101 protein-coding genes and 3 tRNA genes (1 of these 104 running past the window's edge) are annotated in these 115343 nt (G+C 32.0%); 58 read left to right on the plus strand and 46 right to left on the minus strand.

Translation table 11 applies throughout. The features are described 5' to 3' along the window. Positions 1-96: 96 nt before the first annotated feature. From N5D46_RS02380 to N5D46_RS02420, 9 genes are all read right to left on the minus strand, one after another. On the minus strand, positions 97-594 hold the full coding sequence (locus tag N5D46_RS02380; protein WP_125348619.1) for a DinB family protein: 498 nt from the start codon (positions 592-594) through the stop codon (positions 97-99). An 88-nt stretch (positions 595-682) separates the two neighbouring features. Next, a complete protein-coding gene (locus N5D46_RS02385) occupies positions 683-1123 on the minus strand; it encodes a hypothetical protein (protein ID WP_257467985.1) in 441 nt (146 codons plus the stop codon). Continuing rightward, on the minus strand, positions 1104-2912 hold the full coding sequence (gene uvrC / locus N5D46_RS02390) for an excinuclease ABC subunit UvrC (protein WP_280036900.1): 1809 nt from the start codon (positions 2910-2912) through the stop codon (positions 1104-1106). Before uvrC ends, N5D46_RS02385 begins: the two co-directional genes overlap by 20 nt. Beyond that, positions 2912-6022 carry a UvrD-helicase domain-containing protein gene (locus tag N5D46_RS02395; protein WP_280049086.1) on the minus strand — a complete coding sequence of 1037 codons (3111 nt, stop codon included), beginning with the start codon at positions 6020-6022 and terminating at the stop codon, positions 2912-2914. Before N5D46_RS02395 ends, uvrC begins: the two co-directional genes overlap by 1 nt. 129 nt (positions 6023-6151) lie before the next feature. After that, positions 6152-6766: a porin family protein gene (locus N5D46_RS02400; protein ID WP_280049087.1), complete on the minus strand. Its 615-nt coding sequence runs from the start codon at positions 6764-6766 to the stop codon at positions 6152-6154. 54 nt (positions 6767-6820) lie between these two features. After that, positions 6821-8449 carry a M56 family metallopeptidase gene (locus tag N5D46_RS02405; RefSeq protein WP_280049088.1) on the minus strand — a complete coding sequence of 543 codons (1629 nt, stop codon included), beginning with the start codon at positions 8447-8449 and terminating at the stop codon, positions 6821-6823. Positions 8450-8533: 84 nt separating this feature from the next. Further along, on the minus strand, positions 8534-8911 hold the full coding sequence (locus N5D46_RS02410; RefSeq protein ID WP_038331851.1) for a BlaI/MecI/CopY family transcriptional regulator: 378 nt from the start codon (positions 8909-8911) through the stop codon (positions 8534-8536). 134 nt (positions 8912-9045) lie between these two features. Further along, positions 9046-9681 (minus strand): porin family protein, encoded by a 636-nt coding sequence (locus tag N5D46_RS02415; protein ID WP_180905053.1) that lies wholly within the window; start codon positions 9679-9681, stop codon positions 9046-9048. Positions 9682-9828: 147 nt separating this feature from the next. Beyond that, positions 9829-11085: a glycosyltransferase N-terminal domain-containing protein gene (locus N5D46_RS02420; RefSeq protein WP_125348629.1), complete on the minus strand. Its 1257-nt coding sequence runs from the start codon at positions 11083-11085 to the stop codon at positions 9829-9831. A gap of 100 nt (positions 11086-11185) precedes the next feature. Here N5D46_RS02420 and N5D46_RS02425 point away from each other — a divergent pair, with 100 nt between their 5' ends. The 3 genes from N5D46_RS02425 (at position 11186) to N5D46_RS02435 (ending at position 13819) form a co-directional block, all read left to right on the plus strand. Further along, positions 11186-12301 carry a DegT/DnrJ/EryC1/StrS family aminotransferase gene (locus tag N5D46_RS02425; RefSeq protein ID WP_038331857.1) on the plus strand — a complete coding sequence of 372 codons (1116 nt, stop codon included), beginning with the start codon at positions 11186-11188 and terminating at the stop codon, positions 12299-12301. 96 nt (positions 12302-12397) lie between these two features. After that, complete coding sequence (galE, locus tag N5D46_RS02430; protein ID WP_125348631.1) at positions 12398-13411, plus strand: UDP-glucose 4-epimerase GalE; 1014 nt, start codon at positions 12398-12400, stop codon at positions 13409-13411. Positions 13412-13414: 3 nt separating this feature from the next. Continuing rightward, entirely contained in the window at positions 13415-13819 is a 405-nt protein-coding gene (locus N5D46_RS02435) for an NUDIX domain-containing protein (RefSeq protein ID WP_280049090.1), read from the plus strand. 54 nt (positions 13820-13873) lie between these two features. Here the strand turns inward: N5D46_RS02435 and N5D46_RS02440 are convergent, their stop codons facing one another. Then, entirely contained in the window at positions 13874-14329 is a 456-nt protein-coding gene (locus N5D46_RS02440; protein ID WP_280049091.1) for a copper resistance protein NlpE, read from the minus strand. Between the two features lie 85 nt (positions 14330-14414). Between N5D46_RS02440 and N5D46_RS02445 the strand changes: the two genes are divergently transcribed. The 7 genes from N5D46_RS02445 to N5D46_RS02475 all read left to right on the plus strand — a co-directional run bounded on the left by N5D46_RS02445 (position 14415) and on the right by N5D46_RS02475 (position 20453). Beyond that, positions 14415-14921 carry a methylated-DNA--[protein]-cysteine S-methyltransferase gene (locus N5D46_RS02445; RefSeq protein ID WP_280049092.1) on the plus strand — a complete coding sequence of 169 codons (507 nt, stop codon included), beginning with the start codon at positions 14415-14417 and terminating at the stop codon, positions 14919-14921. Between the two features lie 39 nt (positions 14922-14960). Next, on the plus strand, positions 14961-15830 hold the full coding sequence (gene lipA, locus N5D46_RS02450) for a lipoyl synthase (protein WP_280049093.1): 870 nt from the start codon (positions 14961-14963) through the stop codon (positions 15828-15830). A gap of 81 nt (positions 15831-15911) precedes the next feature. Then, positions 15912-16685 (plus strand): GLPGLI family protein, encoded by a 774-nt coding sequence (locus N5D46_RS02455; protein WP_280049094.1) that lies wholly within the window; start codon positions 15912-15914, stop codon positions 16683-16685. Between the two features lie 5 nt (positions 16686-16690). Further along, the gene (locus tag N5D46_RS02460; protein ID WP_280049095.1) at positions 16691-17449 is read left to right on the plus strand and encodes a GLPGLI family protein; all 759 of its coding nucleotides are present in this window, start codon (positions 16691-16693) and stop codon (positions 17447-17449) included. 55 nt (positions 17450-17504) lie between these two features. Next, positions 17505-18764, plus strand: a complete 1260-nt coding sequence (locus N5D46_RS02465) for a CinA family nicotinamide mononucleotide deamidase-related protein (RefSeq protein WP_280049096.1) — start codon at positions 17505-17507, stop codon at positions 18762-18764. Between the two features lie 93 nt (positions 18765-18857). After that, positions 18858-19169 (plus strand): GIY-YIG nuclease family protein, encoded by a 312-nt coding sequence (locus tag N5D46_RS02470; protein WP_038331876.1) that lies wholly within the window; start codon positions 18858-18860, stop codon positions 19167-19169. Between the two features lie 123 nt (positions 19170-19292). Beyond that, a complete protein-coding gene (locus tag N5D46_RS02475) occupies positions 19293-20453 on the plus strand; it encodes a dicarboxylate/amino acid:cation symporter (protein WP_280049097.1) in 1161 nt (386 codons plus the stop codon). Positions 20454-20513: 60 nt separating this feature from the next. On the opposite strand, the gene N5D46_RS02480 is transcribed toward N5D46_RS02475, so the two are convergent. The 3 genes from N5D46_RS02480 to N5D46_RS02490 form a co-directional block, all read right to left on the minus strand. After that, positions 20514-21749 (minus strand): DEAD/DEAH box helicase, encoded by a 1236-nt coding sequence (locus N5D46_RS02480; RefSeq protein WP_280049098.1) that lies wholly within the window; start codon positions 21747-21749, stop codon positions 20514-20516. A 76-nt stretch (positions 21750-21825) separates the two neighbouring features. Then, positions 21826-22917, minus strand: a complete 1092-nt coding sequence (locus N5D46_RS02485; protein WP_280049099.1) for an RluA family pseudouridine synthase — start codon at positions 22915-22917, stop codon at positions 21826-21828. 11 nt (positions 22918-22928) lie between these two features. Next, positions 22929-23897, minus strand: a complete 969-nt coding sequence (locus N5D46_RS02490) for a PASTA domain-containing protein (protein ID WP_280049100.1) — start codon at positions 23895-23897, stop codon at positions 22929-22931. Positions 23898-23988: 91 nt separating this feature from the next. Here N5D46_RS02490 and N5D46_RS02495 point away from each other — a divergent pair, with 91 nt between their 5' ends. Beyond that, positions 23989-24978 carry a D-alanine--D-alanine ligase gene (locus tag N5D46_RS02495; protein ID WP_280049101.1) on the plus strand — a complete coding sequence of 330 codons (990 nt, stop codon included), beginning with the start codon at positions 23989-23991 and terminating at the stop codon, positions 24976-24978. After that, the gene (coaD, locus tag N5D46_RS02500) at positions 24966-25427 is read left to right on the plus strand and encodes a pantetheine-phosphate adenylyltransferase (RefSeq protein WP_280049102.1); all 462 of its coding nucleotides are present in this window, start codon (positions 24966-24968) and stop codon (positions 25425-25427) included. Before N5D46_RS02495 ends, coaD begins: the two co-directional genes overlap by 13 nt. Before the next feature lie 61 nt (positions 25428-25488). Here the strand turns inward: coaD and N5D46_RS02505 are convergent, their stop codons facing one another. Continuing rightward, complete coding sequence (locus N5D46_RS02505; protein WP_038331892.1) at positions 25489-26085, minus strand: ribonuclease HII; 597 nt, start codon at positions 26083-26085, stop codon at positions 25489-25491. Between the two features lie 101 nt (positions 26086-26186). On the opposite strand from N5D46_RS02505, the gene N5D46_RS02510 reads away from it, so the two are divergent. From N5D46_RS02510 to N5D46_RS02520, 3 genes are all read left to right on the plus strand, one after another. Beyond that, positions 26187-29330, plus strand: a complete 3144-nt coding sequence (locus N5D46_RS02510; protein WP_280049103.1) for a SusC/RagA family TonB-linked outer membrane protein — start codon at positions 26187-26189, stop codon at positions 29328-29330. A gap of 13 nt (positions 29331-29343) precedes the next feature. Then, the gene (locus N5D46_RS02515; protein WP_280049104.1) at positions 29344-30942 is read left to right on the plus strand and encodes a SusD/RagB family nutrient-binding outer membrane lipoprotein; all 1599 of its coding nucleotides are present in this window, start codon (positions 29344-29346) and stop codon (positions 30940-30942) included. Between the two features lie 99 nt (positions 30943-31041). Then, a complete protein-coding gene (locus tag N5D46_RS02520) occupies positions 31042-31758 on the plus strand; it encodes a hypothetical protein (RefSeq protein WP_038331897.1) in 717 nt (238 codons plus the stop codon). A 64-nt stretch (positions 31759-31822) separates the two neighbouring features. On the opposite strand, the gene guaB is transcribed toward N5D46_RS02520, so the two are convergent. Continuing rightward, positions 31823-33283 (minus strand): IMP dehydrogenase, encoded by a 1461-nt coding sequence (gene guaB / locus N5D46_RS02525; protein WP_115002117.1) that lies wholly within the window; start codon positions 33281-33283, stop codon positions 31823-31825. 252 nt (positions 33284-33535) lie between these two features. On the opposite strand from guaB, the gene N5D46_RS02530 reads away from it, so the two are divergent. The 3 genes from N5D46_RS02530 (at position 33536) to N5D46_RS02540 (ending at position 38696) form a co-directional block, all read left to right on the plus strand. After that, positions 33536-37120, plus strand: a complete 3585-nt coding sequence (locus N5D46_RS02530) for a DUF2723 domain-containing protein (protein WP_280049106.1) — start codon at positions 33536-33538, stop codon at positions 37118-37120. A gap of 190 nt (positions 37121-37310) precedes the next feature. After that, a complete protein-coding gene (locus N5D46_RS02535; RefSeq protein ID WP_280049107.1) occupies positions 37311-37832 on the plus strand; it encodes a hypothetical protein in 522 nt (173 codons plus the stop codon). A gap of 201 nt (positions 37833-38033) precedes the next feature. After that, positions 38034-38696, plus strand: coding sequence for a porin family protein (locus N5D46_RS02540; RefSeq protein ID WP_280049108.1), 663 nt, complete (start codon positions 38034-38036; stop codon positions 38694-38696). Between the two features lie 77 nt (positions 38697-38773). Here the strand turns inward: N5D46_RS02540 and N5D46_RS02545 are convergent, their stop codons facing one another. From N5D46_RS02545 to N5D46_RS02555, 3 genes are read right to left on the minus strand one after another with little or no spacing between them, the layout of a single operon-like run. Beyond that, positions 38774-39985: an ABC transporter permease gene (locus N5D46_RS02545; protein WP_280049109.1), complete on the minus strand. Its 1212-nt coding sequence runs from the start codon at positions 39983-39985 to the stop codon at positions 38774-38776. Continuing rightward, positions 39969-40610 carry an ATP-binding cassette domain-containing protein gene (locus N5D46_RS02550; RefSeq protein WP_125348666.1) on the minus strand — a complete coding sequence of 214 codons (642 nt, stop codon included), beginning with the start codon at positions 40608-40610 and terminating at the stop codon, positions 39969-39971. Before N5D46_RS02550 ends, N5D46_RS02545 begins: the two co-directional genes overlap by 17 nt. Beyond that, complete coding sequence (locus tag N5D46_RS02555; protein ID WP_280035987.1) at positions 40600-42219, minus strand: DUF4836 family protein; 1620 nt, start codon at positions 42217-42219, stop codon at positions 40600-40602. Before N5D46_RS02555 ends, N5D46_RS02550 begins: the two co-directional genes overlap by 11 nt. Positions 42220-42432: 213 nt before the next feature. Here N5D46_RS02555 and ileS point away from each other — a divergent pair, with 213 nt between their 5' ends. The 4 genes from ileS to N5D46_RS02575 all read left to right on the plus strand — a co-directional run bounded on the left by ileS (position 42433) and on the right by N5D46_RS02575 (position 47356). Then, the gene (gene ileS / locus N5D46_RS02560) at positions 42433-45840 is read left to right on the plus strand and encodes an isoleucine--tRNA ligase (protein WP_280049110.1); all 3408 of its coding nucleotides are present in this window, start codon (positions 42433-42435) and stop codon (positions 45838-45840) included. A 4-nt stretch (positions 45841-45844) separates the two neighbouring features. Further along, complete coding sequence (locus N5D46_RS02565) at positions 45845-46231, plus strand: TraR/DksA C4-type zinc finger protein (RefSeq protein WP_038331914.1); 387 nt, start codon at positions 45845-45847, stop codon at positions 46229-46231. A 9-nt stretch (positions 46232-46240) separates the two neighbouring features. After that, entirely contained in the window at positions 46241-46885 is a 645-nt protein-coding gene (locus N5D46_RS02570; RefSeq protein WP_038331916.1) for a lipoprotein signal peptidase, read from the plus strand. A gap of 75 nt (positions 46886-46960) precedes the next feature. After that, positions 46961-47356, plus strand: a complete 396-nt coding sequence (locus N5D46_RS02575) for a hypothetical protein (protein ID WP_115001528.1) — start codon at positions 46961-46963, stop codon at positions 47354-47356. 435 nt (positions 47357-47791) lie between these two features. Here the strand turns inward: N5D46_RS02575 and N5D46_RS02580 are convergent. The 4 genes from N5D46_RS02580 to N5D46_RS02595 all read right to left on the minus strand — a co-directional run bounded on the left by N5D46_RS02580 (position 47792) and on the right by N5D46_RS02595 (position 49120). Further along, a tRNA-Val gene (locus N5D46_RS02580) sits at positions 47792-47866 on the minus strand. Positions 47867-47908: 42 nt separating this feature from the next. Further along, positions 47909-47983: transfer RNA gene (locus tag N5D46_RS02585), tRNA-Val, on the minus strand. 42 nt (positions 47984-48025) lie between these two features. Further along, a tRNA-Val gene (locus N5D46_RS02590) sits at positions 48026-48100 on the minus strand. 126 nt (positions 48101-48226) lie between these two features. After that, complete coding sequence (locus N5D46_RS02595) at positions 48227-49120, minus strand: lysylphosphatidylglycerol synthase transmembrane domain-containing protein (protein WP_115001527.1); 894 nt, start codon at positions 49118-49120, stop codon at positions 48227-48229. Between the two features lie 121 nt (positions 49121-49241). Between N5D46_RS02595 and N5D46_RS02600 the strand changes: the two genes are divergently transcribed. Genes N5D46_RS02600 through N5D46_RS02615 form a run of 4 tightly spaced genes read left to right on the plus strand, consistent with a single transcriptional unit; the run spans position 49242 to position 52023 of the window. After that, positions 49242-50042, plus strand: coding sequence for an SDR family NAD(P)-dependent oxidoreductase (locus N5D46_RS02600; RefSeq protein ID WP_280049112.1), 801 nt, complete (start codon positions 49242-49244; stop codon positions 50040-50042). A gap of 3 nt (positions 50043-50045) precedes the next feature. Then, the gene (locus N5D46_RS02605) at positions 50046-50498 is read left to right on the plus strand and encodes a GNAT family N-acetyltransferase (RefSeq protein ID WP_280049113.1); all 453 of its coding nucleotides are present in this window, start codon (positions 50046-50048) and stop codon (positions 50496-50498) included. Then, complete coding sequence (locus N5D46_RS02610) at positions 50495-51433, plus strand: hypothetical protein (RefSeq protein WP_280035997.1); 939 nt, start codon at positions 50495-50497, stop codon at positions 51431-51433. Before N5D46_RS02605 ends, N5D46_RS02610 begins: the two co-directional genes overlap by 4 nt. A gap of 14 nt (positions 51434-51447) precedes the next feature. After that, entirely contained in the window at positions 51448-52023 is a 576-nt protein-coding gene (locus tag N5D46_RS02615) for a hypothetical protein (protein WP_125348682.1), read from the plus strand. A gap of 56 nt (positions 52024-52079) precedes the next feature. On the opposite strand, the gene N5D46_RS02620 is transcribed toward N5D46_RS02615, so the two are convergent. Genes N5D46_RS02620 through N5D46_RS02630 form a run of 3 tightly spaced genes read right to left on the minus strand, consistent with a single transcriptional unit; the run spans position 52080 to position 55593 of the window. Continuing rightward, positions 52080-52967, minus strand: a complete 888-nt coding sequence (locus N5D46_RS02620; RefSeq protein ID WP_280035998.1) for a DMT family transporter — start codon at positions 52965-52967, stop codon at positions 52080-52082. A gap of 49 nt (positions 52968-53016) precedes the next feature. After that, the gene (locus N5D46_RS02625) at positions 53017-53571 is read right to left on the minus strand and encodes a DNA-3-methyladenine glycosylase I (protein ID WP_280049114.1); all 555 of its coding nucleotides are present in this window, start codon (positions 53569-53571) and stop codon (positions 53017-53019) included. 18 nt (positions 53572-53589) lie between these two features. After that, positions 53590-55593 (minus strand): thioredoxin domain-containing protein, encoded by a 2004-nt coding sequence (locus N5D46_RS02630; protein ID WP_280049115.1) that lies wholly within the window; start codon positions 55591-55593, stop codon positions 53590-53592. A 76-nt stretch (positions 55594-55669) separates the two neighbouring features. Here N5D46_RS02630 and putP point away from each other — a divergent pair, with 76 nt between their 5' ends. The 7 genes from putP to N5D46_RS02665 all read left to right on the plus strand — a co-directional run bounded on the left by putP (position 55670) and on the right by N5D46_RS02665 (position 64779). Next, entirely contained in the window at positions 55670-57169 is a 1500-nt protein-coding gene (gene putP / locus N5D46_RS02635; RefSeq protein WP_280049116.1) for a sodium/proline symporter PutP, read from the plus strand. Positions 57170-57381: 212 nt separating this feature from the next. Next, a complete protein-coding gene (mutL, locus tag N5D46_RS02640; protein WP_219033639.1) occupies positions 57382-59166 on the plus strand; it encodes a DNA mismatch repair endonuclease MutL in 1785 nt (594 codons plus the stop codon). A 4-nt stretch (positions 59167-59170) separates the two neighbouring features. Continuing rightward, positions 59171-59911, plus strand: a complete 741-nt coding sequence (locus tag N5D46_RS02645) for a rhomboid family intramembrane serine protease (protein WP_125348696.1) — start codon at positions 59171-59173, stop codon at positions 59909-59911. A gap of 3 nt (positions 59912-59914) precedes the next feature. Further along, positions 59915-60802, plus strand: a complete 888-nt coding sequence (locus N5D46_RS02650; protein ID WP_280049118.1) for a rhomboid family intramembrane serine protease — start codon at positions 59915-59917, stop codon at positions 60800-60802. A 1-nt stretch (position 60803) separates the two neighbouring features. Continuing rightward, on the plus strand, positions 60804-61844 hold the full coding sequence (locus N5D46_RS02655; protein WP_052217546.1) for an endonuclease/exonuclease/phosphatase family protein: 1041 nt from the start codon (positions 60804-60806) through the stop codon (positions 61842-61844). 33 nt (positions 61845-61877) lie between these two features. Further along, positions 61878-63407 carry a helicase HerA-like domain-containing protein gene (locus N5D46_RS02660; RefSeq protein WP_125348700.1) on the plus strand — a complete coding sequence of 510 codons (1530 nt, stop codon included), beginning with the start codon at positions 61878-61880 and terminating at the stop codon, positions 63405-63407. Positions 63408-63411: 4 nt separating this feature from the next. Beyond that, positions 63412-64779: an exonuclease domain-containing protein gene (locus N5D46_RS02665; RefSeq protein WP_280049119.1), complete on the plus strand. Its 1368-nt coding sequence runs from the start codon at positions 63412-63414 to the stop codon at positions 64777-64779. 103 nt (positions 64780-64882) lie between these two features. Here the strand turns inward: N5D46_RS02665 and N5D46_RS02670 are convergent, their stop codons facing one another. Next, positions 64883-66283: an OmpA family protein gene (locus tag N5D46_RS02670; RefSeq protein ID WP_280049120.1), complete on the minus strand. Its 1401-nt coding sequence runs from the start codon at positions 66281-66283 to the stop codon at positions 64883-64885. Positions 66284-66363: 80 nt separating this feature from the next. Further along, positions 66364-66753, minus strand: a complete 390-nt coding sequence (folK, locus tag N5D46_RS02675) for a 2-amino-4-hydroxy-6-hydroxymethyldihydropteridine diphosphokinase (RefSeq protein ID WP_280049121.1) — start codon at positions 66751-66753, stop codon at positions 66364-66366. Between the two features lie 49 nt (positions 66754-66802). On the opposite strand from folK, the gene sppA reads away from it, so the two are divergent. From sppA to rodA, 6 genes are all read left to right on the plus strand, one after another. Then, positions 66803-68572: a signal peptide peptidase SppA gene (gene sppA, locus N5D46_RS02680; protein ID WP_280049122.1), complete on the plus strand. Its 1770-nt coding sequence runs from the start codon at positions 66803-66805 to the stop codon at positions 68570-68572. A 168-nt stretch (positions 68573-68740) separates the two neighbouring features. Further along, positions 68741-69766 (plus strand): rod shape-determining protein, encoded by a 1026-nt coding sequence (locus tag N5D46_RS02685; protein ID WP_019975837.1) that lies wholly within the window; start codon positions 68741-68743, stop codon positions 69764-69766. A gap of 14 nt (positions 69767-69780) precedes the next feature. Continuing rightward, complete coding sequence (mreC, locus tag N5D46_RS02690; RefSeq protein WP_115001503.1) at positions 69781-70632, plus strand: rod shape-determining protein MreC; 852 nt, start codon at positions 69781-69783, stop codon at positions 70630-70632. Beyond that, on the plus strand, positions 70622-71137 hold the full coding sequence (gene mreD / locus N5D46_RS02695) for a rod shape-determining protein MreD (RefSeq protein ID WP_115001501.1): 516 nt from the start codon (positions 70622-70624) through the stop codon (positions 71135-71137). Before mreC ends, mreD begins: the two co-directional genes overlap by 11 nt. Further along, positions 71134-73119 carry a penicillin-binding transpeptidase domain-containing protein gene (locus N5D46_RS02700; protein WP_280049123.1) on the plus strand — a complete coding sequence of 662 codons (1986 nt, stop codon included), beginning with the start codon at positions 71134-71136 and terminating at the stop codon, positions 73117-73119. The genes mreD and N5D46_RS02700 overlap by 4 nt, the downstream gene beginning before the upstream one ends. Next, entirely contained in the window at positions 73088-74632 is a 1545-nt protein-coding gene (gene rodA / locus N5D46_RS02705; RefSeq protein WP_280049124.1) for a rod shape-determining protein RodA, read from the plus strand. The genes N5D46_RS02700 and rodA overlap by 32 nt, the downstream gene beginning before the upstream one ends. Positions 74633-74689: 57 nt before the next feature. Here the strand turns inward: rodA and N5D46_RS02710 are convergent, their stop codons facing one another. From N5D46_RS02710 to N5D46_RS02775, 14 genes are all read right to left on the minus strand, one after another. Continuing rightward, complete coding sequence (locus N5D46_RS02710; protein ID WP_280049125.1) at positions 74690-75985, minus strand: TlpA disulfide reductase family protein; 1296 nt, start codon at positions 75983-75985, stop codon at positions 74690-74692. A gap of 59 nt (positions 75986-76044) precedes the next feature. Then, positions 76045-76293: a hypothetical protein gene (locus N5D46_RS02715; protein WP_125348717.1), complete on the minus strand. Its 249-nt coding sequence runs from the start codon at positions 76291-76293 to the stop codon at positions 76045-76047. 8 nt (positions 76294-76301) lie between these two features. Next, entirely contained in the window at positions 76302-78404 is a 2103-nt protein-coding gene (locus N5D46_RS02720) for a T9SS sorting signal type C domain-containing protein (protein WP_280049126.1), read from the minus strand. A 90-nt stretch (positions 78405-78494) separates the two neighbouring features. After that, positions 78495-79643: an ATP-dependent Clp protease ATP-binding subunit ClpX gene (gene clpX / locus N5D46_RS02725; protein WP_038331992.1), complete on the minus strand. Its 1149-nt coding sequence runs from the start codon at positions 79641-79643 to the stop codon at positions 78495-78497. 239 nt (positions 79644-79882) lie between these two features. Next, positions 79883-80548: an ATP-dependent Clp endopeptidase proteolytic subunit ClpP gene (clpP, locus tag N5D46_RS02730; RefSeq protein ID WP_038331995.1), complete on the minus strand. Its 666-nt coding sequence runs from the start codon at positions 80546-80548 to the stop codon at positions 79883-79885. Positions 80549-80598: 50 nt separating this feature from the next. Beyond that, positions 80599-81918, minus strand: coding sequence for a trigger factor (locus N5D46_RS02735; protein ID WP_280049127.1), 1320 nt, complete (start codon positions 81916-81918; stop codon positions 80599-80601). 279 nt (positions 81919-82197) lie between these two features. Then, complete coding sequence (gene accC / locus N5D46_RS02740; RefSeq protein ID WP_038332000.1) at positions 82198-83562, minus strand: acetyl-CoA carboxylase biotin carboxylase subunit; 1365 nt, start codon at positions 83560-83562, stop codon at positions 82198-82200. Positions 83563-83582: 20 nt separating this feature from the next. Further along, positions 83583-84065: an acetyl-CoA carboxylase biotin carboxyl carrier protein gene (gene accB / locus N5D46_RS02745; RefSeq protein WP_125348723.1), complete on the minus strand. Its 483-nt coding sequence runs from the start codon at positions 84063-84065 to the stop codon at positions 83583-83585. Positions 84066-84190: 125 nt separating this feature from the next. Continuing rightward, positions 84191-84388 carry a 50S ribosomal protein L32 gene (gene rpmF, locus N5D46_RS02750; RefSeq protein ID WP_019975824.1) on the minus strand — a complete coding sequence of 66 codons (198 nt, stop codon included), beginning with the start codon at positions 84386-84388 and terminating at the stop codon, positions 84191-84193. A 55-nt stretch (positions 84389-84443) separates the two neighbouring features. Beyond that, entirely contained in the window at positions 84444-85025 is a 582-nt protein-coding gene (locus N5D46_RS02755) for a DUF177 domain-containing protein (RefSeq protein ID WP_125348725.1), read from the minus strand. 72 nt (positions 85026-85097) lie between these two features. Next, complete coding sequence (gene pdxA, locus N5D46_RS02760) at positions 85098-86171, minus strand: 4-hydroxythreonine-4-phosphate dehydrogenase PdxA (protein WP_125348727.1); 1074 nt, start codon at positions 86169-86171, stop codon at positions 85098-85100. A gap of 9 nt (positions 86172-86180) precedes the next feature. Continuing rightward, entirely contained in the window at positions 86181-86657 is a 477-nt protein-coding gene (locus N5D46_RS02765; RefSeq protein WP_125348729.1) for a hypothetical protein, read from the minus strand. Between the two features lie 9 nt (positions 86658-86666). Further along, entirely contained in the window at positions 86667-87053 is a 387-nt protein-coding gene (locus tag N5D46_RS02770; protein ID WP_125348731.1) for a RidA family protein, read from the minus strand. Positions 87054-87065: 12 nt separating this feature from the next. Then, positions 87066-89678, minus strand: a complete 2613-nt coding sequence (locus N5D46_RS02775) for a putative LPS assembly protein LptD (RefSeq protein ID WP_280049128.1) — start codon at positions 89676-89678, stop codon at positions 87066-87068. A 72-nt stretch (positions 89679-89750) separates the two neighbouring features. Between N5D46_RS02775 and N5D46_RS02780 the strand changes: the two genes are divergently transcribed. The 12 genes from N5D46_RS02780 (at position 89751) to N5D46_RS02835 (ending at position 100252) form a co-directional block, all read left to right on the plus strand. Then, complete coding sequence (locus N5D46_RS02780) at positions 89751-91046, plus strand: N-acetylmuramoyl-L-alanine amidase (protein WP_257467976.1); 1296 nt, start codon at positions 89751-89753, stop codon at positions 91044-91046. 59 nt (positions 91047-91105) lie between these two features. After that, entirely contained in the window at positions 91106-92080 is a 975-nt protein-coding gene (locus N5D46_RS02785; protein WP_038332017.1) for an MlaD family protein, read from the plus strand. A 54-nt stretch (positions 92081-92134) separates the two neighbouring features. After that, on the plus strand, positions 92135-93460 hold the full coding sequence (locus N5D46_RS02790) for a (Fe-S)-binding protein (RefSeq protein WP_280049150.1): 1326 nt from the start codon (positions 92135-92137) through the stop codon (positions 93458-93460). A 71-nt stretch (positions 93461-93531) separates the two neighbouring features. After that, entirely contained in the window at positions 93532-93960 is a 429-nt protein-coding gene (locus N5D46_RS02795; RefSeq protein WP_115001477.1) for a phosphoheptose isomerase, read from the plus strand. A gap of 39 nt (positions 93961-93999) precedes the next feature. After that, a complete protein-coding gene (locus N5D46_RS02800; RefSeq protein ID WP_038332021.1) occupies positions 94000-94791 on the plus strand; it encodes a (Fe-S)-binding protein in 792 nt (263 codons plus the stop codon). 194 nt (positions 94792-94985) lie between these two features. Further along, positions 94986-95453, plus strand: a complete 468-nt coding sequence (locus N5D46_RS02805; protein ID WP_280049129.1) for an ABC transporter ATPase — start codon at positions 94986-94988, stop codon at positions 95451-95453. A 114-nt stretch (positions 95454-95567) separates the two neighbouring features. After that, positions 95568-96170 carry a LemA family protein gene (locus tag N5D46_RS02810; RefSeq protein ID WP_125348741.1) on the plus strand — a complete coding sequence of 201 codons (603 nt, stop codon included), beginning with the start codon at positions 95568-95570 and terminating at the stop codon, positions 96168-96170. Positions 96171-96175: 5 nt separating this feature from the next. Then, entirely contained in the window at positions 96176-96616 is a 441-nt protein-coding gene (locus tag N5D46_RS02815; RefSeq protein WP_219033625.1) for a TPM domain-containing protein, read from the plus strand. After that, positions 96597-97409, plus strand: coding sequence for a TPM domain-containing protein (locus N5D46_RS02820; protein WP_280049130.1), 813 nt, complete (start codon positions 96597-96599; stop codon positions 97407-97409). The genes N5D46_RS02815 and N5D46_RS02820 overlap by 20 nt, the downstream gene beginning before the upstream one ends. Before the next feature lie 11 nt (positions 97410-97420). After that, positions 97421-98191, plus strand: coding sequence for an NADAR family protein (locus N5D46_RS02825; protein ID WP_125348745.1), 771 nt, complete (start codon positions 97421-97423; stop codon positions 98189-98191). A 101-nt stretch (positions 98192-98292) separates the two neighbouring features. Then, positions 98293-99660: a deoxyguanosinetriphosphate triphosphohydrolase gene (locus tag N5D46_RS02830; protein ID WP_280049131.1), complete on the plus strand. Its 1368-nt coding sequence runs from the start codon at positions 98293-98295 to the stop codon at positions 99658-99660. Between the two features lie 139 nt (positions 99661-99799). After that, the gene (locus N5D46_RS02835) at positions 99800-100252 is read left to right on the plus strand and encodes a GNAT family N-acetyltransferase (protein WP_280049133.1); all 453 of its coding nucleotides are present in this window, start codon (positions 99800-99802) and stop codon (positions 100250-100252) included. Between the two features lie 61 nt (positions 100253-100313). On the opposite strand, the gene N5D46_RS02840 is transcribed toward N5D46_RS02835, so the two are convergent. After that, positions 100314-100844, minus strand: a complete 531-nt coding sequence (locus N5D46_RS02840; protein ID WP_280049134.1) for an RNA methyltransferase — start codon at positions 100842-100844, stop codon at positions 100314-100316. Between the two features lie 80 nt (positions 100845-100924). On the opposite strand from N5D46_RS02840, the gene mutS reads away from it, so the two are divergent. The 6 genes from mutS (at position 100925) to N5D46_RS02870 (ending at position 110525) form a co-directional block, all read left to right on the plus strand. Then, positions 100925-103480 carry a DNA mismatch repair protein MutS gene (gene mutS, locus N5D46_RS02845; RefSeq protein WP_280049135.1) on the plus strand — a complete coding sequence of 852 codons (2556 nt, stop codon included), beginning with the start codon at positions 100925-100927 and terminating at the stop codon, positions 103478-103480. 10 nt (positions 103481-103490) lie between these two features. Beyond that, positions 103491-104294, plus strand: coding sequence for a M48 family metallopeptidase (locus N5D46_RS02850; protein ID WP_280049137.1), 804 nt, complete (start codon positions 103491-103493; stop codon positions 104292-104294). 97 nt (positions 104295-104391) lie between these two features. After that, the gene (gene acs / locus N5D46_RS02855) at positions 104392-106296 is read left to right on the plus strand and encodes an acetate--CoA ligase (protein ID WP_280037598.1); all 1905 of its coding nucleotides are present in this window, start codon (positions 104392-104394) and stop codon (positions 106294-106296) included. Between the two features lie 180 nt (positions 106297-106476). Next, on the plus strand, positions 106477-107124 hold the full coding sequence (locus tag N5D46_RS02860) for a class I SAM-dependent methyltransferase (protein WP_280049138.1): 648 nt from the start codon (positions 106477-106479) through the stop codon (positions 107122-107124). Beyond that, complete coding sequence (locus N5D46_RS02865) at positions 107124-107888, plus strand: C40 family peptidase (protein ID WP_280049139.1); 765 nt, start codon at positions 107124-107126, stop codon at positions 107886-107888. Before N5D46_RS02860 ends, N5D46_RS02865 begins: the two co-directional genes overlap by 1 nt. Before the next feature lie 141 nt (positions 107889-108029). Further along, entirely contained in the window at positions 108030-110525 is a 2496-nt protein-coding gene (locus N5D46_RS02870; RefSeq protein ID WP_280049140.1) for a cation-translocating P-type ATPase, read from the plus strand. A gap of 32 nt (positions 110526-110557) precedes the next feature. Here the strand turns inward: N5D46_RS02870 and N5D46_RS02875 are convergent, their stop codons facing one another. The 3 genes from N5D46_RS02875 to N5D46_RS02885 form a co-directional block, all read right to left on the minus strand. Then, on the minus strand, positions 110558-111328 hold the full coding sequence (locus tag N5D46_RS02875; protein WP_280049141.1) for an alpha/beta hydrolase: 771 nt from the start codon (positions 111326-111328) through the stop codon (positions 110558-110560). A 91-nt stretch (positions 111329-111419) separates the two neighbouring features. Beyond that, on the minus strand, positions 111420-111986 hold the full coding sequence (gene gmk, locus N5D46_RS02880; RefSeq protein ID WP_221854349.1) for a guanylate kinase: 567 nt from the start codon (positions 111984-111986) through the stop codon (positions 111420-111422). Beyond that, positions 111986-112846, minus strand: coding sequence for a YicC/YloC family endoribonuclease (locus tag N5D46_RS02885; protein WP_236688172.1), 861 nt, complete (start codon positions 112844-112846; stop codon positions 111986-111988). Before N5D46_RS02885 ends, gmk begins: the two co-directional genes overlap by 1 nt. 149 nt (positions 112847-112995) lie before the next feature. Between N5D46_RS02885 and N5D46_RS02890 the strand changes: the two genes are divergently transcribed. Beyond that, positions 112996-114306: a DUF4026 domain-containing protein gene (locus N5D46_RS02890; RefSeq protein WP_038332152.1), complete on the plus strand. Its 1311-nt coding sequence runs from the start codon at positions 112996-112998 to the stop codon at positions 114304-114306. On the opposite strand, the gene hutI is transcribed toward N5D46_RS02890, so the two are convergent. After that, positions 114296-115343, minus strand: the 3' portion of a protein-coding gene (hutI, locus tag N5D46_RS02895) for an imidazolonepropionase (RefSeq protein ID WP_280049142.1). 182 nt of this gene lie beyond the right edge of the window; 1048 of the gene's 1230 nt are visible here — the last part of the coding sequence; its start codon lies beyond the right edge, outside the window; its stop codon occupies positions 114296-114298. The two genes, N5D46_RS02890 and hutI, sit on opposite strands and share 11 nt — an antisense overlap.

The following is a 115343-nucleotide window of genomic DNA, read 5'->3' on the forward strand; positions in this document are numbered from 1 at the left end:
ATATGTTATATTTTTGAGATAATAATATTACTGATCAGTAATACAATTAACACTAATTATGATTTTAAGACCTCTATTAGAGGTCTTTTTTATTTTTTAAAACTTTTGAGAATCAGCACTTGGTCCATAACTCGAAGGTAAATCTATTCCAAGTAAGCGATAAAAAACTCCCAATTGAGCGCGGTGATGTGTAATTTGATTTAAAGCATGACGAATTGCTTCATATTTTGTAAAATCTGCAAAAACAGTTTCTCCTTCTGTAACTTGCCATCTTTTTGATAAATGATCTTCGTTCACATTCTCTAACGCCGCTTTTCCTAATTCATAATCATCATCCAATTTTTGTTGTAAATCTTCAATAGAGGTAAATTTTGTCGGTTTGTAATCCCCTGCTGCAAAATCTAATTTATCAGTTGTTAAGATCAAAGCTGGCCAAGCAAATATTTCAACCACATGATTTGTTAAAGTTGTAATATCCATACTTTTTTCATGAGGTTTGTATGTCGTTTTATCCTCAGGAAATCTTGCAATAAATTCTTTGGTAATTTGATACTCGTTTTGCAATTCTTTTGCTAATAATTCTACTATTTTCATGTTGTTTTGATTTGTAGTTAAAAGGTACAAATTTTTGAAATAATTCATAAAAAAACTGCTTTACAATTTAGTAAAACAGTTTATATTTTTAGATATCGTCTGTGTATAAATCAATAATTGGACGAGGCTTTTTTCGCTTGATTTGAGTTAGCCAATAGACAAAAATTCCTATTCCATTTCCAAAAATAATAATCGTAATCCAGACCAAACGATCATCACTTTTTATCAAATTTGGATTCTTTAAAGCATGCACAATAAAGTAAACAAAAGAAATCACACCAGTGAAAAAACTCATCAATACCAAAAAGATAAAAATGATAAGATTTCCTAATAAGGCACTCAATAGTGATTTAGAACTTCCTAAATGTCCTAGCTGCGCATCGAGCGTGCTAAACATCGAATAAAAAATTCCAAAATAACTTAACAAGCCAAGTATAAATAAAGTGATAGGAACAATTGCCAAAGTAGCTTGTAACTTTGGATTGTTCAAAAGAGACGTTAAATCTCTGTCAATTAGTAGATTTTTCATCATTCGAAAAATAATCTTTTATTTTTTTTGCTTTAGATTTTCCTATACAATCGGTTAATTCTAACAAAGATGCATTTTTTATTCGTTCGACCGATTTAAATTTTGTTAATAATTCTTTAATTGTTTGCGGACCGACACCTTCTATTTCTTCCAAAACCGAATTATAAGCGTTTTTACTTCGACGATTTCGGTGACGCGTAATTCCAAATCGATGCGATTCATCTCGCACATGTTGAAGCACTTTTAAGGTTTCAGAATTTTTGTCCAAATATAACGGATAAGGATCGTCTGGATAATAAATTTCTTCCAAACGTTTCGCAATTCCAATCACGGAAACTTTTCCACGTAACCCTAAACGATCAATCGATTTTAGAGCAGAACTTAATTGTCCTTTTCCACCATCAATCAAAATTAATTGAGGCAAAGATTCTCCTTCAGCCAAAACTCTTGAATATCGTCTTTCAATCACTTCTTCCATAGTTGCAAAATCATTTGGCCCTTCTACAGTTTTAACATTGAAAATACGATAATCTTTTTTGCTTGGTTTTCCATTTTTGAACACCACACAAGCCGAAACAGGATTCGTTCCTTGAATGTTAGAGTTATCAAAACCTTCTATATGTCGAGGTTCTGCAGGTAAACGTAAATCAACTTTCATCTGATTCATGATACGATTTGTATGACGATCAGGATCGACGATTTTAGTTTGTTTAAGCTGTTCTAAACGATAAATTCGAGTATTTTTTAATGATAAATCGACAATATGTTTTTTATCGCCAATTTTTGGAACTGTAATTTTTCTGAACGGAATTTCTAAACTCAATTCAAACGGAACATAAATTTCTTTCGAAGTTAAATTAAATCGATCTGAAAAATCAATAATTGCGCGCTCCAATAAATCTTCGTCCGTTTCATCCAATTTCTTTTTCCATTCCTCTGTATGCGACTGTATAATAGCACCGTGATAAATTTTCATGAAATTGACATACGCATATTCTTCGTCTGACGTAATCGAAAAAACATCAACATTGGTAATCGTTGGCGAAACAATTGTAGATCGAGATTGATAATTCTGCAACGCTTCAATTTTTTCTTTAATCATTTGCGCTTTTTCAAACTTCAAATCCGATGCATATTTCGTCATTTGATTGACCAAATATTGTTTTGCTTCGTTAAATTCTCCTTTGATAATATTACGAATTGCCGAAATTTGTTCGTTGTATTCTTCTTCGGTTTGATAAGCTTCACAAGGACCAAGACAATTGCCAATATGATATTCTAAACAAACTTTGAATTTATGATTTTCAATATTTTTCTCGCTCAAATCGTACGAACATGTTCTTAGTTGATACAATTCTTTGATCAAACCTAACAAAACTTTCATCGCTTTTCCGTTAGAATATGGTCCAAAATATTCCGAACCATCTTTGATTACATTGCGAGTTGAAAAAATTCGCGGAAATCGTTCATTTTTGATACAAATCCAAGGATAGGTTTTGTCATCTCTTAACAGGATATTATATCGCGGTTGATGTTCTTTAATCAAATTATTTTCCAACAACAACGCGTCATATTCAGAATTTACGTTGATGGTTTCGATGTTATCAATATTACTCACCAAAACACGCAAACGTTTTGAATCGTGTTGTTTATTGAAATACGAATTCACGCGACGCTTCAAGTTTTTCGCTTTGCCAATGTATAACAAATCTCCTTTTTTGTTATAATACTGATAAACACCAGGCGTTTCGGGTAAACTCGCTAATTTTAATTTTACATTTTCATTCATCAAAATACCTCTACAACATTTATTTTTTGCTGTTCATCATCAATATAAATCAAGATTTTGGTCTGAATATTATAACCTAAATTTCTAAAAAAATTGGCATATCTATTCACTTGAAAATGATGATCTAAATCGGGTTGACCAGTTTTATAATCGATAATCGAACAATTATTTTCTGCATCAATTACCACACGATCGGCTCTGAAAATTTGTCCATTTTCATCAATAAAATCGCGCTCATTCAAAACCGTTAAACCTTCAGCAAAATATGGAACTAATTTAGCATCTTGTAATAAATTTTGCAAGGTTTTTTGCAGATGTTCTACATTTTCGACTGAAATTGTACCACGTTGTTTTTCACTTTCGATGATTTTTGGTAAATCATTTTGTGTAACAATTTGCGATAAAATGTTATGAACTGTATTTCCAAATTCGGTGAATTTTAACTTTTCTTGCGCCTTTTCCGAATTCGTATTAATCACTAAACGCGTATTCCAATCCGAAGAATAAATTTTTAATTCAGCCGAAGAATTTTCTATGATTTTTGGAGTTGAAATTCGTTCAGGAGAACCTTTCAAAATAATTTCATCCTCAGAAAAACCTTTATACGAAACAAACTCGTGTAAATAATTTGCAATATTTTTTGATTTCGAAGATTCTTTCGGTTTTAGCGCTATCATATACAATTGCTCTTTTGCACGCGTTGTTGCAACATAAAGTGTATTAATTTCATCCAATTGAACCAAATTTTCTTCTTCGTCAATCTTCGATTTTATCGCTTCGTTTTTGATTGATTTTAATTCATTATTAATTCCAACATAAAATGTTTCGAACGGATTTTCTTCATCTTTTTGTAATGGAATCCAAATTTTAGAATTCTTACTTTGCCAATCTAAAAACGGCAAAATTACAACTGGAAATTCCAAGCCTTTTGATTTGTGAATCGTCATAATCTGAATCGCATCGACACCTTTTGGCGTTTTGATACTCGCTTTATCTTTGATTGTCGACCAAAACTCAAGAAATGAATTCAGATCTGATTCATTTTTCGATGAATACTCTAAAATAACATCCAAAAAACTTAAAATATAAGCGGGCGAACGCTCTTGTAAATGTAAAGTTCGAATCGCTTTTTCTGTAAAATCATACAACGAAAGGTTTTGATCTTGAATAAAATCTAAATCTATCCCAACTGATTTGGTTAATTTTAAAAACTTTGGCAAATCTCCTTTTAAAGCTTTTTCAACTGTGATTGTTAAATCATCCGTTTTGAATAATTCTAATTCATAAGCCACCATCAAAAAACGAATTTTCGATTGCTCGTCTTGAGGATTTGATGTGATTTTGAACAAATATTCAATCAATTGAATTTCGAAAGAATTTTTTAACAACAAAGCTTCATTTGAAATTACAACCAAGTTATTTTCGGTCAAATATTTCGCTAACAAAATCCCTTGCGCATTACTACGAACCAAAATTGCAATATCATTTAAAGAAAAACCATTTGCTCGACAATCTTCTATCGTTTTTAAAACTAATTCTAAATTTTGTTCTTTAAATAAATCTTTCGAACGACCTTCTTGCTCAATGAAGTTTATTTTGACAAACCCATCTTTTTGATGATTGGTCAATTGTTTATTTCCGATTTCGTACAAATATTGAAAACTCGGCAAATTGAGTTGTGGTGCGATAAACGAATACAATTCATTGTTAAATTGGATAATATTCTCGTGGCTTCGCCAGTTTTTTTCTAACTCTTCAACTTTTATATTTTCTTCCTCTTTTCGATCAATTAAATCAATCATTTGCGCAGGATTTCCACCTCGCCAACGATAAATAGACTGTTTTGCATCGCCAACCAGCATAATTGTGTCAGATTGCGCGCGTGCATTTTCCACCAACGGATTCAGATTATTCCATTGTAACGTCGATGTATCCTGAAATTCATCAATAAAATAATGATTGTAGCGCGAACCAATTCGTTCGTAAATAAAATTGGCAGGTTGTTGTTGCAGATTTTTACTGATAATGGTGTTGAATTCATTAATCAACAAAACATTCGAATCTTTTTTGATCGAATCCAATGATTTTTCAACTTCATTAATCAACGAAATTGATGAAATATTTTTCTGAATTGAGGTTAACAAAAGTAAATGATCGTTGATATTTGCAGCTTTTTCGAACAAATCTTTCACTTGAGGAAAAATAGATTCAGCAATTGCATCTTTCACTTTCGAGAGATATCCTTCTTCCAAAATATCTTTTGTATTCGCATCGGTTGGTAAAATCAAACCAAAACCATCAAAGTTTTTTAATTTCTGGAAAAAAGCAGCAATTCCTCGACTTTTTCCTGGTAATTCATTTACCGAAATTCCTTTGTTTGCAAGCAATTCGAAAAACTCATTTCCGATTGTAATCAAGCCATCTTTCAAAGTTTTTATATCATCAAAAATAACTTTTCGATAACGAATAAATTCGTCTAACGAAATGTTTTTTAACTTTTCTAAATCTTGTAAATGACGATCATTAGAAATGTCTGAAGTGTCTGAAGAAAGCGTTTTTCGAATATCCCACGATTTATTTTCGTCCATATTATCCAACGCAATTTTGATCATTGTTTGCGTTAGTTTTTCGTCTTCACCAATTTTTGAATACAACAAATCAACGGATTCATTAATGATTTCATTTGTATTCATTTCGACATCAAAATTCATTGATAAACCCAAATCTTGCGCAAAAGATTTCATCAATCGAAGATTAAATTTATCAATCGTAGAAATCGAAAATTTAGAATAATTATGAAGAATTGCAATCAGAATATTGTATGCTTTTGTCTTGATGATTTCAGGCTTCAAATTCAGTTCCGAAGCTAATTCGAGAATATAACGATCTTCTTTTGGGTTAGGATTTTTAGCAATTTCTTCTAAAGTTTCGATAATACGTTCCTTCATTTCGCCAGCCGCTTTATTGGTAAACGTAATGGCTAAAATATGTTCGAAATGATAATCGCTTTCATTCGTCAATAACAACGAAAGAAATTCCTTTACCAATGTGTAAGTTTTACCTGCTCCAGCGGAAGCATTGTAAATTTTGAAATCGCCTGCTTGTAACAAATTCTGAATTTTTAGGAAAGTTAAACAATCTTCTCAAAAATAGAAAATCAGAATGCCAAAACATGACGTATAAAAAAAAGGAAACTCGTGCGAGTTTCCTTTTTTTGAGAATATGTTATAAAAGAATGATTAGAATGAATATCCTAAACCAACTGAAAATACAGAATTTTTTATATCTCCACCGTTTTCATCAGAGATATTTGAAAGTCCAAAATTGTAACGAGCTCCTGCATTAAGACCATTTGAAAACTCATATCCTAATCCAATGTTTAAACCAAAATCTGTAGATTTTAAGTAATCTTTCATGTCTTGATCAGTGTCTATTTTTTGTCCTAAAGCTGTTGTTTTAACGTTAGCTTTTGCATTAACTAAGAAACCAACTTGAGGTCCAGCTTCAATATTAAAATTTTGAGTTGGATAGAATTTGATCATTAATGGAACATTAATATAATCTAATTTATATTTCACGTCTGCATTAACATTTCCAATTTCTTGATTAACATAAATTTGTCCTGACTGTTTAGCTCCTTGAGCTGAATATAACAATTCAGGTTGAAACGCAAATTTCTCAGCAAATTTTATATTAGCATAACCTCCAATATGAAAACCTACTTTTGCATCAGCATTTTGGTTATCTCCAGATAAATTTGATACATTAAGACCTGCTTTAGCTCCAAATTTAGTTTGAGCATTTGTATTAATAGCGAAAGCTAATAATGGAATAAAAAATAAACATTTTTTCATATAAGTAAAATTTTAAAGTTTGAGTAAAGATATAACAATAATGTAAAAAAGGTACTAACTTTTATTCTTTTTACGCTCTCCTTTTTGTAGTATTTCGATTTCTTTTATTTGCTTTTTAGTATTTTGCTCATCAAGCTTCAACTCTGTTCGCTTTTTATCTAATTGTTTAGATAATGATTCATTAGATTCCGTAAATTTATATTCTACTGAATATCCATTCTTTGGAAGAATCGTAATATTCACATCATCACTATTTATATTATTAACTTTTAAACTTGTAATTGTTTTAGGAGATTTGGATAAATCAAATTCACCATTTTTATTATTTGTAATATAAACCTTATCAATTTCAGAACTAATAATTTTATGCTCAACACCATTTTTATCTGTATAAATAGAATAACCATTTTTCAACGTAATATTATTTTTTAATGTTGGCATTTTAGCTGTTTTTACTTTTTTATCAATATTCGGAATGTCTTTTTCTGAATTAAAAATTTTGATGATACTTGAATCTTTTTTGATAATTTCTATCAAACCTTCATTACTTTTTACAAAAACTTTTTCTATTTCTTTGGGATCAATTTTTTGCAAAACTTTTCCATCCGTTCCGTATAAAATCGTCGGAACCAACTCTTTTTTCAAGACAATATCTTTTATTTTGATAGAATCATTCAGAATGATATCTCCTGCGTCATTCAAGATAATTTTGTTTTGCGGATTACTTTTCAGAATCGTTTTTAGCTCATCTTTGGTAATCACTTTTTCTATTGGTGTAGCCGTTTTGACTTGATCTGTTTTGAGAAGCGAATCTCTTAAAGTAGTTGCTTGTCCAAGAAGAATTTCGGCCTGCGATTGAACAGGTTTTTCCAAAACTTGTTCTACTTTTTGAGCTTTTTTCTCAACTTCTTGTGCGAAAGATTTTTGAGAAAATAATACAAATGCACTCAATATAAAAGGCAAAGAAGCAAAAGACAGAATTTTTACTTTTCGTTTTGATGTATTTTTTGTCATCATAAGTAGGCGCTTTTTAGTTAGAATAAAATTGAAATTACTCGCCATCATAGATGGATTTTGCGTTGCAATACAATCTAAAATTTGATGTTGATAAGTTTTTAAATCTGAGTTTCTTTTCAAAACATATTCATCTGCCAAAAACTCGTGATTTAGTTTGATTGATTTTTTATAGAAATAAATAAGCGGATTGAACCAAAAAAGAATCTGAAAAATTTCGATCAACAAAATATCCAAACTATGTTTCTGAATGCAATGCGCTTTTTCGTGATCAATTAAATTTTGATGTAAACTTTTTAGTTGCTTTTTCGGAATAAAAATATATTTCCAAAAACTATATGGTTGATTCGAATCTAAATCGAGAATGTATGTAATTTCTTGATCTTCGATCTTTTCTTCTGTCTTAATTTTGAACATCAATTCGTACAAATTGTAGATAAATCTTACAAGAAATATTACGCCAACCAAAATGTAAATAACATTCAAAATATCACCAAAATTGATTCCTTTTTCTTGTTGCAACAATTTAGGATTTTGCATTAGAAAAGCCAATAATTCGGGCGAAATATTTGTTTCTGTCGCTGTGATAGGCAAATCAATTTTGTACAAAGGCGCGATTAACGAAAATATCAACGAAAACAACAGATAAAATCGATTGATTTTATACATGCTTTCACGTTCCAAAAAAAGTTTATAAAAGGAATATAAAAATCCGGAACAAAGAATAAATTTTATAAAAAACGCAACCATAGATTATTTCTTTTTACGGTCTATTTCATTGTCAATTATGTCACGTAATTTTTCTAATTCTTCGACCGACATATTGTTCGATTTAGCAAAAAATGAAGCAAATTGTGTTGCCGAATTATTAAAAAAGTTGGAAATCATTCCTTTTACTTCTTTCGAAAAATAATCATCTTTTTTTACCAAAGCATAATATCGACGCGAGTTTCCCATTTGCTCGTAATCAATATAACCTTTGTCGTGCATCCTCTTTAATAAGGTAGAAATTGTAGTATTCGCAGGTTTTGGATCGTCATAAGAATCGATAATATCTTTCGCAAAAACTTGTTTTCCGCTCCAGATAACTTCCATCACTTCCTCTTCTCTTCTTGATAATTTAACTTTCATATCTACAACTGTATTTTCACTACTACAAATATAGAATTTAATTTAACATGACAAAGTTTTTTTAGAATTATTTAACGATAAAGCACAAAAAAAGGAGCAAAAAAGCTCCTTCCTATATTTAAATTCGAAATAAATTACATTTCAGCTAATTTGTATGCTACACCAATACTAAAGTAAGTATTTGTAATTTTGTAATTGTCATTAACTGTTTGCGGATAATAATCATTAATGTTTGATAATCCTTTTGTAAAACGAGCATTAATTTCTAATTCATCAGTAATTTTGTATGCAGCTCCGAAGTTTAAACCAAAATCAAATGTTTTGAAATTGTCTGTAGCTTTTATTTTAGTATCTGTTTTTCCTTCTTCAGTTTTCATTTTAGCAGAAACTAAAAATCCTAATTGCGGACCAAACTCAACATTTAAACCATCCATAATTTCATAACGTCCCATTAAAGGAATATTAATATTATGTGTTACAAATTTAGCTTTTGAATTGTCATTTGTTTTTAATCCAGCTCCTTGTTTAGAATACAGAAGTTCTGGTTGAAAACTAATTTGATCCGTTATTTTGTAGTTTGCATAACCACCAACATAAAAGTCTGTTCTTAATTTAGTCCCTAAACCATTTCCTTGACTATCAGAGTAAATTTTTCTAGAATCACCAGATAAAGTTGGAAAGTTAAGACCTCCTTTTACTCCTAAATCAATTTGCGCGTTTGCTGCACTTAATCCACCAAAAAGTGCTATTCCTAAGATTAGTTTTTTCATTTTTTTTATTACTTAAGTCTGAGTTATATATTTAATTCAAAAGTAAAGTTTTATTCATACAGAAGATTGATTTACACTTTAAAAAAATCAATAATGCTTTTTTGATTCACAATTTCTGTGCCTTTTTTGTTAAAAATTGATAAAATTTTAAGATTTACAAATATCATCTAAATATTCTAAAATAATTTTAGTTGCATTTGGTGAATTTTGAACAAAATCTCTAGCTTTTTTTCCACTTTCTTTTCGGAAATTTTCATCGTTCATCAAACGATTCATAATTGTATCAAATTCATGTCGATTAGCAATAGAAAATCCTCCGCCAACTTCTATCAAATCCACAGCTTCCTGAAATTTCTTGTATTTAGGACCAAAAACGACAGGATTTCCAAATGTTACAGCTTCTAACGTGTTATGAATTCCTGCACCAAAACCTCCGCCAATATAGGTAATATCTGCATAAGAATAGACTTTTGATAAAATACCAATTGTATTTAGAATAAATATTTTCGAATCGATTAACTCTTGCTTGGATGTTTTTTCTAAATCAGAAAATTTAACTGCTTTTTGGTTGATTTTATTCTGAAAAGAATTGATTTCAGCATCATTCAAATTATGTGGTGCAAAAACAATTTTCCAATCATTATTTAATTTTTGGTTGATTAAATTCACAAATAATTCTTCATCTTTTGGCCAAGAACTTCCAACAACAATTAATTTCGAATTTTGTTTAAAATCATTCATAAAATCCAATTCATTATCTTGATGAATGATCTGTTTGACACGATCAAATCGCGTATCGCCTGCAATTGTATTTTGTGTGATATTGATTGAATCCAGTAAATCTTTTGATTTTTGATTTTGAACAAAGAAATGATTTATCAAACTTAATTTTTTCGCAAACCAATTATTTCCGTCTTTTTTGAAAAAATTTTGACTCTCTCTAAAGATTGACGAAACCACTATTGTAGGAATGTTTTGCTGATGTAATTCGATAATCAAATTGAACCAATATTCGTATTTCACCAAAATCAAAATTTCTGGATGAAGCACTTTTATTAACTTTTCTGCATTTGATTTTGTGTCCAAAGGCAAATAAAAAATAACATCTGCGCCTTGATAATTCTTTCTAATTTCATAACCAGAAGGCGAGAAAAATGAAACAGCAATTTTATGTGTTGGATAGTTTTCTTTCAATGCTTCGATCACTGGTCTACCTTGTTCAAATTCGCCTAAAGATGAACAATGTACCCACAAAACTTTATCGGTTTCTGAAATTTTAGAAGCTATTTTTTCTTCCCAATTTTTTCTTCCATCTACCCAAAGTTTTGCTTTTTCGTTAAAATTCGAAGCCAATTTTAGCGCCATTCCGTACGCCTTAATTGATGTGTTATAAAATCCTTGCACAATGTTGCAAAGTTAAAAATTTAGAATGAGCTTTTTTTGTACATTTGTTGTAATAATAACGACTTTTTAAAGTTGTAGATTTTGAAAGATTCATTAAGTTATGAAAAAAATACAAATGGTTGACTTACAAAGTCAATATCAAAAAATAAAAGGAGACGTTGATGCAGCAATTTTGAATGTTTTGGATTCGGCTGCTTTTATTAATGGACCAGAAGTAAAACAATTCGAAACTGAATTGCAAAATTACTTAAATGTAAAACACGTAATTCCTTGTGGAAACGGAACTGATGCGTTGCAAATTGCTTTGATGGCTTTAGGTTTAGAACCAGGTGATGAGGTAATTACTGCTGATTTTACATTTGCTGCAACTGTTGAAGTTATTGATTTATTGAAATTAAATTCAATATTAGTTGACGTTGATTATGATACTTTTACAATTGATACAGAAAAATTAAAAGCGGCAATCACGCCAAAAACAAAAGCAATTATTCCAGTTCATTTATTTGGTCAATGTGCGAATATGGACGAGATTATGGCAATTGCAAAAGAACATAACTTATATGTTGTAGAAGATACTGCACAAGCTATTGGAGCGGATTACAAAGGTCGAAAAGCTGGAACAATTGGTCACATTGGTTGTACATCTTTCTTTCCTTCAAAAAACTTAGGTTGTTATGGTGATGGTGGTGCAATTTTTACAAATGATGATGATATTGCACATCGTTTACGTGGAATTGTAAATCACGGAATGTACAAACGTTACTACCACGATGAAGTTGGTGTTAACTCTCGTTTGGATTCTGTTCAAGCAGCAGTTTTACGTCGTAAATTACCTTTCTTAAATGATTATAACGCTGCTCGTAACAAAGCTGCGGCTTATTATACAGAAGCTTTTAAAGATATTGATGCATTATTAACGCCTGTAAAAGGAGAAGACACAACTCACGTATTCCATCAATATACGTTACGTGTAACAAATGGTAAACGTAATGAATTACAAGCTTTCTTGACTGAAAAAGAAATTCCTGCGATGATTTATTATCCTGTTCCATTACGCAAACAAAAAGCGTATGATAACGGGCATTATAATGATGCAGATTTTCCAAATACAAACAAATTGGTAGAAGAAGTAATGTCTTTACCAATGCACACAGAGTTAGATGAGGAGCAATTGGCTTACATCACTTCTGCTGTTCGCGAATTTTTTGGAAAATAATTTATCCTAAAAATAATACGAAAAAGCTTCTGATTAGTTTCAGAAGCTTTTTTATTTTCCTAAATTTGATTTCACTATAAAAACTAAATATTAAAAATGAGTAAAATATTAGTAACTGGAGGTTTGGGTTACATTGGTTCGCACACAGTTGTTGCTTTACAAAATGCAGGTTATGAAGTTGTGATTATAGACGACTTGTCGAACACAGAAATTGGCGTGTTGGACAAAATTACTTCTATTACTGGAACAAAACCAACTTATTTCGAGATTGATTTAAAAGATCAAGAAAAAGTAAACGAATTTTTCAAAACAAATAAAATAGATGGAATTATCAACTTCGCAGCGCATAAAGCAGTTGGAGAATCTGTTGAAAAACCGTTGATGTATTATCGAAATAATCTTTTAGGTTTAATTAATCTTTTGGATGCAATGAAAGATTTTGATACAGATAATATTATTTTTAGTTCGTCTTGTACAGTTTACGGACAAGCGGATAAAATGCCTATTGACGAGCAAACTCCACTGAAAAAACCTGAATCTCCTTATGGAAAAACGAAACAAATGGGAGAGGAAATTTTAGAAGATTTCTCAGCAGCCTTTGATAAAAATGTGATTTGTTTACGTTATTTCAATCCAGTAGGTGCGCATCCAACTGCTAAAATTGGAGAATTACCAAAAGGAATTCCAAATAATCTAATTCCTTATGTTACACAAACTGCAGCTGGAATCAGAGAAGCATTATCGGTTTGGGGAGATGATTATCCAACGCGTGACGGAACGGCAATTCGTGATTATATTAATGTAAATGATTTGGCTGATGCACACGTAAAAGCGGTAACTCGTTTGATCGAAAATAAAAATAAAGCAAAGCTAGAATTCTTTAATCTTGGAACGGGAACAGGATCTACGGTTTTAGAAGTTGTTCACGCATTTGAAGATGCCAATGATTTGAAATTGAAATACGAAATCAAAGAGCGTCGCGCAGGAGATATTATCGAAGCTTATGCAAATAACTCTTTAGCAGAAAAAGAATTAGGGTGGAAACCTGAAACAAAATTGTCAGAAAGTATGCGTACTGCTTGGGAATGGCAAAAAAGTTTAGAAAAATAAAAGATGATTCAATTACCAACAGCGGGTTTATTAGTTATTAAAAATAATAAACTGCTTTTGACATTTAGTAAAAATAAAAAAGCGTGGTATTTACCAGGTGGAAAAATTGATAAAGGTGAAAATTCTGAAACAGCTTTGGTAAGAGAAATAAAAGAAGAATTGAGTTTGGATTTGGTAAAAGATGAGCTCAATTTTTATTGTCATATTACAGCTGAAGCATATGGAGAACAGGATCTTTTGATGGAACAAGATTGTTTTTTGTACGATTTGAACGAAGAAATAAAACCAACAAACGAAATTGAAGCTTACAACTATTTTACTTTTGAAGAATATTTACAAGAAGAAATTCAAGTAATTGGTGTAATTAAAGTTTTTGAAAAATTAACAAAAGATCATTTATTGAACTAAAATAATTTCAAAAATAGAAGGCAATCCGTAATCGAGATTGCCTTTTATTTTTTATTATTTAGTCTTTTTCAAGATGTATTTATCTTTCAAATTTCCTGTAATTTCTTTTCCTTGTTGATCCAAAACTTTCAATCTATTTTCTTCAACTTTCAACACTAATGGACTTACATTCGAATTTAAATGTAAAACATTTCCAGAAGCATCCCATTTATAAAATCCTTCGTCTTGGTAAACCGTTTCTTTTCCTAAATATTCTTGTTCAATAAAAAAGTTACCATCTTTTTTCAATTCAACAATATATTTTATTCCCTCGCAATCGGCGCAAGGTAAAGTTCCTTCATATTTTCCAGCCCAATTCAAAGAGTTTTTAGAATTATGTTCTGCCATAGCTACAATAGCAGGAATAGCATTATCAATACTATTGTTTTTTTGTTCTTGTTGAACACCTTTTGATTGGCAAGAGAATATAATGAAGGATGCGAAAATACTCGCGAATATAGATTTTTTCATAAATTAATTTTATGATATTTTTAACAACAAATTTGATACCAAATTACGACTATATTTTTCTAACTTTCAACTAAAATTTTATAAAATGTTTCACTCAAAAAAAATACAAACACCTCTTGGAGAAATGCTTGCAATAAAGTCGGAAAAAGGACTTTGTATGTTAGAGTTTTTTGATGGAAAATCGACCGAAAAACAACTCAAAGAAATAGAAAACTTGGGTGATATTTTAGAAAAAGAAGATGAAATTTTGAATCGTTTAGAAACTGAATTGAACAATTATTTTAAAGGAAATTTAAAAGAATTTACCATTCCGCTTGATTTGATTGGAACAGATTTCCAGAAAAAAGTTTGGAACGAATTAATCAAAATTCCGTTTGGAGAAACAAGATCATACAAAGATCAATCGATAGCTGTTGGAGATTTATTAGCGATACGAGCAGTTGCAAATGCGAACGGGAAAAACAAAATTGCAATCATAGTACCTTGTCATCGTGTAATTGGTTCGGATGGTTCGTTAACTGGATATGCAGGCGGAAAGAAACGCAAACAATTTTTGTTAGAATTAGAATCGCAACAATTGAATTTATTTTAGAAAAATAAATTGTAAATTAGCCAATCAGAAAAGTAATATATGAGTGTTGAGCTATTACCAGATGGAAGAGTAAAAAAACCTGAATGGTTGCGTGTAAAATTGCCTACAGGGAAAAAACATCGTGAATTAAGAGGTTTAGTTGATAAATATAAATTGAACACAATTTGCCAAAGTGGAAGTTGTCCTAATATGGGCGAATGTTGGGGTGAAGGAACTGCAACATTTATGATTTTGGGAAATGTGTGTACGCGTTCATGCGGTTTTTGTGGTGTGAAAACTGGTCGTCCAGAGCAAGTGGATTGGGCAGAACCAGAAAAAGTTGCACGTTCTATCAAATTAATGCAAATAAAACATGCGGTTTTAACTTCTGTTGACCGTGATGATTTAAAAGATATGGGATCGATTATTTGGGCAGAAACAATACATGCTGTTCGTAGAATTAGCCCAGGAACAACGATGGAAACATTGATTCCAGATTTTCAAGGAATCGAAAAACACATCAATCGTATTGTAGAAGCTGCTCCAGAAGTGCTTTCTCATAATATGGAAACGGTTCGTCGTTTAACGCGCGAAGTTCGTATACAAGCAAAATATGATCGTTCGTTAGAAGTTTTACGTTATGCAAAAGAAGCAGGTCAACGTCGTACAAAGACAGGAATTATGCTTGGTTTGGGTGAGTTTGAAGACGAAGTTTTCGAAACAATTCAGGAAGTTGCTGATGCAAATGTAGATGTCATTACAATTGGTCAATATTTACAACCAACGAAAAAACATTTGCCTTTGAAAGAGTTTATCACGCCAGAACAATTCAAAAAATACGAAGATTTCGCACGTGGATTAGGATTCCGTCATGTAGAATCTGGCCCATTGGTTCGTTCTTCTTACCACGCTGAGAAACATATTTTATAAAAATAATTTAAATTTAATATTTAGAAGAGTTGCAATGATTTGTAACTTTTTTTTTTTATTTTTAAAATATAAATTACAATTATGAAAAACTTCTTAACACTAATTATCATCATTATTATTTCAAGTTTTGCGCAAGCGCAGTTTTATGAAATTACTTACGAAACACAAGTTCAAACGCATTACAATGAAGAAGGATTAAAATGGTTTGAAGAAGCAGTTGGCGGTGATAAGCTGCAAATCAAGAAAATGATTGAGATGAATCAAAATCCACCAAAGGAAACATTTAAGTTTATTTACAATGAATCGTTAAGTAAATCGGAATATATTCGTCGTATAAATAATAATCAAGATAATGAATCTATGATTTCTAAAGTACCAATGAATATGGGAGGGATTGTTGTAAATGATTATAAATTGAATCAATTCTCATACGAAATAGACGTTTATGGTAAAAATTATTTAGTTAAAGATAATTTAATACCGATTAATATTACTGATACAGGAAAAACAAAGGATATTATTGGTTTTAAAGCTTATGAAGCTACAGGGAAATTAAACGATATAGATATAATTGTTTGGTACACAAAAGATATTCCATATTTATATACACCTGATATTTATACGACTTCAAAAGGTTTTATTTTAGAGTTACACTATAAATTAAATTTTGATAATTCGGAAATGATCAATTCTTGGTTAGCAATTGCTAAAAAAGAATCTAAAAAATCGCCTAAAATAAGTGTGCCTAAAAAAGGAATTGAGGTAAAAGCAAATCAAACTGATGCAATTTATGATGAAGCTAATAAAAAAATGAATGAATTGAGAAACAATAGCGAAGGAGTTGATAAAAAATAATTAACATGAAAAAACTATTAATACTAATCATTCTCATTTCAAGTTTTGTACAAGCACAATTTTATGAAATAGATTTTGAAGTAAAACCTCAAATTCATTTTACGGATAAAGCTTTAGAAGAGATGAAGCAATATTATCCAGATCAAAAACAAAGAGACGAAGTTTTAGAAATGTCTAAAAATATTCCTTCGATTAATTATCAATTTTCCTATAATAAAACTCAAAGTCAATCAGTGAATATTCAAAAAATAGATAATTCTCAACAAGCACAAGGAGGTTCAATGGGAATTAGTCCAGATATAGGAGAAAAACCAATTTTTGATTACAAAGAGAAAGTTTTTTACAATGAAACAGATTTGTTTGTAAAGAAAATGATCATTTATGATTCGCTGAATTATGTAAATTTTAATGACACCGGAAAAAGTAAAACTATTCTTGGAATCGAAACCAAAGAAGCAATCGGGAAATACAAAGATGTTGAAGTTATTGCTTGGTATGCGCCTTCAATTCCTTATTCGTATTCGCCAGATAAATATTATGGTACAAAAGGTTTGATTTTAGAATTGCATTATAAATACACGAAAGATGATGTAGAAGTGATGATTTCGTGGAATGCGACAAAGAAAAAAGAATTAAAAAAAGCACCAATTTTTACAATAAATAATAAGTTACAAAAGGTATCCTATTCAGAATTTATGAGAATGATTGAAGAGGATAATCAAAAACAGCGCGAATTACATAATCAAGGTGTAGATAGAAAATAAAATCATATAAATAATGAAATCAAACTTGCTTAACTTTAAGCAAGTTTTTTTATGTATGAAAATTAAAGCGACATTACTCACAATTGGTGACGAGATATTAATTGGTCAAATTGTAGATACTAATTCTGCATTTATCGCCAAACAATTGAATACGATTGGGATTGAAGTGGAAGAAATTATTTCTGTAAAAGATGAATTGCAACATATAATTGAAGGATTTCAACGTGGCATATCAAAATCAGATATTGTAATTGTAACAGGAGGTTTAGGACCGACAAAAGATGATAAAACCAAAGCAGCTTTGTGTCAATTTTTAAATTGTGAATTGGTTCAAGAACCTAAAATTTTAGAAAATATTGTTCAATTATTTGTTGCCAGAGGTTACGTAAAAGAGTTAAATAGTTTGAATCAAGATCAAGCGTTAATTCCAGAAAAGTCTATATTTATTCAGAACAAATATGGAACAGCACCATGTCTTTGGACTACAATTAATGATAAAATTATCATCAATTTACCAGGCGTTCCTTTTGAAATGAAAGGTTTGATGCGTGACGAAATTATTCCGAGATTACAAAACCAATTTCAATCAGAAACTATTGTTCATCGTGATATTTTGGTCAGTGGAATTCCAGAAAGTGACTTGGCTCTCTTGGTTGAAAATTGGGAGAATAATTTGCCCGAATTTATTCATTTGGCATATTTACCAAACCGAACTTCTATTGATTTACGATTTTCAGCGTTTGGAACAGATAAAGAATTTTTACAAAATGAAATTCAGCATCAAATCAATCAATTCAAATTAATTGCAGGAGAATTTCTAGTTTCTGAAAATTCAGGAAATGCGCAGCAAATTTTGGGTGATATTTTAAAAGAAAAAGGATTGACAATTTCGACTGCCGAAAGTTGTACTGGAGGAAATATAGCAAGTTTGATCACGTCTGTTTCGGGAAGTTCTACTTATTATTTTGGAACAATTGTTTCGTACAACACTTCTGTAAAAGTAAATTTGCTAAATGTGAATCAATCTGACATTGATGAATTTACAGTAGTTTCGGAACAGATTGCTGAACAAATGGCAAAAGGTGTTCGAAATCAATTAAAAACGGATATTAGTATTTCTACAACTGGTGTCGCTGGTCCAAACAAAGGCGAAGATGGAAAAGAAGTTGGAACGGTTTGGATTTCTGTTACAAATGGTCATTCAACATTGAATAAAAAATATTTTTATCCCTATTTAGATCGAGAAGAATTCATTAAAATTGTTTCCAATAATGCGCTGAATTTAGCAATTCAGTTTGTGAGAGAGGAGTGTTAAAATAATGACTCTTGGGCAAACCAGAGTGATATGAAAAGATTATAAAATAATACTGCGGTCATTCTGAGCCTGTCGAAGAATAAAGCTTTGTTTATGAGAAAAATATATTATGTCTACATTATAAAATGTTCTGACAATTCGTATTATGTAGGGGTGACAAATAATCTCCAAAAAAGAATTAATGAGCATAACGATGGAATAGATTCTATGAGTTATACTTTTTCGAGAAGACCAGTTGAACTAGTTTTTAATCAAGAATTTTTAGACGTAAACTATGCAATAATTTTTGAGAAGAAATTGAAAGGTTGGAGTAGAGCTAAAAAAGAAGCTTTAATTAATAATAGATTTGAAGATTTACCTTTATTATCAAAAAATAGAAAAGACTCTTCGACAGGCTCAGAGTGACAATGTTCTTTTTATTTTGAACTTTTTTTAATTCATATAATTTCAAAGATTTAAAATATTTCCTAAAATATATTTAGTCTATTAAATTAATAGAGTTTATATTTGTCGCAAATTTTGTGTCAAATGTTAAAAAAGATTGCGAGCAATACATTATTTCGATTGCTTTTGGGTGTGATTGCCGGTTTGGTTTTAGGAAATTATCTGAACGAAAATACAATTCAAATTGTTTTATCCTTAAAATATTTTACAGGACAATTAATCTTCTTTTTGGTTCCGTTAATTATAATCGGTTTTATTGTTTCTTCAATTACGAAATTAAGCGAAGGTTCAGCTAAAATCGTAGGTTTTTCATTGTTAATTGCCTATTTATCTTCGATAGGAGCGGGGTTGTTTTCGATGATTGCGGGTTATCAAATCATTCCAAATTTATCCATTCCAACTTCGGTGGATTCGTTGCGAGAAGTTCCAAAAATTTTATTTCAATTAGATATTCCGCCAATTTTTTCGGTGATGACAGCGTTGGTTATTTCGTTGATGCTAGGAATGGGAATTTTGATTACAAAAGCGAAGGAATTAGAAAATATTTTTGATCAATTTAAAGACATTGTAATTCTTTTGGTAAATAAAGTTTTGATTCCAATTTTACCTTTTTTCATTGCTGCAAATTTTGCAATTTTGAGTTATGAAGGTTCTATTGAAAAACAATTACCAGTTTTCTTGAAAGTAATTTTAATCGTTATTATTGGTCATTTTATTTGGATGACATTAATGTATACAATCGCAGGGTTTTATCATAAAACAAATCCATTCAAACTACTAAAACATTATCCTCCTGTCTATTTAACGGCTGTTGGAACAATGTCTTCTGCTGCATCTTTGGGTATTGCTGTGAAAGCAGTTGACGATAGTAAAGTAATCAAACCAACGATTGCTAATTTTACGATTCCATTTTTCTCGAATACACATTTATGTGGTTCGGTTTTGACAGAAGTTTTCTTTGTGATGACGGTTTCGCAAGTATTGTATGGTCATATTCCTGATTTAGGAACAATGGTAACTTTTGTTTTGCTTTTAGGCGTTTTTGCAGTTGGTGCACCAGGAGTTCCAGGTGGAACAGTTGTCGCTTCGTTAGGATTAATTTCAAATGTTTTAGGGTTTGATGAAGCTGGAGTAGCTTTGATCTTGACTATTTTCGCATTGCAGGATAGTTTTGGAACGGCGTGTAATATTACAACTGATGGCGCATTGAGCATGATTGTAGATAAATATGCTGAAGAGAAATAATTTTAACTCAACTATGAAAATATAAAAAAATCACTTCGTCTCGAAGTGATTTTTTTTGCTTTATTTTCTTCTTCCTCGATGAGGATTCTTTGGTTTCGTATCTTTTTTGGGTTTAAAACCTGTATTATTTTTCTTGAAATTATTATTGTTACTATTTGCGTCAGGTAATTTATAAAACTCTTTTGGTGTTTTAATCACCGTCACATAATTACCAATCAATTTCTCAATATTTGCCAAATCACCTCTTTCGTCAGCAGCACATAAAGAAATTGCTTTTCCTTCGCGTCCCGCACGACCAGTACGTCCGATTCGGTGTACATATGTTTCAGGAACATTCGGTAATTCGTAATTGATCACATAAGGTAATTGATCAATATCGATTCCACGAGCAGCAATATCAGTGGCAATTAATACTTTTAATTTTTCTTCTTTGAAATCATTTAAAGCACGTTGTCTTGCATTTTGAGATTTATCACCATGAATTGCCGCAGCAGGGATTCCTGCTTTTTCCAAGTGGCTTACCAAACGATTTGCGCCGTGTTTTGTACGTGTAAAAATCAAGGTACGATCTTCTGGATGCTCGTTTAAAATGCTAACCAAAAGTTTTACTTTCATGTCTTTGTCTACATGATAAACAAATTGCTCAACTGTTTCGGCAGTCGAAGAAACAGGTGCCACGCTGACTTCTTTTGGACGACGAAGAACTGAATGAGAAAATTTTCGAATGTTTTTTGGCATCGTTGCCGAGAAGAAAAGTGATTGTCTTTCTTTTGGAATGATTTCTAAAATCTTTTTGATTTCATGAACAAATCCCATATCCAACATACGATCGGCTTCATCTAAAACAAAAATCTCTATTTGATTAATTTTTAAATGTCCTTGTCCAATCAAATCCAACAAACGACCAGGCGTTGCAATTAAAATATCAACACCATTTTTGATGGCTCCAATTTGTGGATTTTGATTAACACCTCCAAAAATCGCTAAATGTTTTAATGGTAAATTTTTACCATATAATTTAAAACTTTCGTTGATTTGAATGGCTAATTCACGTGTTGGCGTTAAAATTAATGTTCTAATTTTTCTTCCTTTACTCGGAGAATTTGTTAAGTTTTGTAGAATAGGAATTGCGAAAGATGCTGTTTTTCCTGTTCCTGTTTGTGCACAACCAATAATATCATTTCCTTCTAAAACTAAAGGAATAGATTGCTCTTGAATTTCGGTTGGTTCTGTATATCCAGCCTCATCAATTGCTTTTAAAATTGGTTCAATTATATTTAATTCTGAAAAATTCATTGATTAAAATCGTGTAAGTTTTTATATAGAAATAGATAAGCACTTCCGTAGAAGTGCTTTATAATTAAAAATAAATCTATTCCATTTCTTTTGCGTTGCGATCAATTTTTTCCTCAGGTTCTGTTGCATGAACAGAGTTTGCCGAATAATTTCTCCAACGTTCTAAAATATCTATCATATCAGCAGGCATCGGGGATTCGAAATACATACGTTCTCCTGTTGTAGGATGATCAAATCCTAATGTGCGTGCGTGTAAAGCTTGGCGAGGACAAGCAGCGAAACAATTGTCAACAAACTGTTTGTATTTGTTGAATGTTGTTCCTTTCAAAATGCGATCTCCACCATAACGAGCATCATTGAATAATGGATGACCCAAATGTTTGAAATGCGCACGAATTTGATGTGTACGACCAGTTTCTAATTTACATTCGACCAATGTAACATAAGAAAAATTCTCCATTACTTTATAATGTGTCACAGCATGTTTACCTTGATCTCCATCAGGAAAAACTGCCATTTGCATACGATCTTTTAAGTGTCGACCAATATGTCCTGTAATTGTTCCTTCTTGTTCTGCCAAAACTCCCCAAACCAAAGCATTGTATAAACGGTCTGTTGTGTGAGCTGCAAATTGTTCTGCTAAACTTGTCATCGCAACTTCTGTCTTCGCAATAACCAAAAGTCCGCTTGTGTCTTTATCGATACGGTGTACCAAACCAGGACGTTCCATCTGATCTGACATTGATGGTAAATTATCAAAATGAAACTTTAAGGCATTTACCAAAGTTCCTGTATAATTTCCATGTCCAGGGTGTACAACCATTCCAGGTTCTTTATCAATTACGACAACTTGATCATCTTCGTAAATAATTTTGATCGGAATATCTTCTGCTATAACTTCATTCTCACGTGGAGGAGTTTCTAACATAATCTGAATAAAATCTCCAGGCTTTACTTTGTAATTCGATTTTACAGATTCATTGTTCACTAAAATGTTTCCGTTATCAGCTGCTTGTTGAATTTTATTTCTTGTCGCGTTCTCAATTCTAACCATTAAGAACTTGTCTATACGCAATAACGATTGACCTTTGTCAACCGTTATTGAAAAATGCTCGTATAATTTATTGTCGTTTTCCTCTTGTAAGAAATCTTCTAAATCTTCTGTCATTTATTCTCTTTCTATTCTATAATAATCTCTTCTGGAGCTTTAGGCGCTTCTGTAGGCTTTGGCTGTTCTGTTGTCGGATTATTTTGTTGTTGCTGTTGTTGCATATCTTTGATCTGCTGTTCAGCTTTTTGTGTTATAATATCTCTATATTGAGAACCGCTAATTGTATCTTCGCCAAAGTTTTTGTACTGAACATCCAATTCTTTTAACTGCGTTCTAATTTTATCGCGAGGTTCTGTTGATAACCAAATATCAATTGGTTGACCTTGATCGTAAGTATCCGTAGCAAATGGGAATTGATAAACAACTCTTGCGTTGATTGTGTCATGAGAAGCTCCAATAAATTTGATTTGACCAATCTCGAAGAAATTATCTTTGATTGATTTTTTAGCTTCTGTCAATGTTAAATTAACCAAATTAGGCATTCTAACACCAGATAACATTCCGCGTCCTAATACCAAATCAACTGTCGCAAAACGAGGTAATTGTTCTCCTGCTTTTACAATTTTTCCGTTGTATAATATTTTAAGAACTGCATCTTTTGCTAAATCTGGTTCGTAAATTATTTTTCCAATTTTAAGACCAGAAATTTCTAATTGTGTAAAGGCTAAACGTTTTGATTTTCCAACTAAATCTGGTAATTCAACTGGACGATATGTTTTCGGATTTGACTTAATAAAGATACGACGACCTTCTTTTACACGCGATTCTGCTGCAGGATAAAAATCCATAATAGCAAAAGGTTTCGTATTTGGATCAAAACGAGAACTATCTACTTCATATGTCAAACCAAGTTCTTCTAACTTAGCTGTAGCATCAGTAATATTCATTTTAGATAAATCCGGAACTTCAACAAATTCATTGTGATTTGTATACGAATCTAACCAAATGTTAAAAATAAAATGGTAAAGCCCAAATGATAGCGCTATTACAATAGCTACATTCAGCAAAACTTGAATGATTGATTTTACTCCTTTCATTGAAATGATAAATTGTCGCACAAATATAGTTTAAAAATAATATTTATGATTGATGTCAAAGTTCTATATTTGAATAAATTTTAAATTAAACATGTTAAGAGTAGCAGTTGTAGCAGGTGGATATACGGATGAAAGCGTGATTTCGTTGAAAAGTTGCGAGTTAATTTACTCAAGTCTAAATCCAGAAAAGTACGACAGAACAAGGGTTCGAATCTTAAAAGAAGGTTGGTTTGCCGAAATTGAAGGCGAAAAATATCCAATCAATAAAGGTGATTTTTCATTTGAAAAAAATGGAGAAAAAATTACGTTTGATGTCGTTTTTAATACAATTCATGGTACGCCAGGCGAAGATGGTTATTTGCAAGCGTATTTTGAAATGATTGGTTTACCATACAATGGATGCCCTTTTTATCAATCTGCCTTAACATTTAATAAAAAAGATTGTATCGCAGTATTGAGTAAATATGGAATTCCACACGCGAAATCAATTTATCTTAATCAAGGAGATCAATATTCTGCAAAAGAAATTATCGATCAAGTTGGTTTACCTTGTTTTGTGAAACCAAATCGTTCAGGATCAAGTTTAGGAATTTCAAAAGTTCATAAAGAAGATGAATTTGAAGCTGCAATGCAAAAAGCTTTTCTTGAAGATAAAGAAGTTTTGATTGAATCTTTCTTAGATGGAACAGAGGTTTCGGTCGGAGTTTTAAATTACAAAGGAGAAACAATGGTGTTGGGAATTACGGAAATTGTTTCGCACACAGAATTTTTTGATTATGATGCAAAATATAACGGTTTATCTGACGAAATTACTCCAGCTCGTTTAACGCCAGAAGTTGAAGCAAGAGTAAGAGAAATTGCTGCTAAAGCATATAAATGTATTAATATGTCTGGATTTTCTCGTTCAGAATATATTATTGTAAATGGAGAACCGCATTTTATTGAAATGAATACGTTACCAGGTTTTTCTCCTGCAAGTATTTTTCCTCAGCAAGCTGCTCATTCAGGAATTGCATTAGAGGATTTGATGGATAGTGAAATAGAATTTGCTTTAAATAGACCTTCAGCATGGATAGAATAGCCGTTTTTCCTGGATCTTTTGATCCAATTACTTTAGGGCATTTAGATATTATAGAGCGTGCAGTTCCTTTATTTGACAAGATTATTGTTGCTATTGGAACAAATTCATCGAAGAATTATATGTTTTCTTTGGAGCAAAGAATTAAGTTTATTGAAGATTCGGTTGCGAAATTCGAAAATGTAGAAGTAATGGCTTACAAAGGTCTGACTGTAGATTTTTGTGATAAAGTAAATGCACAATTTATTTTACGTGGACTTCGTAATCCAGCCGATTTCGAATTTGAGAAAGCGATTGCGCACACAAACCGAGCAATTACAAATCATAATATCGAAACAATCTTTTTATTAACATCTTCTGGTAAAGCTTACATCAGTTCAAGTATTGTTCGTGATGTCATGCGAAACGGAGGGAAATATGAGATATTAGTTCCAGATGTTGTGAGGATTTAGAATAACGTTATATTATATATATAAAACGAGAACATTTATATAATGCTCTCGTTTTTATTTTCTATAAATCTAAACTTAATTGATCTGGTAATAACTTAAATGTCATCCTATGATAAGGAGTAGCTCCAAATTCTTTTATAGCTAAACGATGAGCTTTTGTCGGGTAACCTTTGTTTTTTTTCCAATCGTACATTGGAAATTCTTCATGGATTTTTTCCATATATTCATCCCGATACGTTTTTGCTAAAATAGATGCTGCCGCAATATTCATATATTTTGAATCACCTTTTATAATACATTCGTGTGGGACATCATGGTATTTATTAAAACGATTTCCATCAACAACAATCAAATCTTTCGGACAATCTAATTGATCAATAGCTCGATGCATAGCCAAAAAACTAGCGTTTAAGATATTTATTTCGTCAATTTCATTTGGCCAAACAATTCCAATTGCCCAATATTTAGCATTTTCTTCTATAAATGTTCTCAACGAATTTCTTTTCTTTTCAGATAATTGTTTTGAATCATTAATAATATCATTTTCAAAATCTCTTCCTAAAATAACTGCTGCTGCTACAACAGGACCACTTAAACATCCTCTTCCTGCTTCATCGCAACCTATTTCATATTCGTGATTTGATAAAACTTTGTACAATTTTTTATATTTTTAACAAAGTTATCAAAATTTAGCATAAAAATTTTTGTAAATGTTAGAGAAATCTTAAGTTTATGAAAGTTTTAAAAATGTTTTAACAGATGAGGAGAAATTTAAAAAACTTGTTTGTATTAGGAGGACTTCTTTTAGGAGCTTCTTTATATGCACAAGAAAAGACAGTTACAGGAACTGTAACAGATCCAGATGGTTTTCCAGTTGCTGATGCTGTAGTGAAGACAACTTCAGGAAAGGAAGCTTATACTGACGAAAATGGAATGTTTAGTATTGAGGCTAAGCAAGGAGATTTAGTAACAGTGGAAGCGATGGGGTTACCAACTCAGAGTTTCGCAGTTGGTGCAGGAACAGATTACAAAGTTTCTTTAAAACCTTCTGAAACAGTAGAATTAGAAGGAGCGGTTGTAACCGCATTAGGTATTACACGTGATAAAAGATCTTTAGGATATGCTTCTCAAGAAGTGAAAGGTGATGTTATTCAAGCAGGTAGAGGTAGTAATGCTTTACAATCATTATCTGGTAATGTTGCTGGAGCACAAATTACTGCACCTTCATCTTTAGGAGGTTCTACACGTATTACGTTAAGAGGTATTGGATCTATTACAGGAGAAAATAGACCTTTAATAGTTATTGATGGTATTCCATTAGCTAATAATAATGTTAATGATACAAATACTCAGCGTGGTGGCGGAGGTCGTGATTATGGTGATGGAGCGTTTGATATTAACCCAGATGATGTAGAGTCTATAAACGTTTTAAAAGGAGGACCTGCATCAGCTTTATACGGTTCTCGTGCTGTGAATGGGGTAATTATGATCAAAACAAAATCTGGTAAAAAAGGTAGAGAAGAAATTACTGTAAATACAGGTGTTGCTTTTGAGTCTATTAACCAAATTCCAAAATTACAAAGTTTATATGGAGGTGGAGGTTCAAGTGAATTTGAAACAGTTAACATAGGAGGTAAAGATTATCAAGTTGTAGATTATGCTACAGATGAATCTTGGGGACCAAGATTTAACAATCAAGAAGTTTTACAATGGTATGCTTTTGATCCTGAATTTGCTAGCGATTACATGAAAACAACGCCTTGGCAAGCTGCTAAAAATGATGTAAAGTCATTTTTTAATACAGGAGTCGCATATACGAATAGTGTATCGTTTACAAAATCTTATGAGGCTACTAATTTAAGAGTTTCGTTATCTAATGTTAACCAAACAGGTATCGTTCCAAATTCTAGTTTAAAGAAAACGACAGCAAGTATTAACTTATCAAATAAATTTAGTGATGTATTTACTGTAACAACTAATTTAACTTATACTAGAACTGACGGTTTCAATAGACCAGAGGTTGGATATGGAGATAACTCAGTAGCTCAAAAAATGTTCCAATGGGGGCAAAGACAATTGGATTATAATCAACTTAAAGATTATAAATTAGCGAATGGTAACCAACGTTCTTGGAATAGAACTTCTTGGGATGATGGTACACCAGCTTATTCTGATAATCCATACTGGGTAGTGAATGAAAATACATCAAAAGATAAAAGAGATCGTTTCTACGGAAATGTGGAATTTAAATATGATATAGCTCCAGGATTATATGCAATTGCAAATGTAATGGGAGACACATATGATATGCAAATTTCTGAACGTGTAGCTGTAGGTTCTCAAGCAATGTCTAAATACTCTGAAGCTTATTATAAATTTACAGAGATGAACTACGAAGGACGCTTACATTTTGATAAAAAATGGGGGGATTTTTCATTAAATGCATTTGCAGGGGTGAACAGAAGACACAAAACACAAAGTAGATTATCATCTTCTACAAATGGTGGATTAGTTGTTCCTAATTATTATTTTATTGGAAATAGTTTAGATAATCCAACAACATCGAGTTTTAGAGAAACTTCAGAAGTGAACTCTATATATGGTATGATCTCTTTGGGATATAAGAATATGTTATTCTTAGAGGCAACGGGCCGTAATGACTGGTTTTCTTCATTACCTATAATAAATAATAGTTATTTTTATCCATCTGTCACAGGGAGTTTTGTATTCTCTGAAGTATTTAAACCAAGTTGGTTAAATTTTGGTAAAGTAAGAGCAGGTGTTTCGCAAGTTTCATCTGATTTAACTCCATATCAAACAGGGGATGTATTAGGTTCAAGTATAAACTTTAATGGAACGCCTACATTTATTCAGTCAAATACTAAGATGAATCCGTTATTAAAACCTGAGATTAAAGATACATGGGAAGTTGGTTTAGAAGCATCTATGTTTAATAATCGTTTCGGTTTTGATGTGACTTATTACAACGAAAAACGTACAGATTTATTAGTGCCGGTTCAACATTCATGGTCAACAGGATATGGATACAAATGGTTAAATGCTGGAGAAATGACTAACGAAGGTGTAGAAGCATTAGTAAATATCGTTCCATTAAGAAATCAAGATTTTGAGTGGAGAGTAACTTGGAACTTTGCGAAGAACAACAATAAAGTAGGTAAAGTTTCTGATGAAATGGATTCATACAACTTAACTAATGCTCCATTTAGTGTTCAACTTTGGGCTTTATCTGGTCAACAGTATGGACAGTTAAGAGGTACAGACTTTGTTTATGATGATCAAGGTAATAAAGTAGTAGATGCAAATGGATTCTATGAAAAATCTGAAGTTAAGAATTTAGGATCAATTATTCCTGATTATAACATGGGTATTAGAAATACATTTACATACAAAGGTGTTGCTTTATCAGCTTTAATTGACATTCAAAAAGGAGGTAATTTCTTCTCTACTTCTCATATGTGGGGTATGTACTCTGGAATGTTAGAAGAAACCGCGGCTAATGGAGTTCGTGAGAATGGAGTTGTTGCAGATGGTGTAATGTGGGATGAAGGAACAAAATCATATGTTAAAAACACAACTGAAGTTTCTGCTTACGATTATTATAAAGCATATTATAATGGTGTAGATAGCCAAAATGTTTTTGATGCAGACTACATCAAATTACGTGAAGTAACTTTATCGTATACTTTCCCTAAAAAATGGGCAGGGCCTTTTGCTAACGTTACTGTATCTGCATTTGGTAGAAACTTAGCTACATGGGGATTAGATAAAAAAGGATTTGATCCTGAAATGGCTTCTTATGGTTCTGGAAATATACAAGGTATTGAAGGAGGGTCTTTACCATCTACAAGAACTTATGGTATGAATCTTAAGTTACAATTCTAAAAATTAAATTATTATGAGAATCAATAAAACAATTATATTATCAGCATTACTAGGAAGTGCTTTATTATCTTCTTGCGATAATGGATTTGAAGAAATGAATATTAGTCCTAATGCACCCGAAAATGCGCCTACATATACAATCTTTCCTATTGCTACAAAAATATTTGTAGATGAGATGAGAGATGGATGGGTGTCTGGACGTATGTTATTGCCTTGGGTACAATATTCAGCACAGAGAAACTATACAGAAGAGGATAAATACGCTTATCGTACGACAACAGGAGATCAAGCATGGAACGCAAGTTATCGATCTTTATCTAACTTAAAAAAGGTAATAAGTATTTGTACAGATCCTGTTTTAGGACCACAACAAGCTGCTTACGGAGATGTTGATACACAGATTGCTGTAGCACGTATTATGATGGCTTACGAATTCTTGGATTTGACAAATTATTTCGGTGATGTACCTTATTGGTCATTAAGTGGAGCTAAAAATCCTGATTTTCAAGCTTTACAGATTGATACATATGCTCAGCCTAAATATGTTAAGCAAGAAGAAATCTTCAAAAACTTATTACAAGAATTAAAAGAAGCTGAAGCGCAATTGGATATTACTGAAAAGAATGTATTTACAAGTCCTGAAAATAAAATTGGAGATCAAATTTATTTCGGAGATGCATCTAAATGGAAAAAATTCGCAAACTCATTACGTTTAAGAATTGCTAACCAAATTAAAGATGTATATCCTGACGCAAAAGCAGAAATAACTGATGCAATTGCAAAAGGAGTATTTACATCTAATGATGACAATGCATTACAACACTATGGTACTTCTGCTGTAGAAGGATCTCCATTTTGGTATGAATTTTTTGTAAGAAATAGAAATGACTTTTATGTTAATAATCAATTAATAAGATTATTAAAAGGTCAATCAGGAACTTATGGAATAGACCCGCGTTTACAAAAATTTGCTGCACCATTAGGAACTTCTAAAGCAAATGCAGGAGCTGGTAATTATGTTGAAACTGATGATATTACTAAGTATCAAGGTATTCCTTATGGTTTACCATCAGATCGTTTAGCATCTAATAATCAAGTTTCGAAAATTTCTCCATTTTCTAAAACTATTTTCTCTGCTGATTATTCAGAGGTATTGATGGAATATTCTGAAGTTGAATTCTTATTATCAGAAGCAAATGGATGGAATCAAACAAACTATGTAAATGGTGTAAAAGCTTCTATGGAAAAATGGGGTGTTGATCAAGCTAAAATTGATGCTTATGTAGCTAAGTTACCTGCTGCTAGTAAAGAGCATGTAATTACGCAAAAGTATATTGCTTTATATATGCAACCTCAAACTGCTTGGGTAGAGTATAGACGTACTGGATATCCTAATGGATCAATTTTATTATTGCCTGGTCAAACAGGTTATGAAATAGATGGAACTCCTTATGTATTCACGCCTTTAGTTGCTGGAATGACAGATCTTCCTTCTAGAATTGCTTATCCTCTAGGTGAACAAACACTTAATTCAGCTAACTGGAATGCTGCAGTTTCAGCTTATGGAGGTAAAGATCCTATTAATGGAAAGTTATGGTGGATGACACGATAAGATTATTTTTTAAAAAAAGTAAATAAAAAAAATGGAAACCATTGGTTTCCATTTTTTTTATTTTAAAAAAAAGATTGTAACTTAGTATAAATATGATTTATGAAACTTAAAAGAAATTTATTTTGGTTGTTTGTAATATGTTTTATTAATAATCTACAAGCTCAACAACCACTCGTTTTATCAGATGGAGTCGATAGAGTTTTAACTGAAAAGATGTCTTATCAAATGAGTAATATTCAAAATGAAATTGCTTTAAGAAATAAAGGTGAAGTCATAGAACAATACGAAGGAAGCCAATATTTTAATCCAAATTTTGAAGACATAGAGATTAAAGGGTTTAATCTTGACTTTTCTAAATTGAGATATAATGCTTATTCAGATGAGATGGAATTTGAAAAAGAAGGTAAAATTTTTAATTTAACCAAAGTTCCTGAGTTGATGATTTATTTTCCGTTAACTCAATATCAATTTCTTAAATATCCTACTAAAAATGGTAAAATTGAAGGTTATTTAGAAGTTTTGGTATATGATAAAGATAAATTTTCTTTGTATAAAAGAAATAAAAAGATAATAACTCATGGAGAATTTAAAAATAATGCCAATAAAGCAAATACAAAATTTTCATTAGTAAATGATAGTGATTTATATTTGATTAGATATAAAGAAGATAAGTTTTATGAGTTTCCTACAAATGAAAAACAATTAAATAAAATTCAAAATAGTCCTGAATTAGTAGATTTTGTAAATAAGAATAATTTGAATCTAAGTTTAGAGAAAGATAAAATTAAACTTGTTGATTTTATGAACAAGCTTTAAGATGAATATTAAACAAAATAGCAAGCCAATTGGCTTGCTATTTTGTTTAATATATTGATAATTCTTAATTCGAATAATTAGGAGCTTCTTTTGTAATCACAACATCATGTGGGTGAGATTCGTGTAAACCAGCACCTGTGATACGTACAAATTTTCCGTTTTCAATTAAATCTTGAATTGTTGGAGTTCCGCAGTATCCCATTCCAGCACGTAATCCACCACATAATTGATAAACAACTTCTGCAATAGAACCTTTGTGAGGAACACGACCTTCGATTCCTTCTGGAACTAATTTTTTCGCATCAGCTTGGAAATAACGATCTTTAGAACCACGTTTCATTGCAGCTAAAGAACCCATTCCTTGATATGCTTTGAATTTACGACCTTGGAAAATAATTTCTTCTCCTGGCGCTTCATCTGTTCCAGCAAATAAACTTCCTAACATCACCAAGTTTGCACCAGCAGCAACTGCTTTTACAATATCACCTGATAATTTGATTCCACCATCTCCAATAATCGAAACGTTTCTTGTTTTAGCATAAGAATGTACATCATGAATAGCAGAAAGCTGAGGTACACCAACACCAGCTACAACACGAGTTGTACAGATAGACCCTGGTCCAACACCAACTTTTAAAGCATTTGCTCCAGCATCAATCAAAGCTTTTGCAGCTTCTGCAGTTACAATATTTCCTCCAACAATATCTAATTCTGGGAAAGCATTTCTAACTTCAGCAACTTTACTAATAACTCCAGCTGAATGTCCGTGAGCAGAATCTAACGCTACGATATCAACACCTTTGTTTACTAAAGCTTGAACGCGTTCTAATGTATCTGCACCAACTCCAACACCTGCACCAACACGTAAGCGACCTTTTGTATCTTTACATGCGTTAGGGAATTCTGTTAAGTTGTCAATATCTTTAATTGTGATTAATCCAATTAATTTATTGTTTTCATCAACGATTGGTAATTTTTCGATACGGTAACGAGAAAGAATTTCTTTTGCTTTCTTAAGGTCAGTATCAATATCAGAAGTCACAATATTTTCTTTTGTCATTACGTCTTCTACCAATTGATCGAAGTTTTCTTGGTAACGAATATCACGATTTGTAATAATCCCAACCAATGTTCTATCCTCTTCAACAACTGGTAAACCAGAGATTTTATATTTCTCCATTAAGTTTACTGCGTCTTGCAATTTGTGATGACGAGATAAAGTAATTGGATCAGAAATCATTCCGTTTTCCGAACGTTTTACCATATCAATTTCATTCGCTTGTTCTTCGATCGACATATTTTTGTGAACGAAAGATAAACCTCCTTCACGCGCTAATGCAATCGCTAATCTTGCTTCGGATACAGTATCCATTGCAGCAGAAACTATCGGAATGTTAAGGGTTATATTGTCTGTGAATCTTGTTTGTAGAGATACTTGGTTCGGTAATATCTCTGAGTAGGCAGGCACTAATAACACATCGTCAAAAGTGAAGCCCGTTTGTAGAATTTTGTCTGTTAAAGGCATTGCTTTTTGCATTGCAAATTTAGATGAAAAAAGTTTAGAATCAAAACTATTTGAGAAAATGTATCTTAATTTTGAAGGATTTGATGTTTTGTTAATATGTAAATGAATCGATTAGAAAATTTAAAATTAATTTTAAAAATATTCGATAAATCTATATTGTTTAGATGAGATTCTAATCAGAATTTAATCATTTCAATCCTAAGCTATATCAATTTTTTATCTTATTTTCGCAAGATAGTTTATTAAAACAAAATGGATATAAATTTCAAAAAGTGGAACAACATCTTGGGTGTTGCGATGTTCTTGATAGCGACAATATTGTATTTGGCGTCGATGGAACGTTACCTGAGTTTGTGGGATTGTGGTGAGTACATTGTGTCATCAGCAAAATTAGGAGTTACGCATGCACCAGGAGCAGCTTTGTTCCAAATAATGGGAGCAGTTTGGTCTGGTTTAGCTTTTGGTGACGGAAGCAAATATGCCATATTAATCAACAGTACATCTGCCTTATATAGCGCAGGAACAATTATGTTTTTGTTTTGGACAATTACATATTTTGCTCGAAAAATGTTTGCAAAAACACAAGATCCTATGAATGTTGATGCGATTGAACTAAATGCTTCTCAAAAAATTATAACATTAGGAAGTGGATTAGTTGGAGCTGCAATTTTTATGTTTAGTGACACATTCTGGTTTTCTGCGGTAGAAGGAGAAGTTTATGCAATGGCATCTTTCTTCACAGCGTTATTATTTTGGCTGATTACAAGATGGGATCAAGTCGCTGATACACCTAGAGGAAACAAATGGTTGGTAATTATTTCGTTGGTGATTGGTTTATCGGTTGGTGTTCACTTAATGGCAATGTTAGCAATTCCAGCAGTTTGTTTTGTATACTATGCTCGAAAATATAGATTTACAATCAAAAGTTTTTTAATCGCAAATGTTATTACATTGATTATTTTAGCTTTTGTATTCAAAATAATTTTTCCAGTTGTAATGACTTTCTTTGGTAGAACAGAGATTTTTGTAGTCAATAATTTGGGAATGCCTTTCAATTCTGGGACAATTATCGCCGCTATTATTTTAATCGCAGTCTTCTATTTTGCGATTAAATTAACTCAGAAATATGGTTCAGCATTATTGAATACAATTTCGTGGTGTGTGATTTTTATGTTGATTGGTTTCTCATGTTGGTTAGTTATTCCGATTCGTGCAAACGCAAATCCTCACATGAATTTGAATGATCCTGATACAGCTTTGGGTGTTTTAGATTATTTTAATCGTGAACAATATGGTTCTTGGCCTGTGATGTACGGACCAGTTTTTACGGCTCATATTGCAAGTGACGGAATTAAGCGTGATACTAATGGAGCGCCAGAAAGTACAGTTCGTAGTTCTGAATATATCAAGGATAAACGTACAGGAAAATATTTGAAAGTTTCGGATCGTTTAGATTATACATATGAAGATAAATATGTGAAGTTTTTCCCTAAAATGTTCAGTCCAGACCCAGGTGTGATGGAGAATTATGCGGCAGTTTATGCTTTTCCAAAATTCTCTTTGAATGCACAATATGCGGGTGATAAAGAAGCGCAACAAATGTACGCGCAATTGGTTGAGAAACGTCAAAACAGACAATTAAAAGTTGCAGAACTTAAGAAATATGGTGAGATTTTAGATATCGAACCACCTACATTTGGTGAACAATTTAATTACTTTATTGATTACCAAATCAACTATATGTTTATTCGTTACTTTATGTGGAATTTCTCTGGTCGTCAAAATGATTTAGAAGGTAATTTTGAGATTACAAAAGGTAATTGGATTTCAGGAATTCCATTTATTGATAATCCACGTTTAGGAGATCAATCAAAATTACCAGATGAATATAGAAATGATGGAACAAATGTATATTTCATGTTACCATTATTCTTAGGTTTAATCGGGTTATTTACACAATTAAACAGAAATTTTGTTAACTGGTGGTCATTGTTGTCATTGTTTATTTTAACAAGTGTCGGAATCATCTTTTACACATCTGTAAAACCTTTCGAGCCTCGTGAACGTGATTATGCATTGGTAAGTTGTTTCTATGCATTTGCGATTTGGGCAGGATTGGGTGTACAAGGAGTTTATTTATTACTTCAGAAATTGATGAAGCAAGAATTGAAACCATCTTTAGCAATTGGAACGACAGTTATTTTAGCTGGTATTCCAATTTTAATGGGAGCTCAAAACTGGGATGATCACGATCGTTCAGAGCGTTCTGTAGCTTATTCTTTAGCTTACAATTATCTGAATCCGCTCGATAAAAACGCTATTCTTTTTGTCTATGGAGACAATGATACTTATCCACTTTGGGGATTACAAGAAACCGAAAATTTCCGTGATGATGTAAAAATTGCGAATTTAACGTTGGCTGCTTCTCCATGGAATTTAGAACAATTGTTACGTAGAACGTACAATGCAGCGCCTCTTCCAAGTGATTTGAAACCGAAAGATTATCAATCTGGAACTAACGATCAAATTTTTGTTGTTGGAGGTTCTATTAAAAATATTTTTGATCAATTGAATAGTTTCATCAAACCAGGATCTAATCAAACATTAGAAACGTTAAGTCAAATGCCAATTGAACAAGTTGCTCAATATTTATCTGATCCTGAAATTGATCCAAATCAAGTGATGTCAGTTTATAAAAGTTTAAAACCTTTACAAAAATATTTAACGACAGACAGTATGACCGCTAAAGAAGCGATGGATTTTATTTTAAATAATAAATCTCCAGAAAAACAAGCTTTAGCAGATTATTTTGGTTATTCAATTGGACAAGCAAATTATTTACCTGTTTCTAAAATTGTAGTTCCAGTAAATAAAGCAAATGCGCTAAAATACGGAATTGTAAGTGCAAAAGATGCGGATAAAATGGTTGATTCAATCACAATTAATATCAAAGCGTCAAGTTTGTTCAAAAACAATTTACTATTGTTGTCAATGATGGCGAAATACAATTGGGATCGTCCTATTTACTTTAGTGGAGGAGGAATTTCTGATCCAGAAAATACATTCTATATGAATGATTATTTATTGAATGCTGGAATGAGTTATAAATTAGTTCCAATTTATACACCTTTTGGTAAAGGAGGAATTATTGGAGCTTCTGATAATGATATGTTATTAAGAACATTTAATTCATATAAATGGTCTGGATATAATAATCCTGATGCTTCATTTAGTTTGACAGAACGTAACTACACATCTTCTTATAGAAATACTGCGGTACGTTTAGCAGATGATTTATTGAATGCAGGACGCAAAAAAGAAGCAATTGCAGTTTTAGATAAAGTAATGTTAGAAATTCCTGCTTTAGCGAAATACGATATTGGTTATGGAGTGAGTAGAATTGCTGGAATTTATTTGAAAGCTGGTGAGGATAAAAAAGCACAAGAATTGTTTGCGCATGTTCGTAAAGAAGCTAATGCAAAAATTGCTTTTTTCGAGTCGTTACCTTCAGGAAAAGGATATTCAATTGGTTCAGATTTAGCAGCAGCTAAAAATGATTTGATGATGTCAATCTACAACGAAGCTTCTGCATTAGGAGAAAGAGGTGATAAAGACAAAGCATTGAAAGTTTTTGAATCTGCTTATAATCCTGTTTTAAAGAAATTCGAAACCTTATATAAAGAAGTAGTGGCAGATGGAAAAGTTGACGCAGCTGATCAAGCAAAAATCATGAATCAGTTTAATTATTTAGACGAAATGATTGGTGTAGCTGCAGAAATTGATACCAATTATGCGAAACAACAACAGAATATTTTATACAAAATGGTCGGACAATAAGTCAAATCAATAAACACAGAAAAGCTCCAAAAATTATTTTGGAGCTTTTTTTGTGAAATAAAGTTCTGAATATTAGGTTATTGTTAATTTTAGTATTTTTTATCATTATTTGGTTTTTAACTTTGGCACATAAATTGAAATTATGCAAATAAGTTTAACAAAATTGTAAATATTTTAAAACATTATAAAAATGAAAAAAGTATTATTAACAGCTACTTTCGCAGTAGCAGGTATGGTTGGAGTTTCAGCGCAAACAACAGGAGTAGAAGGTACAGTTCACGTAGGTATTCCAGTAGGAGAGACAGCAGATGTATCTTCATTTAATATCGGAGTAGATTTAGCTTATTTACATCCTATTGCAAATAACTTTAAATTAGGTGCTAAAGTAGGTTATGATCATTTTATTGGAAAAGAGTATAAAATTAATAATGTAGTTGTAGCTGAAAAAGATGATGTTGGATTTATTCCATTAGCAGCAACAGCTAAATACGAGTTTGGAAATAATTTATTTGTAGGTGCTGATTTAGGTTATGCTTTCGCTACAACTGACGGTTATGAAGGAGGTTTATTTTGGCAGCCTAAAATTGGCTATTCTGCTTCAACATGGGATTTATATGCAGGGTATAAAGGAATTTCTGCTGGTCCAGAAAATAATAACACTGTAGATTGGAAATATAATGCAGTATCTGTTGGTTTTGCTTATAAATTCTAATAGAAAATAACGTATAATTTATAAAAGCTATATCGAAAGATGTAGCTTTTTTTTATTAATATGCTTTTATGAATGTTAAAATTAAATGATTAATATATTTAATATGAGTTAATTAATATTTGTAGTACTCTTTTTTAACATTATTTGGCACAAGACTTGAAATTATGCATACATCATAATTAGAACTATAAAATTTAAAAGATGAAAAAAATATTTTTTATTGCTGCTGCAATGTTAGGAGTTGTAAGTTTGAGCGCACAAGAAAAAACAACATCGTCACAATTTGGTATAAAATCGAGTGTTAATATGTCTTCTTTTAATGGAGATGATGTAAAGGACAATGATTATAAAGTTGGTTTTAGTGCAGGTGTTTATGGACATTTTCCAATTACTGATCAATTTGCTGTTCAACCAGAGGTAAATTTTACAAGAATGGGAGGAAAGTACAAAGATGAAGTAATGGAAGTAGGAAATACAACTGTAAAAAGTAAAAACAAAACGACTTTAGATTATATTCAAGTTCCAGTAATGCTTCAATTTTATCCTGCTGGAAGTCGCTTTAATATAGAGGCTGGACCTCAATTTGGATACAATGTATATGCGAGTAATAAAACGCAAGTTAGTACTTATGTAAACAACACGGTGTACAATACGGAAGAAAAAACTGACATTAAAGATAATGTAAAAGATTTTGATTTCGGTGTTAACTTTGGTTTGGGATATAATGTAACAGACAATATCAATGTTGGAGCGAGATATTATATGGGATTAACTAAAATAGGAGATAATAAAAACAATAACAATGTAGAAGTTGGAGATGTAAAAAATCATTCGTTTTCTATAGGAGTTGGATATTCGTTCTAATCGAGAATATTTAAGTATAAATAAAAAGGATTCTGAGTTTTTCAGAATCCTTTTTTATGTTTTTATAAAATTTAGCATTAATCTTTCAACGCAATTTTTTTAATTGATTGTGTCAAAATTATTTTATTAATGATGAATAAAATGATCACGATGATTAATCCAAAACCGATCACTTCCCAAACGTGAGAACTTTCTGTTGCCATAAATTTCCCGACTTTTTCTTTGATGATATCTAAAACAAAATAAACTAACGGAATAGAAATAATATAACTGAATAACATAAAAATAATCGAAAATTTAAGATACGGACGAGCCAATTGATTGATGTTATATCCAATCAAAAATAAATCTTTCATTTTGTGTTTATTCTTTTCAATCATCAATTGAAAATTGATAATCATCAACCAAATCGCTGCAAAAACAATGATTAAGCCAATAAATAAAACCAACGAAAAAGCTAATTTCAGATAATACGTCAATTCATTATTTTTCAATTCATCTTTGTTGATATCATAATTTTGTTGCTCAAAATAAGTCGAAGCATTTTCATCTCCTTGAGATTTCGTTTCAACAACAATTCGTGAAGGTTCTGTATTTTTTTGAGGTGCATAAGTTTGATTTGCCCATTCCAAAAAGTTTTCAGGAACTAAAATCGTATTAATTTTTGTTGTAAAATCGACAATTCTTGCTTGATATACTTTCTGATTTTCTCCTTTTCCTAAAATCAATTGAAAAGGAATTTTAGTAAATAATCCTTCCGAAACTTGTGGTAAACCTTGACTTGTTGCAAAACCGAAATTGTACAAATTCAAATAACTTTTCGGAATAATAATCGGAATAAAATCTTGTCCTTCTTGCCATTTCCAATCTGACTCTTTTACATCAATGAAATCTTCTGGAACAGATTCGAAAAATAAATCAGTCGAAAAACCACGAATTCCAGCAACTCCACCAACTTGTAATTTCACAGGAAATTGACTGCTTTTGAATGTTCCGACTTTTGCTACAAAATTTTGCGATTTCAAATCATTAATTTCATCTTCACTAAAACTTGGTTTTTCACCAGTCAACGTTTGTAAAGACGATATTTTTTTGTTTAAGACCACATAATTTGCTTTCCAAACTGAACTATCTTCTCCAAAATTTTTGGCATAATCCAAATAAATTGTTCCAGCCAAAATCAAGATGAAAAATCCGATAATAGAGAAAAAACAAAAGGTTGTAATTCGCAAGAAACTTAGGTTTTTACGAACCAATTTTTCAATTAAATTTTTAGAGTTGAATGACATTTGCAAGGCGTTTATCGTGAATTTCGTGTAAGCTTGTAAAGATGATTCCAGCGTTATTTTTTGCAGCTTCTTTGGTAACTAAATCAATCAGAAGTTGTTGATTTATTTCATCTAAATGACTAAAAGGTTCGTCCAAAAGTAGAAAATCAAATGGTTGACAAAGTGCGCGAATCACAGCAATTCGTTGACGTTGACCATAAGAAAGATGAATCGCTTTTTGATGTAAATGACTTTTTAAACCAACTTTTTCAATCCATTCAATAATTTGATTTTCGGATTGATGTTGTGTTAATACATTTTTTAATTGGATATTTTCCATCAAAGTTAATTCTTCAAACAAATGCAAACCTTGAAAAACATACGCAATTTTTTCGCGTCTAATTTTTGTCCAATCATTCAAAGAATAATTCTTAATATTTTGTCCATCAAACAAAACTTCTCCGTCATAATCTTTTCTATCACCGTACAAAATATTAATCAACGTCGATTTTCCAACACCAGAATGTGCAACGATTTGATAAATATTTCCGCTTGAAAAAGTGTATGTATTTTTCCAAATTTCAGATTGTTCGAACCCAAATTCTTTCAAAGGATGCGGAACAAGTTGACTGATTTTAATTTCCATTTTGTTGTGCAGCTTGATTGAAAAATAGTGAATAAGCTTGGTCCAAAAGTAAGAAAATCACTTCCAAACTATTTTTATCCGTCTTTTTCATATGTATTTTTCCTGTTTTTGTGTATTCATTCGAAACGCGGTAATCGATGTGATCAAAATAAGATAAAACCGTTTGCATTTCTTTCGTGTTTCCGAACGGAATTTGTTGATAAATATAATTTTGAACTTCTTTTGGATATTGATCAAAATTTAGATTCACGTAACCAAACATTGGATTTGAAGCGTTTGTAGCGTATCCTGTTGTGACAAAATTTGAAGAACTTACCATTTTGTTCAAATATTGATTCATAATCGATTGATTATTTGTGATGTACATCAAATTGTTTTTGTATGTCATATAAATCTTCATATTTGTCGAAATTGGTAACATGTAATAAGGTCCAATTTTCTGAATATTTTCTTGATGAGATTTAATAAATTCGTTGAAGAAAAGATCGTTTTTCATTTTTCCTCCCAAAACAAATTGAGGATAAACAACTTGCTTGATAAAAGCTTCTTTCTTCCCAAAAAAGTCATTTGGATTAAATGCTTTTCCGATCTCAAAATCATATACACTAAACAAAGCTTCGCCTTCAAAACTTTGTTCTAATTTGTTCAAATCAATTTCATATTGTTCTAAAAAAGTAGTCAAGAAATTCTGATTTTCGAACACATAACGCGTGTTGGCAGGATAAATTCCAAGTCCAATGTTCATGTAACTTTGCGCAGGAAAATACTTGAAAAAATCAGTATTGATTTTTGATTTCCACATCGGATGTTTTTGTAATTTAACTTTTGTAATCGCATCTGGATGAAATTTCTGTGTAAAACTAATTCCGTCCGAAGTAAATGAAATAAAATTGACCCAAGAACTTTTTGTGAAATCAAGGTTTTTCTTTTCAGAACTTTCATGTTTCGAGAAGTTTTTCAAGAAATTTCCAGTGTACCAAATGTTGATATCCTGCGAGTTTTTAACAAAATCTCCAAAGCTGTTATTTTCTTTCGCAAGCGAATGTTTGTCGTTGATAATTTTCGCGAAATAATCTTGAATCGCTTTTTCTCCAACTCCAAATTCAGAAACAATCAATAAAAATTGAGATTTGTTCCAAGCTATAAACGGTTTATTGAATCCAGAAATTGTTGTAAAACCATCTTTCTTTTCAAACGAAATATCTTTTTTGTATAAACCTTTGTAAATGGTTGATAAATGTTTTTCAAATTGATCTTTGTCACGCATATTTGTAATCAACGCAACCATATTTTTTTCATTAATTTTTTGTCCAAAAATGTAAATAGGGCTGATAATATCTATGCCTGCTGAAGTCGGATTGTTTTTGATATCATTTAATAATTGATCAAAAGTTGGATCTTGATTTTTAAGTTCGCCTTCGGCTAATTGATAAATTTTATATTGTTCTAATTTCTGAAAATTACCTTTTTCTGCAATTGATTTTGGATTTATCAACGCAACAAAATCTACATCTGTAGGAATCAAAACCGTATAATCTTCGTTTTTGGAACAACTTGCAAAAAGCAAAATTAGAAATAGAATTGAGTAATATTTGAAGCCTTTTTTCATCGAAAAAATATCTTTAAAAATTGTTGTTAATTATTTGTTTAATCCTGAATTAAATCTGAAATCATCTGATTTTTATTCAAGAATTGTTAAATCTATAATATTGGTATAAATTTAAGCAATTATTAATATGATTTTCGTTTCTATAACAATAAAAATATGTAAAAATTTCTTATATTCGCACTCCTTGATTTAGAAGAAATAAGAAAGAATTCGATGGCAAAAAAGTTTAGAGAATATAAGCACTTAGACTTGGTACAAGTCTCAAAAGAAACGTTAGAAGAATGGAAACAAAATAATGTTTTCGAAAAAAGTATTTCTACGCGTGATGGAAATCCATCTTTTGTGTTCTATGAAGGTCCTCCTTCTGCAAACGGAAAGCCAGGGATTCACCACGTTTTAGCACGTTCTATCAAAGATATATTTTGTCGTTACCAAACTTTGAAAGGAAAACAAGTTTTCCGTAAAGCGGGTTGGGATACGCACGGTTTACCAGTAGAGTTGGGAACTGAGAAAGAATTAGGAATTACCAAAGAAGATATTGGAACTGAAATTTCAATTGAAGAATATAACGAAGCTTGTAAACGTACAGTAATGCGTTACACTGATTTGTGGAATGATTTGACTGAAAAAATGGGTTATTGGGTAGATATGGAAGATCCATATATCACGTATAAACCAAAATATATGGAGTCTGTTTGGTGGTTGTTGAAACAAATTTATAACAAAGATTTATTGTACAAAGGTTATACAATTCAACCATATTCTCCGAAAGCTGGTACAGGTTTATCTTCGCACGAGTTAAATCAACCAGGAACTTATCAAGATGTTACGGATACAACGATTGTTGCTCAATTTAAAGTAAAGAAAGATTCTACAGATTTATTCAATAATTTTGATGGAGATGTGTATTTCTTAGCTTGGACAACAACACCTTGGACGTTGCCATCAAATACAGCGTTAACAGTTGGTCCAAATATCGATTATGTTGTAGTTGAAACATTCAATCAATATACATTCGAACCAATTCGCGTAATTTTAGGAAAACCATTGGTTTCTAAACAATTCGGTAAACCATATTTCTTAGCAGAAACAGAAGAAGATTTCAAAGTTTATGCGGCAGGAAATAAGACAATTCCATACAGAATTGTAGGAGAATACAAAGGTGCTGATTTAGTTGGAACTCGTTATGAACAATTATTACCTTGGGTGTTGCCTTACGAAAATGCAGAGAATGCTTTCCAAGTAATTCCTGGAGATTTCGTAACAACAGAAGATGGTACAGGTATCGTACATACTGCGCCTACTTTTGGTGCGGATGATGCGCGTGTTGCAAAAGATGCTGGCGTTCCTCCAATGTTGGTATTAGATACGCATGGAAATGCTGTTCCTTTGGTCGATTTACAAGGTCGTTTTGTGACTGATTTACCAGAAGGTTACGGAGGTAAATATGTGAAAAATGAATATTACGATGATGGAACTGCTCCTGAAAAATCGGTTGATGTCGAAATCGCGATTTTATTGAAAGAGCAAAACAAAGCCTTCAAAGTAGAGAAATATAAACACAGTTATCCACATTGTTGGAGAACAGACAAACCGATTTTATATTATCCATTAGATTCTTGGTTTATCAAGGTAACGGATGTAAAAGATCGTATGGTTGAATTGAACAAAGAAATCAATTGGAAACCTAAAGCGACTGGAGAAGGACGTTTCGGAAACTGGTTAGAAAATGCGAATGATTGGAACTTATCTCGTTCTCGTTATTGGGGAATTCCATTACCAATTTGGAGAACTGAAGAAGGAGATGAAGTAACTGTAATTGGTTCTGTTGAAGAATTAGTTGCTGAAATTGAAAAATCTGTTGCGGTAGGTGTAATGACTTCTAATCCTTTCCAAAATTTCGAAGTTGGAAATATGACAGAAGAAAACTATGATTTAATCGACTTACACAAAAATGTAGTAGATGAAATTACATTAGTTTCTGCATCAGGAAAACCAATGAAACGCGAAGCGGATTTGATTGACGTTTGGTTTGATTCTGGAGCAATGCCTTATGCGCAAGTTCACTATCCATTCGAAAATAAAGAATTGATTGATAATGGAACAATGTATCCAGCTGATTTTATTGCAGAAGGTGTCGATCAAACACGTGGATGGTTCTATACATTGCATGCAATTGGAACATTAGTTTTTGATTCGAAAGCATATAAAAATGTAATGTCAAACGGATTGGTATTAGACAAAAATGGTCAAAAAATGTCAAAACGTTTGGGGAATGCTGTCGATCCATTCGATACATTGGCAACTTATGGTCCTGATGCAACACGTTGGTACATGATTGCAAATGCGCAACCTTGGGAAAACTTAAAATTTGATATTGCTGGAGTTGACGAAGTTCGTCGTAAATTCTTCGGAACATTATATAATACCTATTCATTCTTCGCATTATACGCGAATGTAGACGGATTTACATTTGAAGAAGAAGAAATTCCTGTAAATGAAAGAGCTGAATTAGATCAATGGATTATTTCTGAATTGAATACATTAACGAAAAAAGTTGATGCATTTTTAACAGATTATGAACCAACAAAAGCAGCTCGTGCAATTCAAGAATTTGTGATAGATAATTTATCAAACTGGCACGTTCGTCTATCAAGAAGACGTTTCTGGAGAGGTGATTATTCGAAAGATAAAATTGCAGCTTACCAAACATTGTACAAAGTTTTAGAAACGGTTTCAATTTTAGGTTCGCCAATCGCACCATTCTTCATGGATCGTTTGTACAAAGATTTGAACGCAGCTACAGGTAAAAATACAGCAGAATCTGTTCATTTAGCTGATTTCCCAGTTGTAGAGGAATCTTTAATTAAAGCAGAATTAGAAGAACAAACGCATTTAGCACAAACGGCGACAAGTATGATTTTATCACTTCGTAAATTGAGTGATAACAAAGTACGTCAACCATTACAAAAAGTAATGATTCCTGTATTGAATGATACGATGAAAGCTAATTTGGAAGCTGTATCAGAATTATTGAAACAAGAAGTTAACGTTAAAGAAATTCAACTTTTAACAAACGAAGAAGCATCAAGTCTTTTAGTGAAATCTATTAAACCTAATTTCAAGACTTTAGGTCCGAAATATGGAAAAGAAATGAAGGCTATTTCGGCTGCTACAGCAGAATTGACGAATGAAGAAATTGTTAAATTAGAGCAATCAGGTAAAATAGATTTGTTAATTGACAACAAAACATTAACTTTAGATTTAGAAGATTTTGAAATCGCTACAAAAGACATCCCAGGATGGACTGTAGCTTCTAATTCTACATTGACAGTAGCACTTGATTTACAATTGACTGAAGAGTTAATTAATGAAGGTGTTGCACGTGAATTGGTAAATAGAATTCAGAATCTACGTAAAGAAACCGGACTAGAAGTAACCGACAAAATTATACTTAACTTAAAAAATGATGAATCAATCGTAAATGCAGTCGAGCAAAACAAAGATTACATTTGTTCTGAGACATTAGCCGAAGATCTTGTTTTACAGGATCAAGTTGCAAATGGGGCAGAGGTTGAAATTAATGGATTGATGACGCAAATTGCGATTACAAAACTGTAAGCGTATGGCAACAACAGATGAAAAAGTAAGGTACTCTGATGCAGAGTTGGAAGAATTTAGAGCAATAATTCAAGACAAATTAGATCAAGCGATAAAAGATTACGAATTATTGAAAGAAGCTTACACGAACGATAGTAACAATGGTACTGACGATACGTCTCCAACGTTCAAGGCGTTTGAAGAAGGTTCTGAAACCATGTCGAAAGAACAAAATGCACAATTAGCAGCACGACAAGATAAATTTATCCGTGATTTGAAAAATGCATTGTTACGTATTTCGAACAAAACATACGGTATTTGCCGTGTAACAGGAAAATTAATTAATAAAGATCGTTTGAAATTAGTTCCGCATGCAACATTAAGCATCGAAGCTAAAAATATGCAACGTTAATCAAGTATTTTGAAAAAAGTAGTACTCATTACCATTTTGGTTTTAATCATTGACCAAATTTCAAAATTTTACGTAAAAACACACTTTTTTTTAGGTGAAGACGTAGATGTTTTGGGTTGGTTTAAAATAGCATTTGTAGAAAATCCTGGAATGGCATATGGAATGCATTTCGGAGGAGAAACAGGAAAAATAGTTTTATCACTTTTACGAATAGCTTTAATCGGAATGATTATCTACTATATTAATGCATGGTCGAAAAAACTAAATAATAACTTCTTTATCATTCCGATTGCGCTTGTTTTGGCAGGTGCAATAGGGAATGTACTTGATGGAATTTTTTATGGCGTTATTTTCGATAAAGGAACTACTTACAATGAAATGTTTCAGGATTGGGTAGGATATCAAGGTGTCGCACAAGCAAACTTTGCTGGTTATTCTGGTTGGTTTACAGGCTGTGTCGTAGATATGCTTTATTTCCCAATTGTGGAGTTCGATTGGCCTTCTTGGATTCCAATTATAGGCGGGCAACATTATAAGTTCTTTCAGCCTGTATTTAATATCGCAGATTCGGCTATTTTTATTGGAGGACTTACTTTGTTTCTTTTCCGTAAAAAAGCCTTTACAACCGAAAATGGTGTAAGATTAAGATTTTAAAAAGATAAAAGCCTCGCTAATTAATTAGTGAGGTTTTTTTTAGAATCAGTAATCGTAGATAAAGATAAATAAATTATGAAACTTCAAAATGATTATTATTTCATTAGACAGATATATGCCCTTTTTGGATGTATTATAGCATTATCTATTTGTCTGTATTTCTATAACAGAAACATTAGAATTGCTACTCAGAATAAAGTTGTTACCACTACAATTGTTGAAAAGTCTTGTAGTGGATCTAAAGGGTCAAGTAGTGTGTATGTTTCTTATAAACAATTAATTTATAAGGTGAAATATGGAAGAAATGCTTGTGCGGAATTAAACCTCGGCGAAAAAATAAAACTTTATTATGATAATGAACGTAATATTCTAATAAAAAAAGAAGAAGCTAAACATAATCTATTTCAATTGACAGTTTCTTCAATAGCGATATTATTTTTTTTACTGCCTTGGAAAAAGATATTAAGTTGATGATGAATGAGCTAAAATAAACTTAGTATCGGTAATAATATAGATAACTGTATATTCACAATACTACCAAAGGTAAACATTGATTTACATTTGGTTATTTTATCAGTTTTTTTATTAGAGATAGAATTTTAACTTCTATAATATGTCATCCAGAGCTTGTCGAAGGATAAAAACGTTTTAAAAATATCCTTGTCAAGGTTTCAAACCTTGACAAGGATTTACATACTTCCGAACTTCTAATTTCGTAAAACATACAACTTAAAACGTATAACATTAATCTCGGTTGATTACACAGAGTTGTTTTATCCTTTCCTGAGAGTTATAAGCTTTACAGTACGAGTTTCAAAATTTAGCATTTACCGTAAAATAAGATGTGCTACTTGAATAGTTAAAACAAAAAAAACTCCTTTCAATTTCTTGAAAGAAGTTCTGTTGTGGTCCCTACTGGATTCGAACCAGTGACCCCCTGCTTGTAAGGCAGGTGCTCTGAACCAACTGAGCTAAGAGACCTTATTTAGAATTTTATTTAAAAGACTTTCTATTGTCTTTATGTGGTCCCTACTGGATTCGAACCAGTGACCCCCTGCTTGTAAGGCAGGTGCTCTGAACCAACTGAGCTAAGAGACCTTATTTAGAATTTTATTTAAAAGACTTTCTATTGTCTTTATGTGGTCCCTACTGGATTCGAACCAGTGACCCCCTGCTTGTAAGGCAGGTGCTCTGAACCAACTGAGCTAAGAGACCTTCGTAATTGGATTGCAAATATAGGGCTGTTTTTGAATAATCCAAATAGTTAAAATGAAAAAAATTAAATAAAATTTAATGTTAGGAGTTAACTCTTTTCATTTCAAAGAAATAATTTTTTAGATTTTAAAAAGAAATATTCGTCTTTTTCTTTTTCTCTTCAATTTTAACCCCTTTAAACAGGTAAATGATTCCGATAAATGAGATCGAAATGGTGATGATAGAGAAAATAAATGCCGCACTTGTTGCTAAAGTTTCATCAAAATTGAATCGATGTGCAGCATACATAAACACTGCTTCTCTTATTCCAAATCCACTAAATGAGATAATCGATAAAATTCCTGATACTAAAAAGATCAATAAATATATACTGAAATTGTCTGGATGAATATTCAATCCTTCCAAAACAAAATACAACATACCAACTTGTATCAATTGTAATACAATCGAATAAATCATCGAGTTGTAAAAAGTTCTTTTATGAATAGGGAAAATGATTCCTAAAATAAATGGAACAGCTACAAAACCAACCAATGAAAAGATTAAAGAACCATATTGTATCCAAGGGTAATCTGTCAAATTTGAGAAAAATATTAGAAAAATGATGATTAACAACATTGCGCAAAGTCCAATAATTTTGTCAAGAAAAACCGCCTGCGAAATTTCTTTTAGACTGATTTTATAGTTTTTATTCAACACATAAACTTTGTATGCATCGCCACCAATTCCACCTGGAACAAAGGTATTGTAAAACATTCCTAAAAAATACAAACGTGCATTTGATTTATATGATAAATCAAGATTGATGTCCCGAAAATAATAGTCTAAACGAAAAACAGACAATGCTTGCGAAAGTACATAAAGGATAACAGCAATAAAAATATACGCCCAATTCGCATTTTTGTAATGACTGAAAATATCAAAAATATGTAGTTTAACAAAGAAGATATAATAGATTAACGCAATACTAATCGTTAATTTAACTCCTGTTATAATATATTTTTTAGTTTTTGGATTCAATTGAAATCTTTTGATAATTAACGCACAAATTTAGAGAATCTTCTAGTAACCATTCAAAAAATTATTTACCTACCAATATTTGTCTTATATTATGTAGTTTTGTGTTTAAATTAATCGAATCATGCAATCAAAAATTATTGTAATTACAGGCTCTTCTTCGGGTGTAGGATTGACTTTGGCAAATTATTTTCACGATAAAGGACATCAAGTTTATGGTTTATCAAGAACAGCTAAAGGTCTAGAAAAATTTAAACATATTGCGACAGATGTTTCGGATAAAGAAAATGTAAAACGTAGTTTTCAGCAGATTTTTTCGGAAACGAATAACCAAATTGATGTGTTGATTAACAATGCCGGAATTGGAATGTTAGGCGCTGTGGAAGATGCTTCGAAAGCTGATATCGAGAAATTATTGGACGTTAATGTATACGGACCAATTTATACAATGCAAGAGGTTTTGCCTACAATGCGTGCGCAAAAAAACGGTTATATCCTAAATGTTTCGTCGATTGCGAGTAACAATGGTTTACCGTTTAGAGGTTATTATTCAGCTTCGAAAGCGATGATTGATCGTTTGGTTGAATCGGCTCGTTTAGAAAATCGCCATACAGGAGTAGAGATTGCAACATTGAATTTTGGAGATATCAAAACCAATATTGCAGAAGGTCGTGTGAAAACTTTTGTGTCAAAATTTTATCAAAAAAGATACGATGCAATGGTTGCCGATATCGATAACGAAGTGCAAGATGGTACACCAACAGAAGATTTGATTCCGATTATCGAAAATATTTTGGCTCAGAAGAATTTGAAACCACATTATTATATTGGAAAATCAATGCAAAAATTTTCTGTAACCTTGAAAAATATTTTACCTCAAAAAATGTTCGAAAATATTATTGCAAAATACTCAAAATTAGATTAATCCATGGAAGAAATTATTTGGCATTACAAATCTTTTGATGATTTAACATCGAAAGAGCTATATAAAATAGTGCAATTACGCAACGAAGTTTTTGTAATAGAGCAGGATTGTATTTATCAAGATTGTGATGATAAGGATTTGGTTTGTGGACATCTTTGGGCAACGATTGGTGATGAGGTTGCTGCATATTCTCGAATTGTTCCGAAAGGAGTTTCGTACGAAAATGAACCGTCAATTGGTCGTGTAATTTCGAATCAAAAGTTTCGTCGTTATGGATTAGGGAAACAATTGATGAGAAATTCGGTTCAAATCATCGAAAATCAATTTAAAACGTCTTCAATCCGAATTTCTGCTCAATCTTATTTGAAAGAATTTTATTCTTCGTTTGGCTTCGAGCAAGTTTCGGAAGAATATTTAGAAGACGATATTCCGCATATCGAAATGTTGAGAAAATGAAATTCTTAAAATACTTCTTTCTTACCTTATTCTCAGCTTTCATTGCATTGGTTTTGGTTGATGTTTATTATTCGAATCAACTCAAAAAGATGGCTTTGTTTAGCGGAGAAGTGCAAGAATGGAATCAAATAAGAGAAGGAAAAACGAATGTTGAATTGGCTATTTTTGGTTCTTCGAGAGCGTTTATTCAAATTAATCCGAATATTTTAGAACAAGATTTAAAACTGACAACGCATAATTTTGGATTAAACGGAAGTAAATTTAAAATGCAATTGTATCGTTTCAATTTGTATTTGAATCATAATCCAAAACCGAAAATAGTTGTTTGGAATTTAGATACTTTTTCGTTTTCACACATTGATGAAGTTTTTCAACCAAATCAATATGCGCCATTTATGTTGTGGAATTTTAAATTGTATGAGGCGTTAAAAGAATATAAAGATACAAAGTTGGTTGATTTTATTGTGCCGCTTTATCGTTACAGAGATCAAACGTATTGGAAAGATCAAATTGCAAGGGCGAAGAAAGAAAAACTGCATAAAGACGGACTTTTTCGTGATGATGGTTTCAAATCATATAACCGAAAATGGAATGTTGATTGGGGGAAAATGAAAAAGAAAAACTCTGATTTTGACTTTTCAGATTATGCTTTGTTAGAAGAATTAATTGCAAAATGTGAACAAGAAAATATTCAGTTAATTTTTACAATTGCACCCGAATTTTATAAAGGTCAAGATTATATGTTGAATAGGGAAGAAGTGATTAATCGTTATCAAACAACATTACAAAAGCATCATCTTCCGTTATTAGATTATTCGACTGATTCGATTAGTTTTGATCAAAAATATTTCTACAACACAACGCACATGAATTACGAAGGTGCGGATGCTTTTACAAAAGAATTAGCAAAAGATTTGAAAAAATATATAAAATAAAACGAACTTTAATAATGAAAAAAATACTATCCTTTTCTTTTCTTTTATTGACATTCGTAACGATGAATGCGCAATCTTTTCAACAAAATATAAAACGTGATTATATAGCCTATACTCAATTTGTTATAGAAAAAAAGTTTGATCAAGCTCTGGAATATACAGATCCAAGAATTTTTGAATTTTATTCAAGGGAACAGTTTAAATCTGCAATGGAAGCTATTTTTGCAACAGAAGGTTTAGAGTTGAAGCTGACTTTACCAAATTCGTTTAAAATTGGTGAGATTAAAAATATAGATAAGATTGATTATGTAAAAATGAATGTAGTTTCTTTTTATGAAATGAAGATAGCTGAAATAGATTTTGATAATGCAGATGAAGAGACTGTTAAATATGTTTTAACTGCGTTAGAAGAAGAATATGGTGATGGAAATGTTGTTTTTGATAAAGAAACTCAATTTTTTAAAGTAACAGATAATTCAGAAGTTATTGGAAGCTCTATAGATAATAAAATGACATGGAAATTTCTTGTAATTGATCCTAATTTGAAATCAATTTTAGGGAAAATAGTTCCAAAAGAAGTCTTAAATTAATAAAAATGCCTTACAAAGCTAGCTTTGTAAGGCATTTTTATTATGAAATATATTATCTAAATTACTTCAACTTCTTTTTCTTTTTTCTGTGTTAAATAAACGCCTGATAAAATCATTCCGAATCCAAATAAATGGATCCATGAGATTTTTTCTCCAACTAAAAATCCCCAAAAAACAGAAACTACAGGCATTAAATAAGTCACCATTGAGGCAAACATCGAACCTGTAGATTGTATCAATCGGTAGAATAGTATCATCGCTAAAGCAGTTCCTAAAAGTCCTAAAATAGCAACAAAACCTAAACTTTTTAATTGTTGTTCTGTTCCTTCGAATACATCAAAAAATCCTGAAATAATTAAAATGAAAATTGAAGGTAATAACCAAATTGTGAATAGAGCCGAGGATAATTGAAATGATGGAACGTCGTTTAAATAGCGTGTTAAGATTAAACTATTCATTCCATAAAGCGCGGTTGCTAATACAATTAATAAACAATGTAAAAGACTATTTTCGCCAGAAAAACCATCGCCACCAATTAATAAAACAGCTCCAATAAATCCGATTATTGCTCCCAAAACTTGATTTTTAGTTCCTTTGATATTGAAAAATAAAGCACCAAAAAGTAAAATAAATAATGGAACTAAAGAATCTAAAATTCCAGCCATTGAACTCGAAACGTGTGTTTGCGCCATTGGAAATAAAAACATTGGAATGAAATTTCCGCAGAAACCAGCCAATGCGACATATTTTAATTTATTTTTCGGAATTTTAAATAGACTTGGAATTCCCCAAATTGCCAAAATTCCTCCTGCAATTGTTAGTCTTAATGCTCCAACTTGATATGGCGTGTACGCGACCAATCCTTGCTTGATGAGAATAAACGAGCTTCCCCAAGTTAGCGCCAAAACGCCAAGGATGATCCAATGTTTTAGTTCGATTTTCATTTTCTAAGTTTGCGCAAAGATGCACATTTCAGATGATTTTATTGAGCTGTTATTTACAAAAACAATCTGTTGTATGGTCATTTACCATTCCGACCGCCTGCATATGCGCATAAATAGTGGTTGAACCAAAGAATTTGAAGCCACGTTTTTTCAAATCTTTTGCAATTTGATCTGAAATTTCTGTTGTTGCAGGAACTTCTTTTATCGAATTCCAATTGTTGATAATTGGTTTTCCATCAACGTATTTCCAGATAAAATCTGAAAAAGAACCAAATTCTTTCTGAATTTCTATAAATAATTTTGCATTATTAATTGCTGCCGAAATTTTTCCTCGATGACGAATAATACCTTCATTTTGGACTAATTCATCAATTTTAGCTTCATCAAATTTGGCTACTTTCTCTACATTAAAATCAGCAAAAGCTTTTCTAAAATTTTCTCTCTTTTTCAGAATTGTGAACCAACTTAATCCAGCTTGAAAAGATTCGAGAATCAAAAATTCGAATAAAATTTTATCATCTTTTACAGGTTTTCCCCATTCATTATCGTGATAATCGATATAATCTTGGTCTTTGTTTACCCAAGCGCAACGTGTTTTTTTCATGGTTTTTTATTGTAAATTCTAAATATTTTTATAAGCCTCTTCAACCGAATAAACGGGTAATTGACACGTATAATTTTCGCAAATATGAATGGAAGTTTTATTTTCGATGAATCGATTTTGAGTGATTTCTAAATTCTCTGTTTTTGAAGCAACAAAAATTGCATTCGGAACATAACATTGTTGAATTTGCTTCGAGAATTCTAATGCATTTTCACCAACAATTACAATTTCTTTGAACGGATAAGCGAAATTTAGATACAACTGAATCCAATTTGCAAAACCAGTTGGATAATCGTGAATTTTTTCTTCGATATTGTTTAACATTTGTTTCGCTTGTTCAATGTATTTTTCGTGATTGAGAATCTTCCCTAATTTGAACAAATTATTTGCCATTACCGAATTTGATGATGAAATAACATTGTCATAAATCTCAAATGTTTCGTTAACCAAAGGCGTATCATAATGGGATTTGTACGCAAACATTTTATTCTTATGATTATAAAATTGATTGAAAACTTCTTCTGTTAAGGTTTGAGCAGTTTCTAAATAATGCATTTCTAAAGTAACTTCATAAAGCTTGATTAACGCTTCAATCATTAGGGCATAATCATCCAAAAATCCTGGAATTGTTGTTTGATTATCCTTATAATTTCTGAACAAGATTTCACCATTCCATTGATTTTCTAAAATAAAATTGGTTGCATTTTTTGCTAAATCAAGATATTCATCGTTTTCAAAAGTGATGTATGCATCGCACAAACCTTTTATGTTTAAAGCATTCCAAGAAGTTAAAACTTTTTCATCACGATGAGGTTTGATGCGCTTTTCACGAATTGGATTAAGGGTTTTTTTCCATTCATTAACTTTAGCTTGAAGTTCTGTTTTTGTAATATTCTGTTTTGATGCGAAATCTTCGTCATCTGTCAAGCGCATCAAAATATTATTACCATGTTCCCATTCTCCAAATTCATCAACATTATAATATTTTTGAAATAAGTCGAAATCATTTTTCAAAATTGTTTTCAATTCATCCGATTTCCAAACATAATATTTTCCTTCTTCGCCTTCAGAATCAGCATCAATAGCAGAATAAAAAACATTTTCAGACGAAAGCATTTCATCTTTCAGCCAATTAATCGTTTCTTCGACAACTGTTTTATATTCATTTTCTTCATAAACTTTATATGCATTCGAATAAAGCGAAAGCAATTGTCCGTTATCGTAAAGCATTTTTTCGAAATGTGGAACTTTCCAATACGGATCGACCGAATAGCGAGAAAAACCACCTTTTAGTTGATCGTAAATTCCGCCAAAAGCCATTCTATCTAATGTTATTTTGGTTTGAATTAAACAATGTTCGTTGTTAGTTTGAATTCCATGTCGCAAAATTGTTTCCCAAGCATTTGGTAACATAAATTTCGGTGCACGATTAAATCCGCCCCATTCATCATCAAATTGTTGTTGCCAAAATTCAAATGTTTCATCAATTTTATGTGTTGAAAAAGTGGAAGAAGATTTCAATTCGATTGTTTCCATTTTATTCAAACCATCCGCAATAGAGTTGACATATTCCATTGTTTTAGCTTGATTGTGATGATATAAATGGTTGATATTTTCTAATAATTCAATCCATTGAACTTTCGGGAAATAAGTTCCGCCATAAAAAGGGCGACCATCAGGTAAAGCAAAAACATTGAGTGGCCAACCGCCAGATTGATGAATTAATTGTGAGACATTCATATACAAAGCGTCTAAATCAGGACGTTCTTCACGATCAATTTTAATACAAACAAAATTCTCATTCATCACTTTTGCAACTTCATCGTCTTCAAAAGACTGATGTTCCATCACATGACACCAGTGACAAGCAGAATATCCAATTGAAATAAGCAAAGGTTTGTTGACTTTTTTTGCATGATTCAAAACTTCGTCACTCCAACTTTGCCACCAAACAGGATTGTTTTGGTGTTGTTTCAAATACGGACTTGTCGCTGATTTTAGATTATTTTGTTGAAAATTCATGATTCTTGTTTAGAAATTTAAAGTTCGTACAATTTTTGTGGATGAAAAATTATATTTTCGATAAAAATTAAAACACATGAACATTTACGAATACATTTCTATTGGCGCATATATGGCTCTGATGATTGGAATCGGGATTTATTCCTACCGAAAATCAACAAGTAATTCCGAAGATTTTTTGATTGGAGGAAGGAAAATGGGAGCGGCTGTAACGGCGCTTTCTGCTGGTGCTGCTGATATGAGTGGTTGGTTGTTAATGGGCGTTCCAGGAGCAATGTATTTTACAGGTTTGTCGAGTGCTTGGATTGCAATTGGATTGACAACAGGATGTTTTTTGAACTATATTTTTGTCGCACCGCGATTACGAATCTATACAGAAATCGCTCAAAATTCGATTACATTACCAGTATTTTTCGAAAATCGTTTCAAAGATAAATCTCGTTTATTGCGAATTGTATCTTCAATATTAATCTTAGTCTTTTTTACATTATATACATCTGCTGGAATGGTTTCTGGAGGGAAATTGTTTGAATCTGCTTTTGGATTAGATTATATGACAGGACTTTGGATGACAAGTTTTGTAGTTGTATTGTATACTTTTTTAGGAGGTTTTTTAGCTGTAAGTTTAACTGATTTCGTACAAGGAACTATCATGGTTTTGGCTTTGGTTATTGTTCCGATTGTAGCGATTTCTGAAATTGGCGGAGTTGGAGAAACTTTTTCATTGATTAATGATAAAGGTGATAAATATTTGGATTTATTCAAAGGGACAACAACAATTAGTATTTTATCGTTGATGGCATGGGGATTAGGATATTGTGGACAACCACATATTTTAGTACGTTTTATGGCAATTGGTAATCCGAAAGATTTAGCAAAAGCAAGAAACATTGGGATTACTTGGATGATCTTTACAGTGGGTGGAGCTCTTTTAGTTGGATTAGTTGGGATTGCTTATTTGATGAAATTTGATCAAACAACTATGCTGAAATTTGATGGTTCTAAAACAGAAGCAGAAACGATATTCATTTATTTTTCTCGTGTTTTATTTCATCCATTAGTTGGAGGATTTTTATTATCAGCAATTTTAGCTGCAGTAATGAGTACAATTTCTTCACAATTATTAGTAACATCAAGTTCGTTAACAGAAGATATTTACAAGGCATTTTTGAACAAAAAAGCCTCTCCGAAACAATTGTTAACAGCAAGTCGTTTATCGGTTTTAATTGTAGCAGTTATAGCAGTATTATTGTCCTTAACACCTAAAGATTCTATTTTAAACTTAGTTGGAAATGCTTGGGCAGGATTTGGATCTGCATTTGGACCAGTGATTGTTTTCTCACTTTTCTGGAAAAAAACCTCTTGGCAAGGTGCATTGGCTGGAATGTTAACAGGAGGAATTGTTGTTTTAGCTTGGGTTTATGCAAATCATGATTACAAAGATTGGTATGAAATGATTCCAGGATTTATTTCTTCAGTTATTGCAATTTATGTAGTTTCATTATTGACTCAAAAACCGAATCAAGAGATTGATAAAGAATTTGATGAAATGAAAGCTGTTTTGAAAGAGAATTAATGCAATAAAAATATAAAAAATTAGGTAGGCTTTTGTCTACCTTTTTTATTGTTAAAAATTATGAATTTATTATTCAAAAGTTAAAACTTAAAACATCAACAATTGTTGATAAGTTTCACTTATAGAGAATAAGGTCAAAAGAGAGATTTGTTTGTATATTTGTAAAGTTTGATTAAAAAAATAGTCAAAATTAAATCAATTTATACGAAAATATGAACGATATTATTCAATTACTGCCAGATCATGTAGCCAATCAAATTGCCGCAGGAGAAGTTGTACAACGACCAGCTTCTGTGATAAAAGAATTGATTGAAAATGCGGTGGATTCTGGTGCAACTTCTATTCAGGTAATTGTAAAAGATGCTGGAAGAAGCTTGATTCAAGTGATTGATAATGGTTCGGGAATGAGTGTGACGGATGTCCGAATGGCTTTTGAACGTCACGCGACTTCAAAAATAAGAAAGACAGAGGATATTTATAATATTCATACAAAAGGTTTTCGTGGAGAGGCTTTAGCGTCGATTGCAGCTGTTGCGCAAGTAGAAACGAAAACATGTCGAGAAGAGGATGAGGTTGGTTCGCAATTGGTGATTGAAGGTGGAGAAGTTCGCAATCAAGATCCTGTTGTTTGTCCAGTTGGAACGTCTATTTCGGTCAAAAATCTTTTCTATAATGTGCCTGCTCGTCGTAATTTCTTAAAATCTAATCAGGTTGAATTTCGTCATATTCAAGATGAGTTTCAACGTGTTTCGATGGCGCACGAAAACATTAGTTTCTTTTTACATCACAATGATGCAGAGGTTTATCATTTGAAAGCCGGAAATCTGAAACAACGTATTGCTCAAATTTTCGGAAAAAAATTAAGTTCACAAATTATATCCGTTGAAGAAGATACAGAAATTGTAAAAGTGAAAGGTTTTGTGGGGAAACCAGATGCTGCAAAAAAATCGCGTGGCGAACAATTTTTCTTTGTGAATAATCGCTTTATTCGTAGTGGATATTTGCATAATGCAATCGTAGATGCTTTTGAGAGTTTGTTGCCAACGGGGTATAGTCCTTCTTATTTTTTGTATTTAGAAATTGATCCGTCAAAAATTGATATTAACATTCATCCAACTAAAACAGAAATTAAATTTGAGGATGAAGCATTGATTTTTACTATTCTTAGAGCTGCTGTAAAACACGCTTTGGGACAATTTAATGTAATTCCTTCGTTGGATTTTGAACAAGATCCAAACTGGGCATTTATTCCATCTGCGACGGAAGATACAGAAATTAAAATGCCAGAAATTACGGTTGATTCTAGTTTTAACCCTTTCGAGCATCAACAAACAAGAGCGCCGAAACCGTCTGATATTCGTGCGAATATGGATTTTTATAAAGATGCTGTTGAGTTAGAAATCGAAAATAATCATGCGCATCAATTATTTGAATCTGAAGATTTTCATGATAGTTTTGAAGTAATTCAATGGATGAATCAATATTTGGTTGTTGAATATCGTGGCGAATTGTTAATCATCGATCAACATCGCGCGCATCAAAAAATATTATTCGAAAAATTTATACATTCAAATAATGGAAGTGCTTTGGTACAACAAATGCTTTTCCCGATTGAGTTGGAACTTTCGCCAAATGATCGTCAGAAATTAATCAATGTAGAGCATCAATTGTTGAGTTTTGGTTTTGATATTTCGTTGGATGAAGAAGCAATACAGATTAATGCGATTCCTGTTGATGTGCAACAAGAGGATGTAGTGTCTGTTTTTATGGATTTTATCGAGGAATTAGAATACCAAGAATCAATTGAATTAGAAAATACGTTTGCAAAAATTTTAGCAAAAAATGCGGCTGTTAAAAAAGGAGTTTCATTAAAATCTGAACAAATGCAAACTTTGGTTGAAGAATTGTTAAGACTACCAAATCCGAATTATACGCCATACGGACGCCCAATTTTTGTGCAGATGAATACGGCTGATATCAAAAAAACATTACAATAAACGAATGAGACAATCTATACCACCGATTACAAAGAATTTACTTATTATAAACGGTTTGTTCTTTCTAGCGACTTTTGTTTTTAGCACAAAAGGAATCGATTTGAGAGTGATTTTAGGTGCTTTTTATCCAGAATCTCCCAACTTCAAATTTTGGCAAATTTTGACGCATATGTTTATGCATGCCGATTTTTCACATATTTTGTTTAACATGTTTGCATTGTGGATGTTTGGTTCTGTGGTTGAACAAACTTTTGGACCAAAAAAATTCTTGACGCTTTATTTGTTAGCTGGTTTAGGAGGTTTTATATTGTTTAATGCAGTTAATTACTTTCAAATAGAGCAGTTAAAAGATGCTGTTCAAACGCAAGGAATAGGTTTTAGTCAAATTTATGAAGCTGCAAAATTAAATATGCAAGGTGGATATCATACGAATTCAATTATTCAAAATAACCAAGCTGCGTCAGAACTTTTGACAAATTATGTAACACCAATGGTTGGTGCTTCTGGTGCTATTTATGGTTTGTTATTGGCTTTCGCGGTTTTATATCCAGACGAAAAATTAATGTTAATCTTTTTCCCAGTTCCTGTAAAAGCAAAATATTTTATTCCAATTATGGTATTAATTGAGTTTTATATGGGATATCAAAACATTGGAAATGTAGCTCACTTTGCACATTTAGGAGGTGGATTGATTGGCTTCTTGTTAACAAGACATTGGAAAAAGAATTTATATAGATGGAATTAAGAAATGGCAAATAATATCTTAGACGATTTAAAATTAAAATATTCATCAGGAAATAGCGCAACAAAATTAATTTACGTTAACGTTGTGGTGTTTTTTACATTGTTAATTGTTGATTTTGTTCTTCGAACGGTAGCAAATTCTACGATTACAACAACAGGTTTGTTTGCTTTGTCATCTTTCGATGATTTGATTGTAAGACCTTGGCAAATCCTAACATATTCTTGGTTACATGGCAATCTTTTTCATTTGATAATGAATATGGTTTTGTTGTATTTTGTTGGACAAATGTTTTTGCAACAATTTCAAAACCGAAATTTAGTTACATTCTATATTTTTGGAGGGATCGCTGGCGGAATTTTCTTTTTATTGTTTCAGAACGTTTTCAATTATTCACATTTATTAGTTGGTGCTTCGGCAGCGGTTTACGCAGTTTTTTTTGCTATGATTTCGTATAATCCGAAAATGCCTGTTCGTTTGTTGTTGATTCCTACTTCATTTCCATTATTGTATGTTGGTTATGTATTTATCGCTTTTGATGTGTATAATATTATAGCTAATCAAAACGCGGGTGGTAGTATTTCACATTTGGGAGGTGCTATTTTTGGTTATCTTTATATGAAACAATTTGAGAGAGGAAATGATTTTTTAGGCAATTTTATTTTCAAAATAGAGGAGTTATTTAAGAAAAAAGAGAAATCAACTTTCAAAACATATAAAAATATTTCTTCAACTTCTTCGCGATCAAATGTTCCGAAAGATGATTACGATTTTAATCATCAAAAAGTTGAAAAACAAAAGAAAATTGATGTAATTTTAGATAAGATTTCTCGTTCAGGTTACGAGAGTTTGTCCAAAGAAGAAAAAGACTTTCTGTTTAGAGAAGGTAGGTAAAATGAGTATAATCAGTAAGTTTAAACTAAATTATTTCAATCGTTTAGTACTAACAATTAATATCGTTTTTTTGTTAGTGGCTTATTGTGTCTATTTAAATAAAATTTTTACGCCTACAGAAATTCCATATTTTAACTTTATTTCGATTGGTTTTCCAATATTATTTGCATTTGGAGCAATGTTTTTACTGTATTGGTTACTGTTTAGCTGGCGACACTTTTTGTTAATTTTAGTTCTTTCAGCCGGATTATTTTACCCAATTTATCTTTCATATCCAATTGTACAATTCAATAAAGTTAAAGATAAAAAAGCTGATTTATCTGTATTGACATATAATGTACATGGTTTTAAAGAAGAAGGAACAAAAGAACTTTTGATTAAGAATAAGGCAGATATTATGCTGCTTCAAGAAGCGTATGAAGGTCAACAGAAAAGTCTAAAAAATAAAGAATTCAAAAATTACTATTCAGAATTTTATGGTTTATTGACAATTTATAGTAAATATCCTATTATTCAAACCAAAAAAATAACGCCTGATGATAATGATGAATTGAATGGTCTTGCCGCATATGCAGATATCGATTTAGGGAATGATACGATTCGTGTAATTAATGTTTATCTTGAACCAATGTACATTGATAAAGCGATGGTAAAAGAAATTATTCAATCCGATGATTCGCGAACTGCCGAAATTTCGAGTCGAAAAGTTGAGTTAAAATTGGTGCAAGGAATGCAAAAACATCAAAAACAGTTAGAAGCGATTATTCCATATATCACATCTTCACGTTATCCAGTTATTTTGGGAACGGATCTTAATTCGACTCCAGTTTCGTACGAATATGAGAAGTTAAAAAAATATCTTCACGATTCTTATATAGAAGTTGGAAAAGGAAATGCGACAACTTTTCATGGATTTAAATTTCCAATTAGAATTGATTATTTATTTCATTCTAAATTATTTAAACCTATTGAGGCACATGTTATTCGAAAAAAATTCTCGGATCATTATCCAGTAGCTGTAAAATATAAAATTTCAGAATAAATTTTTTCTATATTTATTCAATAATCAATCAAAATGAACCAGAAAGAAAGCTTTATTCAAGAGATACAAAGTCGTTATTCTTTTAAAAACGATAAAATAATTTTAGGCAAAGCCAAATTAGATGGCGAAATTGTAGAAGAAGTTGAAATTTCAGTAGCATTAAAAACAATGAATCGTCACGGATTGATTGGTGGAGCAACTGGAACAGGGAAAACAAAATCTTTGCAGATTATCGCCGAGCAACTTTCTCTGAAAGGTGTTCCAACTTTGTTGATGGATATCAAAGGAGACTTATCTGGAATTGGAGCTGCTGCAAATTCGGAAGATAAAAATGCGCAAGAAAGAATGGAGGCGCTTAATTTACCTTTTGATCCGCAAGCTTCTCCTGTCGAGTTTTTGTCTATTTCTGATGAACCAGGTGCAAAACTTCGTGCAACTGTAAGTGATTTTGGTCCAATTTTATTCAGTAAAATTTTGGAACTGAATGAAACACAAGAAAGTATTATTTCAATTATATTCAAATATTGTCAAGATCGTAATTTACCTTTGATTGATTTGGAGGATATTCGACGTGTTTTGCAATATGTGACAGATTCTGATGAAGGAAAATCTGAATTAAATTCGAATTATGGAACAATTGCGCCAGCTTCTTTGGGAGCTATTTTGCGCAAAATTGTTGCATTAGAACAGCAAGGTGCAACAAAGTTTTTTGGAGAACCAAGTTTTGATGTTCAGGATTTATTGAAAACGAAAGACGGAAAAGGAATTGTAAATATTATTCGTTTGATTGATATTCAAAATCAACCTAATTTATTTTCAACTTTTATGTTGAGTTTATTGAATAAAATTTATTCTCAATTCCCTGAATCTGGAGATTCTGATAAACCGAAATTGGTGATTTTTATTGATGAAGCACATTTGATTTTTAAGGAAGCTACGAAAGCTTTGTTGAATCAAATTGAAACAATGGTAAAATTAATTCGATCAAAAGGTGTGGGATTATATTTTGTAACGCAAGTTCCTGGAGATGTTCCTGATGCAGTTTTGAGTCAATTAGGTCTTAAAGTTCAACATGCGTTAAGAGGTTTTACTGCGAAAGATCGTAAAGAAATAACAAAAGCAATTGAGAATTATCCGACAACTACCTATTATAAAGCAAGTGAAGTAATCACTCAATTAGGGATTGGAGAGGCTTTTGTGACTGCTTTAGACGAAAAAGGTATTCCAACTCCTTTGGCTTATACATATATGCGAGCGCCAAATTCGAGAATGGATATCTTGACTTCAAATGAAATCGATACGATTACCTCAAACTCAGATTTAGTGACAAAATATGCGACAGATATTGATCGTGAATCTGCAAATGAAATTTTATCACAAAAATTAGAACAACAAAAAAATATAGAGAAACCTGTTCCAAAAGCAACTTCAACAAGAAGTATTCCTAAAGAAAAAAATTGGACAGATAATCCTGTTGTGCGTGATGTAAGTCGTACTGCAACTCGAAAATTGATGGATTTTGGAATGAAAATGTTAACTAATTTTTTAAAAGGAAAAAAATAAGCACGTGTACGCGATTTTAGATATAGAAGCGACTGGCGGAAAAGTGGGGGAAGAGTCAATCATAGAGATTGCGGTGTATAAATATGATGGAAAAGAAATTGTCGATCAGTTTATATCATTAGTTAATCCCGAAAAAAAGATTGATCAATATGTACAAAGGTTAACGCATATTTCAGATAAAATGGTGTTGACAGCGCCTAAATTTCACGAAGTAGCAAAACGTATAGTTGAGATTACAGATGATTGTATTTTAGTTGGACATAATGTAATGTTTGATTATAGAATGCTAAAACAAGAGTTCGATCGTTTGGGATATAATTACGAAAAAGAATGGATTGATACGTTCGAATATAGCGAAAAATTGATTCCAGGATTACCTTCATATTCTTTAGGAAAATTATGCGAATCGCTTGGAATTGTAGTGACAGATAGACACAGGGCTTCTGGAGATGCAAGAGCGACAATTTCTTTGTTTAAATTATTGTTAGATAAAGATTCGGAAAAAATAATCACGAAGAAAACAGGTTTAAAACAACCTAAAAAAGCACATTCTAAGTATCAGAAACTGCTTGAAGGTTTACCTAATTCTATCGGGGTTTATTATTTATACAATAGCCGAAAACAACTTATTTATATTTGTCGAAGCAATAATATTGCACGATCTATTAATCAAATTTTTACATCAAAAACTTTAAAAGCTAATAAGCTGAAACGTTATACACGTTCTATAAAATTCGAAGAAACTGGAAGTGGTTTTCTTGCTGCAATTAAAGAAAATAACGAGGTCTTGAATAATCAACCAATGTATAACGTAAAGTTAGTTGAGAATAAAGTTTATCCTTTTGGATTGTATTATTTGGAGTCTAAACGTGGTTATTCGAGATTAGAAATAGGGAAAGTTAGAAAGACACAACCTGTTTTGAAATTTAAAACTAAGGAACGTGCAAAAGAGGTTTTAGAAAAAATCGTTCACGATTATAATCTTTGTCAACAAGTAAATGCTGGAATAAAATCGGATGATTCGTGTTTCCAATATAAAGTAAATAAATGCAATGGAGCTTGTGTAAAAGAGGAATCTAAAGAAGTTTACAATGAACGAATTCAAAGTTTTATTAAAACAACTGAATATCCTTCCGAAACTTTTTTGATTATTGATAAAGGACGAAAAGGAATTGAAAAATCATTTTATTTAGTTGAGAATGGAGAATTTAAAGGATATGGTTATTACGAATATCATCATCAAATAAAAACGTTAGAAAAGATTCATAATATCTTAATTCCGATTAAAGAAACGGAAGAAATAAAAAATATGCTCAAATACTTTTTGTATAAAGTTTCTTCTAATTCTAATCAAATCGTTATTATTGAATAATTAATTCGATTAATATTCTTTAAAAGAAGAAAATATAAATATAAAATAATAAAAAAGCTCAGTTAATATTAACTGAGCTTTTTTTGTATGATTAAATTTTAGACTATTTAATTTCTTTGAAAATTACACGTCTGTTTTCTAAGTTTTTCCAAGCAGGACAGTTTGTAACAGGATTACATTCTGGCCATTTTAAATCAGATTTACCTTTTCCTACAGACGACAATTTAGTTGTGTCAACACCTTTGTTAGCTAAGTAACGAACAACAGAAGTAGCACGTCTTTCAGATAATTTTTGGTTATAATCAACACCACCAGCAGCATCTGTATGACCTTCCACTACGAATTTGAAATCTGGATTTGCTAACAATACCTCAGAAGCATGATTTAATTTTTCATAAGATTGTTCTCTAATGCGATCAGAGTTGTAATCGAATTCAATTCCTTCTAAATAAGCATTAATAGTTGTCGCAACATCTTCACCAGAAATTCTGATTACTTTCTCAGGACAACCACCGTTTGTAGGAGGTCCAGGAATTGTAGGACATTTATCTTCACTATCTGGAATACCATCTCCATCAGAATCTAAAGAACATCCTGATCCGTCTACGCGAATACCTTCTGGAGTCCCAAGACATTTATCCCATTGATCACAAACACCATCACGATCTTCATCAATACATTCGAAAGGAGTTTGTTCTACAGGAGCTTTGTATGCTATAGGAGAAACCCATTGTAATGCATCTTTATGTTTACCAATTTTATAATGTAATCCTAAAGATAATGTAAACATATTATCATCACGACCTTCTTCAACATCTGCTGCTGTCCAATATCCAATTTCTGGTTTTCCTGATCCATCAAATTCTTCGTCACCAGACATTACGTACATTCCACGTAATTCAAGATCTAATTTGTCACTTAATTTATAACGTAAACCAGCTCCTACTTGACCATAAACAGATTTGTCAGATAATTTTTGATCAGTAACTAAACCGTAATCATTACCTGATCCATAAAAATGTTGTCTATAAGCTTTAAAGCCTAATATACCAAAACCTCCATATAAATGCATAGCCCATTTAAATTCAGTTTTATTATCTACTCTTCTTAATAGATTAGATGCGTTAATATCAGCTAAAACAGAAATTCCATTATATTTTGTTTTTCCATGAGCTTTTCCTTGATAAGCATTTCCCCAAGGGGTATTGTCATATATGGTTCCTTTTTGTCTCGTTTGTCCTAATTGATATTGTAAGCTTAGACCAAAAGCATGAGAGATTTGTTTATTGACTTGAAATTGAAAATCATATCCAGGAGTAAAGTATCCTCCGCCCATCCAAGATACTAAGTCTGTATTTTGTAATGCGTTCAATCCTCCAAAAGCAGAAATAGACCAATCATTAAATTCCTTTTTACTATTGTTGAATGGTTTTTCATCGTACTTGGTCTGCGCACTAGCACATACCGCAGCACCTAAGATTAATAAAGATAAAAGTTTTTTCATAGGTTAGAATTATTTTTATAACTAATATAAAGCATATCTTAATATAATTTTACAAAACTAATGAATTAATAGTTAATATCTTAATAAAAAGATAAACTTTTGATAAATTCTCTTGAGTAAATTTGAGGATGAGGAATTTTTAAATAATTGCAATTAATTAAAAGCTTATTATAGAATAATATATCAATATCTATTAAGCGATCAACGTAAATTTCATTTTCTTTAGGTTGAGAATAGATTCTCCCCATTTTTTGTTCAATTTCTTTAATTTTCTTCAAAACCTCAAATGGAGAATAACTTGTATTGATTTCTATTTTCTGATTTAAGAATAAATGATCCGTTGTAAATCCTTCAGCCTTATTTTCAAGAATATTAGATTCTTTTTTTATATTACCTACCTCTTTGTTTATAAGGTTTTTAGCTATTTCTAAATTATTTTTTTTGTCACCTAAGTTTGTACCAAGTAACAAAATGACTATATTTTGCGACATATAGAGCAAAAGTAATAATAAATTAAAAATGAAAAACTTTTTCGGGAGAGTATTCTCAACAATCATAGGAAATCTATTAACGATTAGTGTATTTGTAATACTTCTTATCGTTTTGATATTTGTTTCAGCATTATCTGCTCCAACAAAAAGTGTGAAAGATGGTTCTGTTTTAGAAATTTCGTTAGAAGATCCAATTATGGAAAGTGATATGGATCGTTCCGTTTCTATTTTTGATATGTCAGAAAGTCCAAATGTTTTTTTACAAGATATTATTCATTCAATTGAAGAAGCGAAGAATGATGATAAAATAAAAGGAATTAGTCTGAAATTGGATAAATTTTCTGGTGGAGCTACGCAAGCGACTGATATTCGTAATGCGTTAGAAGATTTTAAAAAATCTGGAAAATTTGTGTATTCATATTCTAATTCAGGAAGTCAGTTGTCATATTATATAAGTAGTGTATCTGATAAAATTTATCAAAATCCTTTGGGTGGAACTTTATTACAAGGTTTGAGTTCTAATATTATGTTCTTCAAAAATGCAGGAGATAAATATGGTGTAGATTTTCAGGTGATTCGTCACGGACAATTTAAGAGTGCTGTAGAGCCTTATATGAGAACAAATATGTCTGATGAGAATCGTTTGCAATTATCAGAATTATTGAATGATGTTTGGGGTAATGTTTCAAATTCGATTACAAAATCACGTAAAATTTCTCCTGAACAATTTACTACAGTTACAGATAGTTTGTATGCTTTTATTCCAGAAACAGGAAAAGAAAATAAGATTTATGATGTATTGGCTCAAGAAAATGAATATCAAAAAATGTTATTCACAAAACTTGGTCTGAAAGAAGAAAAATCAAAAACTGATTTTGAAGTTCTTGAAAAACATACGATAAAAGTGGAAGATTATTTCGAAACTTTATCAGAAAAATCTGAAAAAGATAAAATTGCAGTCTTATACGCATCTGGAACAATTACAGAAGGAGATGGTTTTGATGGAATCCAATCGAAAACTTATGTGGATGCGATTCGCAAAATCAGTCAAAATGATAAAATCAAAGCTTTAGTTTTACGTGTAAATTCTCCAGGAGGGAGTGCAAATGCATCAGAAGAAATTTTATATGAATTGATGCAATTGAAAACAAAAATGCCAATCGTAGTTTCTTTTGGTGATGTCGCGGCGTCTGGTGGATATTATATCGCACAAGCTTCGGACAAAATTTATGCGCAACCAAATACAATAACTGGGTCTATTGGTGTTTTTGGAATGATACCAAATGCGCAAAAATTATTCAATAATTTCGGATTAGATTTTGATGAAGTAAAAACGAATGCAAATGCAGATCAGTTAAAGTCTTTGACGACACCATTATCACCAACAGCAAAAAATACGATGCAAAAATCAATTGTATTGATTTATGGAAAATTCGTAAATCACGTTGCTACAAATAGAAAATTAACATACGAGCAAGTTGATAAAATAGGTGAAGGACGTGTTTGGTCTGGAACTCGTGCAAAACAAATTGGTTTGGTAGATGATTTCGGAAGTTTAGATACAGCAATAAAAGAAGCAGCTAAATTGGCTAAAATAGAAAAATATTCGACAGAAAATTATCCAAAAAGAAAAGATTCTTTTGAAGAATTTATGGATAATCTTCAAGGAAAAAATACCGAAGCAGCAATTGCAAAAGAATTAGGTTCGGACGGAATCCGAATTTACAAAGAAATAAAGATGATGAATGAGCAAAAAGGTGTTCAAGTTAGGCTACCTTACGATATTCAAATTCAATAAAAATCATAAAAAAGGGTTAAAATATTTTTAACCCTTTTTTATTGTTAAAATCTTACTATTTTAGTAAAAATATTTAGTTGATAATAAAATTAAATTCTCTTTTATAATCATCTAAATTTATTATACTTTTGTACATTCATTTTTAATAATACTGAGACATAATCAACGATGGGATTATTTGATTTTTTCACGCAAGAAATTGCGATTGACTTGGGGACTGCTAACACTTTAATTATCCACAATAATAAAGTTGTAGTAGATAGTCCATCTATCGTCGCTATACATAGAAGAACAAATAAAGTTATTGCTGTTGGAGAACAAGCAAAACACATGCAAGGTAAAACGCATGATGATATAAAAACAATTCGTCCTTTGAAAGACGGAGTAATTGCAGATTTTGAAGCTTCAGAATTCATGTTGACAGAGTTCATCAAGAAAATTCCTGGAATTCAAGGGAAGTTATTTTCACCTTCATTACGAATGGTGATTTGTATTCCTTCTGGAATTACAGAAGTTGAGAAACGTGCTGTAAAAGATTCTTGTGCACGCGTTAATGCAAAAGATGTTCGTCTTATTTACGAACCAATGGCTGCTGCGATAGGTGTTGGAATTGATATCACTCAACCTAAAGGTAACATGATTATTGATATAGGTGGTGGTACTACAGAAATTGCCGTTGTTGCATTAGGTGGTATTGTTTGTGACAAATCTGTGAAAATTGCAGGTGATGTTTTTACAAATGATATTGCATATTACTTAAGAACCCATCATAATTTATATATCGGAGAAAGAACTGCTGAACGTGTTAAAATTGAAGTTGGAGCTGCTGTAGAAGAACTAGAGCATGCACCAGAGGATATGCCAGTACAAGGACGTGATTTGATTACAGGAAAACCAAAAGAAATTACTGTAAATTACCGCGAAATTGCACGCGCATTGGACAAATCAATTTTACGCATCGAAGATGGTGTAATGGAAACGTTATCTCAAACTCCTCCAGAATTAGCTGCAGATATTTACAACACTGGTATCTATATGGCTGGTGGTGGAGCTATGTTGAGAGGTTTAGATCAACGTATTTCTAAAAAAACAGGTTTACCAGTTTTCTTGGCTGATGATCCTTTACGTGCTGTTGTTCGTGGAACAGGTATTGCACTTAAAAATATTGATAAATTCACTTTCTTAATGAAATAGAAGAGTAAAGAGCAATGCAATATATTCTGAATGCGATTAGAAGAAATGGAATGCTATTAATTTTTGTCTTTTTAGAGTTAATTGCGTTGTTTCTTGTCTTTAAGAAAAATATTTATCACGAAACTATTCTTGCTTCTGCAAGCACGTCGTTTACAGGTTATGTGGATGATAAAATTGCGAAGGTGACAAACTTTATTCATTTACCGAGTGCCAATAAAGATTTGATGGACGAAAATGCCTTTTTGCGTGAGCAATTGGTGCATTTAGGTATTAAAGATGCGAAAACTAAACAGTTTTACAAATCGGATACCTTAGGTTATCATCAAACGTATTCTTTTGTACCTACAGAGATTGTAAATAACTCGATTATCAAAACGCAAAACCTTTTGACGATTGATAAAGGAACAAATGATGGAATAGAAAAAGGTGACGGAATCATTACAAATAATGGTGTAATTGGTATTGTAACTTTTGCTGGGAAAAATTATTCTCGTGCAATTTCGTTGTTAAACAAGGATATCAATATCAATGCACGTATCAAAGGAAATCAATATTTTGGGACAGTGAAATGGGATGGAAAAGATCCTCGTTTTGTCCAATTATATGAAATTCCGAAATACATCGAAGTGAAAAAAGGAGATATTATCGAAACAGATGGTAAATCGCCAGTTTTCCCAGAAGGAATTATTATAGGTAAAGTTGTAAGCAAAGGAATTGATGAAACGGGAGAAATGAAAGTTCAAGTAAGATTGAAACAAGATTTCGCCAATTTAGCACAAGCTTATGTGGTCACAAACCTTAATAAAGTTGAAATTCAACAAGTAGAAAAATCAGATACAATAACAAGTCCACAGAATGTTCAATAAAGATTTTTTAATCAATATTATCAAGATTATCGTTTTAGCTTTGTTACAAGTTTTTGTGTTTAATCACATCAACTTTTTAGGAAGTTATCAACCATATATCTATATTGTATTTGTATTATTTTATGCGCCTTATCAAAATAAATATGCCTTACTAATCTTATCATTTATGTTAGGATTAATGATAGATATTTTCGAATACACAGGAGGAATTCATGCTTTTGCATTAACACTTATCGCATTTCTTAGAAATCCAATCATCAAACTTTTGGCAGGAAAACAAGATTACGAAATGGAATTTTTCTCTTTCAATTCGTTCAGTTTTGCGCAATGGTTGTTTTATTTGATTATTCTAATTCTTGCACATCATATTATTTTATTACTTCTTGAGAATTTTAAACCATCAGGAATTGGACCTTTGATGCTAAAAGCATTAATCAGTTCGGGAATAACTTTTGTGTTTGTCTTTATTTATAAAATTTTATTTAAAAATAAAGTTGGAGTATGAAAAAGTTGATGGTTGTTTATGCACTCATCCTGTTTATAGTGTTTCTATTTATAGGACGTTTGGCGTATTTGCAATTATTTACAGATCGTTATACGTTAAATGCATTTAATACTTCGATCAAACAAGAAATCATTTATCCCAATCGTGGTGATATTCTTGATCGAAACGGAAAATTGTTGGTGAGTAATACCTATTCGTATGAATTAGACGTTATTCCAGGGAAATTAATTGACAGTTATGGAGAATATATGAATGGTTTTGATAAACCTAAATTCTCTAAAATGATTGGAATTTCAACACAACAATTTGATTCTATTTTAGATAAAATTGTTACCGCAAAAGATTACAAAAAATTATCTCCATATCCTTTTTTAAAGAATATTTCGCGCGAGAATTTTGCTCGTATGCAAGAGCAATTATATTTGTATCCAGCGTTTAGTATCATCAAACGTCCTGAACGTAAATACATGGTAAATTCTGCCGGAAATATACTGGGCTATATAAACGAAGCCAATCAAGCATATATCAAAACAGATTCAACCTATTATCAACCTGGAGATTTGGTTGGTATTGCTGGTGTTGAGAAATCGTATGAAAAAGATTTGCGAGGAATAAAAGGTGTAAAAAACTGGATTGTAGACCGAACAATGAATGTTGTTGGTCCATATAAAAACGGAGATTATGATCGACCTGTAAAAAGTGGGAAAACAGTTCATTTGACAATTGATTATCGTTTGCAAGAATTGGCGGAACAAATGCTTCAAAATAAACGTGGGGCAATTGTCGCGCTTGATCCTAATAATGGTGAAATTTTGGCTTTAGCATCCGCACCTACAATTAATCCAAACGATTATTTGAATACAAAGTTGAGAAGTGCATTAATCAACGATTCTATTGCTCGTCCAACTTATGATAGAGCTTTACAAGGAACTTATCCTCCAGGTTCTACATTCAAAATGGTAACGGCTTTGGCTGGTTTACAAATGGGAACGATGACAGAAAAAACAACATATGTTTGTAAACATGGTTTCCGTTATGGACGTATGCATATTGGTTGTCACTGTGGAATGTATTATACGCCGCAAGGTTTAGAACATGCAATTGGAAAATCATGTAATAATTATTTTTCTGAAGCTTATCGTGATATTGTTCGTAAAGACCCAAATGATTATAGTGTCGGAATTAATGAATGGGCTTCCATTTTGAATAGTTTCGGATTAGGAAAATTTATGGGAACAGATTTACCTGTTGGTAGCAAAGGTCTTATTCCGACAGCTGAGTTTTACGATAATCGTTTTGGAGAAGGTGTTTGGAATCCTTATCGTATTATCTTTAATGGTATGGGACAAGGAGATATTAATACAACTCCGCTGCAAATGGCAAATTATACGGCGATTATTGCTAACAAAGGTTTTTTCTTTACACCACATATTGTACATAGTATTGATGGAAAACCATTGACGGATTCTACTTATATGGTGAAAAAAAATACATTGGTTGATCCAAAACATTTTGACATCATTCAACGCGGAATGCGTAATGTATTTACAATGGGTACAGCTCGTAGTTTTGATACAAGTTCTTTTGTACAATTTGGTAAAACTGGAACTTCTCAGAACTCTCATGGACAAGATCACTCATTATTTGTATTGTTTGCTCCAGCAGATAAACCAAAAATTGCGATTGCTGCAATTGTAGAAAATGGTTCTTGGGGTACAACTTATGCTGGACCAATGGCGAGTTTGATTGCTGAATTGTATGTAACAGATACAATAAAACGTCCTGCGTTAGTGCAACGTATGAAAAATGGTAATCTACAAGGCGAATATCGTCGTCAATGGATAGATTATCTAAAAAGAAAAGGATTATACGTAGAACCTGTAAAAAAGGATTCTATCGGAAATAAAATAGATAGTTTAAAATTAAAAAAAGATTCAACAAAACTAAAACATGAGCCAAAGCAGATTACTAAAAGGAATTGATTGGGCCGTACTGATCCTAGGGTTTCTGATAGTAACTTTCGGGATTATGAATGTGTATAGTGTCAATCCAGATTTAGGTGTACAACAGCTAATTTGGTTTGGACTTGGGGTGGTGATGATATTGATTTTGATAATTGCGAGTGGAAACAACCGTAATTTTTTCGAAATTTATAGTTCTGTCTTTTATATCATTTCCCTCGTTTTACTCGTCGGAGTTTTGATTGTTGGAAAGGAAATTAATGGAGCAAAAGCGTGGTATCGTTTTGGACCTCTGAGTTTGCAACCAGCCGAATTTGCGAAGATTGGTACAGCTTTGTTGATTGCTAATTTTATCAATCATTCAAACGCAAATCTAAAAGACTTAGGTTTTATAGGAAAAATATTGTTGATTATAGCAATACCAGTAGTTTTAATTCTTTTACAACCCGATTTAGGTTCAGTAATTATTTTCTGTTCATTAAGTATTGCCTTGTACAGAGAAGGACTTAATCCGTGGATAATTTTAGCGCCAATCATATTATTAATCATTTTCTTGATTTCGATTGTACAAATTCCTTTTTATGTCTTACTGATTTTAGGTTTTATAATTCTAACAATTGCGCTACTAATTTTGGCATTTAATTATAATCAGAATGTAGTTGATGCAATGCATGGTGTTTTGATTGGATTGTCAATTTTCTTTTTATTATTGATTGGAATCTGTTATTTAGTAGAAGATTTATCAGAAACAACAAGAGAATCTTTTGGACATTTATTCCCAATGCGTTCCTTATTTTTCTCAGAACCGATATTTTTTAATACAACTTTCTTTGGATTGATTGGATTCTTTATATCAATTATTCCAGTTTTAATTTTAAAATTAACCGAACAAAAAGAAATTAATGATTCACCATTCAAAACACAATCTGGATTAGCTGCAAATGTTCTGAATTTTAGTATTATTGCGTCTATTGTGTTGTTATTATTTGCAAGCACGGTTAGTTTTATTTCTCCGATCATTTTTGAGAAATTACCCAAACACCAAAAAGAGCGTGTGATGGTTTTGTACGAAGGAGAAGCAAAGTATCGTGATACTTCGGGATATAATTTATTGTATGCGAAAACTGCGATTGGTTCGGGCGAATTATATGGAAAAGGTTACAATCAAGGAACTATTAAAAAAGGAAGATTTGTACCAGAACAACAAACCGATTACATTTTTACAGCAGTTGGAGAGGAGTGGGGTTTCATAGGAAGTACAGCTTTGGTAATTGTCTACGCAATTTTTGTTGGACGATTATTTTTCTTAGCCGAACATCAAAAAAATAGATTTGCACGATTTTATGGATATGCAGTCGCCTCTATTTTATTTTTCCATTTCTTTATCAATATTGCAATGGTAATTGGGCTTTTCCCAACAGTTGGTATTCCGCTACCATTCTTTAGTTATGGAGGAAGTTCGTTGTGGGGATTCACTATTCTGATCGGAATTTTCCTAATCATTCATTACAAGAACAGTCAAGGATTTATTTAGAAAATAATTCAATAAAATAAAAAAGCTACATTGAAAATCAATGTAGCTTTTTCGTTATTATTTCGATACTTCTAACTCAGAAATATGATGAACTTTCTTAATTAATTTGTTGTCTTTATCAACCAAAATTAGAGTAGGAGTAGACTCTATTCCAAACTCAGCTGCGATTGGTGAATCCCATCTCAAAAGATCAGTATAATTGTACCAAGGTAAATCTTTTGTAGCGCTATTAAACGCTGTTTGATCGTAGTCTAAAGAAATGGCAACAATTTCTCCGCCTTTTGATTTAAAGTTCTTGTAAAACTCTTTAATATGCGGGATCTCTTGTTGACAAGCAGGACACCAAGAAGCCCAGAAAACAATTAATTTTTGATCTGCTTTGATATCATACAACGATTTTTTTCCGTTAATAGGTTGAGGAAAAGTGATATTTGGAACTTTACTTCCTGCTTGCATAGAAGCGCTTTGTCCTACTTTCTTTTTCAATTGATCTGTTACGTTAGAAGTCAAACCTTTTACTTTATCTACGTATTTTTTATGAAAATTTGCATATTCTTTTTCAGGAACAAAGTTTAAGATAGTTGTCAATACATTTTGACCTCTTGTTGTTTTGATATCTGTTTTAACCAAAATTTCGTCTGTAGCAGCAATTAAATTTCCTTCTACATCTTGATTGTTAGCAACAGCTAATTTTCCATTAATATAAGCAAAAACTAAATCATTAAAGATTCCAGATTGCTCCAATCGTACATCATCTTTTACAAAATGATTTACAATTTCATTTAGGGTTTCAGTATCTTTATTTGTTTGAGCTTTTTGTTTCAAATCATTCAACTCATTAATATAGGTAATTAATGGTGAGAAATTTTCGTTACGTTTCAACTCTTTTATTCGTTTATCTTCTTTTACCATTGCTGTATAAAACTCGTCAGTCGGTTTATACATTTGCATTAAATAAGGAAAAACTTGGTTCTGAATTTCATTTAATGGTTGAAGAGCTAAAACTTTATTGTATTCTTTTTGTGTATTTCCCTCTAAAATTTCAAGCTTAGAAGACATTTCTTGTCCACTTACCGTTTTGAATTTTAGATTTTTGTTATCTGTTAATAACGAAAGATTTTCTCCAGTTGGTAAATCAATACGTACAAAACCATTGTATGCTTTCGGAACTTTTACAGAGAAATTTCCATTGTTGTCAGTAATCGCATTGTTGATTAATTTCATTTCGGCATTCTCGAAAATCTTAACCAAAACAGGTTTGTTAGCATAATTTTCTATTTGTCCAGAAACATTAAATTGGCCAAATACCGAGCTACCTAAAACAACTAATGGTACTATAAATTTATTTTTCATAATTTATTTTGATATAAAAAAAACCTCAATCAAAACGATTGAGGTTTAAAATTATGAATTTATTTTTTAATTAGTTGTCTTTGTCTATAAGAAATTATTCCGGCAATTGTTACCGCTGTAATTACTAATAGAGGAGCATAATCGTCAATAGGAACTTTTCTGGTACCATCCCCATTTCCTGTGTTACCTCCGTTTTCATTACAATCATCCCAACCTGAGTCACAAGGATTTGGAGGTTGAGCGTTAACAGATATATTAATAATGAAAACAAATAAAAAGAATAGGTTAATTTTTAGTAATTTTTTCATAGCTAGGTTTATTTGTTAATGGTTTTTTTAGTTACAGTTTTACCGTCTTTATATACAATCTTAACCACATATACATTTGGAATATTGTTAAGGTTTAATTTATAATCTGAATTTGTAGAAATATTTGTTTTATAAAATATTTGACGGCCTGTTAAATCAAAAATTGCAATATCAGCGGTAGTATTACTTTGCTCAAATTTAACAAACTGACTTCCATTATTTGTATATAAATAGGTAGCTTTTGCACTATTCAAATCATTTGTACCTAGTGTTTTTGGTAATTCATTCCAATAGAATTCAAAACGATCATTAATTTTATCGTCAGCTATAAAAGATAATTCTGTTGTTTCGTTAATATCTATAATTTTGTCTGTAAGTTTATCGTGTAGGAAATATTTTCCTAATTTTAAATCTTTTACTTTATTTAAGATAGAATATTCATATAAATTAAGGTTTAATTGATATTTTTTACCAACTTCCAAATTATTAAACCCAACTCTTAAAGGTTTTCCAACATAATCTTCATTATTAAATGAGTTAGATATAGTTTGTACATTCGTTAATATATTACCTGAGTTATCTTCTTCATAGAAAAATATTGGGTTATCTACAGTGTTTGCTGTTGTTGAGTTACCTGTTTGCATAAAATTTGCATTCAACAAATAAGCAGGACTTCCTTGGATTGTATTTTCTTGACTTAAATACAATTCTAATTGAGTAAAATCGAAATCTGTAACTAAACCTTTTGCTTTTAATTCTTCATTGTTTAATAGACTTTCAACTGAGTTTTTTTCACTTGATCTACTAAAAACACCAGGAAGGCCTCCATCTCCAACAGGAGTAACACCAGAATAATCATATGCGAAAGTTTTATTCGAATCTTTTAATCTTAGATTAGAAGTAACTATACGGCTTCCATTTCCAGAAGCATTTCTATTTAATGTATAATAGTCTACATAAAAAGTTTCATATGGTTTAATCAATAATGCTTGCCAGTTTCCAGTCCAAAAATAATTTGTTCCATTGCTGCTCAAATATGCGCTAACTAAAGTGTTAGGACCTGCTGTACTGGTATTACCATTTTGTTCATTCCACGTTATAGTATAACCATTTGCAATTTTAAAGACTTGGAATCTTAATGAATTCGTGTACACTTCAGTAGGACCTTTATCGTTACCTGATGGTATATTAAATGTAATCCATGACTCTCCAATTTTTACATTAGATAAATCTAAATTTGAAGTATATGGATTTCCGAAACGATGAAGGTTTTTACCATAAAGCTGATTGGCATCATTATTATTGTTTTGGTTACCTAAATAAGTGTCATATGACTGGTTGTAATTATTTATTTTATTTTTCCATTGACCATATGTTAAATCAGCATAATTGGCATTTTTAGCCCATCCTGATTTAATGTTCAATTGAGAAATAGTTTCATTACTCGGAATACCGGCAAGACCAATTTTAGTAGCACTTCCTAAAGCATTTAATGCATTATAAATATTGGTGTTATTTCTCAGGTTTAATAAATATCTTTTATAAGGTTCAATCGTGTAGTTATTATCAACAGCGTCATATTCTGTCTCTCGGGTATCCCAAACCAATAAAGACTGTAAATATCTTTTATTACCACCACAATCTACATTAACAGCACAATCCCCCTTAAAAATATTGTTTGATAAAGAGTTGATAACCTCTTTTGCTGTGATATTTTTAAAAGGCAAAGACAAAACATATTCGTCATTTGCAGTTTGATCCGGTTTTATTCTTTCCATAAGAACTCTACCAGTTACCGAAGTCGTTTGATTTTGATTTATAATCAATTGACCATAATGAGTACTTCCTGTACCAACACCATATCGATTAACAAAGTTTTTACCACTAGTGTTTCCATTTGTAAAACCACCTTGTATTTGGATATTTCCTTCGTTAATTATTTTTTCTGTAGTTCCTCCAGCAACATCTGTAGTAACACTTACATTTCCTCCGTTATAGAATAAGGTATTAGGATTAACCTTTACTACTACAGCATCTTTTATATATGTGTTTTGCGCTGATGCATTATATATCGCACCTAGTGCGAATAAAGCAAGTAGATTCTTTTTCATAAATTATGTTATTTTGGTAGGTTTTTAAAATTAACGAGTAATTTCGTTACAAATATAGTAACTTTTATTAAAAAGTTACTATACAATTAATTATATTATAACTTTCTCTGGTAAATCTTTTATATCATACATTAAATCCGTGAAAATTTCTTCCGAAACAGCTCTCAATCCACGAGCGCCTAATCCCAATTCATTTGCACGATCTACAATCTTATTCAATGTTTCATCCGTGACTACAAGCTCTTTTCCATCTAAAGAAAAAAGTTTTGTATACTGTTTAATAAGAGAATTTTTAGGTTCTGTTAAAATTGCTCTCATTGCTTCTTTGTCCAATGCTTTTAGATAAGTGATGATTGGTAAACGTCCAATTAATTCTGGAATGATACCAAAGTTTTTCAAATCTTGGGCATTTACTTCATCCAACAGGTTTTCAATTTCTTTTTGATCTTCATTTTTGAAACCAATCACATGTTTTTTCAAACGATCTGCAATATGCTTTTCAATTCCGGAAAAAGCTCCTCCCGCTATAAATAAAATATCTTTTGTATTGACTTCTATAAATTTCTGATCAGGATGTTTACGTCCTCCTTTTGGTGGAACATTCACAACTGTACCTTCTAATATTTTTAATAAGGCTTGTTGTACTCCCTCTCCGGATACATCTCTTGTGATAGAAGGATTGTCACTTTTACGCGCAATTTTATCTATCTCATCCACAAAAACAATACCTTTTTCGGCAAGTTCTACATTATAGTCTGCAGCTTGTAAAAGACGTGTCAAAATACTTTCCACATCTTCTCCTACATATCCAGCTTCTGTAAGCACGGTTGCATCAACAATTGCAAATGGAACATTCAATAATTTAGCAATTGTTTTTGCTAATAATGTTTTTCCGCTTCCTGTTTCTCCAACTAAAATAACGTTCGATTTGTCAATCTCAACATCATTTTCTTTGTCTAATAATATTCTTTTGTAGTGATTATAAACTGCAACAGATAATATTTTTTTTGCTTGATCTTGACCTATCACATAATCATCTAAAAACTCTTTAATTTCTTTCGGAGATTTTAGCGTTAATGGTTTTATCAAATCGTTATTTTCGTTAAATTTCGATTCTTCTAAAACTATACCATGAGCTTGTTCTATGCAATTATCACAAATATTACCGTCGATTCCAGACACTAAAATATTTACTTCGTTTCTGCTTTTTCCGCAAAAAGAGCACTTATTTTCTTCCAATTTTTTATACTAATTAAGATGCAAAGGTATTTATTTTCTTCTAGATAGAAAATAAATTATTTGTTAATTTCTATAAATGTAAATTAAATCAAAAAAGTGGATATTTTTGTCCTTATTTAGATTATTGTTTTTTTTTATTTCATTCTTATTGTTTTACAAAATTTTAAGTATTTGTAAACGAAAAAAAGGATACTCAAAATTTTGAGTATCCTTTTTTTGTATTTTTATTGAATTTAAAATTATTTACGAGGCAATAAAACTTCGTCAATCATTCCATATTCTTTTGCTTCTTGTGAAGTCATCCAGTAATCACGTTCACCATCTTTTTCGATTTGCTCGAAAGTTTGACCAGAATGAGTTGCAAGAATATCGTATAATTCTTTCTTCAATTTCAAGATTTCCTTTAATGTAATTTCCATATCAGTAGCTTGTCCTTGAGCACCTCCTAAAGGTTGGTGAATCATCACGCGAGAATGTTTAAGAGCCGAACGTTTTCCTGCTGCACCTGCACATAATAAAACTGCTCCCATAGAAGCTGCCATTCCTGTACAAATTGTTGCAACGTCTGGTTTTACTAACTGCATTGTGTCGTAAATTCCTAATCCTGCATAAACACCACCACCTGGTGAGTTAACATAAATCTGAATGTCTTTTGTCGCATCCACACTTTCTAAGAACAATAATTGCGCTTGAATAATATTGGCAATTTGATCATCGATACCTGTTCCTAAAAAGATGATTCTGTCCATCATCAAACGAGAGAAAACGTCCATTTGTGCAACGTTCAATTTTCTTTCTTCAACGATGTAAGGCGTTGTATTTTGGATGTAACTCTCCATATGTAAAGAGCTAATTCCTTTGTCTAACAGCGCATATTTTTTAAATTCTTCTCCTACGTTTTTCATTATTAAATTTAGATTTTAAATGAAAGGTATAAAGAATTTTTTAGAAGTGATTAAGCTTCTGCTAATTCTTTATTTTTTTCTGTAATAATGTCAACAAACTCGTCAAATGTTACTTCTTTCTCGTTCAATTTTACATTGTTTTTGAAGATGTCTAACATTTTGTCTGTAAACACTTGGTATGATAAACGGTTGTATTCTTCTTGATTCTGTAAAGCAGACATTGCAATTTGTTGTAATGTTTCTTCTGGAATAGAAGTTTGACCGTACATTTTTAATTGATCTTTGATTGCAGCAAAAGCAGCTTCTTTTACTTCCTCAGCATTTACTTCTACATTGTTAACTTCAGCAATTTTAGCTTCGATTAATTGGTAACGTAAACCTTTGTCCATTTTTACCAACTCTTCTTTAGCTTGCTCTTCAGAAGTTACATTTTCGTTAGAAGTGATTAACCATTTTGTTAAAAATTCTGTTGGTAAATCAAATTGAACTGTATCTAATAATTTAGCTACAACATCATTGATAATTTGTTTGTCAGATTCTTTGTTGTACATGTTTTCTGACTCTTCTTTGATTTTGTTACGGAAAGCTTCTTCTGAATCTACAGCTCCTTCTCCATAAACTTTATCAAATAATTCTTGGTTAACTTCAGCTTTTTCAGCTTTGTTAATTTCTTTGATTGTATACGTAACGTTAGTTCCTTCTTCAGAAACTTCTGTGTTCAATTGTTGTGCAGCTTCTTCAGCAGTGTCAAAAATATCGTTAGAATTTACTTCTACAACATCACCAGCTTTTTTACCGATAAATGCAGAAGCATCTTTCAATTCTTCTAAACGGATAAATGTTGGTTTAGCTTCTTGTCCTTCTACAGCAGCTTCTACTTTCAATACAGCTTCAGCTTCAGCTTCAGTTAAAGATTTTAATGATCCAAAACGAGCAGCGAAATTATCTACATATTTTTGGATTTCGTCGTCAGCAACTTTTACTTTGTAGCTTTCAACTTCTACTTTAGATAAATCAACATCAAATTCTGGTGCTAATCCTAATTCGAAATCAAATGATAATTGATCAGCATCCCAATCAACATCTTTCATTACTGGAACTGGATTTCCTAAGATTGTTAATTTTTCTGTGTTGATGTATTCAGATACACTTTTTTGTAAAATTTCGTTAACTGTATCAAAAATAACAGCTTGTTCGTATTGTTTTTTTACAAAACTCATTGGAACTTGTCCTTTACGGAAACCTTTGATGTTAGCTGTTTTTCTGTATTGGTTTAATACATCAACTACTTTTTCTTGATAATCTGCCTTATCAACAGTTACAGTTAATACTGCGTTTAATTTGTCTGTTGTATTTTTAGTAATATTCATCTACCTTAAATTTGGAGTGCAAATGTATAAATTATTAATGATTTTTAATAGTAAAAAGTAATATTACAATCAATTCATTCACTATAAATTAACAATTCGGATGGAATCTTATCAAATACTTGATATTTTGATTTTAGATGGAATGATTGAATTGATTATTTACTACTTTTCTGAGGTGATATTTTCAACAATTAAGCCATTTGATTTTTGCTGACACAATGACATAAAAAAATCCAGAATATACGTTCTGGATTTTCAATATTTCGAAAATTTAATTTCTTATAATTCTCCGTAATTTGCGTAAGATTCGTCAAAAACAAAATCCTCCATAAATTTAGTTGTGTAGTTACCCGCGATAAAATCTGGATTATCCATCAACTGTAAGTGGAAAGGGATTGTAGTTTTGATACCTTCGATATAGAATTCTCCTAACGCACGTTTCATTTTTGCTATTGCTTCTTCACGCGTTTGTGCAGTAACAATGATTTTTGCAATCATAGAATCGTAATTTGGTGGAATTGTATATCCAGCATAAACGTGTGTATCAACACGAACACCGTTACCACCAGGAATATTAATATTTGAAATTTTCCCTGGAGAAGGGCGGAAGTCGTTATAAGGATCTTCTGCATTGATACGACACTCGATAGAATGTCCGTTTGGATAATAGTTTTGACCAGAGATTGGCTCACCATCCGCTAACATAATTTGTTCACGAATTAAATCGAAACCTGTTACTTGCTCAGTAATTGGATGCTCTACTTGGATACGAGTATTCATTTCCATAAAGTAGAAATCTCCGTGTTTGTCAACTAAGAATTCAATTGTGCCAACACCTTCATAACCTATATATTCACAAGCTTTAACTGCTGCATCTCCCATACGTTGACGTAATTCGTCTGTCATGATTGGAGAAGGGGTTTCTTCTGCTAATTTTTGATTACGACGTTGAATAGAACAGTCACGTTCTGATAAGTGACAAGCTTTACCGTTTTGGTCACTTGCAACTTGAATCTCGATATGACGTGGTTCTTCGATTAATTTTTCCATATACATTCCGTCGTTACCAAAAGCTGCAGCAGCTTCTGTACGAGCAGATTCCCATGCGTGTAATAAATCTTCTTCTTTCCAAATTGCACGCATACCTTTACCACCACCACCGGCAGTAGCTTTCATCATAACTGGGTATTTAATTTCGCGCGCAACTTCTAAGGCTTGCTCATAGCTTTCTAATAAACCATCAGAACCTGGTACTACAGGAACACCAGCTTCTTTCATAGTAGCTTTCGCATTGGCTTTATCTCCCATACGCTCGATATTTTCTGCAGAAGCACCGATGAATTTGATTCCGTTAGAAGCACAGATTTTAGAAAAAGTTGAGTTTTCAGATAAAAACCCGTAACCTGGGTGAATAGCATCCGCGTCAGTAATTTCTGCAGCCGCGATGATGTTAGCCATTTTTAGGTACGAATCTTTACTTGGAGCAGGACCAATACACACAGCTTCGTCAGCGAAACGTACGTGTAATGAAGTCTCGTCTGCTTTAGAGTAAACGGCAACCGTTTTGATTCCCATTTCTTTTGCAGTACGTATAATACGCATTGCAATTTCACCTCTATTAGCGATTAATATCTTTTTAAACATAATTTTTTAGATGTAATTGATTAAGCTGGATCAACTAAGAATAATGGTTGATCGTACTCAACTGGACTAGCGTCGTCCACTAAGATTTTTACAATTTTTCCAGAAACTTCTGATTCGATTTCGTTGAATAGCTTCATTGCTTCAACAATACATAAAACTTTACCTGGAGCAATAGCATCACCTACATTGATAAAAGGTTCTTTACCTGGTCCTGCAGCACGGTAGAAAGTACCAATCATAGGAGATTTAACTGTAATTAAATTACTATTTTCTTCTTCTGTTGATGTTGTAGAGTTATTTGCTGGTGCAGCTGCAGACGCTTGAGGAGCGGCAATTGGAGCTACAGGAGCTTGTGGTACATAAATTTGTTGAGATGCAACTTGTGCAGGTACGCTTGCTAAAGTTTTGATTTTGATTTCGATGTCATCTTGTTTGATGCTTACTTCAGCAACTTCTGCTTTTGATACGAATCTAATTAAATTTTGAATGTCTTTAATGTCCATATAATGCGGTTTTTTATTTGACCTTTTATGTTTGTTTTTTATAAAACGATTTCAAAGGTATTGAAAAAAAAATAAAAAAAGCTGTTTCTTTTTAGAAACAGCTTCAAAATCTTTCGAAGATTATATTATTCAGTAACTTCTTGTACTTTCTCTAATACTACTTTACCTTTGTAGTATAATTTTCCGTCAGACCAGTGAGCTCTGTGATATAAATGTGCTTCACCTGTTGTTTTATCGATTGCTAATTGTGGAGCTTCGATTTTGTAGTGTGTTCTACGTTTATCTCTTCTTGTTGACGACTGTCTTCTCTTAGGATGTGCCATATCTAACTACTTTTTTTTCTTTATTTCTATAATTTATTTTAATAATAAAAACCAATTAAGGTTTCAAATCTTTCAATTTTGCCCAACGAGGATCAATGTCGTTATTATCGTCATCGTCATCATTGTTGTTGTCTTCATCGTAATGCTCGTATTCTTCATCTTCGTCTAATTCGTAAATGCTGTATTGGTCTAACAATTCAATCATTTCAGAATCGCTTTTGCCATTCAAGACATCGGGATGAATTCGTTTTGTTGGTACTGATAACATTGCCAATTCATAAAGAACTTGCGCAACGTTGATTTGGTATTCCTCTCTTGGAATTACCCACATTTCAAAATCAGTATCGTCAAACTCGTTTCCAAATTTAACAATTAATTCTGCATTATTTGAAATTTCTTGTTGAAACAATTCTCCAGTCAAATCACAAGGGACTGTAATGTCTCCTTTTAAGCTGATTTCTAACTCAAGCATTGTTGATTTTTTATCTAAAATAATTGTTGCAATTAAATTAGGATTGTCAAAATCTTGCTCAATTTCAAATAAATCAAAGAACGATTGTGATAATTCGAATGTAAAATCACTCTTACCAAAAGGCAAGCTTGTAAATACAATATTATAATTTTTTAACTTGTCCATACCACAAAAAGGTGTGCAAAGATAATCTAATTTATTTAAAATTAATAGCTCTTTGCAACTTATTTTAAATTTTTATTCTTTATTATCGCCTTTTTCTAATTTTAGATGGATATGTTGCAATACATTTTTTGTTAGCTCTTGGTATTCGTTTCGATTTTTATATAATTCGATCGCTGAAAAAATAGCTTCCTTAAATGATTCTTCGTTTGCAATTCCTTTTCCTGCGATGTCGTAAGCCACACCATGATCTGGCGAAGTTCGTACAAATTTTAATCCAGCTGTATAATTAACGCCTTCATCAAAACTAATTGTTTTGAATGCCACCAATCCTTGATCGTGATACATGGCCAAAACCGCATCAAAAGCGTCTAAATTACTTGGATTGAAAAAACTATCTGCCGAATAAGGTCCAAAAACTAATTGATTTTCGTTAATGCAACGCTCGATAACTGGCGAAATAATTTCTTTTTCTTCTGATCCTAACAGACCATTGTCACCTGCATGAGGATTAAGACCTAAAACTGCAATTTTTGGTTTTTCGATGGCGTAATCTTCAATCAAACTTTTATGAATTTGTTGAATTTTTGCATAAACAGATTTTGGATTAATTTGTTTTGCAACTTCGCTAATTGGAATATGTTGCGTTACTAAACCAACTCTCAATTTTTCTGAAACTAAGAACATCAAAGGTTTTCCTCCCCAAATTTCTCCTAAATATTCGGTATGACCTGGGAAATGAAATTCTTCGGACTGAATATTATCTTTATTAATTGGAGCCGTTACCAAAACATCAGTAAAACCATCTGAAACAGATTTTGCAGCCGCTTTTAATGATTGATAAGCGTGTTCACCAGCTTCTTTGGTTACTTTACCATAATGTACATCAATTTGATCTTTCCAAAGATTAACCACATTGATTTTTCCGTCTACAATTTGATTCGCATCTTGAATACCTTGAAAATTGATTCGGTCAAATTTTAAACGATCTTTTTGATACGATAATAATTTGGTTGAACCGAAAATAACAGGCGTAAAAAACTCTGTTATTTCTTTTTCTTGTAAGGTTTTTAAGATAACCTCAATTCCGATTCCGTTATAATCACCAATCGAGATGGCAACTCTAATTTTTCTATCTTTTTCAGACATAATGTTAGTTTAATATGATTGGCTGGATGGTTTGTATTTTTTTAAAAATCTTTTGTAAATTAAATCTACAATTAAACCTCCAATCCATGATGAAAAGAATAAAACTGGACAGATCGCAATTTCGTACCAAGTTGGGTGATAAGGCGTGATAAGAACGTCGCCTAATGCAACGATTAACACAATAAAACCTACAAACATCGTGTAAGCTTGTTTAGCTCTTCTTACGATAAGTGCTGTTATAACACCTCCAACTAAAGCTGCAATTCCACTAATTGCGAGCATTGATCCAAAAAATTGAACTTCGAATTTTTTTCCTTCTTGGTGCGAAAAGTATTTGATGATGTGTCTCCATTCCGGAAAAACTTTGTTGTCCCATCCCAATCTATCCGCGTTGTATATAAGACCAAATTGTATGATAGCGTAGATAACAGCTAATCCTACTATTACAGCAATTGTGTTTCTTAATACAGTTTTGTCTTTTAGCATAATATTTTATTAGTCTGCAATAGCGATTACAGAAATTTCAACATTTACGTCGCGTGGTAAACGAGCAACTTCTACACATTCGCGTGCAGGATAATTTTCGTCATTAAAATAAGAAGCATAAACTTCGTTAACTGCGTTGAAATCATTCAAATCCTTAACAAAAATTGTTGTTTTTACAACTTGGTCAATTGTTGTTCCGCCAGCTTCTAAAATTGCAATTACATTTTTCATTACTTGATGAACTTCATCTTGAATACCTGTTGTAACCAATTCATTTTTTTCTACATTGAAAGGAATTTGTCCTGATGTGTAAATAAATCCGTTGTATTTTACACCTTGTGAATAAGGTCCAATTGCTTGTGGTGCTTTTTCTGTATGAACGATTTGTTTTTTCATATTAATATTTTTTTAGTAATTAAGTCTTGATCTATCGTTGTATTTTAAATCTTGTAAGATTGATGCTTTGATTCCGATAAAGAAATCATAACTTTTATATGTTCCCATTGGTGTCCAGTTGAATGATAAGGTAAAGCTTCGTAAATCTCTTTCAAAACCAAAACGTACATAAGTTATTTCACTTTTGATGAAATCGTAAGTTGCATTTGCAGAAATTGCCCAATATGGTGTTGGCGAAATTTTACCATTCATTGCAATAGAACCTGTGCTACTTCCTTTTCGTTCTGTTCCTTTGCTATAATTATAACTTAAATTAGCTGTTAAACTCCAAGGAATAGCAAATTGCGCATAATTATCGCTGTCATAATAGAAATTTTCATCACGAACTGTTCCACGTTTTTTATAGTTCTTGGCATCGAAACGTTTTCCGCCAAATGTACTATTGTCAAATGTATAACCAGTTCCTAATGTCATATTCGAAATACGAAGATTTCCTAAGCCAAGTTCATCAATGTATTGAGCAACTTCACTTCCTTCAGCATTCATGTAACGTTGAATTTTATATGGATTAACAGTTGACGAAAATTGTACGTTTACTTTTCTATCAAACAAAGATGTCATTCCGTTAATACTGATTGGAGAAAGTTTAAATTCATCTGCAGAGAAGTTATAAGATGAACTCAAACGTAAATATTCAAATATCTTTACTTTTTTGAAACCTTTCGGGTCATTTACATCTTTTACTTTCATCTCTAAGTTGTTCGAAATTCCAAAGTTTAATGAATTTGTCAAACCAGGAATTGATACACCATACAACATGTTTTGATATTGATTGTACCAAACTTCTTCTTGATTTTGGTTTTGATAAGCTTTGTAATATCCCCAAGATTGACTTTGGAAATCCGGCGTATAACTATAACCAATAGATGGTGTAATCACGTGCTGAATTCCTAAAATCTTAGCATCTTTATTTGGATTAAGATATAATCCATAAATATTTGTTGAAACAGAAGCATTGAAATTAAATGTTCGATAAGAATTGAATCCTTTCAATGTTGTATCTTCTACTTTTCCGTTAACAGAATTGTAATTTTTAATCAAACGATTATCACCCCAAACTTCATTATAGTCAGAAGAAAGTGTTAATGGGAAATAATTAGCAAGTGTAATACCTGTTTGCAAACCAATTTTGTGATTCGCACCCATTCGCATTTGATCTTTCCACATTTTATCTGTAAAAATATCTTTGTCGTTGGTGTTAACTTCATTTCCGGCTTGCATACTATATGTTAAACCAAGATTTTGAATTAAACCTTCTTTTGGCATATTTTTCTTTGCAAAAGGGAAAATACGAGACATTGTCAAATTGAAACGAGGAAATGCAATGTTAATATCTCCAGTATTATAGTTTTGAGAGTGAGACATACTCAATTGAGCTGTTAGAGGTGCATTCTCAAAGTTTTTTGTTAAGTTGATAGACGAGTTAACGTTGTTTGTAAAAACTTGTCCAGTATTGATGTATTGATTTCGTACAGATTCACGGTAATATTTCGAACTCGAAAAGTTAACGTTGGCATTGAACAGCCAATATGGATTTGCTTTTGGGTCTTGGCTATGCGACCACATTACACCAAACATATTTTGTTTAGAAAACGCATTAGAACCTTCGGTAAGACCTTTGATACCAGTTAAGCGATTTTCTACATTCGCTGCAAGTCGTCCATTGTATTTATAACGTTTTTTATAGGTAGACTCGGCTCTAGCAGCCCAACTACCTTTTGTATAAACATCTCCCGAAAGTTTTAAATCGAAATTATCTCCAAATGGAACATAAAACCCTAAATCTTCGATAAAGAAACCAAGATTTGTACGCTCACCTGGGCGAGGCATCAAAATACCTGCGGCACGTTTTGCGCCCATCGCTGGGATGTACCCAAATGGTAATGCTAATGGTGTTGGTACGTCATAAATCCACATATTGATAGGTCCGGTAATCAATGTTTTTTTACCATTTTTATCAATCATTTTTCCTTCTTTGGCACGAAGAAAATAATCTGGTCGAGTATCTTTTCCTTCCTTAAAATAAGTATCCGTTGTAAAATCGGCACGTTTTAACAACATTACCGAATCATTGACACGCTTCGCTTTATCAGCAATGATGATTCCATCTTCTTGCGTCATGCGAATGTTATATGCAATTCCAACTTTCGTTTTGAAATTTACTTTGAAAGCATCTTGCAAAATTTCTTGTTGACCTTGTGTAAACTTAGTTTTTTCAATAATATTCCCAATAGAATCGCGCTTACCTTCGGCATATACATCACCTGTATCCCAATTTAGTTCGATATAATCTGCATCAATAGTCATATCGCCGTAAACTACATGTGCCTTACGCAAAAGGTAAGTCATACGTTTTTTACGATTATGTATTTCGTCCTCGGAATTGTGCTCTACCACAAACTCTAATTTCTCTTTTACAGGGATAATAGTATCTAATTTCACAGAATCAGAAACTATCTTAGAGTGATCTTTATCGTTATTATTTTGCTTAACTTGTCCAAAAGAAACGGTGCAAACCATAACTGGACTAAAAAATAAAATCGATTTAATTGCCTTTGTAAACAAATTGAAAAACTTATTTTTTATAAATTGCGTCAAAATTAATCAAAAAAACAAACCTATAGTATGAGTTTAAAAATGATTAACATACAAAAGTATTTATTTTTTGCGATGATGATGGTATTTTCTACATTTTCATTTGCACAAAAAAAGCAAAATTTTGTAATTGTTATTGATGCTGGTCATGGTGGACATGATGCTGGAGCAAGGGGAGTCGCTGATTATGAAAAGAATATCACGTTAGATGTTTCGAAAAGATTGGCGGAATTAATTAAGAAAAATCACAAAGATGTTAAAGTTGTTTTAACACGTGATACAGATATTTTTTTAGAATTATGGGAACGTACACGAATTTCAAATGATAATCATGCGAATTTATTTGTCTCGATTCACTGTAATTCGGCTGATAACAAAAGCGCAACGGGAACAGAAACATTTGTAATGGGATTGAAACGATCTAACGAAACAGATGAAGTTTCTAAACGTGAAAACTCGGTTGTGTTTTTAGAGAAAGATCAAGAACGTTACGAAAAATTTAATCCAAATGATCCGGAAGCGGTTATCGCTTTTGAGATTATGAATGCAGCTTATAAAGAACAATCTATTCGTTTTGCAGATTTGGTAGAAAAAGGTTTCGTAAATCGTGATTTCAGAAAAAGTAGAGGTGTTAAACAAGCAAATTTTCACGTGTTGAGAGGAAATGCTTCTCCTTCTGTTTTGGTAGAGTTAGGATTTATTTCGAATTATGATGAAGGAACATTTTTAGCATCAGACGAAGGAAAAGATAAAACGACGACTACAATTTATGAAGCTTTTAAACAATTCAAAAAAGAATATGACCGTAGAAGTGGAGTAGAGGACGAGGATGAAAAACCTAAGCCAGTTAAAAAAGTTGAAAAACCTGTAGAAGGAAAAAAATTGAAGGTAAGGGTAATGGAATCTAAAATGAAATTTTCTTCAACTTCGCCGCAATTAAGAGGTTTAACAGATTTAGATGTAATTCAGGAAGGTGATAATTACGTGTATTATTACGGAGAAACAGATTTACAATCTCGTGCAGATGATTTGTTGCAAACGGTAAAACGTAAAGGATTTTCTGGTGCAAAAATTGTAGAATTTGAAACGAATAAAAAATTAGAAGGTGGTAAAAATTATCGTGTTCAGTTTATGACATCAAATAAAAAATATAAAGACAAAGACGAAAAATTTAATGGATTGACAAATGTGTTGCGAGTAAAAGAAGGTGGACTTCAGAAATATTATTATGGCTCTGATAAAACAATGGAATCTGCTCAAAAAACATTGAAACAAGTACAAGACAAAGGTTTTAGAAACGCCTTTATCGTTACATTTAATGGTGAAGAACCAATGTAAACGTAATATAAAATGTTTCTTTACAAATTAAATTTTATTTTTGCATAAAATCATAACAAGTGAAGTTATCTAAAGAATTAAAAATAGGAGTTGTTACCATCTTAACCTTAGTAGGTTTTTTCATGCTATTCAATTTCTTAAAAGGTCAAAATATTTTTTCATCAGGACGTTTGTTTACTGTAAAATACGAAAATGTAAGCGGATTAGCTCCTTCTAAACCTGTTTCTGTAAACGGTTTGAGAGTTGGTCAGGTGAAAGAAATTAAAATTATAGATACTGCAAAACCTATCTATTTTGAAGTCGTGATTTCTGTCGAAAAAGATATTCAATTTTCGAAAAAAACAATTGCAGAAATTTACGAACCAGGAATTATGTCTGGACCAGAAGTTAGACTTTTATTAGACTATGGACCAGATGTAGCAAAAGATGGTGATTATTTACAAGGTCGTATTGCAGGCGGAATGTTAGATGGTTTGACGAAACAATTAACGCCAACACAAGCAAAGTTAGATAGTGTTTTATTAAGTTTTAATCAAACATTAGGAAGTGTAAACAATGTTTTGGATCCGTCAACTCAACAAGATATTAAAGCAATGTTGAGAAACTTGAATCATACAATTGATTCGTTCGACAAAACAGCGCAATCGTTGACTGCAACATCAAATAGTGCAAATAATTTGATCAAAACAAACGAAAAGACATTGAACACAACGCTTAACAATGCAAGTGCTACAATGGCTTCTGCAAAAGCTACGGTTGACAAATTTGGAAAAACTGCGGATAAATTAAACGCGTTAGAATTAGATCAAGTGATTAAGAATTTTGAAAATGCGTCTAAAAACTTAAATACATTGTTAGAAGATATGAATAATGGAAAAGGTTCTTTAGGAAAATTAGCAAAAGATGAAACGCTTGCTAACGAACTTGAAGCAACAATCAAAAATATGAATGAATTGGTAACAGACTTAAAGAAAAACCCAAGTCGTTATGTGAACATCTCTGTTTTTGGTAAAAAGCAACCAGTTCAGCCATAAAATCAAAACTAAAATTTAAATACTCAAAACTCACAAAAAGACTAATAAAAAATGATGAAGTACATTCCAAATGTAATCTTTCTTCTAATTATGATAGGAAGTATTTGGTTCTTTGCGCAAAACGTAAAGAAACTTATACGTAACATCAAATTAGGGAAAGAAATAGATCGTTTCGATCATCCTGCGGAAAGGTGGAAAACGATGGCTCGTGTGGCTTTAGGACAAGGTAAAATGACTGTTCGTCCTCTTGCTGGTATTCTACATGTTTTTGTTTATGTAGGATTTGTTTTAATCAATATCGAAGTATTAGAAATTATCATCGATGGTGTATTCGGAACACACCGTATTCTAAGTTTCTTAGGAGGTTTCTATAACGGAATGATAGGGTTTTTCGAGATTTTAGCCTTTTTGGTGATGGTTTCGTGTATCATTTTCTTCTGTAGAAGAAACTTTGTAAAAGTTGGACGTTTTTGGAAACCAGAAATGAAAGGCTGGGCAAAAGACGATGCTAATTATATCCTAATTATGGAGGTTGCATTTATGTTGGCTTTATTTACAATGAATGGTGCAGATCAAGTGTTACAAAAAATGGGTGCACCTCATTATATCGAAACAGGATCTTTTCCAATTTCTTCTTGGTTAACAGCACCAATTATTAGTCAATTCAACGACATCACATTTATTACAATTATAGAAAGAGCAGCTTGGTGGTTTCATATCATCGGAATTTTCTTTTTCTTAAATTATTTGTATTATTCAAAACATTTACACATCATTTTGGCTTTTCCAAACACATGGTTTTCTAAGTTAGAACCAAAAGGAGAATTCAATAATTTACAATCTGTAACAGATGAGGTAAAAATGATGATGGATCCAAATGCAGATCCTTACGCAGCACCTGCCGAACCACAGGGAGAGCCAGAAACATTTGGAGCAAAAGATATTTTTGATTTAAACAGAGTACAATTACTGAATGCCTACACATGTACGGAGTGTGGACGTTGTACGTCTGAATGTCCAGCAAATTTGACAGGAAAAAAATTATCTCCTCGAAAAATTATGATGGATACGCGCGATCGTTTAGAAGAAGTAAGTAAAAACATCGATATAAACGGAAGTTTTGTAGATGATGGTAAAATGCTTGTCAACGATTACATTTCGCCAGAAGAATTATGGGCATGTACATCTTGTAATGCATGTACACAGGCTTGTCCAGTAAATATCGATCCGTTATCAATTATTGTTGATTTGCGTCGTTATTTGGTAATGGAACAATCTGCTGCACCAAACGAGTTGAACATGATGATGACAAATGTCGAAAACAATGGAGCTCCTTGGCAATTTAACAATGCGGATAGATTGAATTGGGCAAACGATTAAAATTGTAAAATACAATTACTCATTCTCAAAGAACTATTAATTTTTGTACATAACACACAAACACAGCACACATGGAAAATTTCTTAGAGGAAAAAATTGAAAACGGAGAAAGAGTAAGTCCTATTTTACCAGAAAATGTTAAAAATTATTTAATTGACATTGATGGAACAATTTGCGATGATATTCCAAATGAAGAACCAGAACGTATGCTAACTGCGGAGTTATATCCTGATGCTTTGGTAACGTTAAACAAATGGTACGACGAAGGGCATATTATCACATTTTTTACATCACGTACAGAAGAACATCGTGAGTACACAGAAATTTGGTTGAAAAAACATGGTTTCAAATATCATGGACTTTTAATGGGAAAACCTCGTGGAGGAAATTATCATTGGGTAGACAACCATTTAGTAAAAGCAACACGATACAATGGTAAATTTACAGATTTGGTAGAAAAAAATGTTTCGATTCAAGTTTTTGATGATGGAAAACATTAAACCAAATCCATTCAAATAACACAAAGACTACAAAAAAATATGTCAAATATTACAGTTAAAACAATGGCTCAATATATGGCCGAAGGCAAACAACCAGAAGTTTTGTTTTGGGTTGGTTGCGCCGGAAGTTTTGATGACAGAGCTAAAAAAATAACACGAGCATTCGTTAAAATTTTAAATAATATTGGCGTAGAATTCGCCGTTTTAGGAACAGAAGAATCGTGTACAGGTGATCCTGCAAAGCGTGCTGGTAACGAATTTGTTTTCCAAATGCAAGCTATGATGAATATTGAAGTTCTGAATGCTTACGAAGTGAAAAAAATCGTTACAACTTGTCCACATTGTTTCAATACGTTGAAAAATGAATATCCAAGTTTAGGTGGAGAGTATGAGGTTTTGCATCATTCTCAATATTTACAACAGTTAATCAACGAAGGTAAATTGAAATTAGAAGGTTCTGAAACATTCAAAGGAAGACGAATCACTTTCCACGATCCTTGTTATTTAGGTCGCGGTAACGATGTGTATGAAGCGCCTCGTGAATTAATCGAAAAATTAGATGCCGAATTAGTCGAAATGAAACGTTGCAAAACACGTGGATTATGTTGTGGTGCTGGTGGAGCGCAGATGTTCAAAGAACCAGAAAAAGGAAACAAAGACATCAATGTAGAACGTACAGAAGAGGCTTTAGAGAAAGAGCCGCACATTATCGCAACAGGTTGTCCATTTTGTAATACAATGATGACAGACGGTGTAAAACACTTCGAAAAAGAATCAACGGTTATGGTAAAAGACTTAGCTGAATTGATTATGGAAGCGAAAGATTTATAATCGAATTTATAAAAATAATATAAAAAAGCCATCTCTTTGAGATGGCTTTTTTATGTAAAAATTTTAGCTTTCTAACATCTAACATCTAACATCTAACATCTAACATCTAACATCTAACATCTAACATCTAACATCTAACATCTAACATCTAAAATTTCCGTATCTTTGAAACACAAATTTTAAACAAAGAGAAAATGAATTTAGCAGACGATTCAAGAATTTGGATTTTTCAAGCCAATCGTAAATTCTCAACAGAAGAAAAGCAAGCTATTACAGCTAAACTAAATACTTTTATAGCGGATTGGAATGCGCATGGCGCTGAACTTTTAGCTGATTTTGATTTACCTTATGATCAATTTATTGTAGTTGGTGTAGACGAAAATCAAGCGACAGCAAGTGGTTGTTCTATCGATAAATTAACGAAAATCGTACGCGAAATTGATGCAGATTATTCGTTCGATTTATTGAACAGAATGTTAGTTTCGTATGAAAATGAACAGGAAGTTTTTATCGAAAAATTACCAACATTCAAACAAAAAGTAAAAGAAGGAGAAATCAAAAATGTAAAAGTTTTCAATAATGGAATTTCTTCTTTGAATGATTTTAAAAATAATTGGTTGTTACCAATCGAAGAAAGTTGGGCAAAAACATTATTAAATTAAACGTTTAAAATCCAAAAAATAGTAAAGCCGAGTTTAGAAATAAGCTCGGTTTTATTTTTAATAAAATATTGTTGAAAAAACACTATTTTTACGTAATAATAAATTAAAAATACTATGAAAAACAAAGGATGTCTTATTGGCGGAGTGATTCTTTTAGTTCTTGCAGGAATCGTTTTCTGGGGAATTGGAGTTTCGAATACGATTAAAACAACAGACCAAGGTGTACAAAAACAATGGTCGAATGTAGAAAATACATATCAAAAACGTTCAGATTTAGTTCCAAATTTAGTGAACACGGTAAAAGGTGCTGCGAATATGGAAAAAGAAACGTTAACAGCTGTAATTGATGCACGTGCAAAAGCGACTTCTAATCAAATTAAAATTGATGATCCAAGTCAATTAACAGATGCAAATATTGCGAAATTTCAACAAGCTCAAGATCAATTAGGATCTACATTAAGCCGTTTATTGGTTTCTGTTGAAAAGTATCCGGATATTAAATTCAATCAAAACTTTACTTCTTTACAAGCAGAATTATCTTCTATCGAGCAAGAAGTTTTATTTGAGAGAAAAAAATACAACGATGCTGCAGAGAAATTCAATAACATGATTATAACTTTCCCTAACAGCTTAATCGCTGGTTTTACAGGTGCTACGAAAAAAGGTTATTTCAAAGCTGCTGCAGGATCTGAAAATGCTCCTAAAGTAGAATTCTAATCATTATGGGAAATAAGAAACATAAATTTCTTTCCTCAAAAGATGAAAAAAAAATAATCGAAGCCATCCAAAAAGCGGAGAAATATACAAGTGGGGAAATTCGAGTTCATATTGAATTCGAATCTTCTCCCAATCATTTTGATAAAGCTTTAGAGGTGTTTGAACGATTAGAAATGCACAAAACCAAAGATAGAAATGGTGTGTTGTTTCATGTTTCACCAACCGATCATAACTTTACAATTATTGGTGATAAAGGAATTGATCAAGTGACACCAGATGATTTTTGGGATGATATAAAAGAAGAGGTCATCAAGCATTTCAAAAAAGAACATTATGTAAAAGGGCTTTGTGAAGGAATAAAAAAAACAGGCAAAGCACTTAAAAAATATTTTCCTTATCAAGAGGATGATACAAACGAATTACCAGATGAAATTAGCTACAGTTAAATACTTTTTTCTAACTTTTTTTCTAACTATTTTAACCGTTTTTGGGCAAACGCCTAAAGAATTGGTTAATATCAAGCATCCACCCAAAAAACTTGTGCAAGATTATGCACATGTTTTTGATGCAATGCAGTTGGATGAATTAGAACGAAAATTAGTAGCCTATGATGATTCAACATCTACTCAAATTTTGGTATTAACAGTGAAGTCTCTAGATGGTTATCCGTTAGAAATGTTTGCAAATGATATTGGTGAAAAATGGAAAGTTGGTACACAAGGAAAAGATAATGGAGTTGTAATTGTTTTAAGTGAACAAGATCGTAAGATTACGATTAGAACAGGTTATGGAGCTCAAATTTATCTACCACCAAGTGTCAACAAATCGATTATTGACAATGTTATTATTCCGTATTTCAAACAAGGTGATTATGCTGATGGAATAAATGCTGGAGTCAATTCTATTTTTCAAGCTTTTGCAGGAAAATACAAGCAAGACAAACCAAAATCGCAAGAACCAGAAATGGATTGGTTTGCATTGATTTTTGCAATCGGTTTTTTCATCTTTATTTTTATTATTATATCGAAAGGTAAAGGTGGTAATAATGGCGGAAATGGTGGCAGACGAAGAAGTTTGTTAGATGATATTATCATTATGAACACAGGAAGTTCTGTTTTCGGTGGCGGAGGTTTCGGCTCAGGAGGAAGTTCTTGGGGTGGATCATCTGGTGGCGGAGGCGGCTTTGGTGGTTTCGGAGGCGGAAGCTTTGGAGGTGGAGGTGCTTCTGGTAGTTGGTAATATTTTTTTACATGAAACAGAATTATAGTATTAAATGGTTAATTGAAAATTATGAACAAGGGGTAAACCTGAAGTTTATATATTTTTGGGGACATTCTAATAAGTATAAAGAAGAAATCGGTAAATTTTGTTTCAGTCAATGGTTTCAATCTGAGTTCATTGTTAATGAAATTATTTTTAAGACGTCAGAACATTGGATGATGGCTCAAAAAGCATTATTATTTAATGACTTTGAAAATTTTGAAAAAATTATTAGTTCTGATTCTCCAAAGATTGCTAAAGAAATAGGACGTCAAGTAGATAATTTTAATGAGGAGATTTGGAATGCAATGAAATATAAAATAGTAGTTGCAGGAAATGTTCATAAATTTATTCAGAATGAATCATTAAAAGATTTTTTATTAAATACGAATGATAAAATAATTGTAGAAGCAAGTCCTGTTGATACAGTTTGGGGAATAGGTCTTACTCAAGATAGTAAAGATATTGATAATCTATATCTTTGGCGAGGAGAAAATTTGTTAGGGTTTGTATTAATGGAAGTTAGAGAATATTTGAAACAATTTAAATTAGATAATTTATTGGATTCAACTATACTTCCTCCTTGGAAAATGTATCCTGAATTAGATCAAGATGATATGTTTTGGAGAATGGGAAAAGGAGAAGATTATTTAATAAATTTTACACAAAAATATTTGAAATTATCTTTTGAAGACAAACTTTTATATTCTATAACTTATATAGAACCTCATAATTGGTTAGGCTTTTATGAAGATTTCTAATCTTAATTATTATATTAAATAAACCCAAAAATCCGAACGAAACCATTCGGATTTTTTTATGACTGAACATTATTCGTTAAATTCGTTTTCTAAATCAGTTTATGGAACTTCTCAATCATATTTACACCAATCAACGCAGCAATACAAACGATACGTCGGATGCGAGATCAGAATATCAGCGCGATTATGATCGTATTATTTTTTCGTCTGCCTTTCGTCGTTTGCAAAACAAAACGCAAGTTTTTCCTTTGCCAGGAAGTGTTTTTGTCCACAATCGATTGACGCATTCGTTAGAAGTTTCGTCTGTTGGGCGTTCGATGGGAAATTTGGTTGGAAAGTTTATTTCCGAAAATTATAAATTAACAAAGGAGTCGCAGGAGTTTTATAAGTACAGTATTCACGATGTGATTTCAGCGGCGTGTTTATGCCACGATATCGGAAATCCGGCTTTTGGACATTCGGGTGAAGATGCAATTGCTTCTTATTTTGATCGTCACGAAACAGATTTGAAACAATATTTTACTGATGCTGAATGGGCTGATTTAATAAATTTTGAAGGAAACGCGAATGCAATCCGAATTTTGACACAACAACAAAACGGAAAATCGGAAGGTGGTTTGCGTTTAACCTATTCTACGTTGGCTGCGATTGCAAAATATCCGTGCGAATCAGTTGCAAAAGATAAAAGTCAATTGCATCGAAAGAAGTTTGGATTTTTTCAGGCACAAAAAGAAGCTTTCCGAACAATTGCTGAAAAAACAAATATGATTTTGGAACAAGATTCACCAATTATTTACAAGCGACATCCGTTTGTGTGGTTGGTAGAGGCGGCAGACGATATTTGTTATTCGATTATTGATGTCGAAGATTCGCAACGTTTAGGAATTATTGACCATGATAAATGCCGAAAATTATTCTTGAATTTAGTCGAATCTTTAGATCCATCTCAAATTGATAAAACAAAAAATACATTGAAATTAATTTCAGATAAAAATGATCGAATAGCGTATTTACGCGCCAAATCAATTAACTTATTGACTCAAAAATCGGTTGAAGTTTACCAAAATAATTTTGATCAGATTGTAAAAGGAGAATTTAAAACAGCTTTGTTAGATGTCATTAAAAATGAAACAGAACAAGTTACCAAAAGGGTTTTGGACGAAATTCAACGTTTCTCTATTGAAAATATTTACAATCATCGTTCTGTTCTTGAAATTGAAAATGCAGGTTATAATGTAATGTCCGAATTGCTTTCACAATTTATTCCACCAATTTTGAAAGATGAAAAAGAACGCAAAACCTTTGAGAAAAAAGCCTTGCGTTTAGTTCCTGCTCAGTTTCTATATGAGAAAGGAACAAAGTATCAAAAGGTAATGGGAATCTTGGATTATGTTTCGGGAATGACTGATAATTACGCAACTGAATTGTATCGCCGTATCAAAGGAATCGAAATTGGAATGACAATTTAAGTACGAAATTAGAAGTTAGAAATTAGAAGTTAGAAATACGAGGTAGGAATTTCGTTATATTTTTAAATAACTAATTTCAAGTTTCGTAAAACGAACTTCGAGTTTCGAAAAACGCATAACTAAATAACATCACACAATAATGAAAAATGTAACAATACGAGAAGCAAAAAGAGAAGATTGTCCTCGAATTTTGGAATTGATTAAAGAATTAGCTTTGTACGAAAAAGCACCAGACGAAGTAACGGTAACCTTAGAAGAAATGGAAGAATGCGGGTTTGGAGAAAAACCAGTTTGGGGTTCTTTGGTAGCAGAAGTGGACGGAAATGTAGAAGGAATTGCGTTACATTACGATCGTTATTCAACTTGGAAAGGACGCAGATTATATTTGGAGGATTTAATCGTAACCGAAAAAATGCGCGGTTCTGGAATTGGTAAATTATTATTGGATGAATTAATTGTTTACGGAAAAGCAAATAATTATCACGGAATGGTTTGGCAAGTTTTGGACTGGAATGAACCTGCAATTAATTTCTACAAAAAATACACCGCCGATTTTGATCCAGAATGGATTAATGTTTCAGTGAATTTTTAAACAATAAAAAAGACTCAAATCATATGATTTGAGTCTTTTTTATTTTGCTTACCGCTTTCCGTTATTTCATAAATCCTTCATACCATTTCCACAAGATAATTCCTGTACAAACAGAAACGTTTAATGAATGTTTTGTTCCAGATTGTGGAATTTCGATACACGTATCACATTGATCAATGATTGATTGTTGCACGCCATCTACTTCATTTCCCATGACAATTGCATATTTCTGAGATTGGTCAACTTCAAATTCATTCAACAAAACAGAGCCTTCCGTTTGTTCAATTGTTACAATTTGATAACCATCTTCTTTTAGTTTTGCAATCAATTCATTTGAATCTTTTACATATTCCCAATCAACAGAATTTTCTGCACCAATTGCCGTTTTATGAATTTCTTTATGAGGTGGAGTTGCTGTAATTCCACACAAATAAATTTTATCAATTAAAAATGCATCCGAAGTTCTAAAAACCGCACCAACATTGTGCATACTTCTTACATTATCCAACACCACAACAATCGGATGTTTTTCAATAGCTTTATATTCTTCCGCAGAAACGCGACCTAATTCGTCTAATTTTAGTTTTCTCATCACTTCGTTTTTAACTAACTTAGCTGTTCAAAATTTATAATAATTTGACAAAAGTAGTAAAGAATAAGGAAACTCCTCTAATGAAACAATATAACACGATTAAGGCGAAATATCCTGATGCAATGTTGTTGTTCCGTGTGGGAGATTTTTACGAAACATTTGGAGAAGATGCTGTGCGAGCTTCTCGCATTTTAGATATAGTTTTAACGAAACGCGCCAATGGCTCTGATAATAGTGCTTTGGCAGGTTTTCCTCATCATAGTTTGAATACTTATTTACCGAAATTGGTGAAAGCTGGTTTGCGTGTTGCAATTTGCGATCAGCTCGAAGATCCAAAGATGGTAAAAGGTATCGTAAAACGTGGTGTTACAGAATTGGTTACGCCTGGTGTTGCGTTGCAAGATGAGGTTTTATCATCAAAATCGAATAACTTTTTGATGGCTGTTCATCAAGGTGATAAAGCTTTTGGAATTGCATTGTTAGATGTTTCGACGGGAGAATTTTTGGTTTCTGAAGGACAAGAAGATCAAGTGGCGAAGATTATTCAATCGTTTCGTCCAAGTGAAGTGATTTATCAAAAACGTGTCAAATATAATTTTTCTGATGTCAAAAGTAAGTTTTTGTTGGATGATTGGGCTTTTCAATATGATTTTGCAATTGATAAATTAACCAATCTTTTCAAAACTAAGAATCTTAAAGGTTTTGGAATCGAAGATTTAAAAGATGGAATTATATCTGCTGGCGCTATTTTAGCTTATTTGGATGATACGCATCATTTCGAAATTCAGCATTTAACATCTATTCAGCGTCTTAATCAAGATAGTTTTGTTTGGATGGATCCATTTACGATTCGCAATCTCGAATTGGTTTATTCTCCACATCCAAAAGGTGTTACGTTATTAAATGTTTTAGATGATACCAAAACTCCGATGGGTGCTCGTTTGCTGAATCGTTGGATGGTAATGGTGTTGAAAGATTTGAAATCAATTCAACGTCGTCAAAATATCGTTGAATATTTCTACAAATTTGGAGATTTACGTTACGATCTACGCGAAAAATTAGGACAATTAACCGATTTAGAACGTTTAGCTGGAAAAGCTTCGACAGGTAAAATTACACCTCGTCAATTACAACAATTAGCACAAAGCTTGAAAATTTCGGAGGAAATAAAAGAAGTTGCTGAACAATCAAATATCAAAGAAGTTGCAGATCTATTTACACGAATAGAATCGATTGATCATTTAACGCAAAAGATTTTTGATACCCTTTCTAATGAGCCACCTCATCAAATTGTAAAAGGAAATGTGATTAGAGATGGCGTTTCGGAAGAATTGGATCGATTAAGAAAAATTCAGTTTTCTGGAAAAGATTATTTGGATCAAATGTGTCAGCGTGAAACAGAGCGAACTGGAATTTCTTCCTTGAAAATTGCATTCAATAATGTGTTTGGTTATTATATTGAAGTTCGAAATACGCACAAAGATAAAGTGCCAGAAGAATGGATTCGTAAGCAAACTTTGGTGAATGCAGAACGTTATATTACCGAAGAATTAAAAGAATACGAAACACAAATTCTTGGCGCAGAAGAAAAAATTCTTGCAATAGAAAATCAATTATTTATTGAATTATTACAAGAAATTATCACCAAACTTTTACCTATTCAACAAACGGCAAAAGCAATTGCATTTTTGGATGTTTTGTCAACTTTTGCAGAAATAGCTGAGAAAAATAATTACACTAAACCTTCTCTTAATGATGGTTTTGAGTTAAATATAAAAGAAGGTCGCCATGCTGTGATTGAGCAACAATTACCAATTGGCGAGCAATATGTGTCGAATAATGTTGAGTTAAATTCGGATCATCAACAAATTATTATGATTACTGGACCAAATATGTCTGGTAAATCGGCGCTTTTACGTCAAACTGCTTTGATTGTTTTGATGGCGCAAATGGGAAGTTTTGTTCCAGCTCAAGCTGCAGATTTAGGAATCATTGATAAAGTTTTTACTCGAGTTGGTGCTTCAGATAATATTTCATCAGGTGAATCGACATTTATGGTCGAAATGAATGAGACAGCAAGTATCTTAAATAACATTTCGGAACGAAGTTTGATTTTATTGGATGAAATTGGTCGAGGAACTTCGACTTACGATGGAATTTCGATTGCATGGGCAATTGCAGAATTTTTACATCAAAGTGCCTTGAAACCAAAAACATTGTTTGCAACGCATTATCATGAATTGAATGAAATGTCAAAATCGATGGAACGTATCAAAAACTTTAATGTTAGTATCAAAGAAACAAAAGATACAATATTATTTTTGAGAAAATTAGTTCCAGGAGGAAGTGAGCACAGTTTTGGTATACATGTTGCTAAAATGGCTGGGATGCCAAAACGAGTGGTGGACAGAGCAAATGATGTGTTGAAAATTTTGGAAGCAACGAAAACAGATGAAGGAATCTCGAATAAAACGGAGAAAATAACGCAAGATAATATGCAATTAAGTTTCTTTCAGTTAGATGATCCTATTTTAGAATCGATTCGAGAAGAAATTATGAACACAGATATCAATACATTAACACCTGTTGAAGCATTGATGAAATTGAACGAAATCAAAAAGAAACTTGGTAAATAAACTTAAAAATATGAAGAAAATAATTTTAACCGTAGCAGGAGCTTTAGTCTTAGCTTCTTGTGCTACAAACCCTGTTACCGGACGTAAATCGTTGTCATTAGTTTCTAATGCAGATTTATTTCCGACAGCTTACAAACAATATTCTCAGGTTCTTAAACAAGGGAAAGTAATTACAGGTACTGCCGATGCTAAAATGGTGCAAACAGTAGGGGAACGTTTAAAATATGCCGCTGAAAAATATTATCAAGAAAAGGGAATATCTTCTCAATTACAAGGTTATCAATGGCAATTTACGTTGTTAAATGCAAACGAAGTAAATGCATGGTGTATGCCTGGAGGTAAAGTTGCGGTTTATTCAGGTATTTTACCTGTTACCAAAGATGCAACTGGATTGGCTGTTGTTTTAGGTCACGAAATTGGTCACGCTTTGGCTGGTCATAGTGCGGAGCAAGCTTCTCAGCAAATGGCCGCACAAGGTTTAGGACAAATAGTTGGTGGATCCATTGGAAATGCAGAATATGCAAAAGTTTTTGAACAATTATATCCTGTAGGTGCACAAGTTGGTTTACTAAACTATTCTCGTAAAATGGAATTAGATGCTGATGTTACAGGATTGTATTTAATGGCGATGGCGGGTTATGATCCTTCTCAAGCAATTCCTTTTTGGGAACGTATGGCGGCGAAAAGTGGAAATGCAGGAGTTTCAGAATTCTTGAGTACTCACCCTTCGGATGCGACGCGTATGGCTAAAATAAAGGAAGCCTTACCAACTGCTTTAGCATATTACAATGCAAGTCCGTATAAAGGAAAATAGAATAGTTTTTATTCATTTGTAAAATATAAGCGAGTTAATTTGATAAATTGATTCGCTTTTTTTATATTTAGTATTCAAAACCACAATTAAAATTAAAATGATTAACAATTTTAGAATCAATTCGTTTTCTGAATATAAGAAAGCGTATAAAAAAAGTGTCGAGGAGCCTGAAAAATTTTGGGATAAAATTGCTGGAAACTTCGTTTGGCAAAAGAAATGGGACAAAACACTTGAATATAATTTTGAACAAGCAGATTTTAAATGGTTTCAAGGTGGACAACTAAATATTACCGAAAATGTTTTGGATCGTCATTTGGAAAAAAATGGAAACAAAACAGCTTTAATTTGGGAACCAAATAATCCTTTAGAAGAATCTCGAATTATTACATATCGTCAATTGCATTCAAAAGTTTGCCAATTTGCGAATGTCTTAAAAAATAATGGCGTACAAAAAGGAGATCGTGTGTGTATTTATATGCCAATGATTCCAGAATTAGCCATCGCGATGTTAGCTTGTGCTCGTATTGGCGCGGTACATTCTATTGTTTTTGCAGGATTTTCTTCTGCTGCAATTGCCTCTCGTATCAACGATGCGCAATGTAAAGTTTTGGTGACGGCAAACGAAGTTTTTCGTGGAACGAAATCAATTAACTTAAAAGCAATTTGTGATGAAGCGTTAAAAGATTGTGCTTCTATTCAGTCGTGTATTGTTTATCGTCGTGCTATAGAGCCTACTTCTATGGTTGGTGGACGTGATAAATTTTGGATTGATGAAATGCATAAAGTAGACGATAATTGTCCTGCGGAAATTATGGATGCTGAAGATCCTTTGTTCATCTTGTATACTTCTGGTTCTACGGGAAAACCAAAAGGAATGGTGCATACGTGTGGTGGATATATGGTAGAAACGGCTTATTCGTTCGATAATATTTTTCAAATGGAGCATAACGATATTTATTGGTGTACAGCAGATATTGGTTGGATTACGGGGCATAGTTACATTATTTATGGACCTTTGGCTTGTGGAGCAACTTCGGTAATGTTCGAAGGAATTCCAAGTTTTCCAGATTTTGGACGTTTTTGGGAAATTGTCGAAAAATTAAAAGTGACACATTTCTATACAGCTCCAACAGCAATTCGTTCGTTAGCTCGTGAATCGTTAGATTATGTCGAGAAATATGATTTATCAAGTCTTAAAGTTTTAGGATCAGTTGGTGAACCAATTAACGAAGAAGCTTGGCACTGGTTTAATGATTATATTGGAAAAGGAAATTGTCCAATTGTGGATACATGGTGGCAAACAGAAACAGGATCTATTTTGATTTCGCCATTAGCAGGAATTACGCCGCTTCGTCCAACGTTTGCAACATTACCGCTTCCTGGAATTCAGCCAGTTTTAATGGATGAACAAGGAAAAGAAGTAGAAGCAGTAAATGAAAAAGCAGAAGGACGTTTAGCAATTAAATTTCCTTGGCCATCTATGGCTCGTACTATTTATGATGATCATAAACGCTATGTAGAAACTTATTTTTCAACATTTCCGGGCTATTATTTTACAGGAGATGGAGCGTATCGTGATGTAATGGAAAATTATCGAATTACAGGACGTGTAGATGATGTGGTGATTGTTTCTGGACATAATTTAGGAACTGCGCCAATAGAAAATGCGATAAATGAACACGAAGCTGTAGCGGAAAGCGCAGTTGTTGGCTATCCTCATGATATCAAAGGAAATGCATTATATGCTTTCGTGATTTTACAAGATGGAGTACAAGGTTCACCAGAACTTGAAGCAGAAATAAAAAATGGAGTTTCTAAATTAATTGGAGCAATTGCAAAACCAGATAAAATACAGTTTGTTTCAGGTTTACCAAAAACGCGAAGCGGAAAAATTATGCGTCGTATTTTAAGAAAAATTGCAGGTAACGAAACTGATTTTGGCGATACTTCAACATTATTAGATCCAGATGTTGTAACTGTTATTCAGAAAGGAAAAATTTAAAGTAAGGCTGAGGTTAAGATTTAGCCTAAGTTTATCAGAATAATTTTCAAAACAAAAAGCATTACCCAAAAAGTAATGCTTTTTTGGTTTGATTATTTTAGATAAATTTTCTCTTCTAAATTTCCTTTATATAGCCGATATTCAATGCATTTTTTGTAATTTTGTTGACTTTTTAAAGGTATGATAAAAATTTCACCAGTTTTAGAATCGTATTTAGATCATCATGTGGATCAAGAACCTGAAATCTTGAACCGATTACGTGTTGAAACCTATCAATGTACAACGCAGCCCCACATGATTTCGGGAGAATATCAAGGTCGTTTGTTAAGCATTTTGTCAAAGATTTTAGCTCCAAAAACTATTTTAGAGTTAGGAACTTTTACAGGTTACGCAACATTGTGTTTGGCAGAAGGTTTAACTACTGATGGAAAAATCATAACGATAGATAAAAATGATGAGTTAGAATATCTTTGCAGAAAGTATTTTGATGAATCAGAATTTGCCTCAAAAATTGATTTCAGAATCAATGATGCGCGTGAAGAATTGAACACAATTGAAAAAGATTCTGTAGATTTAGCTTTTATTGATGCCGATAAAGAGAGTTACCCTTATTATTTCGAGAAGGTTTTGGAACTTCTTCGTCCCGGAGGAGCAATGTTAGTTGACAATGTGTTGTGGTACGGAAAAGTGATGATGGAGGAGGAAGATAAAAAAGATCCTTCGACAAAAATCTTGAAAGAATTTAATGAGATGGTAACGAAAGATGAACGTGTCGAATCGATCATTTTACCAATTCGTGATGGAATTACGTTAATTCGAAAAAGATAATGAAGTACGCCATTTGTCAAGTAAGTGTTGCGCCATTGCGCTCCGAAGCAAGAGATTCATCAGAAATGGTGAGTCAGGTTTTGTTTGGAGAAAAGTTGATTATTTTAGAAGGATTAGAAAAATGGACGAAAGTTCGATTGGCTTTTGATGGTTATGAAGGTTGGCTTGATCCAAAACAAATTGTAGAAATTTCGGAAGAAGAATATAACAAAGATTCAATCGAGAAATTTGCTATCAATCCGTACAATCATGCAATGGAAAATGGTTTGCCAATGACGTTGACAATTGGAGCTGAAGTTCGCGCTTTGAATGAAAGTAAAATCAAAATTGGTCCAAAATGTTTTGAATATTTTGGGGTATATACTTCTGGTAAAAAATCAAAAGATCAATTGGTCGAAATAGCAAAAGCCTATCTAAATGTTCCTTATTTATGGGGCGGAAAATCTTCTTTTGGAATTGATTGTTCTGGTTTAACGCAACAAGTGTATAAAATAGGCGGTTACAAAATTCCGAGAGATGCTTATCAACAAGCGGAAATGGGCGAAGTCTTGAGTTTTGTAGAAGAAGCAGAACCTGGAGATTTAGCTTTTTTTGATAATGCAGAAGGTCGAATTATTCATGTCGGAATTATGTGTGGCAATGGAAAAATTTTGCATGCGCACGGAAAAGTTCGCATTGACCCAATCGATACAAATGGAATTTTCAATACCGATTCTCAAAAATATTCGCATAAACTGCGATGCATTCGAAAATTAATTCCTTAATAATAAAGCTAAAATCATTTCATTCGAAATGATTTTTTTTGTTTTAATTGAAATCAAATCAAAATAGGACATAATCAGTGATTAAACTATTTTTTAATTGGATTTAGCTGTAACTTTAGTAAACACTAATCGATTGAAATAATGTCTATAAAAATTCCTGAAAATTTAAAAGGATTATCTGATGCTGAAGTAAAAAAAGCTCAAGAAGAATACGGAGATAATGCGATAAAAAGTAATCAAAATTCTGCTTGGTACAGTTTATTGTTTGATATTCTAAAAGAGCCAATGACGCTAATTTTGATTGCGGTATCAATTATTTATGTGTTGGTTGGTGATTTGGGCGAAGCTGCATTTATGTTTGTGGCGATTGTTGCGGTGACAGGAATTTCATTTTACCAAGATTCTCGTAATCAAAAAGCTCTGCAAGAGTTGGAAAAGTTGAATGAACCTTTGAGTTCTGTTATCCGTAATGGACGATTAGTTGAGATTCCAACACACGAAATTACAATTGGTGATTTGTGCGTGACGGAAGAAGGAAAAATGATTAATGCAGACGGAAATATTGTTCATAGCAATGATTTTTCGGTGAATGAATCTGCTTTAACAGGTGAAAGTATGTCAGTTTTTAAAGATATAGATCATCCAGAAATTTACAGTGGAACCTTGACGGTTTCTGGATTGGCTATTTTTGAAGTGACGGCCATTGGAGCAGAAACAAAATTAGGGAAAATAGGAACGTCAATTTTATCTATAAAAGAAGAGAAATCGCCTTTGCAATTGCAGATAGAAAAATTTGTGAAAGGAATGGCAATCATTGGAATCATTGTTTTTGCAATGGTTTGTGGATTCAATTATTTTCAAACAAAAGACATTGTAAGTAGTTTATTAAACGGTTTGACTTTGGCAATGTCTATTTTACCCGAAGAAATTCCAGTTGCATTTACCACATTTATGGCATTGGGTTCATGGAAATTATTACGCGAAGGAATTATTGTAAAAAAGAGTAGTGTTGTCGAAACTTTAGGAAGCACAACTGTTATTTGTAGTGATAAAACAGGCACAATTACCGAAAATTCGATGAAATTGAATGCAATTTATGATGCAAAAATGTGTACGGTTTTTGATGAAAATCAATTCAATGATGTTGAAATTTCTGAGATTATACAATATGCGATGTGGAGTAGTGAACCTGTTCCATTCGATCCAATGGAAAAAACGTTACACCGAGTTTACGAACAAACACAGGTTGATGAGCGCAATCAATATCAAATGTTTTTCGAATATCCTTTATCTGGAAAACCTCCGATGATGACGCATTGTTTTAAAAATAAAGATAATCAACGAATAATTGCGGCAAAAGGTGCTCCAGAAGCTATTTTACAAGTTTCGAATCTTTCTGATCAACAAAAAGATCATTTACGAAACGTTATTCGCGATTTTGGAACAAAAGGTTTCCGACTTTTGGGTGTTGCAAAATCTACTTTTAATTCAAACGATTTTCCAAAACAACAACAAGATTTACCTTTTGAATTGTTAGGTTTTGTTGTCTTTTATGATCCGCCTAAAAAGGGAATAAATGAGGTTTTCGAGAAAATATATAATGCCGGAATAAAAGTAAAAGTAATTACAGGCGATAATGCCGAAACTACGATGAGTATTGCGAATCAGGCAGGAATTATTCATGCTGAAGATAGTATTACAGGAAGTGAAATTACACAACTTTCTGAAAAAGAATTATTAAAAGCAGCCGACGAAAAAGTCTTATTTGCACGAATGTTTCCCGAAGCAAAATTAGCCGTCGTGAAAGCTTTGAAAGAGGATGGAGAAGTAGTTGCAATGTTGGGCGACGGAGTAAACGATGGACCAGCATTGAAAGCCGCACACATTGGTGTTGCAATGGGCGAAAAAGGAACTGAAATAGCCAAACAAGCTGCGCAATTAATTTTAACAAATGATGATTTAGGAAAATTAGTTATCGGAATAGCTGCTGGAAGACGCATTTATACGAATCTTAAAAAAGCTGTTCAATACATTATCTCGATTCATATTCCAATTATATTAATTGTTTCATTGCCGTTGTTTTTAGGTTGGGCTTTTCCGCAAATTTTCACACCGGTTCATGTTATTTTCTTAGAATTGGTAATGGGACCAACCTGTTCTATTGTGTATGAAAACGAGCCTTTAGAGAAAAATTCTATGAACGAAAAACCTCGTCCTATGACGGAAACTTTTCTGAATTGGAAAGAACTTTCAACAAGTATTATTCAAGGAATTATCATCACATTAGGATTGCTTTTTGTTTATCAATACACTTATCAGTTAGGCGGAAATGAAGAGAAAACCCGAGCAATGGTTTTTACAACGTTGATTTTCTCAAATGTTTGGTTAAGTTTAACGAATAGATCGTTTTATTATAGCTTGTGGTCAAGTTTTAAAAATAAAAATAATTTAATGGTTGGCGTTACAATTCTTACATTGCTTATACTTTTTGCAATACTGTATATAAAGCCAATTTCTTTATTTTTTAAAGTTTCTTCGTTGAATCTAAAAGAATTAGGAATGGCGATGCTTGTAGCAATGTTATCTGTATTGTGGTTTGAAGTTTATAAATGGATTAAACGTAGGAGAAAAAATTGAGTAAAATGGTAATATTTAGGTTTATTGATTCGTTATAACGAATCAATAAACTCAACTGTTTTTGCCAAAGTCGGCGTCCTATTCTCTTTGTAAGGTGTATGTTTTGCATCAGGAACAAGATAACTTTCTTTTCTTCCTTTTACATTGTTGATAATTCCATTTACTTGCTCAATCGAACCATATTCATCATCAATTCCTTGAATAACCAAAGTTGGACATTCGATGTTTTGCAATTCTTTTCGAATATCAAAATCAATAAAATCTGGGCGTAACCAAGTTTCTGTCCACATCTCAAAAACTTTCTGCGTTTTATCGCCATGATATTTTGTCAAACGTTCTTTCAAATTAGTTTCTGCATATGCAATTTTTGCATCTCTGATTCCTTGTAAAGAAATTTCTTCTACAATAATGTGCGAACCAACTACAACAATTCCTTTTAAATTTTGATGATATTTCGAAGCATAAAGTAACGCAATCGATCCGCCATCGCTATGTCCAAATAAAATAATGTCTTTGAAGTTGAAATATTGAACCAAATCATTTAGAAAATCTGCTTCATCATGCATGTAAGTAAATTCGCGACGATCAATGGTAAAAGGCGACGATTTTCCATAACCTTTTCTATCGTAGATGAATAAATTACAATTTGTTTTTTCGGCAACTTCTTTTGGGAAATCTCTCCAAAGTTGGGTGCAACCTAAGGAATCGTGTAAAAAAATAAGTGTTGGATTTTCTGGATTTATTTCGTGGTGAACATAATGAATATTGGCGTTGTTGATTTCTAAACTATTTTCTATTTCCATTTTATGTAGTGATTTTTTCGAAAGCTAAAGATAACAAAAATGCCTCGATTTTATTTATTCGAGGCATTTATATCATGATGATTAAAAATTATTATTTAATAAAATCTGTAATAATTTCTAAGGTTTTTGCTTTTGCAGTTTCTAAATCGTCGTTCAATAAAATGATATCAAACTCTTTAGCTTTTTCCATTTCAATTCCTGCTTTATCAATACGTTGTTTCAATTTATCTTCGCTTTCTGTGTTGCGAGAAATTAAACGTTCTTTCAATATTTCCAAAGATGGAGGATTTACAAATACTGTTAAACATTGATCTCCGTACAATTTTTTGATATTCAATGCACCAATAACATCAATATCAAAAATTACAGAATTTCCTTCAGATGTAATGCGATCAACTTCCGATTTTAAAGTTCCGTAAAAATTATCGCGGTAAACTTCTTCGTGCTCTACGAATTCGTCGTTTGCAATTTTTGCCTTAAATTCTTCTGGTGTTAAGAAATAATAGTCTTCTCCGTGAGTTTCACCTTCGCGTTTATCTCTAGTTGTACAAGAAATAGAAAATTTGATATTCTCCAATTGTTCTAAAGCGTAACGAACCAAAGTTGTTTTTCCTGCGCCTGATGGAGCCGAAAAGACGATTAATTTTCCTTTTTTCATTATAAAATGTTTAACGATTGTTCTTTAATTTTTTCTAATTCATCTTTCATCTGAACAACAATTTTTTGCATTTCAGAATGATTTGATTTAGAACCTAATGTATTGATTTCACGACCAATTTCTTGCGAAATAAATCCTAGTTTTTTTCCATTTGATTCAGTTCCAGCTAATTCTTTTAAGAAATATTCGCAATGGTTTTTTAGACGAACTTTTTCTTCTGTGATATCAAATTTCTCCAAATAGAAAATTAATTCTTGTTCGAAACGATTTTGATCAACATCAACTTTTAATTCTTCTAAACGTTTATTGAAACGTTCTTTTATAGTTTCAATTCGTTCTTTTTCAAAAGGGACAACTTGTGTTAAAAGCTCAAGAATGTTATTCAAGTTTAAAGTCAAATATTTCTCTAAAACTTTTCCTTCATCTAATCTAAATTGATTTAATGCGTCGATCGCATCAATAATTGTTGCGCGAATTTGATTCCATTCGTCTTCACTCAAATCGTCTTGCGTGTACGAAATAACGTCTGGAAGGCGCATTACTACAGGCAATAATTCACCATCAGTCACATTTGGTGTGATTGATTTAAATTCTGCCATATAACTTTTGATTAATTCAGCATTTATATTTTGATTTCTTGCAGCAGGATTTAACTCTACTAACATCGAAAAATCAACTTTTCCACGTTGAACTTTTTCTGAAATAAGGTTTCTGATTTCTAATTCTTTTTCACGATAAAAAGAAGGAATTCTCGTGTTTAAATCTAGTGTTTTACTGTTTAAAGAACGGATTTCTATCGTTACTTTTTTCTCAGGTAATTCCAATACGGATTTACCGTAACCTGTCATAGATGCTATCATAATTGTAAAATTATGCGAACAAAATTACAATAAATTAACGTAATGCGAACTGAATTATCATCTTTAATCATTTTAAAGTTTAACATTTTGCTAAAATTTTGATGAACTTAAAACATTTATCTTTAACAAAAAACAAACTAAAAATAACTATGACAAATCAAGAATTGTACAAAGGAATTGCAGAGGATGGATTGAGTTTACCTTCTACAATGGGAATTTTTCCTTCGTCGAAAGATTTTGTATTTTCAAGAGAATCAATTGAAAAAAGTCTAAAATCAACCGATTATTTTCAATTAATCAATTTTGATCTTATCGAGATTGATAAAGACGAAAATGGAGCTGTAAAGCAAGAATATCAACTTGTAGTGTCTTATTTGGAGGAAGAATTTGATGTGAATTTGTATGTTGTGGATGCGAGAAGTAACGATTATTCTGAATTTGGTTTTGGAAATATGATTTCGGACGAAGAAATGGAAATTGCAACGCAACAAGATTTTTATTTGGAATCTGTGATGTATTTTGGAAATGATGCATTGGATAGTTTTCATTTGCAATTAAAAATTATGCAAGCAATTGTTGAAAACCCGTCTATTGTTGTCGATTTTATGCCTTATCGTTTGCTTTCTGGTAAATGGGCTAAAGTGACAGCAGAGTCAGAAATTCCGCCTGCGCCTTCGTATTTATATGTGATTCATGGCGTTTATGATGAGGATGAAAATGGCGATCGCGTGTATTGGATGCATACGCATGGTTTGCATCGTTGCGGTTCTGTGGAGTTGGAGATGTTGAACATCAAAGATGGAGTAGAGCAGATGAATTCGGCTTTGGATATGATTGTAAATGCGTTTATCAAACCAGATTTTCGTTCGCCAGAAAATGAAGAATTTAATATTGGTTATGATGGTTTGGATATTACATTTTGTTGGAAACGTTGGGAAGATGTTGTGAAAGATTATCCTGCAACAATTCCGGGAGGTTACAATGAACGTCAGCCAGAAAACGAAAATTATGAACCTTGTGGCGTTTTGTTAGCGGTGCAAGAAGGACATACATTGACACCAGAAGTTTATGCGGCGACAATTGCAGATAATCCGATTTTCTTTATTAGCGATCAGGAAACGGAACGAATGTCAGCCTTGGCTTATCAACGTTTTGAATTGTATAAAAAAGCATTTAACACATATTTTAATCCAGAAGCAGATGAAGAAAATTATTATCGATTTTTAATTAAATTAGGATTTGATGTCGATCATGAAATGAATAAGGAACACATTTGGTTTGATGTGTACGGAATCAATGAGAACAACGAAATTTTTGGCGTTTGTTTGAATCGTCCTTATGCTGTAGAAGGTTTGAATGAAGGAGATGAAGGTCTTTATCCGCAAGAAATGATTACCGATTGGTTAATTTACACGCCGACAAACACCATCACTCCTGATAATATTTACACTATTGATTAATCAACGCACCATTTTTCCACACATTTGTTGGTTGTAATTGTCCTTGATAATAGATAATATTACGATAATCGAAGGTAGAGAAGCTGATAAAATCGGCTTTTTTACCTTTTTCTATTGTTCCACGATCAACTAAATTTAAAGCCTTTGCAGCACGAAAAGTAATTGCAGCTAAAACTTCTGCCATTGATAATTTTTCAAAAGTAGCTAAAACAGAAGCTTGTGTCAGAAGATTTCCCATTGGAGCTGAGCCAGGATTCCAATCCGAAGCAATCGAAACGCAACAACCAGCATCTAACAATTTTCGAGCAGGTGCATATTGCATTCCCAAACCGATAGAAGCGCCAGGTAAAACAGTTGCAACAACATTAGAATTCGCAAGGTTTTTCACTTCTTCTTCTCCTGAAAATTCTAAATGATCTGCACTCAAAGCATCGAATTTTGTAGCTAAATAACTTCCTCCAGCTGTAAATTGATCAGCGTGAATCGTAATATCAAAACCTTGATTTTTTGCTTCGTTTAAGAAATAATCGCCTTCCTCAACAGAGAAAGCAGATTGTTCCACAAAAATATCGATACGATTTGCTAAATCATCAGATTTTAATTTAGGAAAAACTTCTTTCACCAAAAGTTCTAAATATTCTTTGTTCGAACCTTCAAAATCTTTAGGTTTCATATGCGCACCTAAAAAAGTAGGAATCAAATCGATTTCACTTTCTTGATTCGCCATATTTATCGCTTCTAACATTTTAATTTCACCTTCAACAGAGAGAGCATAACCCGATTTTACTTCAGCAGTTGTGATTCCTTGTTTAGCTAATTGCGCAATATGTTTTAGCGTAATATCTTTCAGTTCGTCAACCGTTTTTTTACGTGTTTCTGTTACTGTAGACCAAATTCCACCACCACTTTTGGCAATTTCTAAATATGTTTTTCCATCCAAACGCATTGCGAAATCTTTGGCGCGATTTCCTCCAAAACAAACATGTGTGTGTGAATCTACAAATCCTGGAAGAAGAATTTGTTCTGTTTCAATTCGT

The sequence above is a fragment of the Empedobacter sp. GD03865 genome (genome assembly GCF_029840775.1).
GTDB lineage: Bacteria > Bacteroidota > Bacteroidia > Flavobacteriales > Weeksellaceae > Empedobacter > Empedobacter falsenii_B.

Bases quoted from the DNA above. Each gene is read 5' to 3' on its own strand.
- N5D46_RS02380 (WP_125348619.1), bottom strand. From the start codon at position 594: ATGAAAATAGTAGAATTATTAGCAAAAGAATTGCAAAACGAGTATCAA.
- N5D46_RS02385 (WP_257467985.1), bottom strand. From the start codon at position 1,123: ATGAAAAATCTACTAATTGACAGAGATTTAACGTCTCTTTTGAACAAT.
- uvrC (WP_280036900.1), bottom strand. From the start codon at position 2,912: ATGAATGAAAATGTAAAATTAAAATTAGCGAGTTTACCCGAAACGCCT.
- N5D46_RS02400 (WP_280049087.1), bottom strand. From the start codon at position 6,766: ATGAAAAAATGTTTATTTTTTATTCCATTATTAGCTTTCGCTATTAAT.
- N5D46_RS02405 (WP_280049088.1), bottom strand. From the start codon at position 8,449: ATGTATAAAATCAATCGATTTTATCTGTTGTTTTCGTTGATATTTTCG.
- N5D46_RS02410 (WP_038331851.1), bottom strand. From the start codon at position 8,911: ATGAAAGTTAAATTATCAAGAAGAGAAGAGGAAGTGATGGAAGTTATC.
- N5D46_RS02415 (WP_180905053.1), bottom strand. From the start codon at position 9,681: ATGAAAAAACTAATCTTAGGAATAGCACTTTTTGGTGGATTAAGTGCA.
- N5D46_RS02425 (WP_038331857.1), top strand. From the start codon at position 11,186: ATGAAAAAAATACAAATGGTTGACTTACAAAGTCAATATCAAAAAATA.
- galE (WP_125348631.1), top strand. From the start codon at position 12,398: ATGAGTAAAATATTAGTAACTGGAGGTTTGGGTTACATTGGTTCGCAC.
- N5D46_RS02435 (WP_280049090.1), top strand. From the start codon at position 13,415: ATGATTCAATTACCAACAGCGGGTTTATTAGTTATTAAAAATAATAAA.
- N5D46_RS02440 (WP_280049091.1), bottom strand. From the start codon at position 14,329: ATGAAAAAATCTATATTCGCGAGTATTTTCGCATCCTTCATTATATTC.
- N5D46_RS02445 (WP_280049092.1), top strand. From the start codon at position 14,415: ATGTTTCACTCAAAAAAAATACAAACACCTCTTGGAGAAATGCTTGCA.
- lipA (WP_280049093.1), top strand. From the start codon at position 14,961: ATGAGTGTTGAGCTATTACCAGATGGAAGAGTAAAAAAACCTGAATGG.
- N5D46_RS02455 (WP_280049094.1), top strand. From the start codon at position 15,912: ATGAAAAACTTCTTAACACTAATTATCATCATTATTATTTCAAGTTTT.
- N5D46_RS02460 (WP_280049095.1), top strand. From the start codon at position 16,691: ATGAAAAAACTATTAATACTAATCATTCTCATTTCAAGTTTTGTACAA.
- N5D46_RS02465 (WP_280049096.1), top strand. From the start codon at position 17,505: ATGAAAATTAAAGCGACATTACTCACAATTGGTGACGAGATATTAATT.
- N5D46_RS02470 (WP_038331876.1), top strand. From the start codon at position 18,858: ATGAGAAAAATATATTATGTCTACATTATAAAATGTTCTGACAATTCG.
- N5D46_RS02475 (WP_280049097.1), top strand. From the start codon at position 19,293: ATGTTAAAAAAGATTGCGAGCAATACATTATTTCGATTGCTTTTGGGT.
- N5D46_RS02480 (WP_280049098.1), bottom strand. From the start codon at position 21,749: ATGAATTTTTCAGAATTAAATATAATTGAACCAATTTTAAAAGCAATT.
- N5D46_RS02485 (WP_280049099.1), bottom strand. From the start codon at position 22,917: ATGACAGAAGATTTAGAAGATTTCTTACAAGAGGAAAACGACAATAAA.
- N5D46_RS02490 (WP_280049100.1), bottom strand. From the start codon at position 23,897: ATGAAAGGAGTAAAATCAATCATTCAAGTTTTGCTGAATGTAGCTATT.
- N5D46_RS02495 (WP_280049101.1), top strand. From the start codon at position 23,989: ATGTTAAGAGTAGCAGTTGTAGCAGGTGGATATACGGATGAAAGCGTG.
- coaD (WP_280049102.1), top strand. From the start codon at position 24,966: ATGGATAGAATAGCCGTTTTTCCTGGATCTTTTGATCCAATTACTTTA.
- N5D46_RS02510 (WP_280049103.1), top strand. From the start codon at position 26,187: ATGAGGAGAAATTTAAAAAACTTGTTTGTATTAGGAGGACTTCTTTTA.
- N5D46_RS02515 (WP_280049104.1), top strand. From the start codon at position 29,344: ATGAGAATCAATAAAACAATTATATTATCAGCATTACTAGGAAGTGCT.
- N5D46_RS02520 (WP_038331897.1), top strand. From the start codon at position 31,042: ATGAAACTTAAAAGAAATTTATTTTGGTTGTTTGTAATATGTTTTATT.
- guaB (WP_115002117.1), bottom strand. From the start codon at position 33,283: ATGCCTTTAACAGACAAAATTCTACAAACGGGCTTCACTTTTGACGAT.
- N5D46_RS02530 (WP_280049106.1), top strand. From the start codon at position 33,536: ATGGATATAAATTTCAAAAAGTGGAACAACATCTTGGGTGTTGCGATG.
- N5D46_RS02535 (WP_280049107.1), top strand. From the start codon at position 37,311: ATGAAAAAAGTATTATTAACAGCTACTTTCGCAGTAGCAGGTATGGTT.
- N5D46_RS02540 (WP_280049108.1), top strand. From the start codon at position 38,034: ATGAAAAAAATATTTTTTATTGCTGCTGCAATGTTAGGAGTTGTAAGT.
- N5D46_RS02545 (WP_280049109.1), bottom strand. From the start codon at position 39,985: ATGTCATTCAACTCTAAAAATTTAATTGAAAAATTGGTTCGTAAAAAC.
- N5D46_RS02550 (WP_125348666.1), bottom strand. From the start codon at position 40,610: ATGGAAATTAAAATCAGTCAACTTGTTCCGCATCCTTTGAAAGAATTT.
- N5D46_RS02555 (WP_280035987.1), bottom strand. From the start codon at position 42,219: ATGAAAAAAGGCTTCAAATATTACTCAATTCTATTTCTAATTTTGCTT.
- ileS (WP_280049110.1), top strand. From the start codon at position 42,433: ATGGCAAAAAAGTTTAGAGAATATAAGCACTTAGACTTGGTACAAGTC.
- N5D46_RS02565 (WP_038331914.1), top strand. From the start codon at position 45,845: ATGGCAACAACAGATGAAAAAGTAAGGTACTCTGATGCAGAGTTGGAA.
- N5D46_RS02575 (WP_115001528.1), top strand. From the start codon at position 46,961: ATGAAACTTCAAAATGATTATTATTTCATTAGACAGATATATGCCCTT.
- N5D46_RS02600 (WP_280049112.1), top strand. From the start codon at position 49,242: ATGCAATCAAAAATTATTGTAATTACAGGCTCTTCTTCGGGTGTAGGA.
- N5D46_RS02605 (WP_280049113.1), top strand. From the start codon at position 50,046: ATGGAAGAAATTATTTGGCATTACAAATCTTTTGATGATTTAACATCG.
- N5D46_RS02610 (WP_280035997.1), top strand. From the start codon at position 50,495: ATGAAATTCTTAAAATACTTCTTTCTTACCTTATTCTCAGCTTTCATT.
- N5D46_RS02615 (WP_125348682.1), top strand. From the start codon at position 51,448: ATGAAAAAAATACTATCCTTTTCTTTTCTTTTATTGACATTCGTAACG.
- N5D46_RS02620 (WP_280035998.1), bottom strand. From the start codon at position 52,967: ATGAAAATCGAACTAAAACATTGGATCATCCTTGGCGTTTTGGCGCTA.
- N5D46_RS02625 (WP_280049114.1), bottom strand. From the start codon at position 53,571: ATGAAAAAAACACGTTGCGCTTGGGTAAACAAAGACCAAGATTATATC.
- N5D46_RS02630 (WP_280049115.1), bottom strand. From the start codon at position 55,593: ATGAATTTTCAACAAAATAATCTAAAATCAGCGACAAGTCCGTATTTG.
- putP (WP_280049116.1), top strand. From the start codon at position 55,670: ATGAACATTTACGAATACATTTCTATTGGCGCATATATGGCTCTGATG.
- mutL (WP_219033639.1), top strand. From the start codon at position 57,382: ATGAACGATATTATTCAATTACTGCCAGATCATGTAGCCAATCAAATT.
- N5D46_RS02645 (WP_125348696.1), top strand. From the start codon at position 59,171: ATGAGACAATCTATACCACCGATTACAAAGAATTTACTTATTATAAAC.
- N5D46_RS02650 (WP_280049118.1), top strand. From the start codon at position 59,915: ATGGCAAATAATATCTTAGACGATTTAAAATTAAAATATTCATCAGGA.
- N5D46_RS02655 (WP_052217546.1), top strand. From the start codon at position 60,804: ATGAGTATAATCAGTAAGTTTAAACTAAATTATTTCAATCGTTTAGTA.
- N5D46_RS02660 (WP_125348700.1), top strand. From the start codon at position 61,878: ATGAACCAGAAAGAAAGCTTTATTCAAGAGATACAAAGTCGTTATTCT.
- N5D46_RS02670 (WP_280049120.1), bottom strand. From the start codon at position 66,283: ATGAAAAAACTTTTATCTTTATTAATCTTAGGTGCTGCGGTATGTGCT.
- sppA (WP_280049122.1), top strand. From the start codon at position 66,803: ATGAAAAACTTTTTCGGGAGAGTATTCTCAACAATCATAGGAAATCTA.
- N5D46_RS02685 (WP_019975837.1), top strand. From the start codon at position 68,741: ATGGGATTATTTGATTTTTTCACGCAAGAAATTGCGATTGACTTGGGG.
- mreC (WP_115001503.1), top strand. From the start codon at position 69,781: ATGCAATATATTCTGAATGCGATTAGAAGAAATGGAATGCTATTAATT.
- mreD (WP_115001501.1), top strand. From the start codon at position 70,622: ATGTTCAATAAAGATTTTTTAATCAATATTATCAAGATTATCGTTTTA.
- N5D46_RS02700 (WP_280049123.1), top strand. From the start codon at position 71,134: ATGAAAAAGTTGATGGTTGTTTATGCACTCATCCTGTTTATAGTGTTT.
- rodA (WP_280049124.1), top strand. From the start codon at position 73,088: ATGAGCCAAAGCAGATTACTAAAAGGAATTGATTGGGCCGTACTGATC.
- N5D46_RS02710 (WP_280049125.1), bottom strand. From the start codon at position 75,985: ATGAAAAATAAATTTATAGTACCATTAGTTGTTTTAGGTAGCTCGGTA.
- N5D46_RS02715 (WP_125348717.1), bottom strand. From the start codon at position 76,293: ATGAAAAAATTACTAAAAATTAACCTATTCTTTTTATTTGTTTTCATT.
- N5D46_RS02720 (WP_280049126.1), bottom strand. From the start codon at position 78,404: ATGAAAAAGAATCTACTTGCTTTATTCGCACTAGGTGCGATATATAAT.
- clpP (WP_038331995.1), bottom strand. From the start codon at position 80,548: ATGAAAAACGTAGGAGAAGAATTTAAAAAATATGCGCTGTTAGACAAA.
- N5D46_RS02735 (WP_280049127.1), bottom strand. From the start codon at position 81,918: ATGAATATTACTAAAAATACAACAGACAAATTAAACGCAGTATTAACT.
- accC (WP_038332000.1), bottom strand. From the start codon at position 83,562: ATGTTTAAAAAGATATTAATCGCTAATAGAGGTGAAATTGCAATGCGT.
- accB (WP_125348723.1), bottom strand. From the start codon at position 84,065: ATGGACATTAAAGACATTCAAAATTTAATTAGATTCGTATCAAAAGCA.
- rpmF (WP_019975824.1), bottom strand. From the start codon at position 84,388: ATGGCACATCCTAAGAGAAGACAGTCGTCAACAAGAAGAGATAAACGT.
- N5D46_RS02755 (WP_125348725.1), bottom strand. From the start codon at position 85,025: ATGGACAAGTTAAAAAATTATAATATTGTATTTACAAGCTTGCCTTTT.
- pdxA (WP_125348727.1), bottom strand. From the start codon at position 86,171: ATGTCTGAAAAAGATAGAAAAATTAGAGTTGCCATCTCGATTGGTGAT.
- N5D46_RS02765 (WP_125348729.1), bottom strand. From the start codon at position 86,657: ATGCTAAAAGACAAAACTGTATTAAGAAACACAATTGCTGTAATAGTA.
- N5D46_RS02770 (WP_125348731.1), bottom strand. From the start codon at position 87,053: ATGAAAAAACAAATCGTTCATACAGAAAAAGCACCACAAGCAATTGGA.
- N5D46_RS02780 (WP_257467976.1), top strand. From the start codon at position 89,751: ATGATTAACATACAAAAGTATTTATTTTTTGCGATGATGATGGTATTT.
- N5D46_RS02790 (WP_280049150.1), top strand. From the start codon at position 92,135: ATGAAGTACATTCCAAATGTAATCTTTCTTCTAATTATGATAGGAAGT.
- N5D46_RS02795 (WP_115001477.1), top strand. From the start codon at position 93,532: ATGGAAAATTTCTTAGAGGAAAAAATTGAAAACGGAGAAAGAGTAAGT.
- N5D46_RS02800 (WP_038332021.1), top strand. From the start codon at position 94,000: ATGTCAAATATTACAGTTAAAACAATGGCTCAATATATGGCCGAAGGC.
- N5D46_RS02805 (WP_280049129.1), top strand. From the start codon at position 94,986: ATGAATTTAGCAGACGATTCAAGAATTTGGATTTTTCAAGCCAATCGT.
- N5D46_RS02810 (WP_125348741.1), top strand. From the start codon at position 95,568: ATGAAAAACAAAGGATGTCTTATTGGCGGAGTGATTCTTTTAGTTCTT.
- N5D46_RS02815 (WP_219033625.1), top strand. From the start codon at position 96,176: ATGGGAAATAAGAAACATAAATTTCTTTCCTCAAAAGATGAAAAAAAA.
- N5D46_RS02820 (WP_280049130.1), top strand. From the start codon at position 96,597: ATGAAATTAGCTACAGTTAAATACTTTTTTCTAACTTTTTTTCTAACT.
- N5D46_RS02825 (WP_125348745.1), top strand. From the start codon at position 97,421: ATGAAACAGAATTATAGTATTAAATGGTTAATTGAAAATTATGAACAA.
- N5D46_RS02830 (WP_280049131.1), top strand. From the start codon at position 98,293: ATGGAACTTCTCAATCATATTTACACCAATCAACGCAGCAATACAAAC.
- N5D46_RS02835 (WP_280049133.1), top strand. From the start codon at position 99,800: ATGAAAAATGTAACAATACGAGAAGCAAAAAGAGAAGATTGTCCTCGA.
- N5D46_RS02840 (WP_280049134.1), bottom strand. From the start codon at position 100,844: ATGAGAAAACTAAAATTAGACGAATTAGGTCGCGTTTCTGCGGAAGAA.
- mutS (WP_280049135.1), top strand. From the start codon at position 100,925: ATGAAACAATATAACACGATTAAGGCGAAATATCCTGATGCAATGTTG.
- N5D46_RS02850 (WP_280049137.1), top strand. From the start codon at position 103,491: ATGAAGAAAATAATTTTAACCGTAGCAGGAGCTTTAGTCTTAGCTTCT.
- acs (WP_280037598.1), top strand. From the start codon at position 104,392: ATGATTAACAATTTTAGAATCAATTCGTTTTCTGAATATAAGAAAGCG.
- N5D46_RS02860 (WP_280049138.1), top strand. From the start codon at position 106,477: ATGATAAAAATTTCACCAGTTTTAGAATCGTATTTAGATCATCATGTG.
- N5D46_RS02865 (WP_280049139.1), top strand. From the start codon at position 107,124: ATGAAGTACGCCATTTGTCAAGTAAGTGTTGCGCCATTGCGCTCCGAA.
- N5D46_RS02870 (WP_280049140.1), top strand. From the start codon at position 108,030: ATGTCTATAAAAATTCCTGAAAATTTAAAAGGATTATCTGATGCTGAA.
- N5D46_RS02875 (WP_280049141.1), bottom strand. From the start codon at position 111,328: ATGGAAATAGAAAATAGTTTAGAAATCAACAACGCCAATATTCATTAT.
- gmk (WP_221854349.1), bottom strand. From the start codon at position 111,986: ATGAAAAAAGGAAAATTAATCGTCTTTTCGGCTCCATCAGGCGCAGGA.
- N5D46_RS02885 (WP_236688172.1), bottom strand. From the start codon at position 112,846: ATGATAGCATCTATGACAGGTTACGGTAAATCCGTATTGGAATTACCT.
- N5D46_RS02890 (WP_038332152.1), top strand. From the start codon at position 112,996: ATGACAAATCAAGAATTGTACAAAGGAATTGCAGAGGATGGATTGAGT.